The organism is Lysobacterales bacterium, from assembly GCA_014946745.1.
In the GTDB taxonomy this organism is placed as follows: Bacteria; Pseudomonadota; Gammaproteobacteria; order Xanthomonadales; family Xanthomonadaceae; genus Aquimonas.
Map to the genome: position 1 here is coordinate 858,034 of JADCRD010000001.1, position 115,343 is coordinate 973,376.

General features: G+C 69.1%; 80 protein-coding genes (1 of these 80 running past the window's edge). 40 read left to right on the top strand and 40 right to left on the bottom strand.

Annotated features, from left to right (window positions below):
• From H4O13_03605 to H4O13_03620, 4 genes are all read right to left on the bottom strand, one after another.
• A protein-coding gene (locus H4O13_03605) for a hypothetical protein (protein ID MBE5314467.1) crosses the window boundary here: on the bottom strand, positions 1 to 445 show its start. 1,541 nt of this gene lie to the left of the window's left edge; 445 of the gene's 1,986 nt are visible here — the first part of the coding sequence; it begins with the start codon at positions 443 to 445; its stop codon lies beyond the left edge, outside the window.
• Positions 446 to 548: 103 nt separating this feature from the next.
• Positions 549 to 2,180 (bottom strand): FG-GAP repeat protein, encoded by a 1,632-nt coding sequence (locus H4O13_03610; GenBank protein MBE5314468.1) that lies wholly within the window; start codon positions 2,178 to 2,180, stop codon positions 549 to 551.
• A gap of 53 nt (positions 2,181 to 2,233) precedes the next feature.
• Positions 2,234 to 3,241 carry a delta-60 repeat domain-containing protein gene (locus H4O13_03615; protein MBE5314469.1) on the bottom strand — a complete coding sequence of 336 codons (1,008 nt, stop codon included), beginning with the start codon at positions 3,239 to 3,241 and terminating at the stop codon, positions 2,234 to 2,236.
• A gap of 198 nt (positions 3,242 to 3,439) precedes the next feature.
• Complete coding sequence (locus tag H4O13_03620) at positions 3,440 to 6,235, bottom strand: tetratricopeptide repeat protein (GenBank protein MBE5314470.1); 2,796 nt, start codon at positions 6,233 to 6,235, stop codon at positions 3,440 to 3,442.
• 132 nt (positions 6,236 to 6,367) lie between these two features.
• Between H4O13_03620 and H4O13_03625 the strand changes: the two genes are divergently transcribed.
• Together H4O13_03625 and H4O13_03630 are read left to right on the top strand one after the other, a co-directional pair.
• A complete protein-coding gene (locus H4O13_03625; GenBank protein MBE5314471.1) occupies positions 6,368 to 9,244 on the top strand; it encodes a protein kinase in 2,877 nt (958 codons plus the stop codon).
• A 155-nt stretch (positions 9,245 to 9,399) separates the two neighbouring features.
• On the top strand, positions 9,400 to 10,659 hold the full coding sequence (locus tag H4O13_03630; GenBank protein ID MBE5314472.1) for a multidrug effflux MFS transporter: 1,260 nt from the start codon (positions 9,400 to 9,402) through the stop codon (positions 10,657 to 10,659).
• Between the two features lie 18 nt (positions 10,660 to 10,677).
• Here the strand turns inward: H4O13_03630 and H4O13_03635 are convergent, their stop codons facing one another.
• Positions 10,678 to 11,490, bottom strand: coding sequence for a hypothetical protein (locus tag H4O13_03635; GenBank protein MBE5314473.1), 813 nt, complete (start codon positions 11,488 to 11,490; stop codon positions 10,678 to 10,680).
• 236 nt (positions 11,491 to 11,726) lie between these two features.
• On the opposite strand from H4O13_03635, the gene H4O13_03640 reads away from it, so the two are divergent.
• Both H4O13_03640 and H4O13_03645 read left to right on the top strand, forming a co-directional pair.
• Positions 11,727 to 12,707 (top strand): SPFH/Band 7/PHB domain protein, encoded by a 981-nt coding sequence (locus H4O13_03640; protein MBE5314474.1) that lies wholly within the window; start codon positions 11,727 to 11,729, stop codon positions 12,705 to 12,707.
• A gap of 17 nt (positions 12,708 to 12,724) precedes the next feature.
• Positions 12,725 to 13,153, top strand: a complete 429-nt coding sequence (locus H4O13_03645) for an NfeD family protein (GenBank protein ID MBE5314475.1) — start codon at positions 12,725 to 12,727, stop codon at positions 13,151 to 13,153.
• A 230-nt stretch (positions 13,154 to 13,383) separates the two neighbouring features.
• Here H4O13_03645 and H4O13_03650 read toward each other — a convergent pair whose 3' ends face one another.
• Complete coding sequence (locus H4O13_03650) at positions 13,384 to 14,451, bottom strand: energy transducer TonB (protein ID MBE5314476.1); 1,068 nt, start codon at positions 14,449 to 14,451, stop codon at positions 13,384 to 13,386.
• Positions 14,452 to 14,668: 217 nt separating this feature from the next.
• Here H4O13_03650 and H4O13_03655 point away from each other — a divergent pair, with 217 nt between their 5' ends.
• The 3 genes from H4O13_03655 (at position 14,669) to H4O13_03665 (ending at position 19,409) form a co-directional block, all read left to right on the top strand.
• On the top strand, positions 14,669 to 15,394 hold the full coding sequence (locus tag H4O13_03655; protein ID MBE5314477.1) for a murein L,D-transpeptidase catalytic domain family protein: 726 nt from the start codon (positions 14,669 to 14,671) through the stop codon (positions 15,392 to 15,394).
• 170 nt (positions 15,395 to 15,564) lie between these two features.
• The gene (locus tag H4O13_03660) at positions 15,565 to 17,331 is read left to right on the top strand and encodes a L,D-transpeptidase family protein (protein MBE5314478.1); all 1,767 of its coding nucleotides are present in this window, start codon (positions 15,565 to 15,567) and stop codon (positions 17,329 to 17,331) included.
• 86 nt (positions 17,332 to 17,417) lie between these two features.
• Entirely contained in the window at positions 17,418 to 19,409 is a 1,992-nt protein-coding gene (locus H4O13_03665; GenBank protein ID MBE5314479.1) for a VTT domain-containing protein, read from the top strand.
• 62 nt (positions 19,410 to 19,471) lie between these two features.
• On the opposite strand, the gene H4O13_03670 is transcribed toward H4O13_03665, so the two are convergent.
• The 6 genes from H4O13_03670 to H4O13_03695 all read right to left on the bottom strand — a co-directional run bounded on the left by H4O13_03670 (position 19,472) and on the right by H4O13_03695 (position 24,391).
• Positions 19,472 to 19,783, bottom strand: coding sequence for a hypothetical protein (locus H4O13_03670; protein MBE5314480.1), 312 nt, complete (start codon positions 19,781 to 19,783; stop codon positions 19,472 to 19,474).
• Entirely contained in the window at positions 19,780 to 20,046 is a 267-nt protein-coding gene (locus H4O13_03675; protein MBE5314481.1) for a hypothetical protein, read from the bottom strand. The genes H4O13_03670 and H4O13_03675 overlap by 4 nt, the downstream gene beginning before the upstream one ends.
• Positions 20,047 to 20,470: 424 nt before the next feature.
• A complete protein-coding gene (locus H4O13_03680) occupies positions 20,471 to 21,583 on the bottom strand; it encodes a helix-turn-helix domain-containing protein (GenBank protein ID MBE5314482.1) in 1,113 nt (370 codons plus the stop codon).
• Positions 21,555 to 21,980 carry a hypothetical protein gene (locus H4O13_03685; protein ID MBE5314483.1) on the bottom strand — a complete coding sequence of 142 codons (426 nt, stop codon included), beginning with the start codon at positions 21,978 to 21,980 and terminating at the stop codon, positions 21,555 to 21,557. Before H4O13_03685 ends, H4O13_03680 begins: the two co-directional genes overlap by 29 nt.
• Positions 21,981 to 22,269: 289 nt before the next feature.
• Positions 22,270 to 23,001: a YebC/PmpR family DNA-binding transcriptional regulator gene (locus H4O13_03690; protein ID MBE5314484.1), complete on the bottom strand. Its 732-nt coding sequence runs from the start codon at positions 22,999 to 23,001 to the stop codon at positions 22,270 to 22,272.
• Between the two features lie 133 nt (positions 23,002 to 23,134).
• Positions 23,135 to 24,391: a hypothetical protein gene (locus tag H4O13_03695; GenBank protein ID MBE5314485.1), complete on the bottom strand. Its 1,257-nt coding sequence runs from the start codon at positions 24,389 to 24,391 to the stop codon at positions 23,135 to 23,137.
• Positions 24,392 to 24,936: 545 nt separating this feature from the next.
• Here H4O13_03695 and H4O13_03700 point away from each other — a divergent pair.
• Positions 24,937 to 26,499 carry a carboxylesterase/lipase family protein gene (locus H4O13_03700; GenBank protein MBE5314486.1) on the top strand — a complete coding sequence of 521 codons (1,563 nt, stop codon included), beginning with the start codon at positions 24,937 to 24,939 and terminating at the stop codon, positions 26,497 to 26,499.
• Positions 26,500 to 26,571: 72 nt separating this feature from the next.
• Positions 26,572 to 27,141 carry a lipocalin family protein gene (locus tag H4O13_03705; GenBank protein MBE5314487.1) on the top strand — a complete coding sequence of 190 codons (570 nt, stop codon included), beginning with the start codon at positions 26,572 to 26,574 and terminating at the stop codon, positions 27,139 to 27,141.
• A 1-nt stretch (position 27,142) separates the two neighbouring features.
• On the opposite strand, the gene H4O13_03710 is transcribed toward H4O13_03705, so the two are convergent.
• From H4O13_03710 to H4O13_03720, 3 genes are all read right to left on the bottom strand, one after another.
• Positions 27,143 to 28,057 carry a DMT family transporter gene (locus H4O13_03710; GenBank protein ID MBE5314488.1) on the bottom strand — a complete coding sequence of 305 codons (915 nt, stop codon included), beginning with the start codon at positions 28,055 to 28,057 and terminating at the stop codon, positions 27,143 to 27,145.
• Between the two features lie 298 nt (positions 28,058 to 28,355).
• Entirely contained in the window at positions 28,356 to 30,293 is a 1,938-nt protein-coding gene (locus tag H4O13_03715; GenBank protein ID MBE5314489.1) for a hypothetical protein, read from the bottom strand.
• Between the two features lie 68 nt (positions 30,294 to 30,361).
• Positions 30,362 to 30,736, bottom strand: a complete 375-nt coding sequence (locus tag H4O13_03720) for a DUF1622 domain-containing protein (GenBank protein ID MBE5314490.1) — start codon at positions 30,734 to 30,736, stop codon at positions 30,362 to 30,364.
• Positions 30,737 to 30,876: 140 nt separating this feature from the next.
• Here H4O13_03720 and H4O13_03725 point away from each other — a divergent pair, with 140 nt between their 5' ends.
• Positions 30,877 to 31,143 (top strand): DksA/TraR family C4-type zinc finger protein, encoded by a 267-nt coding sequence (locus tag H4O13_03725; protein ID MBE5314491.1) that lies wholly within the window; start codon positions 30,877 to 30,879, stop codon positions 31,141 to 31,143.
• A gap of 7 nt (positions 31,144 to 31,150) precedes the next feature.
• Here the strand turns inward: H4O13_03725 and H4O13_03730 are convergent, their stop codons facing one another.
• The 3 genes from H4O13_03730 to H4O13_03740 form a co-directional block, all read right to left on the bottom strand.
• Positions 31,151 to 32,230 (bottom strand): GGDEF domain-containing protein, encoded by a 1,080-nt coding sequence (locus H4O13_03730; GenBank protein ID MBE5314492.1) that lies wholly within the window; start codon positions 32,228 to 32,230, stop codon positions 31,151 to 31,153.
• Between the two features lie 27 nt (positions 32,231 to 32,257).
• Positions 32,258 to 34,507: a DNA topoisomerase IV subunit A gene (gene parC, locus H4O13_03735; GenBank protein ID MBE5314493.1), complete on the bottom strand. Its 2,250-nt coding sequence runs from the start codon at positions 34,505 to 34,507 to the stop codon at positions 32,258 to 32,260.
• Positions 34,508 to 34,664: 157 nt separating this feature from the next.
• On the bottom strand, positions 34,665 to 36,821 hold the full coding sequence (locus tag H4O13_03740) for a TonB-dependent receptor (GenBank protein ID MBE5314494.1): 2,157 nt from the start codon (positions 36,819 to 36,821) through the stop codon (positions 34,665 to 34,667).
• 291 nt (positions 36,822 to 37,112) lie between these two features.
• Here H4O13_03740 and H4O13_03745 point away from each other — a divergent pair, with 291 nt between their 5' ends.
• The 7 genes from H4O13_03745 (at position 37,113) to H4O13_03775 (ending at position 44,908) form a co-directional block, all read left to right on the top strand.
• Positions 37,113 to 37,676, top strand: coding sequence for a DUF924 family protein (locus H4O13_03745; protein MBE5314495.1), 564 nt, complete (start codon positions 37,113 to 37,115; stop codon positions 37,674 to 37,676).
• Positions 37,677 to 37,873: 197 nt separating this feature from the next.
• The gene (locus H4O13_03750) at positions 37,874 to 38,218 is read left to right on the top strand and encodes a RidA family protein (GenBank protein MBE5314496.1); all 345 of its coding nucleotides are present in this window, start codon (positions 37,874 to 37,876) and stop codon (positions 38,216 to 38,218) included.
• Between the two features lie 295 nt (positions 38,219 to 38,513).
• Positions 38,514 to 39,665, top strand: a complete 1,152-nt coding sequence (locus H4O13_03755; protein MBE5314497.1) for a polyamine ABC transporter substrate-binding protein — start codon at positions 38,514 to 38,516, stop codon at positions 39,663 to 39,665.
• A gap of 80 nt (positions 39,666 to 39,745) precedes the next feature.
• Positions 39,746 to 40,888, top strand: a complete 1,143-nt coding sequence (gene potA / locus H4O13_03760; GenBank protein MBE5314498.1) for a polyamine ABC transporter ATP-binding protein — start codon at positions 39,746 to 39,748, stop codon at positions 40,886 to 40,888.
• 436 nt (positions 40,889 to 41,324) lie between these two features.
• Positions 41,325 to 42,314, top strand: coding sequence for an ABC transporter permease subunit (locus H4O13_03765; GenBank protein MBE5314499.1), 990 nt, complete (start codon positions 41,325 to 41,327; stop codon positions 42,312 to 42,314).
• Between the two features lie 763 nt (positions 42,315 to 43,077).
• On the top strand, positions 43,078 to 43,881 hold the full coding sequence (locus H4O13_03770; GenBank protein MBE5314500.1) for an ABC transporter permease subunit: 804 nt from the start codon (positions 43,078 to 43,080) through the stop codon (positions 43,879 to 43,881).
• Between the two features lie 82 nt (positions 43,882 to 43,963).
• Entirely contained in the window at positions 43,964 to 44,908 is a 945-nt protein-coding gene (locus H4O13_03775; protein MBE5314501.1) for a tetratricopeptide repeat protein, read from the top strand.
• 281 nt (positions 44,909 to 45,189) lie between these two features.
• Here H4O13_03775 and yeiP read toward each other — a convergent pair whose 3' ends face one another.
• On the bottom strand, positions 45,190 to 45,756 hold the full coding sequence (yeiP, locus tag H4O13_03780; protein MBE5314502.1) for an elongation factor P-like protein YeiP: 567 nt from the start codon (positions 45,754 to 45,756) through the stop codon (positions 45,190 to 45,192).
• A gap of 96 nt (positions 45,757 to 45,852) precedes the next feature.
• Entirely contained in the window at positions 45,853 to 46,323 is a 471-nt protein-coding gene (locus H4O13_03785) for a putative toxin-antitoxin system toxin component, PIN family (GenBank protein ID MBE5314503.1), read from the bottom strand.
• A gap of 358 nt (positions 46,324 to 46,681) precedes the next feature.
• Here H4O13_03785 and H4O13_03790 point away from each other — a divergent pair, with 358 nt between their 5' ends.
• Complete coding sequence (locus tag H4O13_03790; GenBank protein ID MBE5314504.1) at positions 46,682 to 49,051, top strand: Ig-like domain-containing protein; 2,370 nt, start codon at positions 46,682 to 46,684, stop codon at positions 49,049 to 49,051.
• A gap of 226 nt (positions 49,052 to 49,277) precedes the next feature.
• Here the strand turns inward: H4O13_03790 and H4O13_03795 are convergent, their stop codons facing one another.
• Entirely contained in the window at positions 49,278 to 50,219 is a 942-nt protein-coding gene (locus H4O13_03795) for a hypothetical protein (GenBank protein ID MBE5314505.1), read from the bottom strand.
• Positions 50,220 to 50,585: 366 nt separating this feature from the next.
• On the opposite strand from H4O13_03795, the gene purT reads away from it, so the two are divergent.
• From purT to H4O13_03815, 4 genes are all read left to right on the top strand, one after another.
• Positions 50,586 to 51,776, top strand: a complete 1,191-nt coding sequence (gene purT / locus H4O13_03800; GenBank protein MBE5314506.1) for a formate-dependent phosphoribosylglycinamide formyltransferase — start codon at positions 50,586 to 50,588, stop codon at positions 51,774 to 51,776.
• Positions 51,777 to 52,282: 506 nt separating this feature from the next.
• On the top strand, positions 52,283 to 53,089 hold the full coding sequence (locus tag H4O13_03805; GenBank protein MBE5314507.1) for a M48 family metallopeptidase: 807 nt from the start codon (positions 52,283 to 52,285) through the stop codon (positions 53,087 to 53,089).
• A gap of 105 nt (positions 53,090 to 53,194) precedes the next feature.
• Positions 53,195 to 54,130 carry an IS481 family transposase gene (locus tag H4O13_03810; GenBank protein ID MBE5314508.1) on the top strand — a complete coding sequence of 312 codons (936 nt, stop codon included), beginning with the start codon at positions 53,195 to 53,197 and terminating at the stop codon, positions 54,128 to 54,130.
• Positions 54,131 to 54,200: 70 nt separating this feature from the next.
• Positions 54,201 to 54,527: a hypothetical protein gene (locus H4O13_03815; GenBank protein MBE5314509.1), complete on the top strand. Its 327-nt coding sequence runs from the start codon at positions 54,201 to 54,203 to the stop codon at positions 54,525 to 54,527.
• Positions 54,528 to 54,724: 197 nt separating this feature from the next.
• Here H4O13_03815 and pdeM read toward each other — a convergent pair whose 3' ends face one another.
• The 4 genes from pdeM to H4O13_03835 all read right to left on the bottom strand — a co-directional run bounded on the left by pdeM (position 54,725) and on the right by H4O13_03835 (position 61,316).
• A complete protein-coding gene (gene pdeM / locus H4O13_03820) occupies positions 54,725 to 55,456 on the bottom strand; it encodes a ligase-associated DNA damage response endonuclease PdeM (protein MBE5314510.1) in 732 nt (243 codons plus the stop codon).
• A complete protein-coding gene (locus H4O13_03825; protein ID MBE5314511.1) occupies positions 55,446 to 58,037 on the bottom strand; it encodes a ligase-associated DNA damage response DEXH box helicase in 2,592 nt (863 codons plus the stop codon). The genes pdeM and H4O13_03825 overlap by 11 nt, the downstream gene beginning before the upstream one ends.
• Positions 58,038 to 58,260: 223 nt before the next feature.
• On the bottom strand, positions 58,261 to 60,123 hold the full coding sequence (locus H4O13_03830) for an ATP-dependent DNA ligase (protein ID MBE5314512.1): 1,863 nt from the start codon (positions 60,121 to 60,123) through the stop codon (positions 58,261 to 58,263).
• Positions 60,123 to 61,316: a ligase-associated DNA damage response exonuclease gene (locus tag H4O13_03835; protein ID MBE5314513.1), complete on the bottom strand. Its 1,194-nt coding sequence runs from the start codon at positions 61,314 to 61,316 to the stop codon at positions 60,123 to 60,125. Before H4O13_03835 ends, H4O13_03830 begins: the two co-directional genes overlap by 1 nt.
• On the opposite strand from H4O13_03835, the gene H4O13_03840 reads away from it, so the two are divergent.
• Positions 61,315 to 63,684 carry a hypothetical protein gene (locus tag H4O13_03840; protein MBE5314514.1) on the top strand — a complete coding sequence of 790 codons (2,370 nt, stop codon included), beginning with the start codon at positions 61,315 to 61,317 and terminating at the stop codon, positions 63,682 to 63,684. The two genes, H4O13_03835 and H4O13_03840, sit on opposite strands and share 2 nt — an antisense overlap.
• On the top strand, positions 63,681 to 64,355 hold the full coding sequence (locus H4O13_03845; protein MBE5314515.1) for a class I SAM-dependent methyltransferase: 675 nt from the start codon (positions 63,681 to 63,683) through the stop codon (positions 64,353 to 64,355). Before H4O13_03840 ends, H4O13_03845 begins: the two co-directional genes overlap by 4 nt.
• 356 nt (positions 64,356 to 64,711) lie before the next feature.
• On the opposite strand, the gene H4O13_03850 is transcribed toward H4O13_03845, so the two are convergent.
• Positions 64,712 to 67,540, bottom strand: coding sequence for a valine--tRNA ligase (locus H4O13_03850; GenBank protein ID MBE5314516.1), 2,829 nt, complete (start codon positions 67,538 to 67,540; stop codon positions 64,712 to 64,714).
• Positions 67,541 to 68,066: 526 nt separating this feature from the next.
• Between H4O13_03850 and H4O13_03855 the strand changes: the two genes are divergently transcribed.
• A complete protein-coding gene (locus tag H4O13_03855) occupies positions 68,067 to 69,878 on the top strand; it encodes a cytochrome C peroxidase (GenBank protein ID MBE5314517.1) in 1,812 nt (603 codons plus the stop codon).
• A gap of 232 nt (positions 69,879 to 70,110) precedes the next feature.
• Here H4O13_03855 and H4O13_03860 read toward each other — a convergent pair whose 3' ends face one another.
• Positions 70,111 to 71,046 carry a hypothetical protein gene (locus H4O13_03860; GenBank protein MBE5314518.1) on the bottom strand — a complete coding sequence of 312 codons (936 nt, stop codon included), beginning with the start codon at positions 71,044 to 71,046 and terminating at the stop codon, positions 70,111 to 70,113.
• A 127-nt stretch (positions 71,047 to 71,173) separates the two neighbouring features.
• On the opposite strand from H4O13_03860, the gene H4O13_03865 reads away from it, so the two are divergent.
• Both H4O13_03865 and H4O13_03870 read left to right on the top strand, forming a co-directional pair.
• Positions 71,174 to 71,857, top strand: a complete 684-nt coding sequence (locus tag H4O13_03865) for a hypothetical protein (GenBank protein ID MBE5314519.1) — start codon at positions 71,174 to 71,176, stop codon at positions 71,855 to 71,857.
• Between the two features lie 312 nt (positions 71,858 to 72,169).
• Entirely contained in the window at positions 72,170 to 73,294 is a 1,125-nt protein-coding gene (locus H4O13_03870; GenBank protein MBE5314520.1) for a hypothetical protein, read from the top strand.
• A 451-nt stretch (positions 73,295 to 73,745) separates the two neighbouring features.
• Here H4O13_03870 and H4O13_03875 read toward each other — a convergent pair whose 3' ends face one another.
• Together H4O13_03875 and H4O13_03880 are read right to left on the bottom strand one after the other, a co-directional pair.
• Complete coding sequence (locus tag H4O13_03875; GenBank protein ID MBE5314521.1) at positions 73,746 to 74,168, bottom strand: DNA polymerase III subunit chi; 423 nt, start codon at positions 74,166 to 74,168, stop codon at positions 73,746 to 73,748.
• Between the two features lie 240 nt (positions 74,169 to 74,408).
• Positions 74,409 to 75,881 (bottom strand): leucyl aminopeptidase, encoded by a 1,473-nt coding sequence (locus H4O13_03880; GenBank protein ID MBE5314522.1) that lies wholly within the window; start codon positions 75,879 to 75,881, stop codon positions 74,409 to 74,411.
• A 251-nt stretch (positions 75,882 to 76,132) separates the two neighbouring features.
• On the opposite strand from H4O13_03880, the gene lptF reads away from it, so the two are divergent.
• Positions 76,133 to 77,233: an LPS export ABC transporter permease LptF gene (gene lptF, locus H4O13_03885; GenBank protein MBE5314523.1), complete on the top strand. Its 1,101-nt coding sequence runs from the start codon at positions 76,133 to 76,135 to the stop codon at positions 77,231 to 77,233.
• Complete coding sequence (gene lptG, locus H4O13_03890) at positions 77,230 to 78,327, top strand: LPS export ABC transporter permease LptG (GenBank protein ID MBE5314524.1); 1,098 nt, start codon at positions 77,230 to 77,232, stop codon at positions 78,325 to 78,327. Before lptF ends, lptG begins: the two co-directional genes overlap by 4 nt.
• A 159-nt stretch (positions 78,328 to 78,486) precedes the next feature.
• Here lptG and H4O13_03895 read toward each other — a convergent pair whose 3' ends face one another.
• Positions 78,487 to 80,220, bottom strand: a complete 1,734-nt coding sequence (locus tag H4O13_03895) for a peptide MFS transporter (protein MBE5314525.1) — start codon at positions 80,218 to 80,220, stop codon at positions 78,487 to 78,489.
• A 29-nt stretch (positions 80,221 to 80,249) separates the two neighbouring features.
• On the opposite strand from H4O13_03895, the gene H4O13_03900 reads away from it, so the two are divergent.
• Entirely contained in the window at positions 80,250 to 82,310 is a 2,061-nt protein-coding gene (locus H4O13_03900; protein MBE5314526.1) for a S9 family peptidase, read from the top strand.
• Between the two features lie 3 nt (positions 82,311 to 82,313).
• Positions 82,314 to 83,069 carry a helix-turn-helix domain-containing protein gene (locus H4O13_03905; protein MBE5314527.1) on the top strand — a complete coding sequence of 252 codons (756 nt, stop codon included), beginning with the start codon at positions 82,314 to 82,316 and terminating at the stop codon, positions 83,067 to 83,069.
• Between the two features lie 216 nt (positions 83,070 to 83,285).
• Here the strand turns inward: H4O13_03905 and H4O13_03910 are convergent, their stop codons facing one another.
• Positions 83,286 to 88,118, bottom strand: coding sequence for an alpha-2-macroglobulin family protein (locus H4O13_03910; protein ID MBE5314528.1), 4,833 nt, complete (start codon positions 88,116 to 88,118; stop codon positions 83,286 to 83,288).
• A gap of 83 nt (positions 88,119 to 88,201) precedes the next feature.
• Here H4O13_03910 and H4O13_03915 point away from each other — a divergent pair, with 83 nt between their 5' ends.
• The 3 genes from H4O13_03915 (at position 88,202) to H4O13_03925 (ending at position 96,571) form a co-directional block, all read left to right on the top strand.
• Positions 88,202 to 89,755: a cryptochrome/photolyase family protein gene (locus H4O13_03915; GenBank protein MBE5314529.1), complete on the top strand. Its 1,554-nt coding sequence runs from the start codon at positions 88,202 to 88,204 to the stop codon at positions 89,753 to 89,755.
• A 110-nt stretch (positions 89,756 to 89,865) separates the two neighbouring features.
• On the top strand, positions 89,866 to 93,189 hold the full coding sequence (locus H4O13_03920) for a diguanylate cyclase (protein ID MBE5314530.1): 3,324 nt from the start codon (positions 89,866 to 89,868) through the stop codon (positions 93,187 to 93,189).
• A 181-nt stretch (positions 93,190 to 93,370) separates the two neighbouring features.
• Positions 93,371 to 96,571 carry a diguanylate cyclase gene (locus H4O13_03925; GenBank protein ID MBE5314531.1) on the top strand — a complete coding sequence of 1,067 codons (3,201 nt, stop codon included), beginning with the start codon at positions 93,371 to 93,373 and terminating at the stop codon, positions 96,569 to 96,571.
• A 31-nt stretch (positions 96,572 to 96,602) separates the two neighbouring features.
• Here H4O13_03925 and H4O13_03930 read toward each other — a convergent pair whose 3' ends face one another.
• Positions 96,603 to 97,565 carry a DMT family transporter gene (locus H4O13_03930; protein ID MBE5314532.1) on the bottom strand — a complete coding sequence of 321 codons (963 nt, stop codon included), beginning with the start codon at positions 97,563 to 97,565 and terminating at the stop codon, positions 96,603 to 96,605.
• A gap of 143 nt (positions 97,566 to 97,708) precedes the next feature.
• On the opposite strand from H4O13_03930, the gene H4O13_03935 reads away from it, so the two are divergent.
• The gene (locus H4O13_03935; GenBank protein MBE5314533.1) at positions 97,709 to 99,121 is read left to right on the top strand and encodes a deoxyribodipyrimidine photo-lyase; all 1,413 of its coding nucleotides are present in this window, start codon (positions 97,709 to 97,711) and stop codon (positions 99,119 to 99,121) included.
• An 81-nt stretch (positions 99,122 to 99,202) separates the two neighbouring features.
• A complete protein-coding gene (locus H4O13_03940) occupies positions 99,203 to 100,663 on the top strand; it encodes a serine/threonine protein kinase (protein MBE5314534.1) in 1,461 nt (486 codons plus the stop codon).
• Between the two features lie 30 nt (positions 100,664 to 100,693).
• On the opposite strand, the gene H4O13_03945 is transcribed toward H4O13_03940, so the two are convergent.
• From H4O13_03945 to H4O13_03975, 7 genes are all read right to left on the bottom strand, one after another.
• Positions 100,694 to 102,157 (bottom strand): DUF1501 domain-containing protein, encoded by a 1,464-nt coding sequence (locus H4O13_03945; protein MBE5314535.1) that lies wholly within the window; start codon positions 102,155 to 102,157, stop codon positions 100,694 to 100,696.
• On the bottom strand, positions 102,154 to 103,869 hold the full coding sequence (locus tag H4O13_03950) for a DUF1800 domain-containing protein (GenBank protein MBE5314536.1): 1,716 nt from the start codon (positions 103,867 to 103,869) through the stop codon (positions 102,154 to 102,156). Before H4O13_03950 ends, H4O13_03945 begins: the two co-directional genes overlap by 4 nt.
• 130 nt (positions 103,870 to 103,999) lie before the next feature.
• Positions 104,000 to 104,974 (bottom strand): peptidylprolyl isomerase, encoded by a 975-nt coding sequence (locus tag H4O13_03955; protein MBE5314537.1) that lies wholly within the window; start codon positions 104,972 to 104,974, stop codon positions 104,000 to 104,002.
• Between the two features lie 117 nt (positions 104,975 to 105,091).
• The gene (nei, locus tag H4O13_03960; protein ID MBE5314538.1) at positions 105,092 to 105,910 is read right to left on the bottom strand and encodes an endonuclease VIII; all 819 of its coding nucleotides are present in this window, start codon (positions 105,908 to 105,910) and stop codon (positions 105,092 to 105,094) included.
• A gap of 111 nt (positions 105,911 to 106,021) precedes the next feature.
• Entirely contained in the window at positions 106,022 to 106,885 is an 864-nt protein-coding gene (gene trxA / locus H4O13_03965) for a thioredoxin (GenBank protein ID MBE5314539.1), read from the bottom strand.
• A gap of 351 nt (positions 106,886 to 107,236) precedes the next feature.
• Positions 107,237 to 107,914 (bottom strand): phasin family protein, encoded by a 678-nt coding sequence (locus tag H4O13_03970; GenBank protein ID MBE5314540.1) that lies wholly within the window; start codon positions 107,912 to 107,914, stop codon positions 107,237 to 107,239.
• Positions 107,915 to 108,007: 93 nt separating this feature from the next.
• Positions 108,008 to 109,264, bottom strand: a complete 1,257-nt coding sequence (locus H4O13_03975) for a patatin-like phospholipase family protein (GenBank protein ID MBE5314541.1) — start codon at positions 109,262 to 109,264, stop codon at positions 108,008 to 108,010.
• A gap of 103 nt (positions 109,265 to 109,367) precedes the next feature.
• Between H4O13_03975 and H4O13_03980 the strand changes: the two genes are divergently transcribed.
• Entirely contained in the window at positions 109,368 to 110,093 is a 726-nt protein-coding gene (locus H4O13_03980; protein MBE5314542.1) for a hypothetical protein, read from the top strand.
• Positions 110,094 to 110,123: 30 nt separating this feature from the next.
• Here H4O13_03980 and H4O13_03985 read toward each other — a convergent pair whose 3' ends face one another.
• Complete coding sequence (locus H4O13_03985) at positions 110,124 to 111,728, bottom strand: alkaline phosphatase D family protein (protein MBE5314543.1); 1,605 nt, start codon at positions 111,726 to 111,728, stop codon at positions 110,124 to 110,126.
• Between the two features lie 136 nt (positions 111,729 to 111,864).
• On the opposite strand from H4O13_03985, the gene H4O13_03990 reads away from it, so the two are divergent.
• From H4O13_03990 to H4O13_04000, 3 genes are all read left to right on the top strand, one after another.
• A complete protein-coding gene (locus tag H4O13_03990; protein MBE5314544.1) occupies positions 111,865 to 113,427 on the top strand; it encodes a wax ester/triacylglycerol synthase family O-acyltransferase in 1,563 nt (520 codons plus the stop codon).
• Between the two features lie 222 nt (positions 113,428 to 113,649).
• Positions 113,650 to 113,859, top strand: coding sequence for a hypothetical protein (locus H4O13_03995; protein ID MBE5314545.1), 210 nt, complete (start codon positions 113,650 to 113,652; stop codon positions 113,857 to 113,859).
• Positions 113,860 to 113,934: 75 nt separating this feature from the next.
• Positions 113,935 to 115,260, top strand: a complete 1,326-nt coding sequence (locus tag H4O13_04000) for an MFS transporter (protein ID MBE5314546.1) — start codon at positions 113,935 to 113,937, stop codon at positions 115,258 to 115,260.
• Positions 115,261 to 115,343: the final 83 nt, after the last annotated feature.

A 115,343-nucleotide genomic window follows, 5' to 3' on the forward strand; every position in this document is an offset into this window, starting at 1 on the left:
CGTTGCCGCTCCAGTGGTAGGTGCCGGTCACCGTGATCGCGCCGGGGCCATTGATCGTGGCCGAGCCGTGGGTGACGTCGCCGACGGTCAGGGTGCCGTCGACGTTGAGGGTGCCGAGGCCGGTGGGCCCGAAGTCAATCGCCGCCACCGTCACGCTCTCGCCGCTCGGAATCGTGACCGTGCTGCCGCTATTGATGCGCGCGGTGTCGGCGGCACCGGGCACGCCGCCTGCGCAGCCGGTCCACGTCGCCGGCACGATCCAACTCCGGGCGCCGCTGACGGCCGTGCAGGTGGCGGCCGATACGTCGTGGCTGGCAAAGGTCAATGCCAGGGCCAGCAGACCAGCGGCGACGTTCATGGCGCGCGCGTTGCCGCGAGGCGTTGGCGTGGCGCGGCCGTGATCGATTGCCCGAAGGCGCCTGTGCAGCGCGGTGCGGGTGTTCATGGTCATGCTCCCTGTCTTTGGTGGGTCTGCAGTTCGCTCCGCGTCGGCGACCAAGGACGCAGGGCGCGAGACTGTCGATGCGGCCGTCGAAAACGATCGCCCTCTACTCGAAGCCGTTGGCGAAGAGGGCGCTGGGCGGCGGCGCTGCGCGGCGGCCGTAGATGACCAGCACGCCGCCGCGCGGCGTGGTGCCGAGGATTTGCTGCGGAATGGCGACGACGAGATCGTCAACGCCGTCGTCGTTGAAGTCGCCAGCGGCGAGGCCGGCGCCGAACTCCTCGTCGACGCCGAGTTCGCCGGGAATGCCGGTGCTGCCCTTGTGCCAGATCTGGCGGCCGGTGAGTTCGATGCCGCTGGCGCTGCCGTACAGCACGACGAGCGCGCCGGAGTTGGACACCCCCGAGGTGTTGACGCCGGGTGCGCCCGCGGCAAGATCATCGAAGCCATCGCCGTTGAAGTCGCCTACGGCCAGCGACTGCGCGAAGCGGTCACTCGCGGCGTTGGGTAGGCCGACGTCGGGGTTGGTCCAATTCGAGCTGATCCCGAATCCGTTGACGCCGTCGGACCTGCCGGCGCGGATGATCAGCGCGCCGCTACGAAGGCTCGCACTACTTTGTTTCTCCGGGATACCGATAACCAGGTCGGAGTCCCCGTCGCCGTCGAAGTCGCCGGCGGCGAGAACACTGCCAAATCGGTCACCCGGATCATCGAGGCCGGGAATGCCCGACGCGCTCTGTTTGAAGTAGACCCGACCGCCGGAGCCCAGCGGTGGCAAGCCCCCGTAGAGCACCTCGACTGCGCCCGACCGATCCGGCGGGTCGTTAGGTACACCGATGGCAACATCCGGAAGACCATCGCCGTCAAAGTTGCCGGCCGCTAGCGCGCCGCCGAATCGCACGGTCGAGGGAAGCGGCAGGATGTACTGCATGCTGGGAAGCACATAGCCAACGCGACGCTCAAGTGGGGCGAAGTTCCTTGCCGCGCGAACTTCGATCACATTGCTATCTACACAGTAAAAGCTGCACGCCAGGTCTACTCCAGGTGCGCCGACGATAAGCTCGCTTGATGTCCCGCTCGCGCTGAAGATGTTGGCGATAGCCAGTGCCTCGCCATAGTTCATCCCTTCGCCAACCAGGGTTCCCCCGCCGAACGCGAAATCTGCCTCAGAAGGGACGTTCAAGGCGCCTTGCCCGGTTGCACCGCCGAGCCGGCCGCGAACCAGCGTGACTGAGCCGGCGCTCGTAACGCCGAGCGGCGGCAACAGCGCCTCATCGAAGCTTTCACCGGGCGTACCAACGGCCAGATCGTCACAGCCATCGTTGGTCAGATCGCCGGCCGCCAGCGCCCAGCCGAAGTAGTCCCCCACTTCGGAGCCGCCCGGCATGTTCGGCGAGCTCTGCGACAGCCCGATGCCGTCGTTCGAGCGCAGGCCTTGCGCGCTGCCGTAGGCGATCACGATCTGGCCCGATTGCACCACGTTGTTGGCGTTGGCGTCGGGCGCGCCGATCGCGAGGTCCTCGATGCCATCGCAGTTGAAATCGCCGACCGCCATCGCCTCGCCGAAGCCGGGAACGGACGGTTCCAGCCGCCCGAGGATCGCGAACGGCAGCCCGTCGGCGGTGTTGCGTAGGAACAGCCGGCTGTCGGTGCTACTCAGCTGCGCCTGCGCGCCGTGCGCGCACAGCACGCCGGCAATCAGAAGGGCCCAGCGGGCACGCGTGGGACTTCGGTTCATGGGGAACTCCTGTGGTCGCTCAGAGCGGACGCGTGCGTGGACATGGGCTTCGATCAGTTCGGGTCGCCGGGCTCGAAGCCGTCGCTGAAGAGCAGCGCGTTGAAGCGCTGGTACTCACGCTGGAAGCGGCCGGTGCCGTAGCTGTGCGGGGTGTCCGCCTGCAGCTGCAGGCGCAGCAGCGGGGCGCCGCCGCTGACCTCGCCCAAGCGGTTGAACTGCCAGCCACCCGCGACGCGACGCAGCGGTGCCGACTCCGGCAGCGGTCGGCCAAAACCGCTGATCGCAATGCGCGGCACGGTGTCGATCTCGGGCGCGGCGCCGCCGCGCAGCCAGCGCAGCGACCCACCGGCCTGCTCCAGTGAATACAGCGCTGCCTGCGGGCTCGACAGCCGCGCAAGGCCCGGGCGCGGCATGCCGCCGACCGTGTCGAAAGTGCCGTACAGCAGCAGCTTGCCGTTGTGCTGTTCGGCGACCGTGTTGACGCTGCCGCCGGTCACGGCCCGCCGGGTCGACTCCAGCTGGCGCGCCTGATCGAGTCGCGCCAGCCGTGCGCGCGGCTGGTTGTCGATGGCGAGAAAGTCGCCGCCGAGGATCAGCTGGCCATCGCTGTGCACGAGCGTGGCGCGCACGCCCGCCTCGGCAGTCGCCAGGCCGGACACGATGCCGCCGTCGGGCGTCATACGGGCCAGTCGCGCCAGCGCGATTCCCGCGATCTGGGTGAAGTCGCCGCCGACGATCACCGCGCCGTCGGGCTCCAGCAGCAACGCGAACACATCGCCGTTCAGGCCGGTCGGCCCGAAGCCAGCGGCCACCTGTCCCGCCGCATCCAGCCGGCACAGGCGCGCGCAGCTGACGCCGTTGACGCGGGTGAACTCGCTGCCAACGATGCCGTGTCCGCTCGGCTGCACAGCCAGCGCGTTGACGGTGTCGTTCAGTTCCGGCGCGTAGCCGTCATTGACGTCGAATGCGTCGGCGGCTCCGGCCCAAGCCAGCAAGAGCGCGACGCCGAGCAGAGCCGGAAGGCGATGCGTGGGGGCAGCGGTCGGACGCGCAGCAGACATCGAGGAACTCCGTGGGCGAGGCCGACGGAGCTATAGCGCTGGAGGCTGCGGAGGATCCCGAAGGAATTCGGAAGGTCTTCGGAAGAGTTGCGAGAAGGCTCGCAAGTGTCTGAAAGAAAGACGCTTGCTGTCCTGTCGCCCGTCGCGCATCGACGGTCGACGAGTTCGAAGGGCCTCGCGTCTTCGGTCCGCGACTGGCTAATGCGCGGGCGTGGCTTCCTGCGCCGCGGGCGACGCAGCGGCCGCCTGCAGCGACTGCTGCAGCTCGACGAACCCGGCCTGGTTCGGGCTGTCGGGCCCGAACGCGGCGTGCATGGGCGGCAGGCACACATCGAGCAGCGCCAGCGCTTCGTCGGCTCGCTGCAGGTTGGCCAGGCTGTCGGCCCAGGCGCAGCGCACCAGGCCCAGGCTCCAGTGATGGGGGGGCATGAGCTTTTCGGCAATGGGCACCATCTCGCGCTGACGACGCTCCGCCTCTGCCCAGCGACCGAGCCTCTGCTCGTAGCGACCCAGATTGTGGGTCTGCAGCACGAACTGCTCGCTCTCGCGACCGTGTGCAGCGATTTTCAGGGCCAGCGCGCGTTCGCCAATCTCGATGGCTTCGTCCAGTCGGCCCGTGTGCTCCAGCAGGTGGGCGAGGTTTCCTGTGGCTTGAGCGACCAGCGGGTGGGCTTCCCCAAGCGTCGCTGTCATGTCGCTCAGGAGGCTTCGCTGCAGGGCTTCGGCTTCGTCCAGACGGCGCAGTTCGCCCAGCAGCTGGGCATAGTCGCTGCGGATGCCGAGGGTGTGAGGATGGGTGCTGCCGAGCTCGCTCGTCGCGATCCGCTGCGCGTACTCGAGTCCGACTGCCGCCTCATCCAGCTTGCCGAGTCGGACTGCAACGCTGGCTGCGGGTCGGGCGTAGATGGCGCTGCGCAGATCGTCGTCGCCGTAGTGCCCGCGCGCGACTTCAGCATTGGCCGAATGCGTTGCGTAGGCTTCCTCCAGCTGGCCGAGGGCGAGCTGGGCGTCGCCGAGGTTGCCTTCGGCGGTGAGTACGCCGGCGTCGAAGGCGCCGCGCTGTTCACGCAGTTTCGGCACGTTTTCCTCGAAGCGCTCCAGCGCGCCGGCCGCATCGCCAGTGCGCAGCTGCAGCAGGCCCAGCGTCAGCTGGTAGGCGAGCAGCGCATCGGATAGGCCCTCTCCGTCCAAACCGCTCGCCGATGCAGCAAGTGCAGCGCCTTCCTGCAGCAGGGTCAGGGCTTCGGCGAACTTGCCTTGCGCTTCCAGCACGGATGCTCGCGAAGTCAGCAGGCGCAGCTTCAGTTCGTCAGCCGAGAGCGGTGCAAGCAGCACTTCCGCTGCATCCAGCTGGGCGTCGGCTGCCTCCATGTCGAACAGTTCGGTGAAGGCGCGCGCCAGCAGCAGCCGCACCGCGGCTTCCGTTTCGGGGCGGTCAGGGAAGCGTCCATCGATCCCGCGCGCGGCGCGGCTCAACACCTCGCGCATGCTCGGATCACCCTCGCCCTGGTCGAGGGGGTTCACCGTTGCCAGCAGATCCTCGACCAGGAACTGGTTGACCGCGCGCGCATGTGCAGCCTCGTTGTCGGCGCGCGCCGCGGCCGCGGCGAGTGCCGTCTGCGACTGCTGCAGGCGAACGTACATGAAGGTACTCACCGCAAGGCCCAGGCCCAGCACGGCGCTCAGCGCCACCAGCCAACGGCGACGGCCGCGCGCACGGGCAAGTCGTGCCGACAGTTCGGACGCCAGCGTCTCGCGGCGCTGCAGGTCGGCCTGCTGTCGACGCCGCTGTTCGAGGCCGCGCAGGCGCTGGGCCAGCGCGGCCGCGCTATCGAGCCTTCGCGAAGGCTCACCGTCGATGCAGTCGGCGATGTCGGTGCGCAGCAGCGGGTCTTCGACTTCGCGCTCCCAGCCCGCCGCCAGCGGCCGCCGCAGGTCGCCGATGACCAGCTGCCAGAGCAGCACGCCGAGCGCGTACACATCGCTGCGCAGGGTCGGCGCATGCCCGGCCAGCAGCTCAGGGGCGAGGTACAGGGGCGTGCCCGAGGTGGAGTCTTGATCGGCGCGGTCGCGGGTGCGGGTGTAGCCGAGACGGGTGATGCCGAGCGCTTCCAGCTGACCGGGATCGAGCAGGCGCGCGCTGCCGAAATCGGTGAGCTGCGCGCGCGGCGCCTCAGGGTCGCCATCCACATGGATCAGCACGTTGCCGGGCTTCAGATCCTTGTGCAGCACGCCGACCGAGTGCGCAGCGGCGAGCGCATCCGCGATCTGTGCGGCCAGCTCCAGCCGCGTCGACAGCGGCAATCGGGCGATGCCGCCGAGGCTGTCGGCGTAGTCGAGCAGGCTGCCCTGCGGCGCGAAGGGCGATTCGATGAAGTAGGGCGCCTCATCGAAATTCCAGTCGAGCACGGGAGCGAGGTCGGGGCGTTCGCCGAGGGCATCCAGGAACAGCCGGAACAGGGTGACCTCGCGCTTGAGCGCGCCGAGACTGCCGCTGTTGCGGGCGAACTTGAAGACGCGGCGCTCGCGGGTCTTGTCTTGCTCGACCAGCCAGACCTCGCCGTGGCCGCCTTCGCCCAGGCGGCGCTGCAGCAGCCAATGACGACGCCCGGCTACGGCCTGGCCGGCTTCGAGCGCCAGGGGGCTGGGCTCGGCGCTGCGCTCCACCGCTTCGGCGCGGACCTCGGCGACCAGGCGATAGCCGTAGCCGTAGGCGGTGCGCACGGTCTGGCCGTCGTCATCGCGCAGCGCCGCGCGCAGCTTGGCGACAGCTTTGCCGAGCACGCCTTCGGTGACTACCCGGCCGGGCCAGACCGCGTCGAGCAGTTCGTCCTTGGTGACGACCTCGCCCGGCCGACGCACCAGCACCCGCAGCACTTCGAGCGCCTTGGGTTCGAGCTGCACCACCTCGCCGCCAACGCGGAGTTCGAGCGCGGACTCGTCGAGTTCGACGTCGCCGAAACGCCAGCGCCAGCCGCGTGCCTGTGCATCCATCGGAGCCGATCCGTTCGCCGCGGGCCGCGGCGGCCTGAGTCTGCCGCATCGAAGGGGCGCCCGCATCCGCGCCGTGGCTTCGTGGAGCGGTCGCTTCGACCGTATGCTGCGCGCGGGCAGCGGAGGCGTGCGATGGCTGGCAGCGTCAACGGAGACGAGGGTTCGAGCGCGGGGCAGGGCTGGCGTCTGGCTGAACTGTTCGACGCGCTGGTGGACCTGCCGGCCGCGGAGCAGCGCGCGCGCTTGGCCGCGCTGCCCGAAGCGCAGCGCGCCGAGCTTGAGCGGCTGTTGGCGCTGGATGCCGGCAGCACGCGTCAGCCCGAGGATCCGCTGGGCCGGGTGGTGGCCGATGTGCTGGAAGTGGCCGCGCAGGAGGTGCGCGAAGGCGCGCGCATCGGGCCCTGGCGCGTGCTGCGCGAGCTGGGGGCGGGCGGCATGGGCACCGTGCTGCTGGCCGAGCGCGCCGACGGCGACTTCGCGCAGAAGGTGGCGATCAAGCTGATCCGCGGCTTTCCGACCGAGGACGAGCGTCGCCGCCTGCGCCACGAGCGGCGCATCCTGGCCCAGCTCGACCATCCCAACATCGCGCGTCTGCTTGATGGCGGCGAGACCGAAGACGGTCAGCCCTACGTGGTGATGGAGTATGTCGACGGTCAGACCCTGCTCGACTGGCTGGCCGAACACCCGCTCGGCCTGCGCCAGCGCCTCGCCCTGTTCGACCGCATCGCTGACGCCGTGCAGCACGCGCACGAGCGTCTGGTAATCCATCGCGACCTGAAGCCGAACAATGTGATGGTGCGCGCCGATGGCGATCCGCGTCTGCTTGATTTCGGCGTCGCCAAGCTGGTGGATGTGAGCCAGGGTGAGGACAGCCGGCAGACCTCGACGCGGGTGTGGACGCCGGGCTACGCCAGCCCCGAGCAGCGCGCAGGCGGACTGATCACCACCGCCACCGACGTCTATGGGCTCAGCATCCTGCTGCGCGAGATGCTGACCGGCGAGCGCCAGCCGGGACAGGCCACGGCGCTGCCGCCGGGCTTCATCGGGCTCAAGCTCGACGCCGAACTCCGCGGCATTCTCGAAGCCGGCAGCGCTGATGATCCTGGGCTGCGCTATCCCACCGTGGAGGCGCTGCGCGCGGACCTGCAGCGCTGGCTGGACGGTCGCACGGTGCGGGTCGCGCCCGACAGCGCCCTGTACCGGCTGCGCAAGTTCGCGCGCCGGCACCGCACCGGTGTGGCGGTGGCGGCCGGGCTGCTGGTCGCGGCTCTCCTGTTTGTGTGGCGGCTGGATGTGGAGCGCGACCGCGCGCTGGCCGCCGAAGCCATCGCCCTGGCCGACCGTGAGCGCGCCGAGAGCGCGGCAGACGATGCGCGGGCGGCGCTCGGATTCCTGTCGCGCACGCTGGTGGCGCTGACGCCCGAGCGCATCCAGAAGCGCGAGATCAGCGTGCGCGAGCTGGCGGATACCGCGCGCAGCGATCTCGAAGGCGTGCTGGCCGATCGCCCGCGCGTGCAGGACGAGTTGCGCCGCGTGCTGGGGCACCTGTACGTGGCGCTGGGCGAGCCGGACATCGCGGTGGCGCTGCTGGCGCGGGGCATTCCCGAGGCCGATCCCGCACATCCGGTGGAGGCTTTGGCCCTGGCCAAGGATCTCGACGCCTGGTCCAGCATGCTCGGTCTGCTGGGTGAGCCTGAGGCAGGGCTGGAAAAGGCCGAGCGCGCCTGGGCGCTGCGCCAGCGCCACGCGCCGAACGACCCCGTGCAGCGACTGCACAGCGCCGACCAGCTGGCCTATGCGCACTACCGACTGGGCGATTTCGAACGCGCTGAAGCGCTGTGGCGCGAGGTGATCGCGGCCTCGGCGTTGCCTGATGCGCCCTTCGATGTGCTGACCAATGCGCACCAGGCCCTCGCCGGCATGTTCAACAACCTGAGCCGCCCGCAGGAGGCGCTGCAGGTGCTCGATGCCGGTGAGGCCCTGATGCAGGGCAGGGTGGCGGCGGATGCGCCCGAGCGCGTGACCTTTCTGCGCGGGCGCCTCGAAGCGCTGGTGCAGCTGGGGCGCGCCGGCGAAGCCGAAGCGCTGGCGCGCAAGGCCATCGACATCCAGTCGCGCACGGTGGGCGAGCGCAACGCGCGGATGGCCTTTCTGCTCAATGCGCTGGGCCTCGCGCTGAACGAGCAGGCGCGCTTTCGCGAGGCGCAGGAGGCCTTCGAGCAGTCACTGGCAGCCAGCGACCCGCTGGCCGCGGTGGAGGGCGAGCGCGCGCCCCTGCTGTTGAATCTCGCCTCGGTGGCGGAGTCGGCCGGCGACTATCCGCGCGCCCTGCAGCTGTTCGATGAGGGCATCACCCTGCTCGAACGCAGCGAGCCCGACATGGACAGCCTGCGCCTGCGTCAGGCCAAACGCTCGCGGGCACGTGCGCTGGGCTTGCTGGGGCGCGCGGATGAGGCGCGCGAGACCTTGCTGTCTTTGGAGCAGCAGGCGCTGGCGCTGGACGGCGAGGACGCCTTCGAGCCGGCCATGCTGGCCTGGCAGCGCGCCGTGCTGGCGCGCCATCGCGGTGAGCCCGAAGCTGGCTTCGAGGCACTGGCCATGGCCGAAGCGCGCATGCGCCCGCTGCTGCCGCCTGAACACGCGATCCATGCCTACATGGCCCGCGTGCGCGGCCATCTGCTGGGCGTGCAGGGTGATCTTGACGGCGCCGCGCGCGCGCTCGATGCGGGCATCGCGCATCTGCAGCGCTCCGGCGGCGTGGCCTTCGACATCGCCAGCCTGCAGGTCGAGCGTGTGCGCGTGCACCAGCTGCGCGGCGAGAATTCCGAGGCGCGCGCGCTGCTGCGTGAGGCGCTGCCGGTGCTGCGGCAGGCCGTGCTGCCGACCGAAGTGACGCGGGCGATGGCCGAGCGTCTGGCGCGCGAGCTGGGCGTGCCGCCCGCGCGGTCCACGCGGGCGGAAGACGCGCCGCGATCAACGAAGTCGAACGCTGCCGCGCGCGCTTCCTGACCCCGGGGCTGCGGCCCTCCTGCTTTGGGAAATCGCGTCTGACGCCGCCGGGCCCTTCCCTGTGGCACTGCCTCCGGCCTCCGCTTTGCGCGCACCCTATCTGCATCGCGTCGTCTCGATGCCGCGCGATCTCCCCCCGCTGAGCGACCACTTCCATGCCCCACACCCGCCCCCAGATTCCGCAGCTGCGCCTCGCCCTGATCCTCGGCGGGCTGGCGATGTTCGGGCCGTTCACCATCGACAGCATCTTTCCGGCCTTCGGGGTGATTCAGCGCGACTTCGCGATTACCGCGGCGGCGATGCAGCAGAGCATCAGCGTCTATCTGTTCGCCTATGCGCTGGCCAGCGTCATCCACGGGCCGCTGTCGGATGCCTATGGCCGCAAGCCGATCCTGCTCGTCGGCATCGCGGTCTTCCTGCTGGCCTCGGTGGGCTGCGCGCTGTCCGATGGGCTCACCGAGCTGCTGGTCTGGCGAGCGCTTCAGGGCGTGAGTTCGGGGGTGGGCATCATCGTCGGCCGCGCCATCGTGCGCGATCTGCGCGAAGGGCCGGATGCGCAGCGCTTGATGAGCCAGATCTCGATGATCTTCACCATCGCCCCGGCCATCGCGCCGATCATCGGCGGCTGGATTCTCGGCTGGTCGAACTGGCAGATGATCTTCTGGTTCCTGGTGGCCTTCGCCGCGCTGCTGCTGCTGGTGACGGCCGTCGCGCTGCCGGAGACGCATCCGACCTCACTGCGCGTGCCCTTCTCGGCCGACAGCCTGTGGAAGACCAGCGTCGCCATGCTGGGCAATCGCACCTTCATGACGCTCAGCGTGATCGGCACGCTCAACTTCGGCGCGCTGTTCATCTACATCGCCTCGGCGCCGGTGTTCGTGATGCAGCATCTCGGAATGAACGAGCAGCAGTTCGGCTGGTTCTTCGCGCCGGCGGTGGGCGGCATGGCCCTCGGCGCCTTCCTCTCCGGGCGCACGGCCGGGCGCATCAGCGCGCGGCGCGCGGCGTCGATCGGCTTCGGTATCTGCCTGTTCGCCACGCTTGCCGGTGTGGCCTACGCCGCGCTGGCGGATACGCCGCGCTTCCCTTGGGCGGTGCTGCCGATCGCGCTCAACTCGGTGGGGGTGGCGCTGGTCTTCCCGATCGTCACCTTGGCCATCCTCGACCTGTATCCGCGTCACCGCGGGGCGGCCTCGTCGATGCAGAGCTTTGTCAGCCTGCTGATCAATGCCGGCGTGGCGGGGCTGATCTCGCCGCTGGTCAGCGGCAGCGTACTCGGCCTAGCCCTGACCGCACTCGCAGGCTGCGTCCTGGCGATCGGATTCTGGGCCTTGTATCTGCGGCAGAGCCGACACGCCCTGCACGCGCCGCAGTCGGGCGAGGCGCCGGGGCTGGAGCCGACGGAGCGGCTGTAGTCGCTTCGGCTCTGGGGCTCAGCGCCCCATCAGCTTCTGAACCATCTGCACCAGCCGATTGCCGGCCATCAGCTCGCGCACGCGGGCTTCGTCCGCAAGGGCCTGCTCGCCGAGGTCCTGTTCGATGCGGCGCTTGGCCTGCTCGCGCTGCACCTTGGCGGCCAGGGTGCGGCGCACGTCCTCGTCGACGCTTTCGCGGCCGAAGCTTGCATCGTCATGCGTCAGGTAGCGGCCCAGGGAGTCGAACAGCTCCGCCGTCAGCTGCGTGTGGCGGAAGCTGCGCACCGTGGTGGCGAAGCCGTAGAAGTTGGTCAGCGAGATGCGGGCCACACCCAGGGCCTGGCCGGCCTCGATGGTGAGCGTCAGCGGGATGCGTCCACGCGCCTGGAAGCGCCCAGCCACGACTTCGCCGTTGGCATTCTTGCGGCTCTCCTGCAGGCCCGACAGGCGGTGCTTGCTGAAGATCTGGCTGACCGCCTGGGTGCGCACCAGGCCTTCCGTCTCCAGCACCGGGCATTCCTCGGACAGCACGGTCGCGAAGCACTCGAACTGGATCTCGACGCTGTCGGTGCCCGGCGTGGCGCGCAGCGTGTAGGGCGGCTCGGCCTGGGCAACCACATCGCCATAGCCGGGCAGGCTGTAGACCACGCGGATGCGCTTCTTGAGCTCGTTCAGGTGGGTGCTGATCTGCTTCAGAAACTCGTAGAGGTTCTGCACCTTGGGGCCGAGACGCTCGGTCCACAGGCCTTCTTTGGGCTCCTCGTGCAACACGGCCTGCTCGCCGGTGCGGCGGCGTTCGGCCTCCTGCTTGAGCTCGTCCAGAATTCCCATGCGTATCCCCGATTGCGGAACAGGGCCCCCAGCGGACCACCGCGGCAGTGTAGCCAATGGCCTCGCGGCGGCGAAGCGCGGGCGGCCTGGGGCGCGCTGATCGTCACGAATCGCGAGGCCCGCCGTCGAGCGGCCCGCGTGCAGCACGCGTCGCGGTACCGCCGGCACTCACGTAGCATCGGGCGCGCTGCGCTTCGCCTTGACCTACCCCCGTTCATCGCCCCCGGGAGGGCCCCATGGAGGATTCAATGAGCATCTTCGTCGTCATCCTGATCGGCTTCGTCGTCATCACCCTGTTCAAGGGCGTGCGTTCGGTGCCGCAGGGTTTCGAGTACACCGTGGAGCGCTTCGGCCGCTACACGCACACGCTGCCGCCGGGCCTGGGCTTCATCATCCCCTGGGTGGATGCAGTCGGTCGCAAGATGAACATGATGGAGCAGGTGCTGGACGTGCCGAGCCAGGATGTCATCACCCGCGACAACGCGGTGGTCAAGGTGGACGGCGTGGTGTTCTACCAGGTGCTGGACGCCGCCAAGGCGGCCTACGAGGTGGCGCAGCTGGAGATCGCCATTCTCAACCTGACCATGACCAATATCCGCACGGTGCTGGGCTCGATGGACTTGGACGAGTCGCTGTCCAAGCGCGATGAGATCAACGCGCGCCTGCTGGCGGTGGTCGACGACGCCACCCATCCTTGGGGCCTCAAGGTCAACCGCATCGAGATCAAGGACATCCAGCCGCCGCGCGACCTGGTCGATTCGATGGCGCGGCAGATGAAGGCCGAGCGCGAGAAGCGCGCCAACATCCTCGATGCCGAAGGCCATCGCGCCGCCGAGATCCTGCGCGCCGAGGGCGAAAAGCAGGCGGCCATCCTTGAAGCCGAAGGGCGTCGCGAGGCCGCCTATCGCGACGCCGAGGCGCGCGAGCGTCTGGCCGAGGCCGAGGCCAAGGCGACCACGATGGTGAGCCAGGCGATCGCCCAGGGCGATGTGCAGGCGGTGAACTACTTCGTCGCCCAGAAGTACGTCGAGGCGATGAAGGAGTTCGCTCGCAGCCCGAACCAGAAGACGCTGCTGCTGCCGATGGAGAGCACCGGCATCCTCGGCGCTCTGGCCGGCATCGCCGAGCTGGCCCAGGCCAATCGCCCCGAGACCGCGCCCAAGGCGCCGACCCCGCCGCCGCGTCCGGCCGGTGCGGCCAACTTCAAGGTGGAGTGATCGGCATGAACAGCTGGATGCAGTCGCCGTGGTTCTGGTGGGGCGTGGCGCTGGCCCTGTTCGCTACCGAAGCCATGCTGCCGGGCACTTTTCTGCTTTGGCTGGGCTTCGCCGCTGTGGCGACCGCCTTGCTGGTGCTCGCACTGCCGATCGATCCGGTGACCCAGTGGTTTCTGTTCGGCGTGCTGGGGCTGGTCTCGGTGGGCATTGGCTGGAAGCTGCGCACGCGCATCAACGCCAAGCCTGAGGATCACCTCACGCTCAATCGCAAAGGCGCGCAGCTCATCGGCCAGGTCTTTCCGCTGGAGTCAGCGATCGTCGACGGCCGCGGCCGCTTGAAGATCGGCGATGCCTTCTGGCGCGCTGAGGGGCCGGATCTGCCGCAGGGCACGCGGGTACGCGTGGTTGCGGTCGACGGCGCAGGACTGCGGGTCGAGTCGGCCTGAGGCCGCGCCGTGGCTTCGGGGCCCTGCGGGCGGCGCTGCGTCGCGCGCGGCAGCGCTGGGATCTCAAGCGTGGCCCGGTGGAACGTCTGATCAACGCCGTCGTGGCGTTGATCAGAACTCGCGAATCCGGCGCGTGCCGGGGCTCGCTTCCGCTGGATCAGGTACTCGCCGACGCCATCCGCGAGCGCGCCCTTGGCGGCGCGCGGACAACGCCCGTGGGTCAGAGCGTCCTAATCGAGCTTGAACACGAAGCTGCGGCTGGCGCGCACGCTTCGGCCGGGGGCTTCGTACTGCCATTCCTCCATGGCCGCCACGGCCGCACGATCGAAGATGCGCGGCGGGTCGCTGCGAATCACCTCGACGTCGCTCACGCTGCCATCGGGATTGATGGTGAAGCCCACTTCGACCGTGCCCTCAAGACGACGTCGCCCCGCGCCGGGCGGGTAGCGGGGCGGCACCTGGCGGACGACCTTGGGCAAGGCCCCGGCGCCTGCTGGCCCCGGCGCTGCCGCGGCTGGCTCGGGCGCGTCCGCCTCGTTTGCCGCCGGCTCTGGAAGGCGGTCTGCCGCGGTGCCCCCCGGACTTTGCGATGTGGCCGGCGCGGACGGAACCGCCGCGTCCGAGGGGCCGGAGCCGTCTTGTGCGGGCGGCGCCTGCCCGGCGCTCGGCGCGGGCGCGGTTGCGGAGTCCGCGGCGGCGGGAGTCGTCGGCGCGGTGGCGCCCGGGCTTGCCGGTGCGGTCGCGGCTTGCGCAGACGCGGGCGGCTCGGCCTCTGCGGATTCGCGAGCAGCCTCATCGGCAGCCGCCTCCGCCAGGCGCTGCAAGGCCCTCTGCAGTCGCGGCAAGGCCGGTGCATTGGCCTCGGCCCGCTCCAGCAGCGCCAGCACGCGCTCGGCTTCGGCCTGATCCCCGGCCGCAATCCGCTGCTCGATGTGCAGCACCGCGTAGGGGACCAGATCACGCAGCGCGTAGGCCAACTGGACATCGTCGGGTTGTTCGACAGTGGCCTGCAGGAACAGCTCGAAGGCGTTGTCGCCGGGCGGGGTGAACAGGCGCTGCGCGCGCAGCGCGGATTCGGCGCGCTGCGCGACGGTCGCCGTGGCCTCTGCTGCCGGCGCGGCCGGGTCAGCTGCCGTAGCCGCCTGCGGCTCGCTGGGGGTTGTCTCCGGCGCGGATTCGCCAGAGCAGGCCGTGAGCAGGCAGAGCAGCGCGGCGCCCAGTGCGCTGCGGCGAATCTGCGGTTCCTTGAAGCCTGCCACGGAGGCCGTGGCCCGGCGGGTTATCTGGAATATGAGCATCGTGAATGTCCCCTGCTGCAACCGACGCGTAACGCCGACCCGGGTGCGCAGAGCCCAAAGAAAACGGGCCCGATCGAAGTCGGCAGCGTTCAGCGGATTCCCCGCGGCGAGCATATTCCAACCGTACGCAATCGCATGTTGCGCTGCCGCAGCCTGCGGTCCGGCTGTGCGGCGCGTCGCGAACAGGCGATCCGCGGGCCGGTTATCCTCGCCCCCGATGCCCGGCCTGCCTAACCCGCCTCGTTCGTTTCGCATTCTGGTCTGGGCGTTCTGCGCAGGCTTGAGCGCCCTCGCGCGCGCGGGCAATCCGTCTGCTGAGCTGCTGGCTCAGGCCCCCGGCCTGAAGCGCGAGGTGCTGGAACTGGCCGTGTCGGCCTTCGAGTGCGCGCGCCGCGCGGGTCAAGCCCCGAGCGCGCGGCGGCTGGCGGTGATCGACTATTCGCTGCCCTCGACGGAGCCGCGCATGTGGGTGTTCGACATGCGGCGACAGCGTCTGCTGTACGCCGAGCACGTGGCGCACGGACAGGGCAGCGGTGAGAACCTGGCCACCGAGTTCTCGAATATCGAGGGCAGCCACCAGACCAGCCTGGGTCTGTTCGTGACCGATCAGACCTACCACGGCGCGAACGGTTACTCGCTGCGAATGGACGGGTTGGACCCCGGCTTCAACGATCGGGCGCGCCAGCGCGCCATCGTCATGCACGGCGCGCCCTACGTCGACCCGGCGTTCGCCCGCGTGCAGGGCCGCCTGGGACGCAGTCAAGGCTGCCCGGCGGTGCGTTCCGGCATCGCCCGGCCGCTGATCGATCAGCTGCGCCATGGCCAGCTGCTGTTCGCCTACTACCCGGACCCGCAGTGGTTGGCCAATGCGCACAGCCTGTCCTGCCTGCGGCTGGCGCGCGCAGGGCGAGCCGGCAAGGTGAAGCCGGCCGGCGGACCTTGAGGGTCTCGAGGCCTGCGCGGCCTCGCGCACGCTGAATCGCGGGCCTGGCTGCCCCTTCTGCGACTGCCTTGGATGCCCTCATGGCCGACGGTTGGACGCGACCGGCGAGCGTTCGTGCGCGCCAGACCTCACAATGCCGGGCCCGTTCTGGCTGGCCCCGCCTGGTTTCGATGACTGCTTCGCTGTGTGTTTCGCGCTCTCGCCGCTGCGGCAGCCTGCTGTTTTGCGGATTGCTCGCCATCGCGCCGCTGGTTAAGGCCGAACCGCCTGCAGCCACGCAGACCCCGCCGCTGCAGGCGCTGCTTGGCGAGCCTGGTCAGGCGCTGCAGGTGCAGGGGCAGCCCCTGCATGCGCCAGATGCGCTACGCAGCTTCTACGCCGCCCGCGGCTACCGGCTGGCCTGGACCGAAGACGCCGGCTGTGGCAGCCACTACGCGGAGCTGCTGCACGCCATCGCAGCCAGCGATGCGCACGGACTTTCGCCGGGCGACTACCACCTGGAGCCCTTGCTGAGCGCACCCGCCTGCACGCTGACCGAGGAGCTGCTGGCCAGCGATGCCTGGCTGAGCCTGGCCTCGCATCTGCGCGGCGGGCGCATCGATCCCCTGCACGTCGAGCCTGACTGGACGGTGCAGCGACCCAGCCTGGACGCGCCGGCCGCGCTTGAGCTCGCGCTGCAGGCGGGACGCGTGGCCGCGGCGCTCGATGCCTTGGCGCCGCAGGATGACTTCTACCGCGCGCTGCGCGCGGCGCTGCTCATCGAGCGCGCCCAGCTCGACGCGCCACGGCCTGCACCTGTGGAGCCTGGCGACAGCCTCAAGCCGGGTGACCGCGGGCCGCGCGTTGCCCAGCTGCGTGCGCTGCTGCGCGCAGAAGGGCATGCCGCAGAGCCACTCGCGGTGCAGCCCGAGGCGATCGCCAGCGGGGCTGTGCCTTCACCGCTCGCCGACGCCGCCGAGCCGCCCCAGGCCTCCAGCGTGATCGCCACCGAGCCGCCCCAGCCCTCCAGCGCGAACCTCGCCGAGGCGCCTGCGGGCGATCCCCTGGAGTTCTTCGATTCCGGCCTCGAAACCGCGCTCAAGGCCTACCAGCAGCGGGTCAATCTGGAGCCCGACGGCGTTGCCGGCCGCATGACCCTGGCCCAGCTCGCGCGCGGGCCGGCCGAACGGATCGATCAGCTGCGCGTGAACCTGGAGCGCTGGCGCTGGTTGCCGGCCGACCTGGGCGCGCGCCATCTGCGCGTCAACATCGCCGACTACCGGCTTGAAGCCTGGAATGCGGGCCGCATCGAGCGCATTCACCGGGTCGTCGTCGGCACCGGCTACCGGCAGACGCCGAGCTTCTCGGCGCGCATGCGCTACGTGGTGCTGAACCCCTGGTGGGAAGTGCCGCGCCGGCTCGCCACGCAGGACAAGCTGCCGCTGTTTCAGCGCGATCCCGAGGCCTTCGCGCGCGGCGGCTACGCTCTGCTCGACCCTCAGGGACAGCCGGTCGATGCGGCCGGCGTCGATTTCAGCCAGCTCTCGCGCAATCGCTTCCCCTACCGCCTTCGTCAGCAGCCGGGGCCGGCCAATGCGCTGGGGCAGGTCAAGCTGATCCTGCCCAACGGTCATGATGTCTACCTGCACGACACGCCCAGCCGCGGCCTGTTTGCGCGGGTGCGGCGCAGCTTCTCCTCCGGCTGCATCCGCGTCGACGATGCCTTGGGCCTGACCGAATGGGTGCTGGCCGGCGTCCGCGGCTTCGATCGCACACGCATCGACGCGGTGGTCGCCAGCGGGCAGGAGACGCGCGTCGATCTCGCCGAACCATTGCCGGTGCATCTGCTTTACCTCACCGCGGTGGGGGATGAGGCGGGCGGACTGCGCCTCATTGATGACCTCTACGGTCGCGACGGGCGCGTGCTCGATGCGCTCAACCGCAGGGCTCCGCTGTGAATCGCGCGGTGGATGGCCAGCGCCGGACGGCCGCGATTGCGCGCGACCTCTGCCTGACTGCCATGCGCGGCGCCTAGAATCGGCCTATGGATTCTCTGCGCTGGAACGAGCTGCTCGACTGGATCGCCGCCCACCCGCTGGCGGCGGGGCTGGTGATTTTCCTGATCGCCTTCTGCGATGCACTGCTGATCATCGGCGTGGTGGTGCCCGCCGCACCGTTGCTGTTCGCGGTCGGCACCCTGGTCGGTCTGGGCCACATCGACGGTGTCTACGCGGTGGCCTGCGCCGCGCTCGGCGCCTTCTGCGGCGACGGCGTCAGCTACGTGGCCGGCCGCCGCTACGGCGATTCGCTGAAGAGCCGCTGGCCCTTCGCCCAGCATCCCGAGTGGCTGGCGCGCGGCGACGCGTCGTTCCGCCGCCACGGCATGAAGAGCCTGGTGATCGGCCGCTTCGTCGGCGCCATCCGGCCCTTCATTCCCGCCATCGCCGGCATGCTCGCGATGCCGGCCCAGCGCTACGTGTTTGCGACGGCGGTGGCAGCCCTGCTGTGGGCCCTGGCTTTCCTGCTGCCGGGCTGGCTGTTCGGCGCTTCGCTGGATCTGGTCGCCGCGGTGGCGGGCCGGCTGGCGATCGTCATCGCCCTGGTGCTGGTGCTGGTGGCCGCCCTGTGGGCCAGCGTGTTCTACCTGTGGCGCTGGCTGGTGCCGCATGCGGAAGGGCTGCTCGCCGGCGCGCTCGACTGGTCGCACCGGCATCCGGTGCTGGGCCGCTACTCCGAGGCCCTGATCGATCCGCGCCGTCGCGAGTCGCCTTCACTGCTGGTGTTCGCGCTGGGACTGGTGGCTGCGGTCTGGGGCTTTTTCCAGCTGCTGTTCTCTGTCGATGGCGGCGACGCGCCTTCGCGGCTGGACACCCACGTCAACCAGCTGATGTTCGGCTTGCGCCATCCCTTGGCCGACCCGCTGATGGGCGGGCTGTCCACCTTGGGCGATCCCCTGCTTCTGATCGCACCGGTGCTGCTGGTGTTCGCCTGGCTGTGGTGGCGACGCCAGCGCGTCGCCGCCTGGCACTGGCTGGTGGCGCCGCTCGCGGCCGCACTGATCAGCCTGCTGCTGGGCTGGCTGATCGAGCTGCCGGCGCCGCCGACCGCGGATGGCGTCAGCGGACATGGCTTTCCCTCCCTGCCGATCACGCTCGCCGTCAGCGTCTATGGCTTCTTCGCGGTGCTGGTCGCGCGCGAGCTGCCGGGGCGCACCCGCGTCTGGCCCTATGTGGTGGCGGCTCTGGTGGTGGGTCTCAGCGGCTTCGCCCACCTTTACCTTGGCACGCACTGGCTGTCGGAAGTGCTGGCGGGGGCCTCGTTGGGTCTGCTCTGGACGACCGCACTGGGCATCGCCTATCGCCGCCGCACGGCGCGCGCGTTCTGGATGAAGCCGGTGGCGGCGCTGTTCTTCGGAGCGGCCCTGCTGTCGGTGCTGCTGCTGGTGGGCGAACGTTCGTCCACCCAGCTCGCGCGTCTTGAGCGTCCAATCGAGCGCGAGGACGTGCTGGCGCAGCGCTGGCTCGACGCCGACCCCGCGCTGCGCCTGCCCGAGCGCCGCAACGAGCTGCGCGATCGCGATGCCTGGCCCCTCAACGTGCAGTACGCCGGCGAGCCTGCGCAGCTGCAGGCGCTGCTCGAGGCACGCGGCTGGCAGCGGATCGAACCCGGCGACTGGCGCGGCCTGCTGCGCATGCTCGACGACAAGGCCGACGCGCGACAGCTGCCGATCATGCCAACCACCCACCTGGGGCGTCCGGAGACGCTGCTGATGGAGAAGCCCGGCGGCGTCGACGGCGATCGCGTGGTGCTGCGGCTGTGGGCCGCCCCCTATCGACTGCTGCCGCCGGGCCAGCCGCTGTGGCTGGGCACCGTGCACACCTTGCGCTACTCGACCCGCGGTGAGGGCTTCGTCCGCTACTGGGCGGCGCAGCCGGAGGTCGATCCTGCGCTGGCCGTATTGCGGGCCGACGCGCAGGCCTGGGCGCTCGATCAAGCCACTGCGCCACGGCTGCGTTTGCGCGCATCCGCCCCCTGAGTCGCGCTGGCCTCGTGGCCGTGGCGAGCTGGGCGGCGCCGCGGCGCCGCCCAGCGGGGCATTCAGCTGGATTCGAAGCCGTCCGCGTAGACGCCGATGTTTTGCCGCAAGACCAGCTGCTGACTGATCTGCGAGCCGCCCTGGCCGTCGGTGACCACCAGCGGTGACAGCCGAACGATCGTCCAGCCGGCCTGCGCAAGCTGCGGCAGCGTGGCGCGGCCGGCGCGTGGACAGTTGAAGGCGGTGTCATTGGTCGGCGGCGTGCTGGCGTTGAAAGCCTGGGCATCGCTGTAGCAGATCTCCGCTGATGCCGGGTGCATCAGGCCCCACAGCGCGAGGGCGCCGGCCCATCGCGCAAGCGCGCCAGGGCTCATGGCTTCTGGATCAGCAGCTGCACGGCCTGGGTGGTGCTCGTGTACATCACCGGTGTCATCTGCACCACGCTCCAGCCCTGCGCTGCCAGCTGCGGCAAGGTCTGCTGACCGAGCGTCGGGCAGCTGAAGACGGTGCTGTTGGTCGGCGGCGACACCGTGCCCGAGGGCACGATTGCGCCGTAGCAGATTTCCGCCTGTCCAGCTTCAGCACTGCTGGTGGCGAGGGCGGCGAGCAGCAGTACAGGGGTGAAGCGCTTGAGCATGATGAATTCCTTTCGAGTGACACACCGACGCGCCGGCCCCTGTTCCGGCACGCGAGGGAAGGTAGGTAGAAGCGGTGCGTCGCGCCGGCGTGAGGCTTGCCCGACGCACCGCCCCGGGATTGTCGCCTATCCCGTGGCCACGCACCGGCCTGCCGACCGCGACTCGTGCGTCCGAACGACGCGGCGCCGCCCAGCCGCACAGCGTTCACAGGCGGCGGCCGCGGCACGCGCTTGGTCGCCGCGCTGGAAGCCTGGGCTGTGGCCGGGCAGCTCGAAGGCGACATGTGCCTTTGCGCGCCGGCGCCTTGATCGCGAGAGGTGAATGCCTCTGCGTACTGCGGCGGAGCGCGAGCGGAATTGGGGGCGGCCGAGCACGTTGAGCCTCGACGTCGCCGATGCGCACCCGCGGGCGGCATCCGGCGTGTCAATGCCGACGCAGTCGATAGCGCTCGCGATAGTCGGACGGTGTCATCGAGGTGGCGCGCTTGAACAGTCGGCGGAAGCTCGAGGTGTCGCGATAGCCGCAGCGCTCTACGATCTCATCCAGGCTGAGCAGAGAGGTTTCGAGCAGGGCCTTGGCGCGCTCGACCCGCAGGCGCTGAAGGTGCGCCAGCGGCGACTCGCCGTAGTGCTGCTGGAAGTGGCGCAGCAGACTGCGCTCGCTGGTGTTGAGTCGCGCCGCGATCTCGGTGACGCCCCATCGGGACTGCACCGCTTCCTGCAGCAGCTTGTCTGTGCGTTCGCCCAGGCTGGAGCGCGGGCGCTCGATCAGGGCCTCGCTGATGTAGGGCGCCTGGCTCTGCCGCTCCGGATCCTGCAGGCGCAGCCGCGCCGTGAGCTGGGCCAGGGCTTCGCCGCCATGTTTCGCCACCAGGCGCAGCAGCAGGTCCGACACGGCGCTGCCGGCGCCCGCGGTGGTCACGCCCGGCGCCTCCACCAGCAGCGCGTCGGCGTCCAGACGCACATCTGGGTAGCGGTGGCGGAAGGCCGCGCCCAGCCACCAGCTGGTCGTCGCTCGCTGACCCTCCAGCACGCCCGCCTCCGCCAGCAAAAAGGTGCCGCAGCAGGCTGAGGCCAAAGGCACCCCGCGCGCATGCAGCCGCCGCAGACAATCGATCTCGGCACTGAGCTCCGCGCGGCGCGAGAACAGTTCACCCGGGCTGCCATGCATCAGGCCGGGCACGAGCAGCAGATCGAGGTCGGCCGCGTCAGCGGCCTCCATCGGCGTCAGCGTCGTGCCGTCGGCGGTTCGCACCGGGTGAGGCTCGGCTGCGCCGACCAGCGTGGCTTCGAAGCGGAGCAGCCCGGGCATCTGCAGCTCGGCAACGCGCTGGGCGATCAGCAGGGTGTCGACCACGCTGCCGTAAGTCGAGAGCATCATGCCGTCGACGGCGAGTACGCCTATTCGCAGACGTCGCTGCGCCTGAGGGCGCTGCAGGGCCGATGGCGCGTCGAGCTGCACCGTGGTGCCCGTGCCGGTGGACGTGCGGCTACGGCCGGAACGCGCCTCAGGGCTGGATGAGGATCGAGCTGGCATGGCTGTCCAGTGCGGCGATAAGGGCGGCCGGGAGCTGCAGCGTGTTCGCCCGGGCAGGCTCACCGCAAGCGGCAATGGCGACTTCGCCGGCGTGGTGATTCGGCAAGGGCGTGACCGAAGGCGCGATCAGCTTGTGGTCGCCGGCCACGTCTCGCGTCAGCAGCCACAAGCCGGGCGGCAGCTCAACGCGCGGTCCGCAGTTCTCGAACGTGAGAAGAGTCACCGCGCCGTCATCATCCAACAGCTGCCAGCGCTGGGTGCGGGTGTGCAAGGTCGCGCCATAGCTGCCGTCGAGGAATACCTCCTCGGCGCTTCGTGGCTTCGCGGCTGCCGCGAACGAGGCGGACAGCCCCAGCGTCGCGGCCAAAGCGAGGAAAGCGGTGAGTGCGGGGTGCATGGCGGGTCTCCTCCGGTCGGGGTGGACACAGCCTGCGCTGGAAGTTGCGGCGGCTACAGTGGCGGATCCGACGCCGAGCGAGCCGAATGCGCCAGCGTTGCGGGCGTCAGCCAGTCGTCTGCGCGCGTGTTTCGTTCGGATCGAGTGACTGAGACTTCGTTTTGCGGCGAACCGCCCGCCCGGCTGGGCAGCCGCCCGCACGCAGGCGCGCGGCGGCACAAATCCGCACCGCCCAAACGGCAAACGCCCCCGGCATGCGGGGGCGTTTCACGTCAGCTCTGCGTGCGGGTCAATCCTCGACCGGCTCCGGCGGCAGGTCGGCGTTGTGGTAGACCTCCTGCACGTCATCGAGGCCTTCCAGACGGTCGAGCATGTCGAGCAGGTCCTCCAGCGCCTCGCCCTCGACCTTCACGCGATTGGCCGGCGCCATCACGATGTCGGCGCTCTCGGGCTTCAGGCCAGCGGCCTCGATGGACTTCTTCACCGCCTCGAAGTCGGTCGGCGCGCAGATCACCGTGCTGCGGCCATCGGCGCTGGCGACGTCCTCGGCGCCGGCCTCCAGCGCCAGCTCCATCAGGCGGTCTTCGGCGGCGCTGTCCGGCGTCGCCAGCACGATCTCGCCGCGGCGGCTGAACTGGAAGGCCACCGAGCCGCTGGTGCCGAGATTGCCGCCGTGCTTTGAGAGTGCGTGGCGCACATCAGCCACGGTGCGCACACTGTTGTCGGTCATGGTGTCGATGATCACGGCGACGCCGCCGGGGCCGTAGCCCTCGTAGCGGATCTCCTCCATGTTGTCGGCGCCGTCAGCACCCGAGCCGCGCTTCACGGCGCGCTCGATGGTGTCCTTGCTCATGTTGGCGGCCAGCGCCTTGTCGATGCCCATGCGCAGGCGCGCATTCGCGGCCGGGTCGGCGCCGCCGCGAGCAGCGATGGTGATTTCGCGGATGAGCTTGGTGAAGACCTTGGCGCGACGCGCGTCTTCCGCGTTCTTGCGGCCTTCGATGCTGGGGCCTCGACCCATGGCGGTTTCCTCGGCGGGGTGATGAAAGCCGGAAAGCTTGCCAGATCAAGGGGCCATGCGCAGCCGGGGCCTGTACGAGCGGGGCATCGGGCGGGCCATCGTGGCCTGCCCGATGCCGAACCGCAGGTCTCGATCAGCGGAAGGCAGCGACCGTGGGGCCGCGGGTCTTCCAGACGCGGGTGTTGTCGTTGCGGGTCGCGGTGCCGATCGGCACGCCGCCCACGGTGAAGCTCGGTGACGAGAAAAAGCCGATGCGGGTGCAGGTCGAGCAGGGGCCGTTGTTCACCGCCATCACCGTGCGACGGTTCTGGCTGGTGATCACAAAGCCATGGCCAAAGGCATAGGGCGTCAGCGTGGGATCGTTGTCGTGGCGGGCGCCGACCACGTGTGCGGCTTCATGCACGAAGGTGAAGTTGCCCGACAGGCAGGAGGGATTCATCACGAAGTAGGCGTTGGCACTGCTGGTGGCGATACCGGCAGCCTGACCGCACAGCCCCGCGCTCACCGGCGCGACATAGGCGACCATGTCTGCGGTGTTGGTGTTGCGCTGGGTGCCGATGGTGTCGTAGAAGCCGTCGGACAGATTGGTCAGTCGGCTCAGCATCGTCGAGTAGCTGGTGCTCTCGGCCTGGGTGAAGTTCTGGATGGCGCCGGCCTGCTGAAGGACGATCTCCGTGCCGGTCGCCGCAAGGGCCCGGTTGGATTCGGCGAAGGCCAGGTCGATCGCCGCCTGCGGGTTGGAGACTGCGGCACGTGCGGCCGGGCCGAAGGCGACCAGCACGCGGATGGTCGAAATCGCCTTGGGCGCCGCCAGCGGCGAACCCGAGCGGAAGTCCACCGGCTGCGACTTCGACACCATTTCCTTGTAGGCCTCTTCGTGCTCATCCGGCGGGAAGGCCTGCTGGTCGACCTCGATCAGCGCATGCGCGCCCTTGTCGACGGGCTGCAGACGATAAAGCGCACCGGCGACGCGGATCGTGCCCCACAGCTCCTCGCCAGAGCGCACCAGGATGGCCTCGTCGAGAAGATGGTCGATAGCCTGGAGCTTCCCATTGCTGGGGCTGGGCTTCTTCATCTCGATGCTGCCGATCCACACTTCGTTGCCGCTTTCCATCTGCTCATACGCGTTCTGCTTGGCTTCGATGGCGATGCCGCCGGGCAGGGTCATGCGCAGCGCGCCCTGGCGTGCGTGCACGGCGCGGGCGTCGGCGGCGACGAGCTCGATGCGAGCGTTGGTCGGGTCGGCTGCGACGCGCTGCAGCAGCGGGCCCGGAGCGGCGAAGGCCTCGCGGTTGGAGATCGTGGAGAACAGGTCCTGCTGAGCCTGCGCCGCCCCCGAAAAGGCGCAGGAAACAGCGAGCAAAGCAACTGCGTAACGATGGAAGTTCATCGCTGTGATTCCTCTTGAGTTAAGTGGTGAATCCCCCGTCGCGCAGCTCCGGAAACCCCCGTCTTCGGAGTTGGCGACCCGCCGAACCTACTGCATTTTTTCGCGCGCAACATCCTGCGGCGCGGCTATCGTGTTCCGATCTGCGAACTGTTCCGTGGCATGGCACAAATTCGGCTCGGGAGTTTGCGCAAATGCATGATCTACATGAATTTCATCTCCGCATGCCTGGATGCGAAGGCCCCTGCGGGCGGTGTGTTACTTGGTATCTTTTCGGGTGTTATGTTGTTTCAAAACGCGCTCTCGGGACGTTTGATTGCGCAGGCTCGTCGCCCTTGCTGCGCTATCGGATGCCCATCCCATGGCGCGATCCGCCATGCGCTGTCCGCGTACGATGGCGGCCCCTCACGCCGATGCTTCCGGTGATCACTGACGCCATGCCCTCCGCTGTCTGGCCCTCACTGTCCGCCGCGTACGCGCTTGCTTGGTCGGCTCGGCCCTCCCTGGCCGAGCTGGCAGGGTGTTTTCCCACAGCCTGCTCTCGCCTGATGCTGGCACTGATCTGCGCGCTGTCGCCGCTGGCGGCGTCCGCTGCCGCGGCGCCGGCCCAGCTTGAGGTGGCCCTCTCGGTGGGGCGACTCACGGGCAGCCACGCGCAAGGCAGCGCCGCCTTCCTCGGCATTCCCTACGGCGAAGACACGCGTCCGCGTCGTTTCGAGCGTGCTCTGCCGAAAGCTCCCTGGGAGGGACGGTTGGAAGCGCGCGCCTTCCGCCCACGCTGCCCTCAGGTCGCGCCGGAGGGCACGGCGATTGACGGTGCCGGCATGAGCGAGGACTGCTTGAGCCTCAACCTCTGGACGCCCAGCCCTGATGCCGGCAAGCGCCCGGTGCTGGTCTACTTCCACGGCGGCGGCTATGCCAATGGCACGGTCAATGAGCGCGTCTACGACGGTGCAATGCTGGCGCGTCGCGGCGATGTGGTGGTGGTGACGGTGAATCACCGTCTGAACGGTTTCGGCTATCTCTACCTCGGCGCGCTCGACGGCGAGCGCTACGCGGACTCGGGCAACGTCGGCCAGTTCGACCTGATCCTCGCCCTGCGCTGGGTGCAGGACCATATCCACGCGTTCGGCGGTGACCCTGCAAACGTCACCGTGTTCGGCCAGTCCGGCGGCGGCGCCAAGATCGCCACCCTGATGGCCATGCCCGAGGCCAAGGGCTTGTTCCATCGCGCCTGGACCATGAGCGGCCAGCAGATCACCGGCCGCGTGCGCGCGAACGCCGAGCAGACCGCGCGGGAGGTCATTGCCCGCATGGACATTCCGTCGCGTGCGCATGCCGAGGCTCAGCTTGATGCGCTGCGCGCGGCCTCGATGGAGGAACTGATGGCCGGCCTGCGCGGCGGCACGTGGACGCCGGTGGTCGACGGCCGCGGCCTGCCGCGCGATCCGTTTGCGCCCGATGCGCCGGCACAATCCGCGGCCATTCCGATGGTGCTCGGCAACACCCATGACGAGACCACCGGCCTGATCGGACGCGCCGACCCGGCCACGTTCGAGCTCGACTGGACGGGCGTGGCGCCAGCGCTGGTCAAGCATGTCAGCACCTTCATCGGCGAACTGGATCCGCACGACATCGTCGAACAGTACCGGCAGTGGTATCCCGACTATTCACCCTCGCAGGTGTTTTTTGCCGCGACTACCGCAGCGCGCTCGTGGAAGGGCATGGTGATCGCCAGCGAGCGCCGCGCCGAACAGGGCGCACCGACCTGGGTCTACCACCTGCACTGGCGTTCGCCGAAGGACGGCGGACGCTATGGCGCACCCCACACCCTCGACATCCCGCTGGTGTTCGGCAATCTCGACGCTGACGATTGGACGCGGGAGGCCCAGCCGTCGGCGCGGCCGGTGTCCGAGGCGATGATGGATGCGCTGATCGCCTTCGCCCGCGGCGGCGACCCCAAGGCCGAAGGGCGCAGCGAGTGGCCGCGCTTCGATCGCGAGCGCCGGGCGACGATGGTCTTCGACGATCACGTCCGCGTGGAGGACGATCCGCGCGGCGCCGAGCGTGCGCTGTTTGCGCCAATTCCCTACCTGCAGCCGGGCACCTGAAGCGCTCACCGTCGACGCAGCCTTGATCCGCAGTTCGCGCGGCCTGCACTGGTCGGGGGGCAGCCTGCGCGAATGAAGACCTTCGTTCGAATCGCTGCACTCGCCGCGCTGGCCCTGTTGATCGTGGCCTGCGCCAGCACTCGCAAGGACGCTCCGATGTCCGGACCTGCACTCGCCAACGTTGATCTGCCGCGCTTCATGGGGCGCTGGTGGGTGATCGCCAACATTCCCTACTTCGCCGAGCGGGGAAAGGTGGCCAGCTCCGACAACTACAGCCTGCGCGAGGATGGCCGCATCGACGTGGTCTACGCCTATCGCAAATCCTTCGAGGACACCGCAGAGCGCACCCTGAACGCTTGGGCACGGCCCTTGCCGAACACCGGCAACGCGCACTGGCGACAGCGCTTCTTCGGCATCCTCTCGGTCGAGCTGCAGGTGCTGGAAATTGATCCGGACTACCGCTGGGCCCTGATCGGCAATCCCAAACGCAGCTTGGCATGGGTGTTTGCGCGCGAGCCGGTCATGGCAGACACAGAGTACGCGCGCATCGTCGAGCGTCTGCGGCGCTTCGGCTACGAGCCTAACGACCTTAAGCGCGTACCGCAGCTTGCGGCGCAGGTCGGCCAGCCTGGCTTCCAGTGAATCAGCGTCGGGCGCGCTGGCTCACCGCCACGCTGCCCAGGATCAGCAAGCCAGCCAACACCATCGGCAAGGTCACGGGTTCATCCAGCAGCCACCAGGCCCAGGCCACAGCGAACAGCGGAATCAGATAGGTGACTGTGGACGTGCGCGCCGGACCGATCCGCTCGACCAGCCGGTAGTAGCCGACCAGCGCGATGCCGGTGCAGAGCACGCCGAGGGCCACAGCAGCGCCCCAGGAGAGCGGGGACGGCGTGGCCTGCGGCCAGTACCATAGCGCGAGCGGCAAAGTCATCAGCGAAGCGCAGAGCAAGGTGGCGCCGGCCAGTGCCGCCGGCGGCAGCCCGCCCAGATGGCGGCGCACCAGGTGCACGCCGAGGCCATAGCAGAAGGCCGCGAACGTGGCGGCCGCGGCGGCCAGCCCCACGCTGGCGCCCGCGCTGCGGCCGCTGGCCAGCACCACCACACCGACAAAGCCGACCGCGAGCGCCGCCGCCCGCGCCGGGCCGATACGCTCGCGGAAGAACAGATGCCCGACCAGGGCGGTGAAGGGCACGGTCATGGCATTGGCGATGGCGCCGATACCGGCCGGCGCCCGCCCCGCAGCCCAGGCGAACAGCACGAAGGGCAGAGCGGTGTTGATCGCGGCGATGCCGGCGATCACGCCCCACAGCTTCAGCGGAAAGCGGCGTCGCGCCAGCCACAGGAAGGGCAGCAGCACCAGCGCCCCGGACAGCAGGCGCACCTCGACCAGCGCGAACGCCCCGAACTCGGGCGCAGCCACGCGCATGAACAGGAAGGAAGCGCCCCAGATGGCGCCTAGAACGCCCAGCTCAAGCGGCGTCAGCCAGCCGGGCTCGGATCGCAGGGCGGGCGCGGAGGGCAGATGATCGGCCTGAAAGGCCCGGCTAGCGGACATGCGCGACACCCTCTGCACGGATGGCAAGAGCGACAGCATGCCTGCTCGCGAGGCCGGCAGCTGGCCGGATCCGGACGGTGAGCGCGAAACGGACTGAGGGCATGAGGACTGCGTCTGTCCCCTGCCACCGCCGCTGAACGCCCATCACGGCAATGAGCCGCGCGAGTTCTGCACTCCAGGGCCAGTCCACCTCTCGTGGATTGGCGTTCCGCGCATGACCACGAACGCCCGGCTACGCAGCCCGCTGCAGCGCCTGGCGCTGTCGCGCGCTACGCGTTCGGCCAAGTGGCGGGCTCGGCTACTGGGGGCTCATGTCCACTCGTCCGGTCTCTTTCAATTCGCCGCGGTAGAAGCGCTGCTCCTTGATCAGTTCGCCGCTCAGCGTGAACAGGCGATCGCCGAAGGCGAAGAAGCGGGCGCTGCCGTACCAGGCGTAACAGTCCAGTTCGCATTCGCTGGTCGTGTGCTGCATGTCGACCCTGGCGGCCAGCTGCAGCATGTCGCCTGCGCGTCGGAAGACCAGAAGGTCTTCCACCAGATCCTCGCGGTAGTACCTCGAGCCCTTGGGAGGATCAGGCGCGAACACCGGCAGCCCGGCCAGCTCGGTGCCGTCGTCGAGCCGAGCGGCATTGAAGCTGTGGCTGCGCGAGGACAGGTCCGCGGCCATGCCGGGCCAGTGCCCCAGCGGGCCCACGGCCGCGTTGTCGCGGCGGACCAGCACGGTGCGCATGTCCTGCGGGTCACCGGCGCGGTAGACCGAGCCCATCAGCAGCACGTGCTCGGCCAGCAGCTCGATACGCTCGACCGGAGCCGGCAGGGGCAGGTGCTGGATCGGGCTGCCCGCCAGCGGCAGGCGGTGCAGTTGGCGGGTGCCGGGCTGGTGTTCACCGTCGTCCCTGTCATCGCCGCCCGCTTCCTCCAGCGCCAGCCAGGCCGCGTCCTGATCGAAGCGCAGTAAGGCGATCTCGCCCTCGATGCTGGCGCGGATCTCGGCCGGGGCGAGGCCCGGCGTGCGCGCGCGGAAGCGGCTGAGGGGGATGTACTGCAGCAGGTTGCGCTGGGCGTTCTCGCTGAGGCGCTCGCTGCCGATCAGATACAGGCCGTCGGCGGTTTCCTTGAAGCCGAAGCGGCCATTGGGCAGGCCGGTGGTGGCGATCACGGTGGGGGCTTCGGCGCGGTTCTGCGGCAGACGCAGCACGCGGCTGGCGTAGTCGCCGGGCTCCGGCCCTGTCCAGCGAGCCAGCCACGGATCGAAGTCGCGGCGGCGCCAGGCCTGCGCCGTCCAGCTGTAGTCGGCGAGGTAGATGCCATCGGTAGCGATGTAGGTGCTGGCGCCGGCATTGGCGACGGCGGCGCTGCGCGTACAGGCCAGACGCTGCTGCAGCAGGCCCTCCAGATCGCAGCGCAGGAAGGCGTAGACCTGGGGCTCCGCCCCGAGACCGTCCAGCACCTGAAGATCGTCCGGGGCGAGCAGATAGACGCGGGTGGCTTCGATCCGCTCGCCGTCGTTGCCGACACGCGCTGCGAACGGCCAGTTGTCCTTGAGCAGGCTGTCGGCAGAGAAGCTCAGCGACAGCACGAGCTCGCCGTCGCGGATGCGCGCGCCGGAGTCGTTGCTCGAGAAGTAGTCGTCCACTTTGAGCTGCCAGCGCCCGCGCGGTTCGAGGCCGCCGCTCGCATCAAGCCTGAAGACGAACAGCTCGGCGGCGTTCGATCCGAAGTTGTAGCCCAGCAGGATCGCGCCACCGCTGAAGGTGAGGATCTCGTCGTAGTACAGATCGTCCCGCGAGTCGTCGGCGACCACTGGATGGCTGTGCAGCAGTTCGAAGCGCTCGCGCCCTGGCGCGCCGGTGTCGATCACGTGCAGCACGCCCTGCCGCAGCACCAGCAGCAGCGGGCCCATCTTCTTGACGATGCCGCCTTCGTCGACGCCCGCTTCCTGGTTGTTGGTGATGAGGTCGGTGTCGACGATACGGCTGCCGGTGACCGTGATCGAATCGAGCGCAGCGCAATCGTCGGCATCGTCGCTCGTGCAGCCTCCACCGAACGCGTACCCGAAGCCACGTCCGTTCGACGCCTTCGATTTGGAATCCCGCCATTGGATGTAGTCCGCTCGGCTAGATTGCAGCGCCAGCTCAAGCCCTTCCTGTGAGGCAGGTCGAACGGTGTGCGAATGCTGGCTGGCGCAGCCGGCAGAGACCACTGCGGCGAGAACCGCGAAAAGGGCGAGCTTCATGGACAGCAAGGCCAGGTAAGGCGCGAACAATCGCGCCGCCGCAGTCTGCTGGAGCCGGCGCCCATCGTTCAATCGGATCGTGTTCCGGACGCGCGCCGCTCCGCCTCTTCCGCCTCTGCCTGCTTCCACGGCAGCCGCCCTTCAGTTTCCAGAGGCAGGGCAAACACCAGAAAGCAGCGGGTCAGCACGATCAGGCCGAGCATCAGCAGGCTGCTCAAGGTGTAGTCGATGGTGACGGCGGCCACCAGGAACTCAAGGTCGAGGATTGGGGCGCGGACGCTGCGGCGGCGGTAGGCGAATTGGGCCGCGTGCGCCTCCACACGGCCCAAGCCGCGCAGCCACTCCACGGTCGAAACCACGAAGCCGGCGAGGGTCACGCCGACGCCGATCAGCTCGACGCCGAGGATCAGGTTGCGAACGCCTTCGACGAAAGCGCTCTGCATCGCTTTCCCGGATCTGCAAGGGCGCGCGCAGTCTCACCGATTGTGCCGCTGCGAGCGGGATGGGACGTGCGTAGGCCCACTTGATCGCCCTGCTCTGTAAGCTTGCACGCCGGCGTGGGGCAAGCGAAAGGAGAAGAGCGATGGCCACCGGTTGGGCCGGCGACGGCGCCGTTCAGGATCAGATCGACGCAACCGTCAAGGACGCGATCAGGCGTGCGCGGGCGCAGCTGCCCACAGGGCCGAGCCTAAGCCACTGCGAGTGCTGTGAGGCGCCGATTCCCGAAGCGCGGCGCAAGGCGCTGACGGGCGTGCGTTTCTGCGTGTCCTGCCAAGAGGCTGAAGATCGCGAAGCGCGCGCCGGCGCGGGCTACAACCGCCGCGGCAGCAAGGACAGTCAGCTACGCTGAAGCGGCGTCAGCCCAGCCGCGTGCGCCGTTCCGCCAGCACTTCCATGCTGCCGGTGTGTGCGGTCGGGTCGAGGTCGATGTCGAAGCAGTCGCGGCCGGCGTGCTTGGCCCGATACAGGGCGGCGTCGGCGCGGGCCAGCCATTCGTTCCAGGTCTCGTCGGCGTGCAGGGCCGCAGCACCGATCGACACGGTGACCGCACCGCCTGGACTGCGCAGCTCGGCGCGCAGGGTGTCCTGCAGTCGTTCGATCACGGTAGGCAGGGCGTTCAGTGGGGTGGACGGCAGCAGCAGCACGAACTCCTCGCCGCCCAGCCGATACAGGCGATCCAACTTGCGCAGGCGGCCGCGGACGATGGCGGCGAACTCCGCCAGCACGCGGTCGCCGGCCTCGTGGCCGTGCTCGTCGTTGATGCGTTTGAAGTGGTCGAGGTCGATCACGGCGAGCACGGTGGGCCGCGCGCGCCGCTCGAACTGGCGGACCGCTTCTTCAAGTTCGGCCTCCATCAGTCTGCGATTGCCCGCTGCCGTCAGCGGATCGTGCGAGGCCAGCGACTCCAGCTGGCGCCGCTGCAGATCGGTGCGATAGGCGAAGATGAAGGCATAGAGGCTGACCAGGCCGGCAGTGACGGCGAACGACACGCGCTCGCTGCTCTCGGGGAAGCCCCCGCCCAGCACCGCGATGGCCAACACCACCAAAACGTTCGCCACCAGCGCAGTGCGCCGATCGACCAGGAAGAAGTTCGCAAGCAGCACGCAGTAGGACCACAGCATGCCGTTGCGTCCCAGCACTTCCGCGGCGAGGAAGACAGCCGAGCAAATGACGCCCACCATGACCAGGGCCGCGCCGCCGGTGCGGCCTGTACGCCAGGCGTAGAGCACCGGCGCGCAGATCGCCAGCACGATCAGGCTGTCCATGACGCCCGCCGTCCATTCGCCGCGAGCGAAGCGATAGAGAGCGAACGGGAAGATGCCCACCACCGCGCAGAGCCCGAACAGGCTCATGATCGCGAAGCGGAAATCGCTGCGTAGGCGGGCCAGCATGTTGACGGCAGTCACGCTCGGGGCGGAGTCGAGAACACCGTGCAAGCGGCGTTCCCGAGTACGCGCCAGCACTTACGCGGGTTCGACCCGATCCACGCGCTGGAAGCCGCGCGGCAGGGGGTTGCCGCGGGTGGCGCGGGCGCCGGCGTAAGCCTGCAGGTCGCGCCAGCTCACCGTCAGCTTGCGCTGGCCGCAGTGCAGCACCAGCTCGCCGCCCTGGCGAACGGTGGTCAAAGCGATCACCCGCTCCTCGCCGGATTTCAGCTTGGCCGGCGGAATCTGCAGGATCTTGTTGCCCTTGCCGCGATCGAGCTCGGGCAGCTCGGCGATCGGGAAGGCCAGCAGCTGTCCTGCTGAGGAGATCGCCACCAGCCAGTCCTGCGCCGGATCGGCGACCGCGACGGGGGTCAGCACTTCGGCACCCTCGTCCAGATTCAGCAGGGCTTTGCCCGCCTTGTTGCGGCCGGTGAAGTTTTCGAAGCGGGTGACAAAGCCGTAGCCGAAGGAGCTGGCGAGCAGGAAGCGCTGCTCGTTCTCGCCGATGGCGGCGGTGACGAAGCCGACGCCGCTGGCCGGGGTGAAGCGGCCGGTCAGCGGTTCGCCGTTGCCGCGTGCGGAGGGCAGGGTGTGCGCGCCTGTCGAGTAGCTGCGGCCGGTCGCATCCAGGAAGGCCGCCTGCTGGGTGCTGCGGCCGCGAACGGCCACCAGCAGGCGATCGCCCTCGCGGTAGGACAGCCCGGCCGGGTCGACTTCATGGCCCTTGGCTGAGCGCACCCAGCCCTTCTCGGAGACCACGATCGTGACCGGCTCGCTGCTGACCAGTTCAGCCTCGGAGATCGCCTGCGCGGCGCCGCGCTCGACCAGCGGCGAGCGGCGGGCGTCGCCGAACTTCTTGGCGTCGGCGACCAGCTCGTCCTTGATCAGCTTCTTCAGCTTGGCCGGCGAAGCGAGGATGCTCTGGATCTTCTCGCGCTCCTTGGCGAGCTCGGACTGCTCGCCGCGGATCTTCATTTCCTCCAGCCGGGCCAGCTGCTTCAGCTTGGTGTCGAGGATGTACTCGGCCTGCACTTCGGTCAGGCCGAAGCGCGCCATCAGCACGGGCTTGGGCTCGTCCTCGCTGCGGATGATGCGGATCACTTCATCGAGGTTGAGGAAGGCGATCAGCAGGCCTTCCAGCAGGTGCAGACGACGCTCGACCTTGTCGAGGCGATGATTCAGGCGGCGCACCACGGTGGTCTGGCGGAAGGCCAGCCAGTCGCGCAGGAAGGCCTTCAGGTTCTTCACCTGCGGCTTGCCATCGAGCCCGATGACGTTGAAGTTGACGCGGTAGCTCTTTTCCAGATCGGTGGTGGCGAACAGATGCCCCATCAGCTGCTCGGCATCGACGCGATTGGAGCGCGGCACCAGCACGATGCGGATCGGGTTCTGGTGGTCGCTCTCGTCGCGGATGTCCTCCAGCCACGGCAGCTTCTTGGCGCGCATCTGCTGGGCGATCTGCTCCATCACCTTGCCGGGGCTGACCTGGTAGGGCAGGGCGGTGATGACGATGTTGTTCTGCTCGCGGGTGTAGGCCGAGCGCGCACGCACGCTGCCGCCGCCGGTCTCGTAGATCTTCTTGAGATCGGCCGCCGGGGTGATGATCTCGGCCGCAGTCGGGTAGTCCGGACCGCGCACGTGCTCGCAGAGGTCGGCGATGGTGGCGTCCGGGTCGTCCAAGAGACGCACGCAGGCGCTGACGACTTCATTCAGGTTGTGTGGCGGGATGTCCGTCGCCATGCCGACCGCAATACCCGTGGTGCCGTTCAGCAGCAGGTGCGGCAGGCGCGCCGGCATCCAGCTGGGCTCTTCCAGGGTGCCGTCGAAGTTCGGCGACCAGTCGACCGTGCCCTGGCCCAGCTCGCCCAGCAGCACTTCGGCGATCGGGGTCAGCTTGGACTCGGTGTAGCGCATCGCTGCGAACGATTTGGGGTCGTCGGTCGAGCCGAAGTTGCCCTGGCCCTCGATCAGCGGGTAGCGGTAGGAGAAGGGCTGGGCCATCAGCACCAGCGCCTCGTAGCAGGCCGAGTCGCCGTGCGGGTGAAACTTGCCGATCACGTCACCGACGGTGCGCGCCGACTTCTTCGGCTTGGCCGCGGCGTTCAGGCCGAGCTCGCTCATGGCGTAGATGATCCGCCGCTGCACCGGCTTCAGGCCGTCGCCGAGGAAGGGCAGGGCGCGGTCCAGCACCACGTACATCGAGTAATCGAGGTAGGCGCGCTCGGCGTACTCGTGCAGGGGGATCTGCTCGAAACCGTGGAAGCTCTGGCGGGTCAGGTCGGACATCGGGTTCGCGTCTTGGGCAGCGTCAGCAGGGCGCGAATGCTAGCAGCTTGGGCTTGCGCCGCCCGCGCGTGGCCGTCGTGCTGGAACCGCGCGCACAAACGACAGCGGCCGCGCCTTGCCGGGCGCGGCCGCTGAGGGTGCACGTTGGTAAGGCCGCTTACCAGGCGTAGCGCGCGCCCACCACCACCTGGCGAGGGTTGCCGAACAGGATGCCGCGGGTGCGGTCGACGATGTACTCCTCGCCGGTCAGGTTCTTGACTGCGAGGAAGCCGCTCCAGCCGTAGATCTCGGGCTCGTAGTTGAGGGTGGCGCTCCACACCGCATAGCTGTCGATCTGGCCGAACTGGCCATCGCCGTTCACGCGCGGGCTGCGGGTGTTGGCGAAGTCGGCCCACTGGCGGCCGACGTGCTGCAGCTCGACGTTGAGGTCCCAGGGGCCGCGGGCGTAGCCGACCCGACCGGTGAAGGTGAACTCGGGGGCGTAGGGCAGGCGATTGCCGGCGACGCTGCCGTTGGCCGCTTGGCCGTTGTCGACGCGAAGCAGCACGCTCGACTGCTCGGCCGTGCCCAGCCAGGTCAGGGCTGCGTTGGCGTAGAACTCGCCGCCGCGGCTCTGCAGGGCCTGGCGGTTCAGGCCGACCGCAAGTTCGAGGCCAGCGTATTCGGTCTCGCCCTGGGCCAGCGGCGTGCTGCCGCCGGCGATCGAACCCACCGCGATCTGGTTGTCGAAATCGCTGTGGAAGGCCGTGGCTTCCAGATCGATCTGGCCCAGGCGGCTGCGCAGGCCGAGTTCGAGATTGGTGCTGCTCTCAGCGTCGACCTCGGTGCTGGTGCCGTTGCCGGCGATCAGGTCCTCCACGCGCGGCGGCGCGAAGCCCTCGTGCGCGGACGCGTACAGGCTTGTGCCGCTGGACAGCTCGTAGTTGAGGCCGAGGCCCCACAGGGTCTCGCGCACGCTGTCTTCACCCAAGGTGCCACCGGGGAGGCGGTTGAGGCGGCTGAAGTCGATGTCTTCGCGGCGCAGGCTGGGGGTCAACTGCAGGGCGCCGAAATCGAAGGTGCTGGTGAGGAAGCCCGACAGCGCCGCGGTGGTGCGGAAGTTGCTCTCCGCCAGCGTGCCGCTGCGTGCGGCGGGCGCAGTGCCATTGATCTGCAGGCGGTCCTGCTCTTCCTCGTGCCAGCGCAGTCCGAACTCGGTGCTGCCGGTGGTGCCGATCAGCGAGCGCGGCAGGCTGAAGCGCGTGTCGAAGCCCCAGGTGTCGTAGCTGCGCACGCGGCCCTGGGCGGAGTTGCAGGCGCGCGGATCGACGCGTTCACCGCGGTAGCGCGCGTCGCGAAAGGCGGTGCCGCACTGGGTGTCCGAAGTGGTGCTGGACTGTCGCCACCAGTCGCGGTCGAAGCTGCTGAAGTAGACCGAGCTGAGCAGCTGGCTGCCCTCGGAGGGCGAGAACGCATGGCTCAGCGACAGCGCGCGGTGCTCGATGTCGAACAGGTCGTCCAGAAAGGGGTAGTACTCGGCGCCGAAACTCGCGTACTCGGCGTCGGTGATGCCGGAATAGCCCACCTGCGACTCCTCGCGCAGGTAGTTGGCACGCACCGTCAGCGCGTGGCTGTCGCCGATTTCGCGGCTGTACTTTGCGAACAGGTCGCTCTGCTCCAGGGCCGTGTTGTCGCGGGCGCCATCGCCCTGCTTGTGGCCGAGATCGAACAGAAAACCCTTGCCGCCGACGCTGGCGTGCGTGGCCGCGTAGCCGCGGGTTCCCGTGGCGATCTGCACGTGGCCGGCCGGGTCCTGCGGCGGATCGGGGGTGATGTAGTTGATGGCGCCCGTAATGGTCTGCGGGCCGAAGCGCAGCAGGCCCGCGCCCTTCAGCACTTCGATGCGGTCATAGCGCTGGATCGGCGCGTGGTAGTAGCTGGCGTTGTCGCCGTAGGGGGCATACATCGCCGGCAGGCCGTCCTCCAGCAGCAGCACCTTGGTCGAGCGCGTCGGGTTGCTGCCGCGGATGCCGATGTTGGGGCGCAGGCCGAAGCCCTCCTCATCGCGCACGGTCACGCCGGGCACTTTGCGCAGAGCCTCGTTGACCGTCAGCGCGCGGCCGGAGACCAGCACGCTCTGGTCAATCACGGTCGAGCTGCCTTCTGCGGGCTCGCCGCTGAGGTTTTTCTCGACGACCTGGATGGTGGCGAGGGTGCGCTTGGCTTCAGTGGCATCCGCGTCGGCACTGGCGTCAGCGCGGCTGGAGCCGCTTGCGCCGGCGAGAATCAGTCCGAGCGCCAGGCTGAGGGGATGGGGGCGGGAAACGGAAAGCATCGGGTATCGACTCGGATCGGGAGAAGTTCGCCCGAAAGTATGAAGATAAACGCGAACGATTTGCAATTGACCTTGCAACTGGGTCGCGGCTTGCGGTGGGTCTGATCCGATCAGAGCTGAAGCGAGCGCGGGGGTCTGAGGACGTTCTCTGTCTCTCCGCGCAGGGCGCTACCGCGGAGCGGCCGATCCTCCACAGGTCGAGGCCCGGGGCAGGACTCGCGCACTGCGTGCTCGACGCCGGCGGCTCGCGCGTCCAAGCTGTCCGGCCCTCAGGCCCGGACATCGAAGCACATGAACAAGCGCAAGGCGCCTGAAGCCGGGCCTACGCCCGCTGCCGTGGTGGGGTTCTGGCGCGAGGCCGGGCCTCAGCGCTGGTTCGCCAAGGACCTCAACTTCGACCGGGCGCTGGGCGCGCGTTTCCACGAAGCGCATCTGCTGGCCGCCGAGCGCCGGCTGGATGCGTGGAATGCCGAGGCCGAGGGCGCGCTGGCCCTGCAGATCCTGCTCGACCAGGTGCCGCGCAACCTCTATCGCGGGACCGCCCACGCCTTCGCCACCGATCCGCTGGCGCTTCACTTCGCCCTCGCTGCGATCGACGCGGGTCTGGACCAGAAGATCGAGGCTAGCTTGCGTCCTTTCTGCTCCATGGCCCTCATGCACGCCGAGCATCTCGCGCTGCAGGAGCGCTGCGTCGCCCTGTTCGAGGCGCTGGGTGGGCCCTCGCTGCCGCACGCGATCGAGCACCGCGACATCATCCGTCGCTTCGGCCGCTTTCCGCATCGCAACCCGCTGTTCGGCCGCGAGACCACGCGCGAGGAGCAGGCGTTTCTGGAGGCCGGTGGCTTCGCGGGCTGAGACGCTTCAGCGCCGATACCGCATGCCAGCGGTTGCGCGAGCGGTTGGCCTGGCGCGAGCTTGGCGCCTGGAGGTCGGTGGAGCACCTGGTGAGCCTGGGCCCACCCTATGTGCGGAGGCATGGCGATTTGGCGCTTGCCCGTCGCGGGCCGCTCTGCAAGCCTGCGGAGCCTTCAGTCCAGCTTCGGGAGTTCACCGTGATCCAGCGCTTCGACACCGGTCCGCGCATGTCCGAAATGACTGTCCACAACGGCGTGGCCTATCTGGCCGGGCAGGTGGCGGAGGACGACAGCCTCGACATCAGCGGCCAGACCCGCGAGGTGCTGGCGCAGATCGACGCTCTTCTCGCGCGTGCGGGCAGCGACAGGTCGAAGCTCCTGCGCGCACAGATCTTCCTGGTCGACCTCGCTGACTTCGCTGCCATGAACGCGGTTTGGGAGCAGTGGGTGGTGCCCGGCCACACGCCGGCCCGGGCCACCGTGCAGGCGGCGCTGGCCAATCCGAAGTGGAAGGTCGAGATCGTCGTCACCGCGGCCGTCTGAGGCCGCGACGGCCCTCAAGCATCGAAACTCGCAAGCTGCGTCGGGTGGGCGCCATGCATAGGGTGGGCCCTGGTTCACCCTGCACCCCACACTCGCCCTGCTCCTGAGCGGTTGCCTCGGCATGCGGCTCTCGCCTTGAACCACGCCGCCCACTGGGTGGGCCCCGGCCCACCTGCGCCAAACGCTTGCCCCGGTCTTCGTGGCCATGAATGCGCCGCTTCCGCGAACGCGTTGACACCCCCGCCATGGCTGCCGAACATGCGGGGCTCCTGTCCCACCCCTGCGGAGATTCCCCATGCGCCTGCCCGTCGGCCTGCTGGCCGCTTCGATCGCGTTCGCCCTCACCGCCTGCGGCGGCGGCCAGCCGTCTTCCGACACCGCAGCAACGCCGGCGGCCACGCCTGTAGCGCCCGCTCCGTCCAAGGTGCTGCACATCTACAACTGGTCGGACTACGTCGCCGAAGACACCATCGCCAAGTTCGAGCAGCGCACCGGCATCAAGGTGGTCTATGACGTCTACAGCGAGAACGAGGTCTTGGAAGCCAAGCTGATGGCCGGCGGCTCCGGCTACGACCTGGTTTTTCCCTCGCTGCGCCCCTTCGCCGAGCGTCACGTCAGCGCCGGGCTGTACCAGCCCATCGACCGCGCGCTGCTGACGAACTACGGCAACCTCGATCCGCAGCTGCTTGCCGGCATGACCGACGCCGACCCCGAGAACAAGCACCTCGTGCCCTACATGTGGGGCACCACGGGGCTCGGCATCAATGTCGCCAAGGTGCGCGAGGCCCTGGGCCCTGACGTGGCGCTGGATTCCTGGAGCCTGCTGTTCGACCCGGCCAACGCCGAGAAGCTGGCCGGCTGCGGCATCAGTGTCCTCGACGACGAGCAGGAGGCCTTTTCGGCCGCGCTCATCTGGAAGGGCCGCGACCCCAACCGCACCGACGGCGACGAGATCGAGACCGTGCAGCAGGTGTTCGCTGGCATCCGCCCGCATATCCGCAGCTTCAATAATTCGCAGTACATCAACGACCTCGCCACCGGCGAAACCTGCATCGCTGTGGGCTACTCGGGCGATGTCGCCCAAGCGGCGGCGCGCGCCGAGGAAGCCGGCACCGGGCTCGAAATCCAGTACGTCATTCCGAAAGAGGGTGCGGTGCGCTGGTTCGACGTCATGGCGATTCCCACCGACGCGCCCCATGTCGACAGCGCCCATGCTTTCATCAACTACGTGCTGGAGCCCGAAGTCATCGCCGGCATCTCCAACTACGTCGCCTACGCCAATCCCAACACGGCCTCCAAGCCCCTGCTGGATGAGGCCGTGCGCAACGACCCGGGCATCTATCCATCGGACGAAGTGATGGCCAAGCTGGTCGATCCGAAGCGCTTGCCGGATGACGCCCAGCAGGCGCGCGTGCGCGCCTGGACGCAGATCAAGTCGGGGCGCTGAGCCCGCGCTTGGCGCTCTGAAGCAGCGGCTCGCCCCTGGCGGCGAGCCGCCTTTCTTTCCTACGAGAGACCGAGCCCGCAATGGCCCAGCCCGGACGCAAGCAGGCCCCGATCGAACCCTGGCAGCAGCCGGATGCGCAGCCGTTCCTGCGCATCGAGGGTGTTACCAAGACCTTCGGCAAGACGTATGCGGTCGACGACGTCAGTCTGAACGTCTATCAGGGCGAGTTCTTCTCGCTGCTCGGCGGCTCGGGCTGCGGCAAGTCGACCCTGCTGCGCATCCTCGCCGGGCTGGAGACCGCCGACCGCGGGCGCATCCTGCTGGGCGATCGCGACATCACCGACCTGCCGCCCTACGAGCGGCCGGTCAACATGATGTTCCAGAGCTATGCGCTGTTCCCGCACATGAGCGTGGAGCAGAACATCGCCTTCGGCCTGCAGCAAGATCGCCTGTCCAAAGGCGAGATCCGCGATCGCGTGGCCAGCATGCTGGAGCTGGTCAAGCTGCAGGATTTCGGGCGCCGCAAGCCGGATCAGCTTTCCGGCGGACAGCGCCAGCGCGTCGCGCTCGCGCGTGCGCTGGCCAAACAGCCGAAGCTGCTCTTGCTCGACGAGCCCTTGGGCGCGCTAGACCGCAAGCTGCGTGAGCATACCCAGTTCGAGCTGGTCGGCATCCAGGAGCGCGTGGGCGTCACCTTCATCACCGTCACCCACGACCAGGAGGAGGCCATGACCATGTCCTCGCGCGTCGCCGTGATGGACGCCGGGCGCATCGTGCAGGTGGCCACGCCCGCCCAGCTCTACGAGTTTCCGGCGAATCGGCTGGTGGCCGAGTTCATTGGCGCGGTGAACATTTTCGAAGGCCGCGTCTCGGCGCAGCGCGATGAGGAACTGGAATTTGCCTGCGAGAAGCTGGGCGGCGAGTTCCTGATGTGGCATTCCGATCCGCTGCCGATAGGCACGCCGGTGGCGGTGGCGGTGCGGCCGGAGAAGATCAGCGTGCACGATGCGCCGCCGTCCGACCGCCGCAACTGGGCGCGCGGGCGGGTGGTGGAGATCGCCTATCTCGGCGACGTATCGATCTACCACGTCGCCACCGAGCACGGCCAGGTCGTGCGCGTGCAGATCACCCACGAGGCCCGCTACGAGCGCCCGCACTACAGCTGGGACGACGAGCTGTATCTGAGCTGGGACCCGGATGATGGCGTGGTGTTGACCAATTGAGCATGAGGACTGCCATGGCGGCTCGTTCGGGTGTCCATCGCGCTGGTTGGCTTGCGCGTGAGGCGAGCGCAAGCCTCATGTCCGGCGAGATTTGGGCGGCTTGGGTGTGGGGCGGTGTGCAGGCCATGGTGGGTCAAGACCCACCCTATGGATGTCTGCGGGTGGGTCAAGACCCACGCCACGGAGGTCTGCGGGTGGGTCAAGACCCACGCCACGGAGGTCTGCGGGTGGGTCAAGACCCACCCTGTGCAGGCTTCGAAGGGGTAGGGCCAGGCGCAGACGGCGCCTCTCTCACTTCTCACTTCTCTGCACTCACTCCCATCGTCCCGCCACTCGTCCCTCGTTCCTCCGCACTCTTTCCTTTCCAAAACCGGAGCGCTGCGAAGGCGCTGTGCCCAAGCCCAGCCGATCCGCGCCTCAGGTCGGAGGGCTCGGCATGAGCAGTGGCGGCGGCTTCAACTGGCTGAGCCTGTGGTACCAGGTCTTTCTCGGCGTCTATCAGCGCATCGGCCTGCTCGGCCGCGAGCTGCGACAGCGGCGCGGGCGGATCTTCGTGGCCGGCGTGCCCATGCTGTGGCTGGGCGTGTTCTTCCTGGTGCCCTTCCTGATCCTCGCCAAGATCAGCCTCACCGACCCGCTGCCGGGGGCGCGACCGCCCTACGGCGATTTGCTGAGCTGGGGTGAGGACTGGCGGCTCCAGCTCACTCTGAATCTCGGCAACTACCTGCAGCTGTTCGAAGACTCGCTGTATCTCGCGGCCTATCTCAATTCGCTGAAGATCGCCGCGATCTCGACCCTGATCGCGCTGGTGGTCGGGTATCCGATGGCCTACGGCATCGCCCGGGCCACGCCGCGCTGGCGCATGGTGCTGCTGATGCTGGTGATCCTGCCGTTCTGGACCAGTTTTCTCATCCGCATCTATGCCTGGATCGGCCTTCTGCGCAACAACGGCCTGATCAACCAGGCCCTGCAGTGGCTGGGCCTGATCGACGAGCCGCTGCGCCTGCTCAACACCGACTTCGCGGTCTACGTCGGGATCGTCTATTCCTATCTGCCCTTCATGGTGCTGCCGCTGGCGGCCAACCTGATGAAGCTCGACCGCCGGCTGCTGGAGGCCGCGTCCGATTTGGGCTGCCGCCCCATGCAGGCGTTCTGGCGCATCACCTTCCCGCTGTCGATGCCGGGCGTGATTGCCGGCTGCCTGCTGGTGTTCATCCCGGCGGTCGGCGAGTTCGTGATTCCTGATCTACTGGGCGGCTCGGACGCGCTGATGATCGGCAAGGTGCTGTGGACCGAGTTCTTCCACAACCGCAATTGGCCGGTGGCCTCGTCGGTGGCCATGGCCATGCTGATGCTGATCGTCATCCCGGTGCTGCTGTTCGAGCACGTGCAGAACCGGCGCGCCGAGAAGGAGGCGAAGGGGTGAGAGCGGGGATTGGGGATTGGGGATTCGGGATTCGCGAAGCCTCGGCTTGCGTCGAGCTCTCGCTTTGCGGCCATAGGGTGGGTCTTGACCCACCGGAGCTCGACGCTTGCCTCGGTGTGGCTGGCCATAGGGTGGGTCTTGACCCACCGGAGCTCGACGCTTGCCTCAGTGCGGCTGGTCATAGGGTGGGTCTTGACCCGCCGGAGCTCGACGCTTGCATCGGTGTGGCTGGTCATAGGGTGGGTCTTGACCCACCGGAGCTCGACGCTTGCCTCAGTGCGGCTGGTCATAGGGTGGGTCTTGACCCACCGGGGCTCGACGCTTGCCTCGGTGTGGCTGGCCATAGGGTGGGTCTTGACCCACCGGAGCTCGACGCTTGCCTCAGTGCGGCTGGTCATAGGGTGGGTCTTGACCCACCGAGGCTCGACGCTTGCGTCTCAGTAGCTCGTTTGCTCGTTTCTGGAGCTCGCGTGGGCCGCGGTTGCCGCGAACGATTGGATACCCGCATCTCGGGGCGGATTGACCGTCACGGTGGGTCAAGACCCACCCTATGCATGAGCGGAGCGTTGTCGACCCTCGGCAATCCCGAATCCCGAATCCCCAATCCCGCCTTGCCGCGTCAGCGGCAGGTGCACCGCCACGGTGGGTCAAGACCCACCCTATGCATGAGCGGAGCGTTGTCGACCTTCGGCAATCCCCAATCCCGAATCCCCAATCCCGTCTTGCCGCCCAAGCGGCAAGACCCGCGCGAAGCGCGCAAGGCATGAACCGCAAACCCTTCCTGCTGTTCACCGCGATGGCCTTCGGCTACGCGTTTCTGTACCTGCCCATCGTTTCGGTGATCGCCTACAGCTTCAACAGCTCGCGGCTGGTGACCGTCTGGGGCGGCTTTTCCACCGAGTGGTACGGCCGCCTGCTGCAGAACGAGCAGATCCTGCAGGCCGCCTGGCGCAGCCTGCTGATCGCCGCCACCGCGGCGACGCTGGCCGTGGTCATCGGGACCTTCGCTGGCACCGCGCTCACGCGGCTGGGGCGCTTTCGCGCGCGACCGCTGCTTTCGATCATGACCTCCGCCCCTCTGGTCATGCCCGAGGTGATGCTGGGGCTTTCGGCCCTGCTGCTGTTCGTGTTCCTCCAGCAGCTCACCGGCTGGCCGGCGCAGCGCGGCTTCACCACCATCGCCATTGCCCACATCACCTTCTGCACGGCCTACGTCACCGTAGTGGTGCAGTCGCGCTTGGCGCAGATGGACGAAAGCCTCGAAGAGGCCGCCATGGATCTCGGTGCGCGGCCGTGGAAGGTGTTCTTCCTGATCACCCTGCCACAGATCTTTCCGGCGCTGATTGCCGGCTGGCTGCTCGCCTTCACCCTGTCAGTGGATGACCTCGTGGTCGCCAGCTTCGTCTCCGGCCCCGGCAGCAGCACCCTGCCGATGGTGGTCTATTCCAAGGTCAAGTTCGGCATCACGCCCGAGATCAATGCACTCGCCACCCTGATCATCCTGTTCGTGACTACTGCGATCGTGATCGCGGGCTGGTTGATGCATCGGGGCGAACGACGGGAGTAAAGTGCTGACTTCAACTCGCCGCACTCACATCAGTCCTCGAACTGGCATTTCCTCTCTTCGTTCTGGTCATTGAGACCCAACCATGTCGAATTCAAACCGAATCTCTTTCGATCGCTTGCACGCCTTGGCTTTGGCGACTTGCTGTGCGCTGGGTCTGAGCGCGTCCTTCTCGCTACAGGCGGCATCCGAGCAGACTCTGCAGAGTTATGCAGAAGCCGTTGATTTCCTTGATCGTTGGCATGGTGACAGGGAGATGCTCGACGCCGCCCATGAACGCCTAACTGAGCTGTTGATTGACGCGCCTGACTTCGCGCCGGCACACGTCGAAATGGCGCGCTGGTACCTGATGAACTCGCAGAACTACCCCGCCGCACTGCGGTCTTTGGAGCGGGCCGAGGCGCTTGATCCGGAGTTCCCAGGCATTTTTGTGCTGAGAGGCTACGTTTTCGAGCGTCAGAATCGCCTCGACGAGGCTTTGCAGCAGCTGGATCGCGCGGAAGCGATCGGAACCGACAACCCTTGGCTGCCGTTGAATCGGGCGGCCGTGCTCGCAAAGCTTGGTCGCGATGCCGAGGCGTTGCCGCTGTACGAGTCGGTGCTCGAAGGCCACTTGGACGACCCGAAAGCCTGGCCCACGGCGAAGGCGCGGGCCATCGAACTTCACGAGCGCGCGGCTAACCTCGACGCAGCCGAGGCCGTGCTCTTGCGTGCCAAAGCGCTAAAGCCTGACGATCTGGGAGAGGCTGCCAGCTATTGGTACTGGTTGAGCGCTCGGAATCGTCTCGACGAGGCCTTGGCCATGGTGCGCGAAGCTAGGAAGCGCTGGAGCGCCCCCGAGCTTGCCCACGACGAGTTCTCCTTGCATCTTGAGATAGCCCGCCAGCTGCTTGCTGTGGACCGCGATGCTTCGCGCGCTGCGTTTCAGGAAGCTTCGCGGATTGGCGCGCAGCTCAACACGATTGATGCTCCGAACTTCGAAGAATGGGCCAGAATGCAGGAGGCTCAGAGCAGAGACCAAGTGCGATAGCGGCGCAGGTACACCGATCCGTCGAGGACGCAGTTTTTGGTCGTGGCTTGTTGGGCCGTCGCGCTTGCGATGACTTTCGCGGGCAAGTCGTCGGTCTCGCGATCAAAGCGAAGCGCCACTACGATGTCGAGTCCTGAATGCATCCTCGGGTTTGGGTTCGGCCGCAAGGCTTGGGCACTAGGAGGAGACGCAGCTGCACGCGAGCGAGTAGCGGCCGAGCTCCGTCGGGCGGGCTCGAGAGCCGAGTCGAGAACGTTCGATGCTCGGCACCCAAGGTTCGGTCAATCCGCCCGCCCAGCGAACTCACCCGTGCTGGTGCTGACCAGGATGCGCTCGCCGTTGGTGATGTACTCCGGCACCTGGATCTCGATGCCGGTCGAGAGCTTGGCCGGCTTGGGGCGCTTGGTGGCGGTGGCGCCCTTCATTTCGGGGGCGGTCTCCACCACCTCCAGCACCACGCTCGGCGGCAGCTGCAGGGCCACGGGCTGGTCGTCGATGACCGCGACGTAGCAGTTCTCCAGGCCGTCGGTGATGTAGCCCGCGGCCTCGCCGACGACGTCGGCGTCGAGCTGGTAGCTGGTGTAGTCCTCGCTGTCGAGGAAGACGAAGGCCTCGCCGTCCTTGTACGAGAAGGTGGCCTGGCGACGCACGAGGTCCAGCTCCTTCAGGTCGTCGTCGGCGCGCAGGCTGAGGTCGTACTTGGCGCCGCCGGGAATGCTGTACAGGGTGAAGCGGAAGGTGACGTTGCCGCCGCGGGCGGTGGGGGCGCTGCGCTCGATGTCGCGCACCTGGTAGACCGTGCCGTTGTGTTCTACGACGTTGCCCTTCTTGACTTCATTGGCCTTCATGACGCGCGTTCCGAGAGGTGAGAGGGCGCGCATTCTCGCCGATTGCGGCCCAGTGCCCAAGCCGAGCGCCGCCGCCGTGGTGCCGCGGCTGGCGAATCAGGCGTCTGCAGCCGCGGGACAGGCAGTCGCGTCCAATGCGAAGGCTTCCGGCGTCTGCACGCCGAACAGCCCGTGCCTGCGAAGCCGGCGATCCAGCTCCAGCAGCGCCTGATCGCGGCTCAGCAGCTGCTGCGCACCGCCGCGCAGCGCCAGCTGCAGAAACTTCTGGTCATCCGGATCGCGGCAGCGCGGCAGCGGAGGCATGGGCGCACTCGGCGCCGGCTGCCAGCGGCAGAGCGCCCGCTGTCGCAGGCACAGCTGATCCCGTTGCGTAGCGTCGAGCTGAAGCGTCGGATAGGTGAGCACGCGCGCCCATTCGGCGTGACAGTCGGCGTCGATCAGCAGCTCTACGCGGGCCTCCGCAATGGCGGCGCCAAGCGCGCTGCAGCGCGGGTCGGCGAAGACCAGCAGGTCCAGCCAGACGTTGGTGTCGAGCACGAGGCGAGGGGGCGGGGCAGGGGTGGGCATGGGGCGGCAGTCTGGCATTGCTCGCAGTCCGTGCGGCGCTGCCGCGGCATCGCGGAGCCCTGAGGCTGCCGCTCGCGGGCGTGCGCACGGCGCCGTGCTGCGCTGCAAATTGACACCGGTGGCATGCTGGTCGAGCCTGCCGGTGCAGCAGGCGGAGAGCCGACTGCTGAGGCGGCATGGGGGTTGGGGAAGAGAGAAATCAATCGTTTGGGCTCGTCTGGGCCGGGCGGCCCGCGGGCGCTGCCTGGCGCACTGGGCGGAGCGACGCGCTGATCTCTTGCTGACACCGGTGGCGCGCCGAAGGCACCCAACCCACAGGAGGCGAGTCGCTATGGCAAGGCAGTTCTGTTCGCGGTGGATGCGCTTGATCGCTGCGGGGGCGCTGGGGCTGGGCGCGGTCACGGCCCAGGCGCAGCAGACACTGCCCTTCGCCGAAGACTTCGACAGCGCGACTACAGCGACCTTCCGCACGGCCGCCTACCGCGCTTTGCCCGGGGCGCCAAGCACGCCCATGTACCACGCCCTGGGCGGCGCCAGCGCCATCCAGATCGTCGACGGCGCGCTCAGCTTCGTCGGTGCGCGCTTCACCATCGGCAACACCCAGCCGACGGTGGTCAGCACCACGACCACCTCGCCGCCGGGCATCTTCAATCTGTCGCAGACCTACACCGTGTCGTTCTGCGTGCTGCAGGCCTCGGGCGTTGGCAATCTGCAGCTGTACGTCGACAACAACACCACGGGTGCCGCCAATTCGCCCTTCGGCCAGGCTTCGCGCCTGCTCAACCTGCCGGCCTCGGGCATCGCCGCGCGCAGCGTGGTTTCGGTGACCTCCAGCGTCGGCACCCCCACGTCCTTCCTCTACCTGCGCACCGAGAGCGGCGCGACGGTCAGCCTCGACAACTTCCGCGTCGATGCCGGCAGCACCGCGACCGCCACCTGTCCGGCGCCCGGTCAGGCGTCGGTCGCGCTGGATCCGCCGGCGCTGAGCTGGACCGCGCAGGCCGGCTCGCCCGCCTACGTGGTCAACGTCACCGCGTTGAACGCCAGCGGCGGCGCCGACACCTTCGGTGTGGTCTCCAGCGCGCCCGCGGTGGTCAGCGTGGGCGTGAGCGGCAGCCAGGTGAGCCTGTCGCCGCTCAGTGCGGGCACCGCCAGCATCACCTTCAGCAGCGGCTCCGATCCCAGCGTGACTCGCGTGCTGCAGGCGACCGTGCTGGCGGAATCGACCACGGTCTACAACCTGACCGGCGTGGTTCAGCCGGCGGCGCTGAGCGCCGGGGTACACGTCGACACGCGGCTGCGTCTGCAGTTCGACAGCGCGCCCGCGCTCGGCAGCGGCGGCAGCATCCGCATCCACCGCTGGAGCGATGACGCGCTGGTCGATACCTTGCCGCTCAGCGGCGATGTCGATGCGCTCGGCTTTCCGGGGCAGGACCGCGTGCGCGTGGTCAACCGCAGCGCGCTGCGGGTGGACGGCAGCCGCGTCACCCTGTTCCCCCACAGTCACGCGCTGGCGCCGAACACCGAGTACTACGTGGTCGTCGACAACGGCGTGTTCAAGGGCACCAGCTTGAACGGCACGGCCTTCGACGGCATCGGCCGCTCCGCGGGCTGGCGCTTCACCACCGGCGCGCTGCCGGCTGCTGCCGCGGTGCTGCGCGTTGACGATGACGGCCCGGCCGACTTCCGCACCGTGCAGCGCGCCATCGACCATGCGTCGGCGAGTTTTCCGGGCGCAGAGCCGGTGCGTATCGAGATCGCCGAGGGTGACTACGAAGAGCTGCTCTACCTGCGCGGCAAGTCCAACCTGAGCCTGCGCGGTGACAGCCGCGACGGCGTGCGCATCCACTACCGCAACTCGGAGGCGCGCAACCCGGGCTCCGGCACCAGCCGTCCTCCCGGCGCGGGACCGGCCAACGGCGGGCGCGCGGTGTGGCTGATCGAGAACGCCGACGGGCTGCGCATCGAACAGCTCAGCCTGCGCAACACCACCCTGCGCTCGGCCGCACCGAGCCAGGCCGAAACCCTGTACTTCAACAGCAGCGATGGCAGCCATCGACTGGTGGCCGAGCGGGCAGCGTTCTACAGCGAGCAGGACACCCTGCAGCTGAAGGGCTACGCCTGGTTCTACCGCTGTCTGGTCGAGGGCAACGTCGACTTCATCTGGGGTGGCAACAAGGTCAGCCTGTTCGAGGAGTCCGAGATCCGCAGCGTGGGTGACACCACCAATGCCAGCAACGGCGGCTATGTGCTGCAGGCGCGCACGGTCGAGGCCAGCGACAAGGGCTTCGTGTTCCTGAACAGCGTGCTGACGCGCGGCCCCGGCCCCGGCCCGCAGGCCTCCGTGCCCCCAGATGGCGCCAGCTATCTCGCGCGCAGCGGCGGCAGCCCGAGCTATTTCGACAACGTGGTGTTCGTGAACAACCGGATGGGGCCGCACATCGCCAGCATCGGCTGGGCGGGCGCGGGCATCAACGGCCAGCCCTCGCCCAACCCCGCGGTGCCAACGGCCACCAGCGGCTGGCGCGAGTTCGGCAGCGCCACGCTGGCGGGCGCGCCGATCGATCTCTCGCTGCGGCAGACGGGCTTCCCATTGAGCGCCCAGGAAGTCGCCGCCGAGTTTGCGACGCGCGCGCTGGTGTTCCGGGCCTATGCCGGCGGGCAGGGCTGGAACCCCGAGCCCAGCTTCGGCGATGCCCTGTTCGCGAACGGCTTCGAGGCACCGTAGCCGGCGCACCCGCCGCAGTTCGCCCTTGAGGCAAGGCTGAAGCGTTCAGCCTTGCCGCGCCATGGCGGGCGCGCTCGCGGATCACGCACGTCAGCGCTTGATCCGGCGGAAGCGAGTCCGCACCCGCGCCGGACACGCGGCTACGTATCGCATCCACGATGGGCTTGATCCGTGTTGCCTCAAGTCAACACGGATCACGTCCAGGATCGACCGGATCCGGTGTGTCCTACTCCGCCGGGCCGTGGGTCGGAATCGCGAGCAGGGGCGCCGGCGGGCGCTCGCTGGTGATCCAAAGGCTGCGCCCGTCAGCTGCGAAGGCGATTGCCTCCGCCTGCGCCAGCCAGCCGAAGGCGATCGGCAGCGGCGCACGCGCCACGGCCGAGCCCCAGCCCTCGTTCGCACTGCGCGTGTAGAGATAGGCGCGCCGATAGTTGAGTACCGCCAGTCGCAGCCCGTCTGTGGAAAGGTCCGCGCCTGTGATCTGCGCGCGATAGCGGCCAAAGCGCGGGTTGCCGCTCAGCTCCAGCGCGCTGGGCGGCTCGATGCCGCTGAGCGTGCCGATGCGTTGCGCCGTCTGCAGGGCAGTGTTCGGGCCCAGCGGCAGCACGAACAGTTCGGGCGGCGTGCGCTTCTTCGAGATCAGCAGCACTTCGCGCGCCTGCGCATCCACCGCCACCGCCTCCACATCGCGCGGGCCGTCGGGCCAGCGCAGCCGCTGCACCCAGGCGGGCTTCAGCTGTGCGTCGACGACGCGCTCGGGTTCGGCAATCACCACCAGTTCGACGTCGCCGCGCAGGCCGCCGTTGTCGCCGGTGTCGGCGATCAGCAGGTAGGCCGTCCCGTCCAGCTCGAAGGCCGCCATGTCCTCGAAGTCGCGGCCCGCCACGCCTTCGATCTGCAGCGTCGCGCGATGGCGGCCGCGCGTGTCGATCGCATGCACCTGCGCAGCGTAGCCGCTGTCGTTGTGAACCCACAGCACCTCGGCATGGCGGCGCGAGGCGGCGATGCCGCTGATCTCGCCCAGGCGTGCGTCCCGCACCAGCCCCGCAATGCGGGGCGTGTCCTGGGCCTGCGCTGCAATGCCTGCCGGCGTGTCGAGCGCCTTCGACAGGCAGGGGCAGAGCGCCGCCACGGCCAGCATCAGCGCGCGCGGCCCGTGCCGACGCACGGCCGCTCGCCGTGCCTGCGGCAGAGGCAGAGGCCGAGACTGCGGCAGAGGCAGCGGCAGAGAGTCTGAGAGCGACTCAGCCCCGCGTCGCAGTTCAGGTGTTCTCGGAGAAACCCTCGCTCGTGCCCGCACGCTCTTTGTAGGAGCCTGCTTGCAGGCGACCGCAGCCTGCGCCCGGCATCCCGCCTGCGGGTCGCGAGCAGGCTCGTTCCCGCACACAGCAGGCCTTGGCAGAGCAACGACGGCATGTGCCCCGGCGAGGCGTCTGCTTCTTGAGAGAGGACCGTCCGTAGTCATGGCGCGAAAGTGTGCCAGAGGGTCGGCGGCTACACTGTGCGCCGCCCTCACTTTGATCGGAGTCGCCCCATGCCCGCTGCCATTCGCCTTGGTACCCCCCTGTCGCCCGGCGCCAACCGCGTGCTGCTGCTGGGCTCGGGAGAACTGGGTAAGGAGGTCGTCATCGAGCTGCAGCGGCTCGGCGTGGAAGTGATCGCCGCCGACCGCTACGCCGACGCCCCGGCCATGCAGGTGGCGCATCGCAGCCACGTGCTCGACATGCTCGATCCGCTCGCGCTGCGCGCCCTGATCGCGAAGGAGCAGCCGCATCTGGTGGTGCCCGAAATCGAGGCGATCCACACCCAGACCCTCGTCGAACTGGAAGCCGAAGGCCTGCGGGTGATCCCCACCGCGCGCGCCGCACGCTTGACCATGGACCGCGAAGGCATCCGTCGCCTCGCCGCGGAAGAGCTCGGCCTGCCGACCTCGCCGTATCGCTTCGTCGATAGCGAGGCCGAGTTCCGCGAGGCCGTCGCCGCGATCGGTCTACCCTGCGTGGTCAAGCCGCTGATGTCGTCCTCGGGCAAGGGCCAGAGCACCCTGCGCAACGCGTCTGACCTCGGCCCCGCCTGGGCCTATGCGCAGGAAGGTGGCCGCGCCGGCGCGGGCCGCTGCATCGTCGAAGGTTTCATCGACTTCGAGTACGAGATCACCCTGCTGACCGTCCGCCATCGCGATGGCACGAGCTTCTGCGCGCCGATCGGTCATCTGCAGATCGACGGCGACTACCGCGAGAGCTGGCAGCCGCAGCCGATGTCCGCGGTCGCACTGGCACGCTCTGAGGACATCGCACGCGCGATCACCGATGCGCTCGGCGGCTGGGGTCTGTTCGGCGTTGAACTGTTCGTGCGCGGCGATCAAGTGTGGTTCTCGGAGGTCTCACCGCGCCCGCACGACACCGGCCTTGTCACACTCATCTCGCAGGAGCAGAGCGAGTTCGCCCTGCACGCGCGCGCCATCCTTGGCTTGCCCATCCCTTGCATCGATGCACTCGGCCCTTCGGCCTCGGTCGCCCTGCTGGCCGAAGGCTACGGCGTGCCCGAGTTCAGCGGCCTCGAAGATGCACTCGCGCAGCCGCAGACCGGCCTGCGCCTGTTCGGCAAACCGCGCGTGGCGGGCAAGCGCCGAGTGGCCGTCGCGCTGGCGCGGGGTAGCGATGTCGAAACCGCCCGCGCGCGGGCCCGAGAAGTGGCTGGGGCGCTGACGGTTCGCCTCGTCTAGCGTCGGGCGCGGTCGTGCGGGAGCGGTGCGCCCCGGCCCGCCACGCCCCAAAAACCAGCGCGCTTGACAACCACGCCCATAGGCTGGGTCTCGACCCACCGCCCCTCTGGCACAAGATTCGCCCACCCCGCCACGCCCCGAAACCCAGCGCGCTCGGCAAGCACGCCCATAGGGTGGGTCTCGACCCACCGCCCCTCAGGCACAAGATTCGCCCGGCCCGCCACGCGCCCAAACCCCAACGCGCTCGGCAAGCGCGCCCATAGGGTGGGTCTCGACCCACCGCCCCTCAGGCACACCATGCGCCGCGGCCCGCAACACCCCCAAGCCCCGCGCTTGGCACGCTTTTCCATAGGGTGGGTCTCGACCCACCGCCCCTCAGGCACACGACGCGCCGCGGCCCGCAACGCCCCCAAGCCGCGCGCGCTTGGAGCATCCTCACAAAGCCGCTACAGTTCCGCGCTGTCCGCTTCCCCTTACGTCCCCGCGGCCACTTCCGGAGTCTTGCCATGTCCCTGCGCGCCCTTGCCGCCGCCGCGCTGTGCCTGCTGCTCAGCGCCTGCGCCACCACGCCCGATGGCCGCAGCCAGGTGATGATGGTGTCCAATGCCCAGGTCAACCAGATGGGCATCACCGCCTTCGAGCAGATGAAGGCCAAGGACAAGACCAGCACTGTGCCCGCACGTAGCGCCTACGCGCAGTGCATCGTCGACGCCCTGGTGCGCGAACTGCCGCCCGAGTGGCAGCGCCTCGACTGGGAAGCGCAAGCCTTCGCCATCGCCGAGCCGAACGCCTTCGCCCTGCCGGGCGGCAAGGTGGGCGTCAACACCGGCCTGCTGCGCATCGCCGATACCCCGGACAAGCTGGCCGCCGTGCTCGGCCACGAAATTGCCCACGTGGTCTACCGCCATGCCGGCGAGCGCATCAGCCAGCAGCAGCTCGCGCAGACGGGGCTGGCCCTCGCCGGCGCCTACGCCGGCCGCAGCGCCTCACCCGAGCAGGTCAACCTGATGGTGGCCGCACTCGGCGCCGGCGCCCAGGTGGGCGTGCTGCTGCCGTTCTCGCGCAAGCACGAAACCGAAGCCGACGTGTACGGCCAGCGTCTGATGGCCCAAGCCGGCTTCGACCCGCAGGCCGCGGTCGAACTCTGGCAAGCCATGCAGAGCGCCACCGGCAGCGAAGGCCGGCCACCGCGGTTTCTGTCGACGCACCCGGATCCAGAAGGCCGGATCCGGGCCTTGAGCGATTTCGCCCCCGGTTTACGTGATGTGTACGAGCAGGCGCGGCGGGCGGAGCGTCGCCCAGCCTGCGACTAAGTGTAGGGTCCCGGACGAATACATCCTGCATCGTCGGTCAGCACTGCTGATCGGCCGCGAGGTTCTGGTTGGCCTTCTGTCCGACCTCTCCACGCCGAGCATTGCATTAACATCCGCCTGCACAAGAACGCCCGAACAACGCCTGCGATCCGCCGCGAGATCCAGGCGGCGACGGGCAGCGACTACGAGCTGGCAGAGCGCTTTGGCGTCACCCGACAGACCATTCGCAAGTGGCGCAAGCGGACCACACAGGACGACTTCAGCCACACCGCTCACCGGCTTCAGACCACGTTGAACGCCGGGCAAGAGGAACTCGTGGTGGAGTTGCGCAAGACGCTCCGGCTGTCGCTGGATGACCTGCTTTCGGTGGTGCGTGAGTTCGTCCACGCGAGCATGAGCCGCTCCGCACTGGATCGCCTGCTGCGTCGTCGCGGCGTGTCGCGCCTGCCGCTGGAAGAGGCGCCTGCGCGCCCCACGAAGGCCTTCAAGGCCTACGAGCCGGGCTACCTGCACATCGACGTCAAGTACCTGCCGCAGATGCCTGACGAGACGCAGCGCCGCTACCTGTTCGTTGCCATCGATCGCGCGACCCGCTGGGTCTACACCGAGATCCGCGCGAACAAGACGGCGGCTTCAGCGCGGCGCTTCTTGAAGGCACTGCATGCACGTTGTCCGCTCAAGATTCGCTGTGTTCTGACGGACAACGGAAAGGAGTTCACGGACCGCCTGTTCGGGGTTAGCAAGCGTGCAGAGAGCGGCACCCATGAGTTCGACGTCTTCTGCACGGCACTTGGCATCGAGCATCGCCTGACGCGCCCGAAGAGCCCCCAGACGAACGGAATGGTCGAGCGCTTCAACGGCCGGATCTCGCATGTGCTCAACACCAACCGCTTCGAGTCAGGCGAGGGCTTGGAGCAGACCCTCGGCCGCTACGTCTGGCTCTACAACCACCACTTGCCGCAGAAGGCGCTGAACCACGAGACTCCGATTCAGGCGCTGAAGCGCTGGCAATCCACCCCCCCCTCCGGAACTCTTCGCTAGGCAGGTGTGTGATCGTCCGGGACCTGGCAGCTATCCGGCAGTGATGGGGCAGGCTGAGCCTCTGCCTGGCTTGGCTGCCGATCGCACCCTGTCGCTGTTCGGCAGCGAGCGGGCTTCGGCCCGTTCGGCTTTCGCGCGCTTCGTCGCGGAGGGCGTCGGCCAAGCCTTCGAGCCTGAAGTGCAAGCGCAGAGCTTTCTGGGCGACGAGAATTTCGTCGCGAAGGTGGCGAACGAAGTCGAGCCTGTCTCCCCCGAAGTCCCCCGCCGCCAGCGCCTCGCGCCTTGGTTGCGCCAGATGGAAGCGGAAGCCGAGAACCGCAACGCCGCCATCCGCCGCGCCTACGCTACCGGTGCGTATACATTGCCTTGGGCGAGATCGGTGCACACTTCGGCCTGACGCGACGATCAGTCGGATCGCGCGGGAGCGGCAGGGGGATGATGTGGCAGAACACCCTGACCCAGGCTTTGCTTTGGGTTGCTCAAGACCCACCCAAGTCAGTAGTCGCAAGCGTCGGGGCGGTGGTGGGTCAGGCCCGCCGTGCGTGGGCGTCGCAAGCGTCAGGGCTTTGGTGGGCCAGGGCCCACCCGGTGGCGCTACCTCATGATTCGGCGCGGCGGGTTCAGCGGCAGCAGGGATCCGCCTGCGCACAGCCACAGCCGATCGCCGGGTGTTGGCTGCAGCGCGAAGCCGCCGGTGAAGGCGCTGAAGGCGGGCAGCATCAGGCGCTGATCGCGCAGCCAGAATGCAGGCAGGCGGGGCGGCAGGCCGGGCTGGCGCAGGCGCAGCACGGGATGCAGGTGTCCGCACAGCACCAGCGAAGGCGCTGTTGAGCTGGGTTCTGCAAGGTTGCCTTCGGGGGAATCATGGTGCAGGCGCAGCGGTCCGCACGCGGTGCCTTCCGGCAGCAGCTCCACGCCCTCGAAATCGCCCGCACCGCGCAGCGCACGATCGTGGTTGCCGAGCACGGCCGCGAAGCGCTGGCCAGTATGGCGATCGAGGAAGTCGCGCCACTGCTGGCGCCAGTGCGCGTCCTCGGGCAAGGGGCCGTGGATCAGATCGCCCAGCACGATGACGTGCGCGGGTTGGTGATGTTCGATCAGCGCGGACAGCCGCTCGAGATCCTGGGCGGTGCCGCCGGCGGGCAGGGCGATGCCGGCGCGGCGGAAGGCATCGCCCTTGCCGAGATGCAGGTCGGCGAGCAGCAGGGTGCTGAGTGCGGGTACGTACACCGCGCGCTCGGGCAGCAGTTCAAGCCGTAGGCCGCCCAGCGCCAGCCCAGCGGATCGGCCTTCCGTCGCGCCGCTTTCTGTTCCTTCAGGGCGCATGGGTGCCGCCGTCCTCGGAGAGATCCACCGCGCACGCCTCGGCCGCCGTCCGTTGGGGGCGCGTGGTGCTGGGTCCGCGCGCAGGCCGGTTGGCGCGCGCTTCGAGCGCATCCGCCGCGCGCTCGATGCGGGTGCGCCAGTCCTCGCTGCTGAGCGCGCCCTTCTGTGTCTCGGCCCACAGCGGAAACGACAGCGGCGTCAGCGTGTCGGGGCGGCACAGCTGCAGGCGCTCACCGGCGATGCGTTCGAGCAGGGCGCCGAGCTGGGGCAGGGCGAGTTCGCCGTCCAGCACTTCGCGCTCGGCGAGCCTGAGCAGCAGATGCCCGGGATCGAACTGGCGCAGCACCTCGTAGATCAGGCTGCTGGAGGCCTGCAGCTGGCGCATCGAGCGCGCGGCGCGGCCGGGCTGGTTGGGCGGCAGCAGGCCGGCGATGCGGGCGATGTCGCGGAACTGACGCTTGGCCAGCTCTGCAAGATTGAGCGAGGCGCGCACATCGCGTTCGAGCTGCTCTGGCGACAACAGGCTGCGCAGCAGCGCCTCCTCGATATCGGCGCGCGGGGCGATGCCCAGCAGCAGGCCGTAGTCGTTGGCGGCGAAGCGCACGCTGGCGGCGCGCTGCTGCGCATAGCGCGCGGCCAGCAGCGCGGCCAGGCCTTCGTGCACCAGCCGCCCGGCGAACGGGTACAGGGCCAGCAGCAGGCCGCCGCGCTCGGGGATCACTTCGACCAGCAGCGCATCGCGCTTCGGCAGGGCCGACAGCCGCGACTGCAGGGCCAGCATCGGCCGCGCGGCCTGCATCTCCGCACTCGCGTGCGCCCCATCGGCCAGCAGCGCGCGGACCTCGGCGCCGAGCAGGGTCGACAGCGGCATGCGCCCGCCCATCCAGCGCGGCACGCTGCCGCGCGCGCCGCTGGCCGCGCCCACGTAGGCGGTCATGTCCTTGAGCCGCACCAGCTCCAGCAGCTTGCCGGCGAACAGGAAGACCTCGCCGGGGTTCAAGCGGCCGATGAAGCTCTCCTCGACCGCGCCGAGATCGCCGCCGCTGAGGTACTTCACCCGCAGCGCGCCGTCGCTGGTGATGGTGCCGATGGACAGCCGATGGCGCAGGGTCTGCCGCGGCTCGCGCAGCACGCGCCGATCGTCCTCGTCGCGTTCGACGCGGCGGAACTCGGGGTACTGCTGCAGTGCGCTGCCGCCGCGCTCGATGAAGTCGAGCACGGCCTCGAAGTCGCTGCGTTCGAGGCCGGCGAAGGCTGCGGTCGAACGCACTTCATCGAACGCAGACTCGGGCGCGAAGCCGCCGCCCGCGGCCAGGGTGACGAGATGCTGGGCCAGCACGTCGAGGCAGTGCTTCAGCGGCCGCCGTGCTTCGAGTTCGCCGCGCTCAAGCGCGCGGCGCGCGGCGGCGAACTCGACCAGCTCCAGGCCGTGCGTGGGCACGCAGAGCAGGCGCGACTGCAGGCCCGGCGCGTGGCCGGCGCGGCCTGCACGCTGCAGCAGGCGGGCGAGGCCCTTGGGGCTGCCGACCTGGATCACCTGATCGACCGCAGGAAAATCCACACCGAGGTCCAGACTTGAGGTCGCGACCACGCAGCGCAGGCGCTGCGCGCGCAAGCCCTCCTCGACCTGTTCGCGAATTGAAAGGTCGAGCGAGCCGTGGTGAAGCGCGAGCGTGGCCTCGTCTTCGAGCCACACCGCAGACAGCGCGCGGTGCCACAGCTCAGCCTGGGCGCGGGTGTTGGTGAACACCAGGCTGGAGCGTGCGGCGAAGATCCGCGGCAGCACTTGATCGAGCTGGGACAGGCCCAGATGGCCGGCGAAGGGAAAGCGTCGACCCTCGCGCGGCAGCACGGTGTCGATCTGTGGAGGCGGCTGATTCAGCGCCTGCGCCGAGACCTGGAGCAGCCGCGCGTTGGGCGACTGCGGGCACAGCGTGCGCAGGGCTTCGTCGGCATTGCCGAGGGTGGCCGACAGGCCCCAGCGGCGCAGCGTCGGATTCAGCGCCTGCAGGCGCGCGAGGCAAAGCTCCAGCAGCACGCCGCGCTTGCTGCCCAAGAGCTCGTGCCATTCGTCGACGACGACGGCGGACAGACCTGCAAGCACGTCGGCGGTGTCGGCGTAGCTCAGCAGCAGGGCCAGGCTTTCTGGCGTGGTGATCAGCACATCGCAGTCGCCGCGGCGCGCGCGGGCGCGCGCGCCGCTGCCGGAGTCGCCGGTGCGCAGCTCGATGCGCAGGTCGAGGCCAGCGCCTTTCGATGCATGGCCGAGCGCTTCGCGCGTATCGGCGGCCAGCGCCCGCAGCGGGGTGATCCACAGCCAGCGCAGACGTGGCTTGGGCAGGGGATTGCGCAGCGCTTCGATCAGCGCGCCGCCGAACACGGCCAGCGTCTTGCCGCTGCCGGTGGGGGCCAGCAGCAGGCCGGAGTCGCCCGCCTGCCAGGCGCGCCAGAGTTCGCGCTGGAACCCTTGCACCTGCCAGCCGCGCTGTTCGAAGAAGGCTTCGAGGCGCGCTTCCGCGGCGTGCGAGGGGAGCGCGTCGGGCGCGCTGTGCCGCGTGGATTTGAGCTTTGCGCGCGACATCAACGCAGCCCGCATAGGGTGGGTCTTGACCCACCGTTGCTTCGATCCTTCCGTCTGCTGCACAGGCATCGGCCGAGCGATCGCGCACCGAGCATGCGGGCGCTTGTTTGGACCGTGGCGAGGGTGGAGCTCCGGTGGGTCAAGACCCACCCTATGCGATGGCGGGAGACCGGGGCGGGCGTGCTGCTGCGGTGGGTCAAGACCCACCCTATGCGCGCTGGCGTCATGGAACGACCTCGCCCGATACCCGCGCCAATCGTTCGGCCAGACGACGAAGTTCGCCGAGCTGGTCGGCCTCATGCGCAAGCTTGTCCTCGCGCCAGCGCAGGATGCGCGGAAAGCGCAGGGCCACGCCGGACTTGTGGCGGCTGGACAGGTTCACGCCCTCGAAGCCCAGCTCGAACACCAGCTCCGCCTTGACCGAACGCACCGGCCCGAAGCGCTCCAGCGTATGCGCGCGGATCCAGCGGTCGAGCCGCTGGATCTCGGCGTCGTCGAGGCCGGAGTAGGCCTTGGCGACGGGCAGAAGCTGGTCGCCGTCCCACAGGGCGAAGGTGTAGTCGGTGTAGAGGGTGGCGCGGCGGCCGTGGCCGGCCTGGGCGTAGATCAGCACGGCGTCGATGCTCAGCGGATCGAGCTTCCATTTCCACCACGCGCCGCGCTTGCGGCCGGGCTGCCAGGGGCTGTCGGCGCGCTTGAGCATCAGGCCCTCCACGCCGCGCTCGCGGGCGCTGGCGCGCAGGGCTTCGGCGGCATTCCAGTCCTGCACATCGACCCGCGGTGAAATACCAAGCGTCGGCAAGGTGTCCCCGAAGGCTCTGGCTGAGGACGCGGGTGCTGGCGGGATGCGTGCGCCGTCAACCAAGGCTGCGCTGACGTCGCTCACGTCCAGAGCGCTTGCGTGTGCGGAAACGCCCTGCGTCTGCCGCTCGGCTGAGCTCTCGACCTTTGCTCGCACCTGCGCTGTCGCACGGGCACTACGCCGTTCGCCGAGGCTCAGGTCGGCGGCGTGCGTCTGTGCATCCGCACCGGGGCCCTGTCCAGTCGTGCTCTCGATCAGCAGACTTTCAAGCGCGGCTCGCCGCTGCGACAGCGGCGAGCCGCGCAGGTCTTCCCCGCGCACGAACAGCGCGTCATAGGCCAGAAAGCGCAGCGGGCATTCGGCCAGCAGTTTGGGCCCGGGCTTGAGCCGGTTGATGCGCTTCTGCAGCTGCACGAAGGGCAGGGGGGCATCGTCTTTCCAGGCGAGGATCTCGCCATCGAGCAGGCAGCCCTCGGGCAGACGCAGGGCGGCGGCTTCGAGCTCGGGGAAGCGGCCGTCGAGGCGCTCTTCGCCGCGCGACCAGAACACCACGCCGTCTGCGGTTCGCAGCAGCTGGGCGCGGATGCCGTCCCATTTCCATTCGAGCTGCCAGTGCTCGATCGGGCCCAGCGCCTCGGGCGGGTCTTCCAGCGGGGAGGCCAGCTGGAAGGGCTGGATGGCGACGGCACTCGCGCTGGTATCGGTGGGCGCGAGCATGTGCGCCATGAAGTCCGTCGACGGCGTCCACTCGCCGAGCAGACGCTGGGCGATGAGCGCGGCATCGACGCCGGCGATCTGCGCCAGCGCCTGCTGCACCAGGCCAGCCGAAACGCCGATGCGCAGCGCTCCGGTCAGCAGCTTGTTGAAGACCAGACGTTCGAGTTCGGGCAGCTCTGCCCAGGCCGCGCGAAGGGCGCGCTGCCGCGTCTCGACCGGCGCGCCGCGCAGGGGCAGCAGCACGTCCTCGACCCAGCTCGACAGCGCACGTTCGGGCGGCGGCGCTGCAGGCTCGGGCAGCAGCAGGCTCAGCGTTTCGGCGAGATCGCCGACGTGGGCGTAGCTGTCTTCGACCAGCCAGGCCGCGAGCCCGCTCGCGTCGCACACCCACGCCCTCAGCTCGCCGCTCGTGGCGATGCGCGCGAGTTTGCGGCCGAGCAGAAAGTGCAGGGCCCAGGCGGCATCGGCCTGCGGAGCGCGCTCGAAGTAGGCCACCAGGGCCTCGCGCTTGCGCTTCAGCGAGGTGCTGCTCTCGATTTCGCGATAGAGCTCGGCGAAGGCGCGCATCAGTTCTCGCCGCCCAGCTCGGTGGCCAGCGCAGCGGCTTCGACGCCGCGTTCGTTCAAGTAGCGCACGAACACGTCGGTGCTGCCGTGGGTGGCCAGCACGCGGCGGGCGCCGGTGGCGAGCACCGTGTCGATCAGGCCCGGCCAGTCGGCGTGGTCGCTTAGCACGAAGCCGCGATCGAAGCCGCGCCGGCGGCGGTTGCCGCGCAGGCGCATCCAGCCGGATGCAAAGCCCGTCGAGACCTGGCGGAAGCGGCGCATCCACGGCGTGCCGAGTGCGGACGGCGGCGCCAGCACCAGCTCGCCGGCGAGGTCCTTTCCTTTCGCCTGTTCGCTGACGGTTTCGGTGGGCGGCAGGGCGATTCCGGCTTCGCGGTAGATCTCCACCGCCGGCGCCATCGCGCCGTGCAGCAGGATGCGTCGCCCGCGCGCGCCGTCCAGCGCGCCGATCTCGGCCAGCAGGCGCTGCGCCTTGCCCAGCGCGTAGCAGCCCAGCACGGCGGTCTCGCCGCGCTGCGCGCAGTCGCCCCACCAGGCCAGCACGTCCGCGGCCACTTCGCTGGCCGGCCGCCAGCGATAGACGGGAAGGGCGAAGGTGGCCTCGGTGATGAAGGTGTCGCAGGGCACCACCTCGAAGCCGGTGCAGGTCGGGTCGGGGTCGCGCTTGTAGTCGCCGGAGATCACCCAGACCTCGCCGCCCTGCTCGATGCGCACCTGCGCTGAGCCCAGCACGTGGCCGGCCGGATGCAGGCTGACCGTCGCATCGCCCAGGCGGAAGCGTTCCCCGTAGGCCACCGGCTGCAGGTTGGCGTCTTCGCCCAGGCGCCAGCGCAGCAGGGGCAGGCTGTCGGTGTGGGCGAAGTAGAGCGCGCTGCCGGCGCGGGCGTGGTCGCTGTGCGCGTGCGTGATCACCGCCCGCGGCACCGGGCGCCAGGGGTCGATGTGGAAATCGCCGGCTGCGCAGTACAGGCCGGAAGGACTGAGCTGGATCAGGGGAGGTCTGCTGGCGGTTGCAAGGCCGCCAAGAGTCTCCTGCACGGCGTGTAGCAAAGGACAAGCGAGTGTCCGGCGCGGTCCGGAGTTCGACGGGCTGGGTGCGAGCGTGAACACGCTTCGGATGCGCTTGACATCACACTTCTTTGGGGCTGGCGGGTAGAATCGCGACCTCGCATCTCCACTGTCTGTCACCTGCATGCCCGCACTGCTGGAAACGCTCTTGGCCGTGCTGTTGTGTCTGGGCGTGGCGTTTCTTCCGCCGTGGCTGGTGGTGCTGATCTGGCTGGGCGCGCTGGGGGCCTTCGCGCTCAGCTTCGCGATCGAGCGTCGCGGCCACGGTCGCGCACCGCATTTCCCGCGCGCGCTGTCGGGCCTGATGCCGCTGTCGCTGGCGATCAGCCTGGCGATCTGGGCCTGGCCCATCGTCGGGCCCTGGCTGGCCCTGCCCTTGGCGCTGGCCGCGCTCATGCTCGGCGTGCTGCTGCACGGTCGGGTGTTCCGCCGCATGCTGCGGCCGCGGGCGGAGCTTGCCGCGCGCTATCCCTTTACCAGCGAGCACGCCCTGAATGGCCCGGGCGGCCACGTGTGGTCGCGCCTGCCGGGCAGCGGGCTGCGTTTCCGAATGGTGCCGGGTGCCAAGCCCAGATCCTCGCAGCCGCAGGGCTGCACCTGGGTGTTCGAGGACGGCCATGTGCTGGAGGGTCGCGACCGCAGCCTGCATGTCTCTCGCGATGGCCGCTGGCTGGTGGTGCGCAGCCTGCGCAATGGCGGCGTGCTCGCGCTGGATCGGCAGGCGGCGCGTCGTCTGTACTGGACGGATGGGGCGGCCCTGTGGGAGCAGATCGAGGCCTCCGAGCGCTGGCCGAAATCGATCGAGCAGTGGCGCCCGCTCGCCACTCAGGACGAACCGCTGCAGCTGCGCTTCGGCCTGTGGCTGAGCGAGGCCGAGGTTCAGCGCGCTGCGCCCGAGCGCATCGAAATTCCAGATCCGCAGGGTCGACCGCGGCTCGCTTTTGTCGCCCAGCGCGAACCCTCGCGCGTGGCCGAGGCTCTGCAGCCCATGGCCTACGCGCTGCAGCCGCGCTACGAGGCGCAGCTCGATCGCGCAGTGCTGCCCTTCACGGTATCGGGCCCCGACTGTGCGGTCTGGCGGGCGGATGGCGAGGCCCTGCTGCTGGTGCCGGACGATGGCGCAGGCGCGTGGCTGTACGAGGACGGTCAATCGCCGCGTCGCCTCGCCCTGCGCTGGGACGTCAAGCATGGGCACCCCGCGCTCAGCCTGGGCCGCGTGCGCGCGTTGGACGCGCGCCGCGTCGGCATCGAGCTGAAGCAGGCGCTGCCGGCGTCGAGCTACCCGCAGCCCTGGGACGCGAGCAGTATCGAGGCCGGTCAGCGGGTGGGCGGCAGCCTGGCCTGGATCTCACCGCTGCCGGACGGCGCGTCGAGCGTGCGCGAAGTCGAGCCACCCGGCGAGTGCATGCTGTGGCTTCCGCTCGATGACCTGGCCGACAGCGGGGGCCGCGCGGAAGTTGAAAGCCTCGGGCCGGGCGGGCACGTCGCGCTGTTCCAACGCCAGGCCGAGGGTTGCTGGCGCTGTCGTCTGGACGGCGAAACGCTGTCCTTCAGCCCGCTCTCGCTGCTGCATATCTGGAGCGACGACGGCCGTCATCTGGTGCTGCAGCCGGCGGTGCCTGAGGGCGCAGTGGCCGAAAGCTGCGTGGTGGTCGATTGCACGAATCGCGCCCTGCTGGCGGGGCGGGTGCAGGGCTTCGAGCTGCGCCCGGTCGCCATGGTCGGCGGCGTGCTGCAGGTGCGGCAGGTGCTGGGACGTGCGCACGTGCCCGGCGGCGCCTTGAGCGGTGGGCCGCCTGAAGCGACAGGCGCAGCCGCGTTCCTGCAGCCGCGCCGCAATCAGTGGCTGCGCCTCAGCTGCGAGCGCTATGCGGTGGCGGCCAGCGGCGACGCCATGCACGGCCCGCTGCCGCGTTCGGTGCAGGCTCGCGTTTCGCCCTCGCCTTTGGCTGCCTTCGATCTCGTCTATCCCGGCCCGATGGGGCAGTGGGCCTACATCGAGGGCGCGCGCGGCCGCTACGACGATGCCGGGCCGCGCCCGCAGGACGCGCGCTTCGGGGCGCTGGCCTGCACGCGCGGCGGGCTGGCCTGTGCGGGCCTGAGCCCGGCCATGGTGTGGTCGGCCGATGGTCGCTGGCTGGTGCTGGTGCATGCGCCAGACGCCCAGCTGCCGACCTGGACCCCCTGGCTGCTCGACACCGAGAACGAGGTGCTGCATCGCCCGCGCGCCGACGACGCCGGCCACGCCGCGCTGCCGGGCCTGCCCTTCTTTCTCGGCTTTCACAGCGGCAGCGCACGCTTCGAGTGGTGCGAGCACCCGTGGTGGACGCCGGGTACGCCGCGGCGCAGCGGCGTGCTGGTGCTGGAGTCCCTGCTGGCGCGCTATGCGCGCGTGGCCCTGGTCGAGGCCGGGGGCCTGCGCGTGCCGCCGGAGCAGGCCGAGGCCTGTGACTGGCGCGGGCTGGCGCGGCGCGCGGCGCGCGCTTCGGCGTGATCGTCGTGCACGGCTCGCGCGCGTGGCCCGGGGCACGCTGTCCGCTGTGTGGTGACGCCACGCCTCTCGCTTTGCCCGAGGTGCGCGGCCGCGCCTACGCCGAGTGCGGCCTCTGCGGCCTGTCCTTCATGCGCCCCAGCGATTGGCCCAGCGCCGAGCGCGCGCGCGCCGAGTACGGGCTGCACCACAACGCGATCGACGATGCCGGCTACCGGCGCTTTCTGGATCGACTCGCCGCACCGCTGTGCGCGCGCATCGCGCCGGCGGCGCGTGGCCTCGACTACGGCTGCGGGCCGGGCCCGGCGCTGGTGGCGATGCTGCGCGAGCGCGGTTTCGACTGTCTGGGCTACGACCCCCTCTTCGCCGCGCATCCCGAGCGCCTGCAGGCGCGCTACGACTTCGTCTGCTGCACCGAGGTGGCAGAGCACTTCACCGATCCGAGCGCCGAGTTCGCGCGCCTGCGGGGGCTGCTGGCGCCCGGCGGCTGGCTGGCGCTGATGACGCAGTGGCGTCGCGACGATCACGCCTTCGACCAGTGGCGCTACGTGCACGATCCGACCCACGTGGCCTTCTATCGCGAGCGCAGCCTGCGCTGGATTGCCGATCGGCTGGGCCTGGCCTTCGAGAGCCCGGCGCCCAACGTGTGCCTGATGCGCGCGCCCGCGGTTTGAGCGGGCGGACACCGCAGAAGAGCCGAGTCGGCACGCAAGCTGCTGCGCTGGGCGGACGTCGCGGCCGCCGGCACGTCTCTGGGTTTGCCGCGGACGCGCACTGCCCCGTCAACGTGTTGATTGGCGCAGTCACCTCGCTGGCCGGCGAGGGCACGCCGGAGCTGCTGATGGAGGCCGCCGATCGCCATCTGTACGCGGCCAAGGCGCAGGGCTGCAATCGGGTGGTCGATACGCCGGGCGGCAGCGCCGATGCTGTGGCCCTGCCTGCCTGCCTGCCGGCGACGACGCCGCGACGGGCTGAACGCAGGTGCATCGCTGGCGCGGCAGGCGGCCAGCGATGCCCGCGCAGCGAAGGACTACAGCCGCGCGCGCTGGGCGGCGAGGCCTTTCAACTGGGCGCTGAAATCGGCGATGCGCTGGCGCTCCTGCGCGACGACTTCCGGCGGCGCATTGGCGACGAAGTTGGCGTTGCCGAGCTTGCCCTCGCACTTGGCGATCTCGCCCTGCAGGCGCTTGATCTCCTTGTCGAGACGCGCGCGCTCGGCGTCGAGATCGACCAGGCCTTCGAGCGGGATCAGCAGGGTCAGCTCGCCGAGCACGGCGGGTGCGGCGGCGGGTGCGTCCGCTTCGCTCGCCAGCCAGGTCTGCGATTCAAGCTTGCAGAGGAAGGCGATCTGCCGGCCGAAGCGTTCAAAGCGCGAACGGTCCGCGGCATCGCCACCGGCCAGCAGCAGGGGCACGGGCTTGCCGGGCGAGAGCTGCAGCTCGCTGCGGATCTGGCGCAGCGCGCTGACGACCTTTTTCAGCCACTCGATGTCGGCCTCGGACTGCGCGTAGTCGCTGCCGGCGCCGGCCTCGGGATAGCGGACGCGGCTGATGCTGTCGGCGCCGCGGCCCAGCTTGGGCGCCACGTGCTGCCAGATCTCCTCCGTCACGAACGGGATCAGCGGGTGCAGGGCGCGCAGCAGGGTTTCCAGCACGTGCAGCAGGGTGTGGCGGGTGCTGCGGGCGGCGTCAGCGTCATCGCCATTGAGCGCCGGCTTGGCCAGCTCGACGAACCAGTCGCAGAACTCGTTCCAGGCGAACTCGTATATGGCCTGCGAGGCCAGATCAAAACGATAGCCCGCGAACTGCGCGTGCACCTCGGCGACCATGCGATCGAGCCGCGCCAGGATCCAGCGCTCAGCGTCGGTGCGCGGATTGGGCTGGCCTTCGAAGCTGGCCTCGCCGACATTCATCAGCACGAAGCGCGCGGCGTTCCACAGCTTGTTGCAGAAGTTCTTGTAGCCCTCGCAGCGGTTCAGATCGAACTTGATGTCGCGACCGTGGGTGGCGAGGCTGGCGAAGGTGAAGCGCAGCGCGTCGGCGCCGAAGGCGGGGATGCCCTCCGGGAACTCCTTGCGCGTGGCCTTCTCGATCTTCGGCGCGTCCTGCGGCTTCATGAGCCCGCTGGTGCGCTTGGCGACAAGATCATCGGCGCTGATGCCGTCGATCAGGTCGATCGGGTCGAGCACATTGCCCTTCGACTTCGACATCTTCTGGCCCTGCGCATCGCGCACCAGGCCGGTGATGTAGACGTGCTTGAACGGGATCTGGCCGGTGAAGTGGTCGGTCATCATCACCATCCGGGCGACCCAGAAGAAGATGATGTCGAAGCCCGTCACCAGCACCGAGGACGGCAGATAGCGATCGAAACCGCGCTCGGCCATCGCTGACGCATCCGGCCAGCCTTGGGTCGAGAACGGCCACAGCGCCGAGCTGAACCAGGTTTCCAGCACATCCTTGTCCCGGCATAGGGTGGGTCTTGACCCACCGTTCTCGGCCGCGACCTTGGTGTACGCCTCTTCCTCCGACCGCGCCACAACGATGTTGCCCGCCTCGTCGTACCAGGCCGGAATGCGGTGACCCCACCAGAGCTGACGGCTGATGCACCAGTCCTGGATGTTTTCCATCCAGTGGCGATAGGTGTTGATCCAGTTCGGCGGCACAAACTCGATGCTGCCGTTCTCGACCAGCTCCAAGCCGCGCTTGCCCAGTGTGTCCATGCGCACGAACCACTGGTCGGTGAGGTAAGGCTCGATCACCTGACCGGTGCGGTCGCCACGCGGCACCATCAACTTGTGCTTCTTCTCCTCCAGCAGCCAGCCCTCGGCTTCGAGGTCGGCGAGCACGATCTTGCGCGCGGCGAAGCGGTCGAGGCCGCGGTACTTCTCCGGAGCGACGTCGTTCACCGCCGCGTCGTCGGTGAAGATATTGATCATCGGCAGGCCATGCCGCTGGCCCACCGCATAGTCATTGAAGTCATGCGCCGGCGTGACCTTGACGCAGCCGGTGCCAAACGCCTTGTCGACATAGGCATCCGCGATGATCGGGATCTCGCGGTTCGACAGCGGCAGGCGCACGGTCTTGCCGATCAGGCTCACGTAGCGCGCGTCTTCCGGATGCACCATCACCGCGGTGTCGCCGAGCATGGTCTCGGGGCGGGTGGTGGCGACGACCAGGTAGTCGCGGGTCTCACGCAGGGTTTCGACGCCCTCGGCGTCGACCTCGACGTGCTCGTAGCGGACGCCGTCCGCCAGCGGGTAGCGGATCGACCACAGCCGGCCTTCCTCTTCCTCGCTGACCACTTCGAGGTCGGAGATCGCGGTCTTCAGCACCGGGTCCCAGTTGACCAGCTTCTTGCCGCGGTAGATCAGGCCCTGCTCGTAGAGCTTGACGAAGCACTCGATCACCGCCGCCGACGGCATATCGTCCATCGTGAACACGCTGCGCGACCAGTCGCCGGAAGTGCCCATGCGGCGCATCTGCCGCTCGATGGTGTCGCCCGACTCTTGCTTCCAGGCCCACACGCGCTCGATGAAGCCGTCGCGGCCCAGGCTGTCGCGCGTTTCGCCCTTACCTTCAAGCGCGAGATTGCGGCTGACCACCATCTCGGTGGCGATGCCGGCGTGGTCGGTGCCCATCTGCCACAGGGTGTCGAAGCCGCGCATGCGGTGGTAGCGCACCAGCGTGTCCATCAGGGTGTGCTGGAACGCATGGCCCATGTGCAGGGTGCCGGTGACGTTCGGCGGCGGCAGCAGGATGCTGTAGGCCGGGCCGGTGCCGCTCGGCATGAAGCAGCCGCTGGCCTCCCAGCGTGCGTACCAGCTCGATTCGAAGTCCTGCGGGTTGAAGCTCTTGTCCATGCGCGCGTTCGATGGGGCCGACTGCGCAAACCTGCGCGCGGCGCCCGCTCCGGGGTCGAAAGGGGGTGGCAATTGTAGGCGACCGGGCTGGGCCAGCGGCACGGTCGACAGCGGACGCCTCAATCCGCCCCACCCGCAGGCCGAACGCAGCGAGGCGCCGGCCTGCCATCCAAACTTCAAGCGTCTGCCATGCCGATGACACGGCGCTTGCGCAATCGGCCGCGAGCATGGCGGGTGAAGTCGAACGGCGCCGCGCCTTCGGCTTCGCCTCATTTCTTGCCGGAGCGCACCCATGCACTTTCTCCAGCGCCGCCCTGCGCGGCTGTCTGCTCTTGTCTCAAGTCTGTGTCTGAGCCTCGCTGCAGCGCTGGCCGCACCCCTCGTCCCGGTCGAGTCAGCGCAGGCGGCGCGCGAGGGCGAGTGCGACATCAACCCCTTCCCCGACAACAACCCGGGCCCCGGCAGCCTGCGCCGGCTGCGCCCGATCGAGCCGCCCGATCTCTCGACCTATGTGGTCAACCGCTCGATGGCGATCGCCTTGGGCAAGGCCCTGTTCTGGGACATGCAGGTCGGCAGTGACGGTGTGCAGGCCTGCGCCAGCTGTCACTTCCGCGCGGGTGCGGATCCGCGCTCGGTCAACCAGATCGCCACCGGTGGCCTCGACACCGCGCAGACCAGCTTCGAGTTGGCCGGCCCCAACCACGCCCTGCGGCCTGCCGATTTTCCGCTGCATGCGCTGGCTGATCCGAACAACCGGTTCTCCCCGCTGCTGCGTTCGGTGGATGACGTGGTGTCCTCGCAGGGCATGGAGCTGAACCGCTTCGAAGGCGCCGACCGCGGCGCCAGCGCCGATCGCGGCAGCCCGCTGGCGGACCCGGTCTACCAGGTGCACGGCGCCAACGTGCGGCGGGTGGAGCCGCGCAACACGCCGACGGTCATCAATGCGGCCTTTGCCCGCCGCTCGTTCTGGGACGGTCGCGCCGACCCCGTGTTCAACGGCGTCAACGAGCACGGGGTTCGCGATCCCGCGGCGCGAGTGGTGCGCGCGGATCAGCCGCAGGCCCCGCAGTTCGTGCAGGTGCGCATCGAGCCCGGGGCGATGGCCTCGCAGGCGGTGGCGCCCTTGGGCAGCGATTTCGAGATGTCGTTCCGCGGCCGTCGATTCCTGGACGCCGGTCGCCGCCTCGCCAGCGCGGTGCCGCTGGCGCGGCAGAACGTGGCCTGGGATGACAGCGCGCTGCGTGGCCTCACCCACAGCACTCCGGCGCAGCAGCGTCCCGGTTTGACCCTGCGCTACGAAGCCCTGATCAAGGCCGCCTTTCATCCGCGCTGGTGGAACTCGACCCGCATCGTGCAGGTGGCCAGCGACGGCAGCCGCAGCCTGCGCGCGCACCCGGGTCGGCCGCTGCGCGACAACGAGTACAGCGTCCTCGAGTACAACTTCTCGCTGTTCTTCGGGCTGGCGATCCAGCTGTACGAGAACACGCTGATCTCCGACGACGCGCCCATCGATCGCTACTTCGAGGGTCAGCAGGGCGCGCTCACCGCCGCCCAGCTGCGCGGCATGGCGCTGTTCACCAGCGAGACTGCGCCCACCGCCTGTGCGGCCTGCCATGCCGGCGCCGAATTCACCAACGCCTCGCTGCGCATCCTGCAGGGCGCCGAAGGCGAGCCCGGCGAGATCATCGAGCGCATGTTGAACGGTGAGTGCGAGACGGTGCTGTACGACCAGAGCTTCTACAACATCGGCGTGCGCCCGACGTGGGAAGACATCGGCCTCGGCGCGCGCGACCCCTTCGGAAACCCGCTGGCGGTGTCCGAGCTGTTGACCATGGACCCGGCCCAGGTGGCCAGCCCGGAGCTGCTGGCGCAGGCCTATCCGAACATCGCCAACCCGCCGATCGCGCGCGGTGAGCGCACGTCCACCATGGGCGCCTTCAAGGTGCCGAGCCTGCGCAACGTCGAGCTGACTGCCCCTTACTTCCACAACGGCGGCGAGCTGAGCCTGCGCGACGCGGTGCGCTTCTACAACCGCGGCGGCAACTTCCGCGAGGCCAACGTGCAGTTCATCGATTTCGAAATCGGCGCGCTGGGGCTCAGCGAGGCGCAGATCGACGACATCGTGGCCTTCTTGAAGGCGCTCACCGACGAGCGCGTGCGTCGACGCAGCGCGCCCTTTGATCATCCGCAGCTGTTCGTGCCGGATGGCGCGCAGCGCAGCGCGGAGGGCAGCGTGGTCCGTGACGCCGACGGCAGCGCCCGCGATCGCATGCGCGAGATCCCGGCCGTGGGACGCCAGGGCGGGGCGCCGCTGCCCGGGTTCCTCGAAGGCCTCTAGCCGCTCTATTCGAACGACTCCCTTCCCGGGAGTCGTTCGAGTCGGCGTTCCGGGGGCCGTGCGGCCTCTCGGCGAAGCCATCGCCCATGCGCTTGCTGTGTCGGCGCAGCCCTCCTTCGCCGGGCTAGCCTGGCGAAGGCTTGGACTCGTCGGCGTTGTCGCGCGCCAAGGCAGGCGCGCTCGCTGATCGAGCGCGTCCGCGTCGCTGAGTGCAGAGCACCCGGATCTGCGCTCAGTCAGCGCTGCGGTAGCGCAGCTGCAGACGCAGGCTCCAATAGGGGTCGTTCTCGCCTGCGCGATCGCGGCGCTCGACCTGCAGGGGCACGTAGAGGGCCTCCAGCGCCGCCTCCCAGCGGCCTGAGAGCGGCCTCGACAGGCCGAGCGCGACGTAGGGCGCCTCGCCGCTGCTGCTGAGTCGGGGGCGACTGATGAGATTGGCCGAGCGCGCCTGCACCTGCACGACCGGCTCGAACCGCGCCAAGCCCAGGCTGGCATGTCCACGCAGACCGCCGGCGGGGCCCCAGGCGAGGTTCGATTCGAGGGCGTAGTAGCGCATGGCGATGCGGTCGGTCGAGGCTTCGACGCAGCCGTAGCGGTTGACGTTGCGGTCGGGGTTGCCGGCGAGCGCACGCGGGCAGGTGATGTCACCTTCCACCTGGCCGTGCTGGCCGTGCAGGCGCAGATTCCACTGCCAGCGCTCGCGCTCGATGAGTGAGCGCCCCACGGCCAGTGCAAACAGATCGCGCGCGCGCGCGCCGTCGATGCGCAGCGGCGGCGTCCAGCCCAGTTCGGCATGCCAGCGCGCGGGCAGGGTGAGGCCGAAGCGCAGGCGCCCGAACACCGGTGATTTGTTCAGATCCTCATCCTTCAGCCCGCCGAAGCCCACCCGCTGCTGCGCCTTGCTCAGATGCGGGATGCTGCCGAGTTCGACGCTCATGTACGTGCGGCCCGGGCCCCCCGCCGGCGGGCCGCCGAAACCGGTCATCAGGGAGCTCGATGTCACCCAGGCCATGGCCCAGCCCTCGGGCGAATCGAAGGCCACCTGCTCGCGGCTGTCGTTGATCAACTGCGCCGATGCAGCGGGGGCCATCGCAAGCCCCAGCGCGAGGCTCGCGGCGCGCGCCAGCGCCTGCACGGGCGCGCGAACAGCAAACGGACAGCTCGGCATGTTCGGCTCCACGACAAAGATGCGCTAGAGTCTAACCAAGACCTGTTGCAGGCGAACGGCAGCACTGCCACGTGCCTGCAACCTGGCTTGCGCAGACTTCGCCGCTGGGGTTCAACGAGGTGTCGCCATGGCTGTTCGGATCGCGCGTATCGGGCTGTCGCTGGCCCTGCTGATGGGGCTGAGCGTTGAGGCGATGGCGCAGAACAGTGCGCCCGATCCGCAGCGCGGGCAGCAGCGCTATCGCGAGGTCTGCGGCCAGTGCCACGACCTCGACCCGCGCCTTGATCGCCCCCGCCAGGCCATCGGCGTGCCGAACGGCGTGCGCACCGCGCTGGAGACGATCTCGCCGATGCGCTTCCTGCAGGGCCAGCTGACCGCGGTCGATGTGGCCGACATCCAGTCCTGGCTGGACAGCCTCGCGCCCGGCGTCATCCGCGATATCCGCGCGCTCAGCGGCAACTGGTACGAGCCCGCAAGTTCGGGTCAGGGCTTCACCCTGTCGGTGTTGCAGGGCGATGTCATCGTGGTGACCTTCTACGGCCACCGCAACGACGGCAGCAACCTGTTCCTGGTCGGCAACACCGTCAAGCGGCCGCGCTATGGCGAGGTCTTCAGCATTCCCCTGCTGGCCGTGGAGGGTGGCCGCTTCGGGGGCTTCAACCCGGCGGACATCCGCCGTCCGCCCTGGGGGCGACTGGATCTGCGCTTCATCGACTGTCGCCGCGCCGAAGCGGTGCTCGACGGTCGCGACGGCCGCCAACAGCTGCAGCTCATCCAGCTGACCCCGCTGCCCGGTCTGAGCTGCGACTGAGGCGTGGTCGAAGCGCTCGCGCGCTTCGGCTCAGGCGCAGAACGGTCTGCATTCGCGTCGCGCTGGCGTGCATTGCCCGCCAGGTGTGCCGCCTGAAGCGCGCGGACGCGTGCTGGCGTGAGCCCGCGCAAGCGCACCGTGGCGATGGCGCGTTCTCTCGCGTCTGCGTGATCGCATCTGCGGCTTGCGCCGCGGCCTCGCTGACGCTGTACGCGTCAACCGGACGCGGCCTGAGGTTGACGGATTGGCGGGTTGTTGCGCGCGGCGTGCGCATCCACAGTGCGCGCCCCAACGCACCTCGCCGGAGCCCCGATGTCCCAGGACAGTCACCGCCTGCATCTGCAGTTCACCAGCGCTGCGCCGCAGCGCCTGTTCGAGCGTTGGCTCGCCGCTTACGTCGAGGGCGATGGCGAGGCGCAGCAGCGCTGGGGCCGCATGCTGGGTCTGCCCAGCGATGCGCTCACCGCGGACGCGTGGTTCAACGTCGAGAGCGCCCTTGATGGCATGTGCTGCGTGGTGAACTACGACACCCGAACGTCGGAAGACCCGCCGCTGCGCCTGCTGCAGGGCCTGTACGCGCGCGGCCTGCTGGGCGGCGTCGTGCTCAGCACCTTCCATAGTCAGGTGGGCGAGCGCAGTGCGCTGCTGTTCGATGCGGGCCTGCAGGTGGGCTCGGAGAAGCTGCGCGCGCGGCGTCCTGAGCTCGCGCATCTCATCGATGCGCTGGCGCAGAACCTGGACGAGGGCGAAGACGGGTCTTTGGCGCGCGGACCCGATACGCCGCGGCCGATCGCTGCGCTGATCGCGGAGCAGGACAAACAGCGCCGCGAGGCGGAAGCCGCCGTCGATGCCGTGCGCGATTTCGTCAAGGCGGCACGCGCGAGCGGCAGCTCTCCGCTGGAGCTGCTGCAGGCCGTGAGCCTCGTGCGTCGACTGCTGCGCATGGCCGCCTGGGGCCTGGGCTCGCTGGTGGTGGGCGGTCTGCTCTTGGCCTACACGCCGCTGCGCTGGTGGGCGCTGCCGCTGCTGCTGTGGGCCCTGCTCAGCTACCGGTTTCACTGGCGCGAGCTGGGCAAAGAGCGCTGGTCGCGAACGAACTGGAGCTACCACCTGTTTGTCTGGCTGACTCCGGTGGTGCTGGTCGGCGGGTTCTTTGCGCTTGAACCCGCCGACCTGCAGTGGGCGTATGTCAGCGCATCCGGCCTGCTCGCAGCGCTGATGCTGTGGACCTTGGGCGATGCGCTGTTCGGTGCGTCCGATTCCGATGCGCTGAGCACGCCCGCCAGCCTCGACGCCGTCGCAGCCGAGGAAGCTCCGCCAGCGCGCTGGATGGAAGTGCTGGGCACCGTCGTGCTGTCGCTGCCGTCCTTCATCGCCGCACTGCTGGGCGTGCTGTGGAGCCTGCGGCTGCCCGTGGTGCAGGGCTGGCTGGGCTGAGAGCATGTGAAAAACCACCCGCCTACTGCGGCCGCCTCTGGACGTCCGCGGCGGCAGCGCGCTCCGCGAATTCCGCGGTCACTGGCTCGCCAAACTCCCTTGAATTCACGTCGCGCGCTTTGCCACGAACGCCCAGAGACGCCCTCGCTACAGCGTCTGGGCTTTTTTCACACGCTCTGAGCGCAGGTGAGAATCCCAGGGCAACACGGATCAAGTCCCTCCTGGCCTTGATCCGTGGTCGCGGGTCCGGCACCTGTCCGGACTCGTTCGGCCGCTATGCGGCGACGCCTTCGCTTCGCTCGGTCACGCTGGATCAAGCATCGCGTGCTCGATCCGCGGGCGCGCCCTCGATGGCGCGCGGCAACGCTGAATTCTTCAGCGTTGCCGCAGGCCTGCGGCGCGCGCCGCCGTACGAGGGCCTCGCGATGAGCACGCCGGCTGGAGAGCTCGACTACATGTCGTGCTTGTTGAGCGCGTAGCCCAGCGCCTTGTACTGGCTCCAGCGCGCGCGCAGCGGCTCGCGTGCCGCCGGATCAGCAGGCACCACTTCCAGCACCCGTTCGAAGGGTGGCGGGGCAACTTCATCGCGCAGGTTCAGCACCAGCGGACGCGAGGGCGTGTCGACTCCGGGCGGCACGATCAGCACCGGGGTGATGTCGTCGTCCTCGTCCATGCCCGCGACCTGGTGCGGGATGTAGGCGTCCTCGTCGAACTCCCACAGCAGCTGGTCGATCTCCTCGGCCTGCTCTTCGCTGCGCGCGAGGATCAGCATCGGCTGCCCCGCGCCATAGCCGCGCTTGGTCAGCTCGCAGACGAGCTTCAGCGGCTCCTCAAGGAAGCGCGGTTTGGCGATCAGGTAGAAGTCGGCGCGCATTTGGGAGCGGGGATTGGGGAGTAGGGATTGGGGATTGGTCGAGAAGCCGGGATTCGGGATTGGGGATTCGGGATTCGTAGAGCGGTCGTGTCGCCGGGATGCGCGCCTGGGGTCGAGCGGAGTGCGTAGCTGGAAGCTCTCGAAGCGGGAAACTCTGCGGGCTGCTGATAGCAAGCGCCGGGCGCTCGGCGCCCGGCACGAAAAAACCAATCCCTAATCCCTAATCCCCAATCCCGGCTCTCAAGCCTTGGAGCTCAGCCACTCCACCAGCAGCGGCACCGGTCGTCCGGTGGCGAGGCCCTTGCGGCCTTCGTCCCAGGCGGTGCCGGCGATGTCGAGGTGGGCCCAGCGCTGGCCGTCGGTGAAGCGGGCGAGGAAGCAGCCGGCGGTGATGGCGCCGGCCCACTTGCCGCCGATGTTGGCCATGTCGGCGAAGCCGGAGTCGAGCAGGGGCTGGTAGTCGTCCCACAGCGGCAGGCGCCAGGCGCGGTCGTGGACCTGCTCGCCGGCGGCCAGCAGCTCGTTCGCCAGATCGTCGTGCTTGCTCATCAGGCCGTGCGGGAACTTGCCGAGCGCGATCACGCAGGCGCCGGTCAGGGTGGCGACGTCGATCAGCGCCTGCGGCTCGTACTTCTGCGCGTAGGTCAGCGCATCACACAGGATCAGTCGGCCTTCGGCATCGGTGTTCAGCACTTCGATGGTCTTGCCCGACATCGAGGTCAGCACATCGGAGGGGCGGTAGGCATTGGCGTCCGGCATGTTTTCGACCGCCGGCACCACCACCACGAGGTTGATCGGCAGGCCGAGCTTGACCACTGACAGGAAGGTGCCGATGACGGACGCGCCGCCGCACATGTCGAACTTCATCTCCTCCATGCCGGGGCCGGGCTTCAGGCTGATGCCGCCGGTGTCGAAGGTGATGGCCTTGCCCACCAGCGCGTAGGGGCGCTGGTCATTGGCGCCGCCGGCGTACTTCAGCACGATCAGGCGCGGCAAATTGCCGGAGCCGGCGGCGACGCCGAGCAGGCTGCCCATGCCCAGCGCCTGCATCTGCTCGCGCTCCAGCACTTCGACGCTGACCTTATCGTGGCTGGCGGCAATGCCGCGGGCGGCTTCGGCCAGATAGGCGGGGGTGCAGATGTTGGGCGGCAGGTTGCCCAGCTCGCGACACAGGCGCACGCCTTCGGCGATGGCCTGGGCGCGCTGGAGTTGCGCGGCGTGGGCGGGCTCGCCCAGCAGGTTGAGGCTTTCAACGCCGCCTTCGCTGTTCGACTTTTTGGTCGCGGTGTAGCGATAGCTGGCGTGGTCGGCAGCGACGGCCGCCTGTCGCACCGCCCAGCCGCCGTCGCGGCCGGCGATCTCAAGCGCGCTCAGGGTCAGCAGCACCTGGCGCGCCGGGCTGCCGGCCAGCGCCTTGATCGCATCGCCGACGGCCTTCTGGTAGCGGCCGGCGTCAAACTTGGCCGCATCCCCCAAGCCCACACACAGCACCCGGCTGGCGCGGCTGCCGGCCACTCCGCGCAGCAGCACGCTGCGGCCCGGCTTGCCACTGATGTCGCCGGCCGACAGCCAGGCGGAGAGCTGGCCGCCACTGCGCTCGTCCACGGCCTTGGCCGGGGCGCTCAGGCCGGCATCCTCGAAAACACCGAGGATGAGCGTGTCGACATCCGCCTCGGCGGGGTGGGTCTGGACGAGGTTCAGCTTGAGTGCCATGGCTTTCCTGTAGATCGCGATCGGTGGATACTGCCGCGCCCCGTGCCGCGTCCCGCCTGCTCGGCAGCGGCGGCGGGTCAGCGGGGAGCGGAAAGCCCGCGATTCTACCAGCCCGCCCCGAGCCCACCGTTGCCCCGCCTTCACGAACCGACGTCGTCGCGCCCGCGCTGCGACCTTCGAATGACGCCCTTGGAATCCAAGCACGCTCCCACCGCCGGCTGCGCCGTGCTTCGCTTTGGCGAGGGCGCGTGATCCGTCGCATTGACCGCTATGTCTGGCGCGAGCTGGCCGGGGCCTTCCTTGCCGCCACGCTGGTGCTGCTGATGGTGAGCTTCAGTGGCCTGTTCGCCGACCTGCTGAGCAAGATCGCGCGCGGCAAGGTGCCGGCCGCCCTGCTGATGTCGCAGGTCGGCCTGCGCTCGGTCGACATCCTGCCCCTGCTGCTGCCGCTGTCGCTGTTCCTGGGCGTGATGCTGGGCCTGGGCCGGCTGTACCGCGACAGCGAGATGTCGGTACTGGCCGCGGTGGGCCTTGGCATCGGCGATCTCAAGCGCTCCATCCTCGCTCTTGCCCTGCCGGTCGCGCTCATCGTCGGCCTGGCCTCGCTGTGGCTGTCGCCGATGGCGCAGCGGGCGGCCACGCGGATGATCGAAGAGGCCAACAAGAGCCTGCTGGTGATCGGTCTTGAGCCCGGTCGCTTCGTCGAGCTGCCCGGGCGCAGCGCGGTGATCTACCTCTCGGACATGAGCGAGGACGGCAGCGAGTTCCGCGGCCTGTTCGTGGCCAGCGAGCGCGACGGTCGCCTCGACGTGGTCACCGCGCGCTCGGGTGAACTGTTCCTTGAAGCCCAGGGCGATGAGCGCTACCTCTCGCTCACCGATGGCTTCCGCGTCGAGGGCGATCCCAAGGCGCTCGACTTCCGCATGATGCGCTTCGCCCGCAACGACATCCGCGTGCCCGACAGCGAGCGCGCCGAGATGGGGCGACCCGAGTCGCAGCGCACGCTGCCAGTGCTGCTGGCGGCCGACGACCCGGCCAGCAAGGCCGAGCTGCACTGGCGCCTGGCTGCGCCAATTGCCGCCCTGCTGTTGGTGCTGCTGGCCTTGCCGTTGGCGCGGACACCGCCGCGGGCGGCGCGCTACGGTGGCCTCCTCATCGCCCTGCTGGGCTATGTGGTGTATCTCAATGCGCTCGGCATCGGTCGCGCCCTGATCGCCGATGGCACCGTGCCGGGCTGGCTCGGGTTGTGGTGGGTGCACGCTGCCGTGGCCGGCGTCGCGATCTGGCTGCTGCGCCGGCAGTCGCGGGCGAATCGTCCCCGCCTTCGCCTGCGCGCCGCGGGTGCGGCATGAGAGGCTGGATCAACCGCGCCGACTGGCTGGTGATGAGCCAGGTGCTGGGCGCCCTGCTGCTGACCTGGGGCGTGCTGCTGGGCTTCGACGCCGTGGCGGCCCTGGTCGGCGAGCTCGATGAGATCGGCGAGGGCGACTACGCGCTCGATACCGCCTTTCTCTATGTCGCCTTCACTCTGCCGCGCCGCGCCTACGAGCTGTTTCCTACCGCGGCCCTGATCGGCAGCGTGCTCGGCCTGGGCAGCCTGGCGGCCACCTCTGAATTGACCGCGCTGCGCGCCGCCGGGCTGCCGCGCTGGCGCATCTCCGCCGCCGCCGGTGCCCTGGTGCTGATGCTGACCGGGCTGATGGTGATCTCGGGCGAAACCTTGGGCCCCTGGGGCGATCGCGCCGCCCAGGCTTTGGCCGTGCAGGCCAAGTCCAAGGATGTCTCGCTGGCCAGCGGCTCTGGCCTGTGGGCGCGCGAGGGCGATCTGTTCTTGAACGCGCGGCGCGGCTCCGTGCAGGGCGAGGGCAGCCTGTCCAAGGTGGTGCTGGAAGATGTCCGCCTGTTCGAGTTCGACGCCGAGGGTCGGCTGATCGCCATCGCGCTGGCCGCGCGCGCTGAGCACCTCGGCAACAGCTGGGATCTGATCGAGGTGCGCCGCACGCGCTTCTTCGAGCGCCACGCCGAGCTCGAGGAGAAAGCCCGCGAGCGCTGGGACTCGGCGCTCAGCCCGGAGATCCTCGACTTCAGCATCACCCGGCCGCGCTATCTGGCGCTCAGCGACCTCGGCCACAGCATCGACTACCTGACCCGCAACGAGCTGGACGCCGGCCCCTTCATCACCGCCTGGTGGGCGCGGGTGTTCTATCCGCTGAACGCCCTGGTGCTCTGCCTCGCGGTCATGCCCTTCGCCTTCGGCAGCCTGCGCTCGGGCGGTTTCGGCAAGCGCCTGTTCCTCGGCATCGCCTTCGGCCTCGGCTATTTCCTGCTGCAGCGGCTCAGCGTCAATCTCGCCGAGGTCTACCACCAGCCGATCTGGCTGGCCAACCTCGTGCCGCCCGTGGTCTTGGGCGGGTTCTCGTGGTGGCGGTTCCGGCGGAGGTTCTGAGCGCCTAGCCCCTGCGCCGCGGTGCCCGGAGAGGGCTCCCGCGGCTGGCAGGCCGCGGGAGCATCACGGTTTCGCGCGTGCATCCGCGCCCCGGTGCGGCTCGCGGGCTTCAAGCCGCACAGGGGCCTTGCAGCAGGGAGGGCCTGCGCGCCGCCGGGTTCAGCGCGGACGGGTCAGGCGGTTCAGCAGTGGCGACAGCAGCAGCATGAACACGCCGGCGGCGATGCCGATCCACATCATCTGGCCGAAGAACTCGCCGTAGGTCGTGAGCGCCTTCGGCCCATCGAAGCTGCCGTCGGCCTCCGGCGCGATCGAGGCCCAGGTGCCGAAGCGGCCGGCGATCATTTCGCCGAAGGCCGATGCAAGGAACCACGCACCCATCATCATGCCCACCACGCGCGGAACCGATAGCGTTGTGACGGCTGAGAGGCCAATAGGCGATAGCAGCATCTCGCCGAGCACCATGACCGCATAGGCGCCGATGATCCACCACAAGCTCACGAGTTGCCCACGGTCGCCACTCTCTGCGCCGATCTGAAGCAGCCCCATGGCGAGGCCGACCAGGATGAGTGCCAGGCCGAACTTGACCGCGAGGCCGGGATTCAAGTTGCGCTTGTCAAGCCGTGGCCAAAGCCACGCAAAGATCGGGCTGAAGAGAATCACGAATGCCGCACCAAAGTTGGTGGTCTGGCTGGCTTGCCACTCAAAGCCCAGTGCCCGCAGATCACTTGTGCGTTCGGCAAAAGCGATCCAGGGGCCGTAGCTCAGTTCGTAGAGTCCCCAGAACAGGGCGCTAATCGCGATCAGCACCATGAGGGTGATCATCCGGCCGCGTTCCAGAGGCGTGACACCAGAAAACAGAAACCGGCAGAACCAGACGAGAAGCCCCGTCGCCAGCACCACTGCAACAACCTCAGTGAGCGTGACCACGTGACCTTCGAAGACGGCGCCGAGCCAGCTGAAGTCGAGGCGTGTCTGCAGCACTTGCCAGACCGCTACGGTGCCGACAAGGCTCGCGAGATAGATCAACCATTCGCGCGACAGCCCGGCGAATGCTGGAGCAGCAAGGTGCTCCGGATTCGAGGGCTCTGCCAGCCCGCGTAGATGCTTCTGACCCAGCATGAACTGCACAAGGCCGAGCGCCATCATCACCCCGGCGAGGGCGAAACCATAGCCCCAGCCGATGACTTCACCCACCCATGCGACTACGAGCGACGAGATCCACGCGCCCACATTGATGCCCATGTAGAAGATGGTGAAGCCGGACTCGCGGCGCGGGTCGGCTTCGGCATACAGGCGGCCGACGATGGTTGAGATGTTCGGCTTGAGGAAGCCCACGCCGACCGCGATCAGAGCCAGCGAGCCGTACATCACCTGGAGCGCCAGCAGGTCCTGCTGGGCGGCGCCGACGCTGCCGCTGGCCTGGCTGCCCGTAAAGGCCATGCCGAGTTGGCCCAGCACCAGCAGCACGCCGCCGAACACCACCGCCTTGCGCATGCCGAGGTAGCGGTCGGCCAGGATGCCGCCGAGCAGGGGCAGGGCGTAGGCCAGGCCCGCATAGGTGCCGAGCAGCAGGTAACCGTTGCTGTCGGTGAACAGGTGATGCTTGGTGAGGTACAGAAAGAGCAGGGCCTTCATGCCGTAGAAGGCGAAGCGCTCCCACATCTCGGTGAGGAAGCAGACGTACAGGCCTTTGGGATGGCCGAACAACTCCCCGCTGCTCGCGGGATGGATGGCTTGGGACACGCGTTGGGACTCCCGCGGTAGGAATGGCCCGCGCGCGAGGTCGCCCGCTGAGGGCGGGGCGCAGGGCGGCGCGAGTATAGCGACAGCCTGAATCTGCCCTTCCAGACGAAGCTTCGGGTTGGCAGCCCCAAGGGCGAGGCCTAACATGCCTGCGAACCTATGGAGCCACTCCGATGATGAAGTCGTTCTCGCGTCTCGTCTGCCTGCTTGTCGCTGCGCTGCCTTGGTCTGTTCCGATGTCCGCCCATGCCGCCGAGCGCGGTCTGGACGCCCGCGACCTGAACTCGCTGGATCGCGTCGGCGCGCCGACCCTGTCTCCGGACGGGCGCCTGCTCGCCTACACCTTGCGCGAGGCGGATGTGGAGGCCAACCGCGCGGTGAGCGGCCTGTTTTTGCGTGGCCTCGAAGACGGCGCCCAAGCCCGCCGCGTCAACGCCGAAGGCAAGAGCGCCAACAGCCCGAGCTTCTCGCCCGACGGCCGCAGCCTCTACTTCCTGAGCGCGGAGAGCGGCTCGATGCAGCTGTGGTCGGCGCCGGTGCGCGGAGGGCGCGCGCGTCAGGTCAGCGACTATCCGCTGGATGTCGGCACCTACCGCGTCTCGCCCGATGGCAAGCGCGTGGCGCTCAGCTTCCGCGTGCATCCCGACTGCGCCGATCTCGCCTGCAGCAAGCAGCGCAATGAGGCCGCTGCCAGCAGCAAGGCCACCGGCCAGAGCTACGATCAACTCTTCGTGCGGCACTGGGACAGCTGGAACGACGGCCAGCGCAACCAGCTGTTCGTCGCCGAACTGAAGGACGGCATCGCCCGCGGCGAGCCGGTGCGGATCAGCCGCGGCATCGACGGCGATGTGCCCTCGATGCCGTTCGGCGGTGTCGATGACTACGCCTGGGCGCCGGACTCGCAGAGCCTCGTCTTCAGCGCGCGCATCGCCGGACGTATCGAGCCCGTCTCGACCAACTTCGATCTGTTCCATGCCGAGGTCGAAGGCCAGGCCACGCCGCGCAACCTGACCCCGGACAACCCCGCCTGGGATGCCAACCCGCTGTTCGCGGACGACGGCAGGACGCTCTACTACACCGCGATGAAGCGCCCCGGCTTCGAGGCCGACCGCATGGCCATCATGGCGCTGGACATCGAAAGCGGCGCGCGTCGCGAAGTCGCGCCCGACTGGGACTTCTCGGCCGGCGCGCTGAGTCTGCATCAGGGCGAGCTGTACACCGCGACCAATCGCCTTGGCGACCATCCGCTGTTCGCGGTCAAGCCCGACAGCGGCGAGGCGCGCATCGTGGTCGGCGGCGGCAACGTCAGCGCATTCGCCCTGCGCGGCGACACGCTTGTGTTCCAGCGCGACAGCCTGACCCAGCCGGCCCAGCTCTACCTGACGACGCCGAAGGGCGGCGCCGAGCGCGCGCTCACCGACTTCAATCGCGAACGCTTGGCTGGCATCGGCATGGGTGCGTACGAGCAGTTCAGCTTCGAGGGCCACGGTGGCGCCACGGTCTACGGGTTCGTGGTCAAGCCGGTGGGCTTCGAGGCGGGCCAGAAGTACCCGGTCGCGTTCATCATCCACGGCGGCCCGCAGAGCTCGATGGGCAATAGCTTCCACTACCGCTGGAACCCGCAGACCTATGCCGCGCGCGGCTACGGCGTGGTGTTCATCGACTTCCACGGCTCCACCGGCTACGGCCAGGCCTTCACCGATTCGATCTCGCAGGACTGGGGCGGCAAGCCGCTCGAAGATCTGCAGAAGGGCTGGGCGGCGGCGCTGGCCCGCTACGACTTTCTCGACGGCGAGCGCGCCTGCGCGCTGGGCGCGAGTTACGGCGGCTACATGGTCAACTGGATTGCCGGCCAGTGGGGCGAGGCCTGGGACTGCCTGGTCAGCCACGCCGGTGTGTTCGACACGCGCATGATGGGCTACAGCACCGAAGAGCTGTGGTTCACCGAGTGGGAGAACGGCGGCACCGTCTACGAGAACCCGCAGGCCTATGAGCGGCACAACCCGGTGCTGCACGTCGACCAGTGGAACACCCCGATGCTGGTCATCCACGGCCAGCTCGATTACCGCATTCCGGTGGAGCAGGGCATCGCTGCGTTTACCGCCCTGCAGCGCCGCAACGTGCCCAGCCAGTTCCTGTACTTCCCCGATGAGAACCACTGGATCCTGAAGCCTGCCAACAGCGTGCAGTGGCACGAGGCCGTGCTCGATTGGCTGGACCGCTGGACCAAGGAGTAAACCGTGACTGCCGAAACCACCGTGCTGGATATTGCGCGCCTGCGAAAGAGCTGCGGCCAGTGCTCGCTTCAGCAGCTCTGCTTGCCGGCCGGCATCAGCGGCGAGGAGCTGGAGCGCCTCGACGAGCTGGTCAAGAAGCGTCGGCCTCTGGAGCGCGGCGACCGCCTGTTCCGCTCGGGCAGCGCGCTGTCCGCCCTGTTCGTCGCCCGCACCGGCAGTTTCAAGACCGTCGCCATGAACGAGGACGGTGACGAGCAGATTATCGGCTTCCACCTGCCGGGTGAATTGATCGGCCTGGATGCGCTGGGCAGCGGCAGCCATCGCTGCGAAGCTGAGGCGCTGGAAGGCGCCGAGGTCTGCGAGATCCCGATGAACGAGCTGGAGCGCGTGGCCCAGCAGGTGCCGGGCCTGCAGCACCAGCTGCTGCGCATCATCGGCAAGAGCATGGAGCTCGATCAGGACCACCTGGGCATGCTCGGCCGCCGCCACGCCGCCGAGCGCGTGCTGCTGTTCATCCACGGGCTCAGCGAGCGGCTGCGCTCGCTGGGGCGGCCGCATGACCAGTTCAGCCTGCCGATGAGCCGCGAGGAGATCGCCAGCTACCTGGGCCTGGTCATCGAAACGGTCAGCCGCAGCTTCACCAAGCTGCAGGAGGACGGGATCATCAGCATCCGCGGCCGCCAGCTGAAGATCCTCGACAGCAAGCGCCTGTCCGATGCCGCGCACGCGCCGGAGCAGATGCGGGCGGCGGGGCGCTGAGGCGCGGTGTCGATTGCAGCCTCAGCATCAAGCGAGCGGCACGGTGCCGCTTCACGGCGTTTGTAGGAGCGAGCTTGCTCGCGACACGGGCCTCGATCAGCGAAGAGGGCTGGGGTCGCCTGCAAGCAGGCTCCTACAAAGAGCGAGCACGCAACGACCTGCCGGCGTCGACACGCTCTGCGTTGCTCGCATCCTGAGTCCCGAATCCCGCCCAGCTCACTCCACCCCACCCACCCTCACCCTCGCCGGCTTGGCCTCACCGATGGCGCGGCGGTCCGGGCGATACATGTCTTCGGCGAAGGGCGGCGGCAGCACGTAGTCGCCGGGGCTGACCGCGCGCACCAGGTAGAACAGGCGCGCCTGCTGGCCCGGCCACAGGTTGACGGCGGCGACAAAGCGGTCGTCGCGGTATTCCTGATGCTTGATGTCGGCCTGCCACTGCCGCTCGCTCATCGCCAGTCCGTCGATGACCATGCTGCCGATCTGGTTGGGGTCGCTCAAGCCGAGGTTCTCCGCTTCCAGCCCGCCCGGCAGCAGGTCGACCACCAGGCCTTCGCGCAGCGCGGTTTCCGAGTTCAAGGTCAGCCGCACGACCAAGGTGTCGCCTTCCTTCAGCGCGCTGCCGTCCCACTCGCGGCCGTCGGTGTGGAAATAGTGGCGCTGCACGCCCAGGCCTTCGCTGACCGGTGCCGGCGCCTGCCGGCGGAAGCCGACCACCTCTTCCACCACATGGATCGGTGCGGCGCCCTCGGGCTCGATGCGCACGCCGCGGCGCAGCGCGTCGGCATCGAGCTGCAGGCTGTGCAGCAGAGCCGGCGCGCGCGGTTCTTCCCCGGACACACGCAGGCCGAGGCGCTCGTCGCCGTCCTTCAGCAGCAGGCTGCCGAGGCGGAACAGGGCGGCCTGCTCCTGGGTGCTGAACCAGCGCTGCGGACCGCGTGCGTCGATCGCGCGGACCAGGGCGATCAGCGCTTCATCGCTGCTGGCGTCGTTGAGGCCATGGCTGCGCAGCAGCACCTGGATCAGCGCAGCGTCGCGCACCTCCGAGCCGTAGTCGCCGAGATACTCCGGCCGCGCATCGGTCTTGTCCTCGGCGGCCGCGAGCGCCTTGCGCGCGCGCTCGGGATCGCCCTGCAGTTGCAGGGCCACCGCCAGATGCACCAGTGGCAGAGCGCTGAGCGACTGGCCCTGCTCGTTGTCGAACAGGGTGCGCAGGGTGCCGAGCGGCGCGCGGTTGACGCGGGCGAGCACATAGCCCGCGTAGGCGCGCGCAGCGAAGCGCAGATGCGCGGGGTTTTCGTAGTTCCAATAGCCGTCGCCGCCGCTGAGCAGGTCTTCGGACAGACGCTTCAATGCCGCTTCGAGCACCGCTTCTGGGATGGCTTCGCCCTGTTCGCGCGCGCTCAGCAGCAGGTCGGCGACATACGGCGTCAGCATCGGCTGCTCCCAGCTGTCGCCGGGCCAGAAGCTGAAGTGGCCGCTGGCCTGCTGCATCGCCGACAGCCGTGCGAAACCGGCAGCGATGGCGTCGCGGCGCATGGGTTCGCTCATCGGTGTGACCGGCAGGCGCTGGCCGCCCTCGCTGCCGAGCCAGATCAGCGGCCACAGCCGGCTGCTGGTCTGCTCGAGACAGCCGTAGGGGTAGTCGATCAGCCCTTTGAGCGCATCGGTGAAGGGGATCGGCGGGCGTCGGCTCAGGCTGACCTGCAGCAGGGCGCTGTCGACCTCGAGCGGGGCGAGGTCGCCGGTGTCGTAGCTCAGCGTCTCGCCGTCGTTGAGCACGCGCACGCGGCTCAAGCGTTCGGCCGGCCAGGCCGGACGCACCACCAGCTCGAATTCGCGCGTGAGCTCGCGGCTGCCGTCGCTGGCGCTGACGCTGAACTTGGCCGCGGTGTTGCCGGCGCCGGCCTCAAGATCGAACACCAGGGTGCGACGCGCGCCGTCGCGCAGTTCGATCGGCTGGCTGCCGCCGGCGATGCGCAGCGGCGCGTCGGCCTTCGCGCTGACCGTGTAGCGCGCATCGGCGCCGCTCAGGTTCTGCAGGTCGACGCTGAGCTGGGCGCGGTCGCCCGGGGCCATCACCCGCGGCGTGCTGACTTCCATCACCAGCGGCGCGCGCACGATGACCTCGTCCTCGGCCTGGCCGTAGCGCTCGGCGCTGAAGGCCAGCGCGGCCACGCGCAGGGCGCCGTTGAAGTCGGGGGCCTCGAAGCGCACGGTCGCGCGGCCCTCGGCATCGAAGACGACCGGGCCGGCGTGCAGGGCGATGGTCTTGACCTTGGCGGTGGGACGACGCGCCTGCGGCAGGTTGGGCAGGGCGGCATCGCCGCCAAAGCGCAGGCGCGCGCGCTGGCCCTCGAAACGTTCGATCACCCGGCTGTAGAGGTCCCAGGCCTCGATCGACAGCCCGCGCCGCGCCAGGAAGTGCGCGATCGGATCGGGCAGCGGAAAGCGGGTGAGGCTCAGGATGCCTTGGTCGACGGCATCGATCGTCACCCGCGCCGTCTCGCCGGCCAGGTCACTGGCCTGCACGGTGATCTCCAGCGGCGCGCCCGGACGCACCGGCGCGTCCGGCGCATCGACGGTGAGCGCGATGCGGCGCTCCTCTCGGGCCATTGGCAGATGGACCACGCCCAGCGCGCGATTGGGCCCCGGCTGGCGGGCGTTCTGGCCGGGACGCAGCAGGATCAGGCTGGCGTAGACGTCATGGCGGTTCATCGCCTCGCTGATCGGCACGCGCAGCACCGTGCCGGGGCCGACCTCGATCGATTCGCTGTGCAGCAGCTGCTCGCTTTCGACCAGCAGCACGCCCGGCCCTTCGTAGGGCGCGGTGACGGTGATCTCGGCGATATCACCGACGCGATAGGCCGGCTTGTCCAGCGCCAGCTTGACTTTGTCGGGGCGGGCATCCAGACCACGGTTCTCGTCGTTCCAGCCCCAGCCGGCGGTAAACGGCAGGCGGGTGGTGAGGCCCGTCGTCGGGTCGGTGACTTCGAGGCGGTACTCGCCCCACTGCACCGGCAGGCCGATCCGCGTTGGCTGAGTGCCATCAACGTCGACCGTGCGCGACTCGACGGTCACAAAACGTTCGGTGTAGTCGGTCTTCCAGCCGCTGCCGTCGACCCAGCTCCAGTGCAGGTCGCGCAGCGCCTGCACCAGCTTGACCTCCAGGCCCTGGCCGGCCTGCAGCTGGCCCAGCGCGTCGCTGCGCACGATCTCGAACTGGGCCTCGGTGTCGATGCCGGGGCCATCGGCCAATTCGAACAGCGGGCGCACGCCGACCAGCTGCGGCGCCGGCCACAGGCTGCGCACCAGGCTGCGGCGGATCGCGCGGCCGCCGCTCTCGAACAGGCTGCCGTTGACGATCACCTGCAGCGGGCTGGCGCCCGCGGCGCCGTCCTTCAGCAGCTCGACGGTCTGCGCGCTGCGGCCGTCCTCGCCCAGTTCGACATCCAGCACCTGCTGCGGCGCCGGCAGCTGCAGGGTGGCGTCGCCGAAGCGGTAGCCGCGCAACGCGGGCACGGCCTCGCTGTCGACGCGATAGGCCAGCTCGGCGCTGAAGCGGTTGCCGCCCGCGGGCGCGCCGTACAGATAGGCGCCTTCGATGTCGAGCGCCAGGTCGGCACCCAGCGTCAGCGGGCCGGCCTCGGCGTCCAGGTTCAGCTTCATGCGCTCGGGCAGGAACTCCTCGACGCGGAAGCTGAAGCTGCCGACTGGAGTCTTGTCGTCCGGCGCGGTGCGCAGCTCCAGGCGCCAGCGGCCGGTGGGGGCGTCTTCCGCGACCCTCTGCTCGAAGCTGTAGTAGCCCAGCTCGGCGGCGGCAAGTTCGCGCTCGACCACGGCGCGGCCGTCGGGCTGCAGCAGGCGCGCGAACAGCGGCTGGGCGGCGGTGAGCGAGCGGCCGTCGAAATCGCGCAGGAGCGCCGAGGCCTGCACCGTTTCGCCCGGGCGGAACAGGTCACGGCCCGACCACACGTAGGCATCGAGCGCGGTGTGGCGGCGGCCGGCGACCTCGAAGTCGGCCAGGTCAAGCGCCGGCTGACGGAAGGGGATCAAGGCCAGCTCGGCGTCGCGGCGCGCGACCAGCACGTCCTCGGGCTTGGGCGCATGCGTCAGCGTGGCCTGGCCGTCGCCGTCGGTGGCGGCTTCAGCGACCACGCGGCCGCTGTCGTCGATCACTTCCACCCGCACCCCGCTGCGCGGTTCGCCGCTGTCCAAGGAGGCCGCGCGCACCCACAGCTGGCCGCCGTGCAGGCGCGCATGCAGGCCGATGTCAGTGACGCTGAAGAAGGTCGTCTGGTACTGGCCGCTGAAGTCGCCGACCTGACGCAGCACCGCGAAGTAAAGGCCGGGCTCGCGCAGTTCAGGCACGGTCTGCACCGGCAGGAAGCTCACCGTCCGCTCGTTGGGCCGCTGGTTCAGCACGAAGCGGTTGGCATAGACCGAATCGGCCAGCCCGGACAGGTTGCCCAGGTCCCACCACTGGCGCTGGCCGGAGCGCTGGAAATTGGCGAAGAAATTCGAGTACTCGCTGGGCCGCACGCGCAGGAATTCGACGTCGACCTCGGCCACGTTGACCGACACCACCGGCAGGCCGTCGGTGTTGCGCGCCGGCAGCACGCTGCCCTGGCTGGCGAAGCCGACCTGCGGCGCCAGCGCGCCCGAATGGATGTCCTTGACCACCTCGCTGCCGAGGCTGGCGCCTTCGGCCGCGGTGAGGCGCGCGTCGATGCGCACGCTGTAGCTCTTGTCGGCCTCGATGTAGGGATAGCGCAGGCGCGTGCGGTCGGGGTCGAGCGTCCAGCCGCTCTGGCCCTCGGCGCCGTCGGGGCCGGTGACCTTGAGCAGCTCGTCGAAGGGCTGTGTCACCGCCAGCGGCTGCGAGAACTCCAGCACCAGAGCGGGGCGGCCGTTGTAGCGTTCGGCGCCCCAGCGGGCGAGGCCAAAGCCCTGAACCTGTGCGGTTTCGAGCGCGGGGGCTTCGATCGGCGCGGGCGGCGGCGCCTCGCTGGAGCATCCCGCTGCCAGCAGGGCCAGGGCCGCTGCCAAGGCACATGCCATCCACGTCCCGCTGCGCACACTGCCCATGGTTCGCTCCCAGCCCCGAATGGGGCCGCCAGTATAGGTCAGCCATGCAACAGCGCCCCGCCCACCTTCGCCGCCTGCACCTTGTGCTGGGCGACCAGCTCGACCGCGACAGCGCGGTGTTCGACGACTTCGATCCGGCCTGCGATGCCGTGTGGATGGCCGAGGTCGCCGAAGAGAGCACCCACGTCTGGTCGCACAAGGCGCGCATCGCCGTGTTTCTCGCCGGCATGCGCCACTTCGCCGAAGACCAGCGCGCGCAGGGCAGGGCGTTGGTCTATCACCGGCTCGGCGAGCACGCGCATGCCGATCTCGCTTGCACTCTGGCTGCGGACATCGCCCGCCTCAAGCCCGCCGAGCTCTGCTGGGTGCGGCCAGGCGACTGGCGGGTCTGGCAGCGCCTGCTGGCGGTGGCGGCCGATGCAGGCTTGAGCGTCATCGAGCGCGAAGACCGCCACTTTCTGTGCAGCATCGACGACTACGCCGGCTGGGCGCGCGGCAAGAAGGAGCTGCGGCTGGAGTTCTTCTACCGCTGGTTGCGTCAGCGCCACGACGTGCTCATGAACGGCCGTGAGCCGGCCGGCGGGCAGTGGAACTTCGACGCCGACAACCGCGAGAGCTTCGATGCGCGCGGGCCGGGTCTGCTGCCGGCGCCCGTCGCGTTCGCGCCCGATACGATCACGGCCGAGGTGCTGAGGCTCGTCGCAGAGCGCTTCGCCGATCACCCCGGCGAGCTCGCGCACTTCGATTGGCCGCTGACGCCCGCGCAGGCGGAGGACGCTTTGGAGGACTTCATCCGCCAGCGCCTGCCGCTGTTCGGCCGCTACCAGGACGCGATGTGGACCGACGAGCCTTGGCTCTACCACTCGCGCCTGTCGGTGGCGCTGAATCTGAAGCTCATCGCCCCGCGCCGCGTCATCGATGCGGCGGTGCAGGCCTGGCGCGACGGCCACGCACCGCTGGCCGCGGTCGAAGGCTTCGTCCGCCAGATCCTCGGCTGGCGCGAATACGTGCGCGGCCTGTACTGGCTGCGCATGCCGGGTTACCTCGACGACAACGCGCTCGGCGCGGAGGCCCCGCTGCCGGCCTTCTACTGGACCGGCGACACCGACATGCAGTGCCTGAAGCAGGCGATCGGGCAGACCCTGCGCTACGGTTACGCGCACCACATCCAGCGCCTGATGGTGACCGGGCTGTTCGCCCTGCTGCTGGGCGTGCGCCCGCGCGAGGTGCACGCCTGGTATCTCGCGGTCTACGTCGATGCAGTCGAGTGGGTCGAGCTGCCGAACGTGCTGGGCATGAGCCAGTTCGCCGATGGCGGGGTGATGGCCAGCAAGCCCTACTGCGCCTCGGGCAAGTACATCCAGCGCATGGGCAACTACTGCAGCGGCTGCCGCTTCAAGCCCGATGAAGCGGTCGGCCCGAAGGCGTGTCCGTTCACCACGCTGTACTGGGATTTCCTTGAGCGCCACCAGGCGCGCTTCGCCAAGCATCCGCGCGCCGCCCTGCAGTGGCGCAGCCTGGAGCGCCTGCCCGAGGCCAAGCGGGCGGCGATCCGCGCCCGGGCGGAGGCCCTTCGCCAGGGCTTGGCGATTCCGTAGGCGGATCAAGCGGGCCCGGCGATTCACCGGGTCGGGAACCTGCCTCTGTGAGGAAGGCCGTGCGCCCCGTATAGTCCGCCGACCCTCGATTGCAAGCGCCCGGAGAGGCCGTGATCGTCAACACATCCCGCGGGCCAATCGGCTCCCCGGGCGACCTGCGGCGTCGGCTCACGACCGCGCTGCGTTCGCTCGCGTGGACGCGTGGCCTCGCGTGGATGCTGGCCCTGCTCACCGTCGGCAGCGGGCCGGCTGCTCTCGCCGCCGATGGCGTCGAGGCGCCCGGCGAGACGGCACCTCGCCTTCTGTTCCAGCGCGTCGGCGACGACCAGCAGCTGCGCGATGGGGTAATCACCGGCCTTGCGCAGGACGGCGACGGCTTCCTCTGGATCGGCACCACAGAGGGCCTGGTGCGCTACGACGGCTACCGGTTCAAGCCGTATCGGCACGTCCACGATGCGCCCGACAGTCTTCCCGGCAACCGCATCGAGCGCCTGTTCACCGACCGCGACGGTCGCCTCTGGGTCGGCACGTACGCGCAGGGCGTTGCCCGCTACGACGCGGATCGCGACGCGTTCATCCAGCTGACGCCACCGCGTGATCCCGCCAGCCTGCCGCGCGTTCCCGGGCCCGCGCCTGCACGCGCATTCGCGCAGACGCCGGACGGTACGGTCTGGGTCGGCACCTCAGGTTTGGGGCTGTGGCGGATCGCAGCCGACGACCGGATCACCGTGTACGAAAGCGCCGACACCTGGGTCGGGCTGCCCGACGATCGCATCAGCGCGCTCGCGGTGGATGCGCAGGGCAATCTCTGGGTGGGCAGCTGGGCCGGCCTCGCCCTGCTGCGTGCCGGCAGCGAGCGTTTCGAGCGCGCGCTTTCCGAGCCGGAGGCGAACGACAGCCTGCACAACGTGCAGATCCGCGGCCTGCTTTCGGCGGCCGATGGAGCACTGTGGGTGGGCACCCAGGAGGGCCGGCTGCTGCGGCTGCCGCCGGGGTTCGCCGCGGGCACGATCACCCATCTGCCTGCGCAGACCTTGAGCTTCCCGCACGCCGGCTTGAACGGTGCGGTGCAGACGCACGACGGTCGGGTCTGGATCGGCCACAGCCGAGGGATCGAGCTGTTCACGCCGGAGGGGCGTCATCTGGCGACCTACCGCAACCGCCGCGACGAGCCGTACAGCATGACCGAGTTGGGCGTGCGCGACATGCTGCTCGACCGCAGCGGTTGGCTGTGGGTCGGCAGCTTTGGCGGCGGCTTGCTGAGGAGTTTTCCTGGCGATGCGCCGATACTGTCGCGGCGCCTCGATACGGATCACGATGCGCCGCTGCAGCGCCTCAGCGTATCGAGCCTCGTGGCCACGGCTGACGGCGGCTTCTGGGGCGCGGTCGATGGCTTCGGCCTGGTGCGGATGGACGCCGGGCTGAGCATCCGCGAAACCCTGCCGCTGGTCGATGCGCCTGAGCAAGGCCTGGCCGGTCTGTTCCTGCATGGGCTGGCCAGCGACGCCGAGGGCGCGCTGTGGGTGGGCACCGAACTCGGCTTGTACCGGCGAGCGCCGGGCGCATCCCTGCCGCAGAAAATGACCTCGCCGGACTTCATCGAGGGCAAGGTCATCCGCAGGATCTGGCCGGGGGGCGACGGCCGAGTCTGGATCGGCACCGGCGACGGGCTGTTCCTGCGCTATGCCGACGGCCGCATCGCCCGTCTCGCCACCCGTGAGGGTGCGCGCGTGGGCGGCGCGGTCAACGCGCTGCATTTCGACGACAGCGGCGCCTGGATGGGCGGCGCCTCCGGCCTGTTCAGAGTGGATACCGAGGGGGTGCACCTCGAGCCTGTGGGCACCGAAGTGGATGGCAGGCTGCGGGTGCTGGATGTGCTGGGATTGCTGGTCGACGCGCGCGGACAGCTGTGGCTGGATGCCGGTGGCCTGATGCAGCTCGAGAACTTCGACGGCAGCTTCGCGCGGCTGCAGTCGATCAGCGCGCGCCACGGGCAGGACGGCGTGGCCTTCGGCGCGAATCTGCTGGATGACGCGCGTGGTCGCATCTGGTCGCAGCGTTTCATGTACGACCCCGGCGCGGACCGCCTGTATCCGTTGGGGCTGCGCGAAGGGGCGCTGGCCGGCTCCGGCTGGTTCCGGTCGTATGCGCGTCTCGCCGACGGGCGCTTTGCCTTTGGCATGAACCAGGGCGTGCTGATCGTCGACAGCGCGCGCTTTGATGCCGCGGCCGGCGAAGTGCCGCTGGTGTTCACCGGCTTGCGCGTGGATGGCGTGGAGCGGCCGTTCTCTCCGCGCGGCGGTGAACTGATGCTGGCTCCGGGCGATCGCGCCTTCTCGCTGGAGTTCGCAGCCCTGGACTACAGCGCGTCCGAGCTGTTGCGCTACCGCTATCGGTTGCAGGGCAGCGACGAGGATTGGATCGAGGTCGCCGCCGAGACCCGCGTCGCGGCGTTCGGCGGCCTGCTGCCGGGCAGCTATCGGCTGCAGGTGCAGGCCAGCAATCGCGCGGGGCAGTACGAGGAGGCGCCGATCGAACTGTCGGTGCAGGTACAGCCGACGTGGTGGCAGCGTCCGCTGGTTCTGGCGGCGCTGGCGGTGCTGGCGGTCTTTCTGATCGAAGGCATGGTGCGGCTGCGGCGTCGACGTCTGGACCGGCTGCGGCAGGCGCTGCAGGCGGAGGTCGATGCACACACCTCCGAGCTGGAGCGCTTGAGCGTCGAGCTTGAGAAGCGCTCGCGCGCCGCTGAAGAGGCCAGCCTGACCGACGCGCTGACCGGCTTGCGCAATCGCCGCTTCGCCGAGCAGGAGCTGCCGAAAGAGGCTGCGCTGTATCAACGCCGGCCGCTGTCAGGCGCGATCGCGCAGCCGAGCGCGCTGGTGTTCTTCCTGATCGATCTCGATCACTTCAAGCGGGTCAACGACGACTTCGGCCACGCCGCTGGCGACAGCGTGCTGCGCGAGGTCGCAGCGCGCATGCGCGAGGTCTGTCGAAGCTCGGACCACCTCATCCGCTGGGGCGGCGAAGAGTTCCTGATCGTCGCCCGCGAGGCCGATCGCGCTGCGGCGGTCGGCCTGGCCGAGCGACTGCGGCAGCGCATCGCCGGAAAGCCCTTCGCGCTGGAGGATGGGCGCAGCCTGTCGCTGACCGTGAGCGTGGGCTTCGTGCCGTTCCCGATCATGCCCCGCGCGCCCTTTTCGGCGCGCTGGGACGAGGCGGTCAGCCTCGCCGACAGGCTGCTGCTGGCCGGCAAACGCGCCGGGCGTGATGCCTGGGTCGGCCTGTTCGTCGAGCGTGAATCGGGCGCGCCGGCGCGCTCCCTGGACTGGGCGGACCCGGCGCGCGTGGAAGCCGGCGACGTGCGCATCGAAAGCAACCTGCCGATGGACCGGGTGACCGACGCCCTGGCGGCAAACGCGGGCGCGACTGCATGAACGCGGCCTCCTACGCCCGTCGGCCCGCGGACGCTGGGCTTGGCATGCGCTTCGCTTGTAGAGTTGCCGAGCCCCAGCGCGTCTGAATGTCTTCGTGATTCCAACCCGTTCCTTCAGCCCGAATGCAAACGCGCCCCGAAACGGGCAGAGGTGGCGCCCAGCATCAGGCTGGCTGCGTGGCTTGAGCGCGCTGCTGCTCTGTCTGCTGTCGGTCGTGGCGGTCGCCGCGCCGCGTGCCTTCGAGGCGGTCGGCAACATCGAGCAGATCCCGGATGGGGTGATCACCTCGCTGGCCCAGGACGGCGAGGGTTTGCTGTGGATCGGCACCACCGACGGCCTGGTGCGCTACGACGGCTACCGCTTCCGTCTGTATCGCAACGCGCCCGAGGACCCCGGCAGCCTGCCGGGCAATCGCATCCAGCAGCTGCTGACCGGCGCCGACGGCCGCCTGTGGCTTGCCACGTACAGCGATGGCGTGGCCGTGTACGACCCGGTCGCCGATCGGTTCCGACGCTTCCAGTCTGAGCCCGGACGCGAGGACGGTCTGCCCGCCGGCGCGATACGTGCGCTGGCGCAGACACCGGATGGCGTGATCTGGGTCGGCACCACCGGCAACGGGCTGGGCCGCATCGAGCCTGAAGGTCGCGTCAGCCGCTTCATCGCAGCGGATGCCGGCGGCCTGCAAATGGACGCGCGCATCTCAGCGCTGGCCGTGGATCGCGCCGGCACGCTCTGGATCGGCAGCTGGCAGGGCCTGGGGCGCCTGCGTCCGGGCAGCGACACGGTCGAGCGCGTGCTGTCCGCACCGGACGACGCCGAAGGCTTCGCCAACACCACCATTCGCGGCATCCATGTCGCGCGCAGCGGTGACGTCTGGGTTGGCGCCCAGCAGGGCCAGATGGCACGCATTCCCGCCGAAGTGGCGGAGCGAGCCGAGCCGCCCCGGGCGGATCAGGTGCAGCGCTGGCGTGGCACCGGCATGAACGCCGCCGTCGAGCCCGGCGACGGCAGCCTGTGGCTGGCCCACGCCCGCGGCATCGATGTGTTCGACAGCGTCAGCGGGGAACTGCGCGAGCGCATCCGCCCGCGCGCCGTCGACAGCCTGTCGCTGGCCAATGCCGAGATCCGCGATCTGCTGCTCGATCGATCCGGGTGGATCTGGAGCGGCAGCTTCGGCGGCGGGATGCAGCGCATCGATCCGCGCTCGGGCGCCCTGCAGTCGCGGCGCTTCGACCCGCTGTCGGATGCGCCGCTCACCCAGTTCAGCGCGCTGACGCTGGCGCCCGATCGCGAGGGCGGCCTGTGGGTGGGCGTCGCCCAGAACGGCCTGGTACGGCTCGACGCTGACCTCGCGATCCATGAATTCCTGCGCGAGGGCGACCCCAGCCTCGGCGCCTTTGCCGGCCAGCAGCCCTCCGCGCTGGTCGAGGCCGAGGACGGCCGGCTGTGGGTCGCCACCGAGCGCGGCCTGTTTGTGCGCGAGCCCGGCAAGCGGGCCTTCGCCCTGGCCAGCGGCCCGGAGTTCCTGGAGCGTGCGGCCATTCGCCGGCTGTGGGCGCGGCCCGATGGACGTTTGTGGATCGCGACCGGGGACGGGCTGTTCCGGCGCGATCCGGACGGACAGCTGCTGCGGCTCGCGGGCGCCGACGGTGGCCGCGTGGGCGGTTCGATCAATGCGCTGGTGTTCGACGCCGAGGGCGGCTGGGTGGCCGGAAGCAGCGGGCTGTTCCGGCTTGATGCCGCCGGCGAGAGCCTGCAGCGGCGGCCGATGACCGTCGACGGCGTCGAGCTGAGCGCCGATGTGCTCGGCCTGCTGCTGGACGCCCAGGGCCGGCTGTGGATCGACGCGTCCGGACTGCATCGAATGCTCGGCCCTGAGGCCGATGGCGAGCGCGTCGCGCTGGAGCCGATCAGCGTGCGCCACGGCTTTGCAGGGGTCGCCTTCGGCGCCAACCTGCTGGACGACGCCGAGGGGCGGATCTGGTCGCATCGCTTCATGTACGACCCGGCCAGCGGCGAGTTCCACCGGCTGGGGCGCGCCGATGGTGCGCATGTCGGTACCGGCTGGTTCCGCTCGTATGCGCGATTGTCGGGCGGGCGCTTTGTCTTCGGCGCCACCGAGGGCCTGCTGGTGGTGCGGCCTGAGCGGTTCAGGGCCTGGGATTTCGTGCCCCCGCTGGTGCCCACCGAGCTGCGCATCGATGGCGAGCCGCGAGCCCTGGGGCCTTTGGCCGAACGGATCACGCTGCAGCCGGGTGAGCGTGGCTTCAGCCTGGAGTTCGCGGCGCTCGACTTCAGCGCGCCGGAACTCCTCGGCTACCGGTACCGACTGCTGGATGCCGCCCCCGACTGGGTGAACCTCAGCGCGGGCGCACGGCAGGCCAGCTTTGGTGGCCTCTGGCCGGGTCACTATCGGCTCGAACTGCAGGGCAGCACGCGCGACGGCCGTTTCGCTGCGCCACCACGCGTGATCGAAGTGCAGGTGCTGCCGAACTGGTGGCAGACCGTACCGGCCGCGCTGGCGGGCATCCTGCTGCTGGCGCTGTCGGTGGTGGCGGTCGTGCGCTGGCGCGAGCGGCGCCTGCTGCGCGCGCGCGACCGTCTGGAGGCCGAAGTGCAGGCGCGCACCGCCGACCTACAGACCCTTTCGGCCGAACTGCAGCTGCGCAATCAGGAGTACGAGCGGGCCAGCCTGACCGATGCGCTCACCGGCCTCAGCAATCGCCGCTTTGCCATGCAGGAGTTGCCGAAGGAAGTCGCGCTGTGCCTGCGGCGCCTCGAAGCCGCGGCGCTGGAGTCTGAGCCCGCGGGCTCGGGCATGGTGCTGTTCTTGATCGACATCGACCACTTCAAGTCGATCAACGATCAGTACGGTCACGCCGGCGGCGACGCTGTGCTGGTGCAGTTCGCTCAGCGCCTGCGCGAGGTGTTCCGGGTCTCCGATCACCTGGTGCGCTGGGGCGGCGAGGAGTTTCTGGTGGTCGCACGCGAAGCCGGGCGCGCGCATGCGGCCGAGCTTGCCGAGCGCGTGCGCCGTCTGGTCGCTGACCGCGCCTTCGTGCTGGAGGGCAGCGTCGCGGTGCGCTGTACCGCCAGCATCGGCTTCGCCCCCTTCCCGCTGGTGCCGGAGTTGCCCACCGTGGCCGACTGGGAGGAAGTCGTCGATCTGGCGGACCGTCTGCTCTATGCAGCCAAGCGCGCCGGCCGCAACGCCTGGCTGGGTGTGTTTCCGACGAATGCCGACGCTGTCCCGGGTCGGGCCCAGCACTGGGCGGATCCGCAGCGCTTGCGTGCAGCGGACGCCGTGCTGGTCAGCAGCTTGCCGATGGAAGACGCACTCGCCGCCCTGATCGAAGACGCCGAGCAGCTTGAGCGGGTCTAGCGTCTCTGCCGGCAGCGGAGGCGGCAGTCGTTCAGTCGGCCGCAGTCGCGGCGGGCTTGGCCCGGGTCAGCAGGTAGACCGCACCCAGCACGATCGCTGTGCCGAGGATCTGCAGCGCAGTCACCGGCTCATCGAGCAGCCATGCGCCGAGGAACACCAGTGAGACCGGGCCGATCACCGACAGCTGGGCCGCGGTGCCAGGACCGATGCGGCGCACCGCCGCCATGGTGAAGGTGACCGGCAGGAAGGTGCAGAAGAACGCATTGGCCAGCGCCCACGCGTAAGCCGCCGGCGCGAAGCCGAGCAGCTCGCTCGGCGAACGCAGCAGCAGGTAGTGCACCAGCACGGCGGCGGTCGACACCGTCATCGCGGCGACTACGAGGCGCGCTGTGCCCAGGGTCTTGACCAGCTCGCCCGAGACCGCGAGGTAAAGCGCGTACGAGATCGCCGCACCCAGCACCAGCAGGGCGCCGAACAGCACGTGGCTGCCTTCGACGCGCAGGTTCTCGATCAGCACCAGCACGATGCCGGCATAGCTCACGGCCATCGCCAGCCACTGCCGGCCGCTCACGCGCTGGCCGAGGAAGAGCAGCCCGATCAGCAGCACGAAGGTGGGATTCAGGAACAGGATCAGCCGCTCCAGCGAGACCGGCACGTACTGAAGGCCCCAGAAGTCCAGCAGCGAAGACAGGTAGTAGCCGAGCAGGCCGAGGACCAGCAGGGCCCAGCGCTGACGCGATGTCAGCGTCGGCCCCGGCCCGCGCAGGCGCTCTCGCAGGCCCAGCAGAGCGAACAGCGGCAGCGCGAACAGCATGCGCAGGGCGAGCACGTCGAGTGCGTCGAGCCCGTAGCGGTACTGGAACTTGGCAAGGATGGCCTTGGCCGAGAACAGAACGGCGCCGGCTGCGGCGAGCAGCAGGCCGCTGCGGTGGTTCAGCGCGGCGGAGGAGGGCGTGTTCAAGACGATCCGGGCCGGAGACAGGGCGCGCAGCATAGCGAGTACGCGGCCGGATCGAACCGGCGCAGGCGCGCGACAGCCGCAGGTTTCATGTCGGCCCGGCCACATCCGCGGCCCCTTGCTGCCCCGCTCACGCTGCCTGCACGACACTCCGCGCCCCCGACCCAGCGAGTGCCCCCATGCCCCGCGCCCTGATCTGGCTGCGCCGCGATCTGCGCCTGTCCGACCATCTGCCGCTGGCCGCTGCCTTGGAGCGCGGCGAGGCGCCGGTCTTCGTCTACGTGCATGCGCCCGAAGAAGAAGGCGAGTGGGCGCCGGGCGCGGCCTCGCTGGCCTGGCTGCAGCGCTCGCTGCAGGCGCTGGATGCCGAGCTGCGCGCGCGCGGCGCGCGCTTGGTCGTGCGCCGCGGCGGCAGTCTCGACAGCCTGCTGCAGCTGGCCCGCGACTGCGGTGCCGAGTCGGTATACTGGCAGCGGCGCTACGAGCCTGCGGTGATCGCACGCGACACCGCGCTCAAGGCGGGCTTGAAGGCCGCCGGCCTGCGCGCCGAGAGCTTCCGCGGCGCCACCCTGTTCGAGCGCGACGAGGTCACGACCGGCAGCGGCGGACCCTACCGCGTGTTCACCCCGTTCTGGCGCAACGCGCGGCCGCGCGTCGAGGTCGGCGCGGCGGTTCAGGCGTCAGCGCGCCTGCCCGAGCCGCCCGCCGTTGAATCGCTGCCGATCGAGGCGCTGAAGCTCGCCCCGAAACTCGGTTGGGACGCGGGCTTCTGGGAACGCTTCGCGCCCGGCGAGGCCGGCGCCCACGAAGCGCTGGAGGCCTTCATCGAAGGCGCGGCCGCGAGCTATGTCAGCCAGCGCGATCTGCCGGACCGCGCCGGCACCTCGCGGCTGTCGCCGCATCTGCACTTCGGCGAGATCACCCCGGCGCAGGTCATTCGCCGCCTGCAGCGCGAGGCCTGGCCAGCCGCCGCCGGCGAGCAGGTCGAGGGCTATATCCGCGAGCTTGGCTGGCGCGAGTTCAACGCGCATCTGCTGTTCCACTTTCCGCAAACCGCCAACGAAAACCTGAGCCCGCAGTTCGAGCATTTCGCTTGGAATGCGGCGGACGAAAAGCTGCTGGCCTGGCAGCGCGGCCGCACCGGCATTCCGATCGTCGATGCCGGCATGCGCGAGCTTTGGCACACCGGCTGGATGCACAACCGCGTGCGCATGATTGTCGCCAGCTTCCTCACCAAGAACCTGCGCCTGCACTGGCTGCACGGCGCGCGCTGGTTCTGGGACACCCTGGTGGATGCGGATCTGGCCAACAACACCGGGGGCTGGCAGTGGAGCGCCGGCACCGGCGCCGACGCTGCGCCCTATTTCCGCATCTTCAATCCGATGAGTCAGGCTGAGAAGTTCGACGCCCGCGGCAGCTACATCCGCCAGTGGGTGCCTGAGCTGGCCCGCCTGCCGGACAAGGCCCTGTACGCGCCCTTCGAGCACGCCGACCTGCAGCGTCGGCTGGCGCCTGACTATCCGCGCCCGGTGGTCGACATGAAGGCCTCCCGCGAGGCCGCGCTGGCCGCCTACAAGGCGATGCGCGCCTGATGCCCGGTTTCTGTGTGCGGCGTGACAGCGGAAGCGCGCCGTGCCCACAATCCCTGCATCGAGTCGATCGCGGAGCGCGGCGTGCAGGAAACCCTCATCCACAAGCCCGGCAGCGGCGGCGGTCTGCGGGTGCCGGGCTACCGCATTCTGCGACCGCTCGGTGCGGGCGGCATGGCCTCGGTCTATCTGGCCGTGCAGGAATCGCTGGAGCGTGAGGTGGCGCTCAAGGTGATGTCGCCGCAGCTGGCGGCCGATCGCGAGTTCACTGAGCGCTTCCTGAAGGAAGGGCGGATCACCGCCAAGCTTTCGCACCGCAACCTTGTCACCGTGTTCGACATCGGCTCGCACGAGGGCGTGTACTACCTCGCCGCCGAGTACATCGACGGCGGCACCCTGCGCGATCTGATGAATCGCGGCCTGACCGTGCCGCAGATCCTCGATGTGGTGGCGGATGTCGCGCGCGCTCTGCACTACGCGCACGACAAGGGCGTGGTGCATCGCGACGTCAAGCCCAGCAACATCCTCTACAAGGCCGACGGCACCGTGGTGCTGGCCGACTTCGGCATCGCCAAGGCGATGGACACCACGTCCACGGCCACCATGGCCGGCGCCTCGATCGGCACGCCCGACTACATGAGCCCCGAGCAGGCGCGCGGCGAGCCGGTCGATGGTCGCTCGGATCTTTACGCGCTCGGCGTGATGTTCTACGAGCTGCTGATCGGCCGACCGCCCTTCGACGGCAGCGATCCGTTCGCGGTGGCGCTTGCCCACATCACCCAGCCGGTGCCGATCCTGCCCAGCGAGTTCGCCTGGCTGCAGCCGGCGATCGACAGCCTCATGGCCAAACAGCCGCAGGATCGCTACGCCAGCGGTGAGGTCTTCATCCAGGCGCTCGAACGGCTGCGCGCGCGCATGCCCAAGGGGCAGGCCACCCAGCTGCTGCGCCACGACACCGCGCGCCGGATCGCGGTCGAGAGCGCGGCTACGGTGCCGATGTCCTCCAGCACCCGGCGAACGCCGACACCCTCGCGACGGCGCGTGCCGCTGGCGCTCGCTGCAGGTCTCGTCGGCGCGGTGGTGGTCGGCCTACTGCTGTGGGGCGCGGGCCGCGAGTCGACTGCGCCGATGACACCTGCCGAAACGCCGGCGACCGTCGGATCGAGTGCCGCTTCGAGCGTCGCGCCTGCGATTGCCCTGCCGGCCGATCTCAGCGAAGTGGAGTCTCTGCTGACCCAGGCCGATGCCTACCTCGACTACGGCACCCAGCCTGGCAATCTCGGGCGCCGACTCGACTACCCGGACGACGATTCGGCGCTGGGCCTGTACCGCCAGGTGCTGGCCTTGGAGCCCGGCAACGCCCGCGCCGAGGCCGGCATCGCCCGCATCGCGGGCTTCTATCGGGAGAACGCGGGAAAGCTGTGCGATCGCAGCCTGTGGGAAGCCTGTGCCACCAACGCGCGGAAGGGTTTGACCGCAGCGCCCGCAAGCGCCGATCTGCAGGCGCTGCTGGCACGCGCCGAGCGCGGGCAGGCGGGCGGCTGAGGGCCTCGCAGAGCGGTCGTGCGGCCGCGATCAGCCCGGCAGCATGAAGCCCAGATCGCGATACGTAGCGACGTAGCCGCCGGTGGCCGGACCGAAGCGCGGCACCGCGCCGCCCAGCGCCGGGAAGATCTCGTTGATCTGCGACTCGCTGACGCCGAACCAGCGCGCCAGCGTCGCCGCGTACTGGTCCACCGCCAGCTTGGGAATGATCTGGCCCCAGCCCGCATCGTCGGGGCCATTGCGCACCAGGCCCGGCATCTCGCCGTAGATGTCGCGGCCGCGCACGGCGCCGCCGATGACGAAATGCTCGCCGCCCCAGCCGTGGTCGCTGCCGTCGCCGTTGGCCGAGGAGGTGCGGCCGAAGTCGGAGGCGGTAAAGGTGGTGACCTGGTTCTGCACGCCCAGCTCGACGGTGATGTCGTGGAACATGCGGATGGCATGCGAGAGCGCCGCGATCTGGTCGCGGTGGTCGTCGAGCAGGCGGTCGTGGAAGTCGTAGCTGCCGACGCCGACAAAGAACACCTGCCGACGGTGGCCGAGCTGCGCGCGGGCCTGGATCATCCGCCCGACCATGCGCAGCTGGCCGACCAGCCGCTGGTAGGCCGTGGGCGCGACCAGACCGAGCCCCGTGGGCAGGGTCGGCGTCGGCGTGGCCAGCGGCGGATTCGCCGCCAGCGCCGAAGTCACCAGCGCGTAGTTGTCGAGGCTGCGGCGCTGGATCTGGGCGGCGGCGCGCTCCATGGGGTGATTCAAGGGGCCGTTCAGCAGCGCATCGATCGCCGCGCGCCTTGGGGCGTTGAACTCCTGCAGGTAGCCGCTGCGCGCCTCCGCGCCCTGCGTGCCCATGGCATAGGGCTGCACGCTCGTGCCGGTCTGCAGGAAGTTGTGGCCGCGCAGCGAGATGCTCATCGACAGCTGCGGGTTGGGGTTCTGCGCCTGCAGCAGATCAGCGATGCGTCCGGCCCAGCCGATCTTGTCGGGAATGTCCGGCCGTGAGGTCTGCCAGAACACCTGCTGGTCCGAGTGTGAGAACAGCTGCGGCGGCACCCGCGCGCTGCCGTTCTGGAATGTGGCGCGCGTCACCGGCTCGATCAGCGGGCCGACGTTGGCGACGATCGCGCAGCGCCCGGCCTCGAACAGATCGCGCAGAGGGGCGGCGGCGGGATGCAGGGCGTACTGGCGGCCGTTCGACTGCGCGGTCTGCGGGTTCAGGTGGGTGCCGGCACCGAGCGCTGTCAGCGGCAGGGCGAGGCCCGGGCGCGCGTTGACGTACGTCGCATGCGACGCGTTGTCGCGCGGGATCACCGTGTTGACGTTGTCGTTGCCGCCGTCGAGAAAGATGCAGACCAGCGCCTTGTAGTCGCTGCCCTTGGCGATGGCGGAGTTGTCCAGCGCAGCCGCCTGCAGCACGCGCAGGTTGCCGAACTGCGAGTACAGGCTGGCGCCGCCCAGCGTGGCCAGCAGGCTGCGGCGGATCAGGTCGCGACGGTTCATTTCTGCACCTGGTATTCGGGCGAGGTGATGATCAGATGCACGGCTTCCCAAGCGCGCTGTCGTCCGCCGCTGTCGCCGAAGCCGATGTAGGGAATGCTCTCGATGTAGGCCAGCACAACGCCGCGCATGTGCGCCGACATCTGCCCGCTCATCAGCAGCACATTCAGATGATCGATCAGCTGCGCGGGCGAGGTCGCCAGCGACCACAGATTGCTGAAGTCCATCATCACCGTGCGCGCGTCGGGATTCGGATTGAAGTTGTTGCCGGCGTAGTGGCGTTCGGTTTGGCCATACAGCCAGTTGGCGGTGCGGGTGACGAAGACCTCGTTGACGATCTGCAGCTCCGGTGAATACATCCCGAGCTGGGTCAGCTCGCCCGGCCGGCGGTAGTCGGGCTGGTAGAAGTTGAACACCGAGGGGCTGCGGTTGGGCGCCTGGTTGAAGTGCGACTCGGGGTTCCAGTCCGCGTAGCGGCCGTTGGCCGCGGCGGCACCGAAAGCGCGCCACAGATGGGTCTGTCGCAGCAGCGGCTCGCGCACCTTGCCGAAGCGCTGCGGCATCGTCAGGTGTCCGCTGCGCGCTTCCGGATCCATCAGGATCGCCCGCACCAGGGCGCGCAGGTCGCCGCGTACGCCCTGGCCGTTGTTGTTGAACACCGCGGTCATGCGCGCGATGTAGGCCGGCGAAGGGTTGCTGGTGACGAGGTTCTGGATCAGCCGCCGCGACAGGAAGGGGCCGACGTTCGGGTGGTTGAAGATGTTGTCCAGCGCGAAGTCGAGATTGCTGTTCGCTGTGCCGCCGGCGGGACGCGTCACGCCCAGCAGCAGCTGCTGGTTGTCGGGGTCGGCGTCCGGTTCGGCGTGGTGGAAGCTGGCGAACGGCTGCATCGGCATCGTCCAGCCGACCGCCTCGGGCCAGCCGGGTCCGCAGAACTCGAAGTCCGAGCAGTTGCCGAAGTTCCAGCCCGTGAAGACATGGGCGAAAGTCTTGACGTTGAACTGGTTGTAGCTCGGCACCGGCTGCCCGCCCTGCAGCACGGGCGTGCCGTCGGGGTTCAACATCACCAGGCCGATCGAGAACAGCTGCAGGATCTCGCGCGCGTAGTTCTCGTCCGGGCGGATGTTGAGCACCGTATCGGGTCGGCGATTGCCGCGCATGCTCAGATAGCTTCCCATGGACGGGCTGCGGGTGATGTGGCCGAGCAGGGCACGGTAGTTGCTGAAGGCGCCGTCAATCAGCAGGTCGTAGTAGACCGACACCGCGCGCGGCTCGATTTCGAGCGGGCCGTTGGCGTCCGACACCACCAGGATCTGGCTGAGCGCATAGGCGACGCGCTGGCGCAGCTGGTCCGGACCGGTGATGGCGTTGCGGAACCAGGCCTCCATGCGCGCGTTCTGGTACAGCGGCTCGCCGAGGCCCACCACGTAGTCGAGATAGGGCACCTGGCGCGAGGCCGGTGCGGCGAATTGCTCGTCCAGCCAGGCCTCGTAGCCGATCTGGCGCAGGCGCTGGATGTCGGTGAGCCGCGTGCCAAACGTGGACTGGGTCAGGAAGCGCGCGGCTTCGGCGTCTGACTCCGGCGCGAAAGGCTCGAAGCCGCTGGCGAAGATGCGCTGGGCGAAGGCGGGTGCGGTCGCCGCCATCGCAAGCATCACCAGAGCGGTGAGCAGACAGCGCAGAACGCGACGGGAATGCGGGACGCACGCGGCCATGGCTGGCTCGACTGTGAATAAACGTGAAGCCCAACCCTAGCGCTGCGACCGGCCCGCACAAGCGCAAAACGACGAACGGGGTCGTCCGCTGGATTGGCGGACGACCCCGTCTTTGTCACGCATGCTGCTGTCAGTTGGCGTTGCAGCGGCCCGTGGTGGGCACCGTGATGCGGGTCAAGCTGTACTCGCCGTTGCCATAGCTGGACTCGAAGCGGAACTGACCGCGGTCGCACGCCGTGAAGCGCACCGTCAGGCGACCCCAGTCGCGGTTCGTCTGCACCTGGGGCGGGGCGAACGCAGCGCCGAACTGGCCGCCGTTGGTGATCTGCAGCGGCACGGTCACTTCACTGGCGCCCCAGCTGAATGGCACCGCGCCATTCATCCACACCTGACGACCCTCGAAATAGTCGTACCAGTACACGACCATCAGCGGCTGGTCGCCATTGGCGGTGCCCGGCGCGGACTGCGCGATTTCCAGCACGATGCCGCGGCCCGATTTCTCCGGGTCGTACCACGAACCTGAATGCAGGGGCAGGATCGGAAAGCCGCTGGTGCGCACGGCGCGCTTGATCAGCGGGTAGCGCACAGGCGAGTCGGTGCTGTTGGGGAAGATCGGCTCGGCATTGAGCTGGTCCACCAGGGCCATGCCGTGGATGACGCGGCCGAACACCGTGAAGTCGGGATCCAGCTGGGCGTTGTCCCGGGTGTTGATGAAGAAGCTCGAAGTCGCCGAGTCGCGCTGCACCGCACCGGTGAACTGGTTCGAGGCCAGCGCCATTGCCAGCGTGCCGCGCAGGTTGCTGGGCGCGGGGCGCCGTTCCGACACGATGGAAGGCTTGGCGCGGATGGCCTGGAAGCGCGCATCGGCAGCGCCGGCCTGCACCACGAAATTCGGCACGATGCGATGGACCAGCGTGTTGTTGTAGCTGCCGTCATCGACATAGGACAGGAAGTTGGCCGTCGTCCTCGGCGTGTTCACGGCGTCGAGTTCGAGCAGGATCGGCCCGCGGTCGGTATCCAGCAGCACGCGCGGATTGGTCGTGCTCTGGGCGAATGCGGCGATGGGCAGCAGGCAGAGCAGGGCGAAGCAGAAGCGATTCAGCATGGCTCGGGTCATCCTCGATCAGCGTACTCGGCGGGGGCGCAAGCATAGCCCCTCCGCTTGAGCCCGGTGGGGCCCGAGCGTGATCCGGGGCGCGCGCTGCGTGCGTGCCGCGAACCCTCAGGTTTGGCAGCGACTGCACCAGTACAGGCGCCGACCCCCCAATTCCTCGCGCTGCACGGTGCCGCCGCAGGCTTCGCAGGCTTCGCCGGCGCGGTCGAACACGCGGAAGCGGAAGGCATCGCCATGATCGACCTGCAGATCCGCACGCAGGCGGCTGCTTCCGCGTCGCGACACACCGCGCGTCGCGTAGCTGCGCCGCGGAACCGCCAGCAGCGCTTTCGCCAATGCCCGCAGCTCGGGGGGCGCGAGATCCCGCGGTCGACGCTGCGGTGCAATCGCCGCTTCGAACAGCACCTCGGAGCGCAGGTAGTTGCCCATGCCGGCCAGGAAGCCTTGGTCCAAGAGCAGCGCGGTCAGGCTGCGGCCGCGGAAGCGCGGCAGCTCAAGCCGCGCGGCAACGGTTTCTGCGTCCAGCCGGGGATCAAGCACATCGGGGCCGAGCTTGGCGAGAAAGGGATGCTCGGGCAGGCGCTGCGTTGGCCAAAGCTCGATGTCCGAAGCCGAGTAGAGCAGGATCGACTTCTTCGCGGTCGAAAGCGCGACCCGCAGGCTGCGTGAGGTTTCGGGCCAGCGTCCCGGTGAAGCGACTTTCCACACGCCATACAGCTGGTTATGGGTGTAGAGGCTCAGCCCGTTCTCGAAGTGGGTGAGCAGCGCTTTGCCATGCGGCTCGATGGCCAGCACGCGCCTGCCGACCAGGGCATCGGCCTGGGCGGCAAGTGCGGGGAACGCGAACCACACATCGCTCAGCACCTGCCCGGCGACAGCATGAGCGAGCTGATCGGCGGCGCGGCGGATCTCGGGACCTTCAGGCATGCCGCGCAGTCTGCCGATGCGGGGTTGCCGAGGGCGTGAAGCGCAGGCCCGCCCGGCGCTTGCGCGACTCTTGCCAAACGCGATGCGCAGCCCCGAATCCCGAATCCCGGCTCAGAACAGCAGCGAGGCCATGCGGCGCCGTGAGCGACCGACCAGATCCTCGTCCTCGACCAGGCTGAAGGCCTCGATCAGGCTCTTGCGTGGCTGGCCCTCGCGCCAGCTGCGATCGCGTTTCAGCAGCTCCAGCAGGGCGTCGAAACCCGCAGCGCTGTCGCCGGCGACGATGTGATGCACGCCGAGCAAGTGCAGGGCTTCGAGATCGTCAGGGTTGGCGGCGAGTCTCGCCTGCAGAGCGATCGGCGCGGGTGCGCCGCTCAGCAGGCGGGCGAAACCCAGACGGGCGCGTCCGCGCTTGGCGCGCTCGTCGGTGGCGAGGTTGGCGGGCAGGGCATCCAGCAGGGCTTCGGCCTCTGCGCTGTCGCCAGTGGTGAGCAGGGCCAAGGCGAGGTCGAGCTTCAGCTCGGCACGCTCGGGCTCGGCCTCGATCTGCGCGCGCAGCTGATCGACGCGCTCCTGCGGCAGCAGCTCTTCGGCTTCAGCGACAACGGCCTCTTCGTCCGCTGCTTCGCGGGGCTGCACGCCGTGCTGGGCGAGGAAGGCGCGCAGCTGCGCCTCGGGCAGGGCGCCGGGGAAGCCGTCGACGATCTGGCCGTCCTTGAGCAGCAGGATCGTTGGCACCGAACGGATGCCGACCATCGCCGCGAGCTGCTGCTCCTTGTCGACATCGACCTTGGCCAGCAGGAAGCCGCCGTTGTACTCGGCCGCGAGCTTCTCAAGGATCGGCTTGACCTGTTTGCAGGGGCCGCACCAGGTCGCCCAGAAATCGACCAGCACCGGCACCTCCTTCGAACGCAGGATGACGTCCTGCTCGAAAGCAGCGGTGGTGGCATCGAAACTGAAGACGCTGTCGCTCATGGTGGACTCCGCTCTCGGCTGGAAGGGCGCGGCATCGTAACCGCAGCCTGCCTGTGTGCGGTCTACTCGCGCGCTTTGCAAGAGGGCGCGCAGAGGCATCGTCGATGCGCACATGAGAGTCGCCCGGATGACGCCAAGCGGAACAGCGTCGCCCGCATCAAGCTTTCGAATCCCGAATCCCGAATCCCGAATCCCGAATCCCGAATCCCGAATCCCGAGCCAAAAAAAACCCGCCGGCCCGGTGGCTGCAGGGGAGGGATCTGCGGCAACACCTGTTGGGGCGGCGGGTTCTACCAATCGCCCGCCGGTGTTCCGGCGGGCGCGCGTCCTGTTGGACGCAAGCGGAAGCGGTTACTCGCTGGCGGCGGGCGCCTCGGCGGATTCAGTCTTGGCGGCGGCCTTCACCTTGGGCGCCTTGACGGCCTTCTTGGCGGCGGGCTTGGCGACCGGCGCAGCGGCAGACTTCGCGGCCGGCTTCGCGACCTTCGCGGCGGGCTTGGCAGCTTTGGCCGCAGGCTTGCGGGCCGCCGCCTTGGGCTCGCCGCCCAGCTTCTTCAGTTCGGCGGTGAGCGCGTCGACGCGCTTGGCCAGGTGTCCCAGGTCCTCGTGGCCCGGCACGCCCAGGCGGTTCAGAGCGCGCTGCACGCGCTCCTCGAAGATCTTCTCCAGCTTGTCCCAGGTGTCGGTGGCGCGATCGCGCACCTGCTCGACCCGGTTCTCGACGGCATCACGCACGGCGTCGACGCGACCCGTGGCGAGCTTGCGGGTCTTCTGTTCGATGCTCGAACCTTCCTTGACGAGGTTCTCGAACAGGCGCGAGCCCTCTTCCTGCGCGCGGTTGAAGGCGCCCATGCCAGCGAGCCAGATGCCCTGCGCGGATTCCATGATCGAGCGCGACAGCGTTTCAGCCTTGCCGCCGAGCGCGGCGACCGGCGACTTCGGAGCGGCCTTCCTGGCGGCGGATTTGGCGGCCTTGGCGGCGGGCTTCGCGGCAGGCTTGGCAGCCGCGGCTTTCTTGAACTTGGCCATGTCAGATCTCTCGCAGTGAAGGGGGCGAACACGTCGCATCGTGCCGACGCCACCTAGAATAATCACACTATGCGATCACCACGCTGTGCGCGTTCAGCGTCGGCGGCGCCTCGAAGGGCTGTCCACCCGGTTCTCGATCAGCTCCTCGACTTCATCCAGCGCGCGCGACAGTCGCGCCGTAGTCGCGGTATGCGGCCGATAGGCCTGCCGAATGCCCTGCATCAGCGAGGGCGACTTCGCATCCAGCAGATCCTCGCGCAGGCGCAGCCCCAAACGCGCAAGCATCGGCCGCAGCGCCTCGCGGTGTCGGCCCAAGTCGCGCAGCGTGACGCGGTAGGCGTGCTCACAGACGCGCTGGCGCGAGGCGTAGCTGAAGGCGTTGGTGAAGAACACCTCGGCGTCGTCGTGGTTCGGCTCAAAAATCAGCTGATCGCTGTGGCTGTACTGCTGTGCGTACTTCGCGAGGCCCACCTGCATGCGCGACTGCAGCAGCGTGCGGAAGGTTTGCGAGAGCACCATCGGCAGTCCGCCCTCGGTCACCGAGGACCGTCGCTCGCCGCCAGCGCCCTGAGCAGCGTTGCCGTCGTAGGGCACCAGCGGGTTCAGACCGATCAGCAGGTCGATGTCCTCGTCGAGCGCGACCGAGCCGTGCATGGTGCGGCGCAGGGCGCCGTCGACCAGGTGCCGTCCGTGCAGCTGCACCGGCGGGTAGAGGCCGGGCAGGGCAGCGCTGGCTTGCACGGCGACCGAGATCGGCACGTCGTCCCAACCGGCGCTGCCGAAGCGCACGGTCTCGCCGCTGTCGAGGTCGACCGCGATCACCCTCAGCTTGCGCTTGAGCTCGCGGAAGTCGTTGCTGCGGCCGCGACGGGTGAAAGCGTCGCGCAGGAAGTGCTCGATGCCGCTGTTGTCGAACAGGCCGTTGGGGATCAATCCTCCGAACCGACCCAGCAGATCGCCAATCCCCAATTCGCCAGGATGCAGCAAGGCATTGCGCCAGAAGTCGAGCAGCAGCCGCGGCAGCCCCACCACGCGGCGGGCGTACTCGAACACGGCGGGGCGCAGAAAGGTCTCGGGCCGGAAGCGCACGTCACCGCTTTCGCCGGTCAGGAAGATCCGGCACATGGTGGCGGTGTCCATGCGGTTGGCCAGCGAGGCGGCGAGAAAGGCGCCTGAGCTGACGCCGACGTAGATCTCCAGCCGGGTCAGGTCGAGGCCTTCGATGGCCTCGTCGAGGGCGCGCAGAGCGCCGAGCTCGTACATGCCGCCAATCGGGCCGCCGCCGGCGACGGCGAGACCGATGCGAGGCTTGCGGCGGAGTGGGGCGCTGGCGGTCTGGATCGAGAGCATGCGCTAGGGTATGCAGGAGTCAAGCCAGCGAGTGTAGACGCTGATATCGGTTTCCGCCCCTGCAGCCCAGCAGACGCAGGGCGATTTATGCGACCAAAGTCGAATGCACGCCCACCATCCCACCGCCCGCCGTCTGGCCCGGCTGATTGCCGCCAATCAGCGTCTGCGCAGTTTCGATACCGAGCCACGCAACCGCTCGCCCTGGCTGCCGGCCCTGCAGCGCTGGCAGGCGCAGCGGCTGAAGGCCAGTTTCGCGGCCTTCCTGAAGCGCCCGGATAGGCGCGCTGCGGCCGAGTTCTTTCTCAGCGATCTCTACGGCGACCAGGATGTCAGCGGTCGCGACTCGGCGGTGGCGCGCATCGTCCCGCGCCTGATCCGCCTGTTGCCGGACGACTTCCTGCGCACCGCGGCCGATGCCATCGAGCTGGGCGCGCTCAGCCACGCCTTTGATCTCCGTATGGTCGACTGCCTCGTCCGTGGCTACGGTGAGCGCCCGCGAGTCTTCGATGAAGCCCTCTATGCGCAGGTCTATCGCGACTGCGGCCTTCCCCGCCTGCGCGCGCGTCAGATCGACTTGATCGTCGAGGTCGGGCAATCGCTGGACGAGGCCGTGCGCCATCCGATGCTGGGTCGGGTGCTGAAGCTCTCGCGGCTGCCGGCGCGTGCTGCCGGCCTGTGGGAGCTGCAGCAGTTTCTGGAGCGCGGCTTCGCCGCTTTTGCCAAGCTGGGCGGCGCCGACGAGTTCCTCGCCACGATCGAGCGGCAGGAGCGCGAGGCGAGCCGGCGCCTCTTCGCCGGACATCCGCAGCCGTTCGCGCCGCCGTCGTGACCTCGATGCCCGGCCACGCAGGCCCCGCGATCAGGCCCGCTGGATGCCCCGCACGCCGTCCTCCACCCGGTAGCGCCCGACGGTGCGCACCGTGCTGTGGCGCTGCTTGACCGTCTCCGGCGCACGCAGCTGCACGTCGGCATCGCGGCCGATCTCGATCAGCACGTAGCCGCGCTCCTCACTGTTCAGGCGCAGCAGCTGCGGGTTGTCAGCGCGCAGGGCGTCGTACTCGGACTGCGGCCAGCCCTGCGAGGCCATCGATGTGCCACAGACCTCCGCCGCGACGGTGCGTGCCTTGCCCGAGGGATCGGCCTGGACGTTGGCGATGATGTTGGCGTGCATGTCGCCGCCGATCACCAGTGGATTCGACAGGCCGGGCCGCGCCAGCGCTTCAATCAGAGCGCGCTGGCTGTGCGGATAGCCATCCCAGCCGTCGGTCCAGATGGTGCGACCGGGCCCCGCCTGATTGTCCATGGGCGCGAGCAGTGTTTGCTGGGCGACCACGTTCCAGCGCGCCTCCGAGGACTCGAGCTCGCGGTACAGCCAAGCCTCCTGTTCGCGGCCCAGCAGGCTCCGCTGCGGATCCTCGATCGCCGCGCAGGTGGCGGCATCAAGGATCGTCGAGCCACCGCGCTTCGAGGGATCCGGGCAGGCCATGGCGCTGCGGTACTGGCGGTCGTCGAGCACGAAGAAGCGCGCGAGCTGGCCGTAGTCAACGCGGGTGTGGATGGGCATCGAGCCGTCCACGCGCGGCCGCATCCGGCGCGGCAGCGGCATGTGCTCGTAGTAGGCCTGGTAGGCCGCGGCGCGGCGCACCAGGAAGCGCGGGTCGGCGTGCTCGCTCTCATCCGCGGCGGGGTCATTGTCGACCTCGTGATCGTCCCAGGTCACCAGCCAGGGCAGGCCGGCGTGGGCATCCTGCAGATCGGGGTCGGTCTTGTACTGGGCGTGGCGCACGCGGTACTCGTCGAGCGTGTAGGGCTCGCTTCCCATGTGCCGCCGCACCAGATCATCGCCCCAGCTGTTCTCGTAGATGTAGTCGCCCAGAAACAGCATCAGGTCCGGCGCATCGCGCAGCAGCTGGGCGTAGCCGTTGAAGTAGCCCTGCTCGTAGTGCTGGCAGGACGAGAACGCGAACTTCAGCGCGCGCGGCAGCGCATCCACCGCCGGCGCCGTGCGCGTGCGGCCGATGCGGCTCACGGCATGGCCGGCGATGAAGCGGTAGAAGTACACGCGATCCGGGCGCAGGCCGACGACGTCAACGTGCACGCTGTAGGCGAGTTCGTGCACCGCGCGAACGCCGCCTTCGGCCACCACCTTGGCAAAGCGCTCGTCCTCGGCGACCTGCCACTGCACCGCGATCAGCGCGTCGCGTTCGATGCCGCCATCGGGCTGCAGCGGCGCGGGCGCCAGCCGCGTCCACAGGCTGAAGCCATCGGCCGTGGGATAGCCTGAGGCGACGCCGAGCTGGAAAGGATCGGCCACAAACCGCGGCGCCTGTTGGGCGCGGGTTTCGCCGGCCCCGAGCAGACCGACCAGGCCCAGGCCCGCCGCGGCGGCAAGCAGGTCGCGACGGCTGAGGCGGCCGGAGCGCAGCAGGGCATCGAGTCGGGCGGAGCGGTTCGAGTGGGTCATGGCTGTCGATCGGGATTGGGACAGGGCCGTCTAGCCTGCCAAAGCCCGATGACAGGCGATACCGTCCTGCCGTGCCGCTTGCATTGACGCTTCCGCGGGCGATCTGCACCATCGGCCGACGGGAAGGGAGACGCTCATGCCAAACACAGCTGCGAAGACAGCGCGCGGCGCGCCCAAGCGCGAGGCCATGTCGAAGGTCGACACCGCCTGGCTGCGCATGGAGCGGCCGACGAATCTGATGATGATCACCGGTGTGCTGATGTTCGCCGAGCGGCTTGAACTCGCCGCGCTGAAGACGCTGATCCGCGAGCGCTTTCTTGCCTTCCCGCGCTTCCGTCAGAAGGCCGTGGACGCCGCCACCGGCGCGCACTGGGAGGACGATGAGGACTTCGATCTCGACTGGCATGTGCGGCTGACCGCGCTGCCGGGACAGGCCGACCAAGCCGCGCTGGAGAACCTCGTCAGCCTGCTCGCTTCGACTGCGCTTGATCACTCCAAACCGCTTTGGCAGTTCCACCTGGTCGAGACCTACGGCGGCGGCAGCGCGCTGATCGCCCGCGTCCACCACTGCTACGCCGACGGCATCGCACTGGTGCAGGTGCTGCTTTCGCTCACCGACGTCAGTCGCGAGCCCAAGCCCGGCGCCGACCTGCCGCGCGCCTGGCTGAAGGACGACGGCGAGAAGGTCACCAAGCGCTTCTTCGATCCCGCTTTCCAGCAGTTTGACCGCGCCATGAAGATGGGCGGCAAGATGATGGAGAAGAGCCTTGAGATGTATCGCGACCCTGGCCTCGCCGCAGTGCTTGCGAAGGAAGGCGGCGAGATCGCCCGCGAGCTCGGCCACGTGCTGCTGCTGCCGGATGATCCCGACACCCCGCTCAAGGCGGGGCTGGGGGTGAGCAAGCGCTGCGCCTGGGCCGAGCCGCTGCCGCTGCAGGAGGTCAAGACAATCGCCCGCGCGCTGGGCTGTACGGTCAACGATGTACTGCTGGCTGCGGTCGCCGGCGCCCTGCGCGCCTATCTTCTGGAGAGCGGCTTCGATCCGAATGGCTGCGGTATCCGCGCCACCGTGCCGGTGAACCTGCGGCCGCTGGAACACGCCAAGAAGCTCGGCAACCATTTCGGCCTGGTCTTCCTCGACCTGCCGATCCACGAGTCGAACCCGCTGCGCCGGCTGCAGCATGTCGCCGACAACATGCGTGAGATCAAGTCCTCGCGGCAGGCGATCATGACCTTCGGCGTGCTGGCCGCGCTCGGCATGGCGCCGCCGGCGGTGCAGAAGCTGGCGCTTGAGCTCTTCAGCAAGAAGGGCACGGCGGTGGCGACCAATGTGCCGGGGCCGCAGATGCCGCTGTACATGGCGGGCTCGGAAGTCGGCGACATGATGTTCTGGGTGCCGCAGACGGGCAGTATCGGTGTCGGCATCAGCATCCTCAGCTACAACGACCGCGTGCACTTCGGCCTGATCAGCGACGCCAAGTGCATCGCCCGACCGCAGGAGGTCATCGACCGCTTTGCGCCGGAGTTCGAGAAGATGCTGCTGGCGACTCTGCTGGAAGACTGGACCGCCCCCATCCGCCCCGAAGACGCCGAAGACACCCTGCGCCGCTGCCTGCAGTCGCCCGAGAGCTTCACCCGCGCGACGCCCTCCAAGACCCGCAAGGCGCCGCGCAGCAGCAAGAAGCTCGCGGGCGCCTGAGCCTGCCCGAGCTACCGCGCATAACGTGTTCCTGCGCGAGGGCGGCTTCGCTCTGTTCCTCATCCGCGAGGTCCAGGCTGTGTGGATGGGCGGCGTCTCGCGCATCCGCAGCAGCCGCAACAGGTTCGATGCCGGCACCACCTTCGTGCCGACGGGTTGGGTCGACAGCCTCAGCGGCTCGGAGCCGGCTTGCTCAACGCGGCCAGCAAGGACTTGCGCCCAGTGCCCGGTTCGCTGCCGCTTTACGCCGCGGGCGCTGCGGCTACCGCCAGCGGCTTCGAGATCAGCGCGCTGCTGTTTCCGCCGAGCTTCCATCCGGCGGCTGCGGTGCAGTCGACGGGGCTTGCTCGGCCGGTTGCTGGCGCGCTGGACATCGGCGCCTTCGAGCGGCCGGTCGATAGCTTGCTGTTCACCCACGGCTTCGCGGGCTGAGCGCGCAACGGCGCACTGCAGACGCGGGCGCGGGCTTCAGGCATAAAGCGCTCTGAACCCATGTCCGGACAGACTATGCACGCCACAGCCCCCGAGCGCCTGCGCATCCGTCGTCCGCATACGCCGCCCACGCCGGCGGTGCGGCGACGCGAGCTGTGGGCCTGGATGATGTTCGACTTCGCCAACTCCGGGTACACCACGGTGGTCATCACCGCGGTGTTCAGCGCCTACTTCGTCGCCACGGTGGCCGGTGACGCGGAATGGGCGACCTTCGCGTGGACGGCGGCGCTGTCGCTGTCCTACGCGCTGATCCTGATCAGCGCGCCGGTGCTGGGCGCCTGGGCCGATCTGCGCGCCGGCAAGCGCTCGCTGCTGTGGTGGACGACGGGGCTCTGCGTGCTGGGCACAGCCGCCCTGGCCTGGACCGGGCCCGGCAGCGTGGTGCTGGCGCTGGTGCTGATCGTGCTCACAAACACCGTCTATGGCACCGGCGAGAACGTGATCGCCGCCTTCCTGCCCGAGCTGGCGCGCGAGGAGGCGATGGGCCGACTTTCGGGCTACGGCTGGGCGGTGGGCTATCTCGGCGGGCTGGCGATCCTCGCGGTCTGCCTGTGGTGGATCACTTCCGCGGACGCGCGCGGCTCGGACACCGTCGCGGCCGTGCAGCAGTCGATGCTGTTCACCGCCTTGGCGTTTGCCTTGGCTGCATTGCCGACTCTGCTGCTGCTGCGCGAGCGCGCGCGGCCGCAGCCCTTGCCGCCCGGCGGCGCGCTGCTGGCGACTGCGTTCTCACGCGTGCGCGAATCGCTGCTTGGCAGCGCCGGGCTGACCGATCTGCGTCGGCTGCTGGCCTGCATCGTGTTCTACCAGGCCGGCGTGGCGACGGTGATCGCGATCGCCGCGATCTTCACCACCCAGGCCCTGGGCTTCACCACCGCGGAGAGCATCCAGCTGATCCTGGTGGTCAACGTCACCGCGGCGGCCGGCGCCTTTCTGTTCGGCTGGCTGCAGGATCGTGTCGGCCACAAGCCGCTGCTGGCGCTGTCGCTGCTGGGCTGGCTGCTGGCGATCGGCCTGTTCTGGTTTTCGGAGTCGCGCAGCGTGGTCTGGGCCGCCGCGAACGTCGCCGGGCTGTGCATGGGCGCGTCGCAGAGCGTGGGCCGCGCGCTGGTCGGCGTGCTGTGTCCGCCCGCGCGCGAAGCCGAGATCTTCGGCCTCTGGGGGCTGGCGGTGAAGCTCGCCAGCATTCTCGGCCCTCTGTCCTACGGCGCCGTCAGCTGGATCAGCGGCGGCGACCACCGCACCGCCATGCTGTGCACCGCGCTGTTCTTCATCGCGGGCCTTGCGATCCTCCTCGGCATCGACATCGAGCGCGGCCGCGCCGCGCGCGACCTCGCATAGGGTGGGTCTCGACCCACCACAGCCTCGAATCCAGCGCACGCACTCTGGTGCCCGACGACCAAACATCGCGGTCCATAGGGTGG

Coding starts and splice junctions, on each gene's coding strand:
- H4O13_03710 (MBE5314488.1), bottom strand. CDS start 28,057: ATGTCCGCTAGCCGGGCCTTTCAGGCCGATCATCTGCCCTCCGCGCCC.
- H4O13_03700 (MBE5314486.1), top strand. CDS start 24,937: ATGCTGGCACTGATCTGCGCGCTGTCGCCGCTGGCGGCGTCCGCTGCC.
- H4O13_03970 (MBE5314540.1), bottom strand. CDS start 107,914: ATGGCCAAGTTCAAGAAAGCCGCGGCTGCCAAGCCTGCCGCGAAGCCC.
- purT (MBE5314506.1), top strand. CDS start 50,586: ATGCCCGCTGCCATTCGCCTTGGTACCCCCCTGTCGCCCGGCGCCAAC.
- H4O13_03725 (MBE5314491.1), top strand. CDS start 30,877: ATGGCCACCGGTTGGGCCGGCGACGGCGCCGTTCAGGATCAGATCGAC.
- H4O13_03975 (MBE5314541.1), bottom strand. CDS start 109,264: ATGCTCTCGATCCAGACCGCCAGCGCCCCACTCCGCCGCAAGCCTCGC.
- H4O13_03785 (MBE5314503.1), bottom strand. CDS start 46,323: ATGCCCACCCCTGCCCCGCCCCCTCGCCTCGTGCTCGACACCAACGTC.
- H4O13_03770 (MBE5314500.1), top strand. CDS start 43,078: ATGAACCGCAAACCCTTCCTGCTGTTCACCGCGATGGCCTTCGGCTAC.
- H4O13_03895 (MBE5314525.1), bottom strand. CDS start 80,220: ATGTTAGGCCTCGCCCTTGGGGCTGCCAACCCGAAGCTTCGTCTGGAA.
- H4O13_03615 (MBE5314469.1), bottom strand. CDS start 3,241: ATGTCTGCTGCGCGTCCGACCGCTGCCCCCACGCATCGCCTTCCGGCT.
- H4O13_03740 (MBE5314494.1), bottom strand. CDS start 36,821: ATGCTTTCCGTTTCCCGCCCCCATCCCCTCAGCCTGGCGCTCGGACTG.
- H4O13_03635 (MBE5314473.1), bottom strand. CDS start 11,490: ATGGGAATTCTGGACGAGCTCAAGCAGGAGGCCGAACGCCGCCGCACC.
- H4O13_03915 (MBE5314529.1), top strand. CDS start 88,202: ATGCAACAGCGCCCCGCCCACCTTCGCCGCCTGCACCTTGTGCTGGGC.
- H4O13_03695 (MBE5314485.1), bottom strand. CDS start 24,391: ATGAACTTCCATCGTTACGCAGTTGCTTTGCTCGCTGTTTCCTGCGCC.
- H4O13_03950 (MBE5314536.1), bottom strand. CDS start 103,869: ATGGCCGCGTGCGTCCCGCATTCCCGTCGCGTTCTGCGCTGTCTGCTC.
- H4O13_03685 (MBE5314483.1), bottom strand. CDS start 21,980: ATGCACCCCGCACTCACCGCTTTCCTCGCTTTGGCCGCGACGCTGGGG.
- yeiP (MBE5314502.1), bottom strand. CDS start 45,756: ATGAAGGCCAATGAAGTCAAGAAGGGCAACGTCGTAGAACACAACGGC.
- H4O13_03670 (MBE5314480.1), bottom strand. CDS start 19,783: ATGAGCCCTGGCGCGCTTGCGCGATGGGCCGGCGCCCTCGCGCTGTGG.
- H4O13_03835 (MBE5314513.1), bottom strand. CDS start 61,316: ATGCAGGTGACAGACAGTGGAGATGCGAGGTCGCGATTCTACCCGCCA.
- H4O13_03660 (MBE5314478.1), top strand. CDS start 15,565: ATGACTGCTTCGCTGTGTGTTTCGCGCTCTCGCCGCTGCGGCAGCCTG.
- H4O13_03745 (MBE5314495.1), top strand. CDS start 37,113: ATGAACAAGCGCAAGGCGCCTGAAGCCGGGCCTACGCCCGCTGCCGTG.
- pdeM (MBE5314510.1), bottom strand. CDS start 55,456: ATGCGCCCTGAAGGAACAGAAAGCGGCGCGACGGAAGGCCGATCCGCT.
- H4O13_03955 (MBE5314537.1), bottom strand. CDS start 104,974: ATGCTGAATCGCTTCTGCTTCGCCCTGCTCTGCCTGCTGCCCATCGCC.
- H4O13_03805 (MBE5314507.1), top strand. CDS start 52,283: ATGTCCCTGCGCGCCCTTGCCGCCGCCGCGCTGTGCCTGCTGCTCAGC.
- H4O13_03880 (MBE5314522.1), bottom strand. CDS start 75,881: ATGGCACTCAAGCTGAACCTCGTCCAGACCCACCCCGCCGAGGCGGAT.
- potA (MBE5314498.1), top strand. CDS start 39,746: ATGGCCCAGCCCGGACGCAAGCAGGCCCCGATCGAACCCTGGCAGCAG.
- H4O13_03870 (MBE5314520.1), top strand. CDS start 72,170: ATGTCCCAGGACAGTCACCGCCTGCATCTGCAGTTCACCAGCGCTGCG.
- H4O13_03790 (MBE5314504.1), top strand. CDS start 46,682: ATGCGCTTGATCGCTGCGGGGGCGCTGGGGCTGGGCGCGGTCACGGCC.
- H4O13_03860 (MBE5314518.1), bottom strand. CDS start 71,046: ATGCCGAGCTGTCCGTTTGCTGTTCGCGCGCCCGTGCAGGCGCTGGCG.
- H4O13_03945 (MBE5314535.1), bottom strand. CDS start 102,157: ATGAACCGTCGCGACCTGATCCGCCGCAGCCTGCTGGCCACGCTGGGC.
- H4O13_03620 (MBE5314470.1), bottom strand. CDS start 6,235: ATGGATGCACAGGCACGCGGCTGGCGCTGGCGTTTCGGCGACGTCGAA.
- H4O13_03665 (MBE5314479.1), top strand. CDS start 17,418: ATGGATTCTCTGCGCTGGAACGAGCTGCTCGACTGGATCGCCGCCCAC.
- H4O13_03850 (MBE5314516.1), bottom strand. CDS start 67,540: ATGGACAAGAGCTTCAACCCGCAGGACTTCGAATCGAGCTGGTACGCA.
- parC (MBE5314493.1), bottom strand. CDS start 34,507: ATGTCCGACCTGACCCGCCAGAGCTTCCACGGTTTCGAGCAGATCCCC.
- H4O13_03625 (MBE5314471.1), top strand. CDS start 6,368: ATGGCTGGCAGCGTCAACGGAGACGAGGGTTCGAGCGCGGGGCAGGGC.
- H4O13_03900 (MBE5314526.1), top strand. CDS start 80,250: ATGAAGTCGTTCTCGCGTCTCGTCTGCCTGCTTGTCGCTGCGCTGCCT.
- trxA (MBE5314539.1), bottom strand. CDS start 106,885: ATGAGCGACAGCGTCTTCAGTTTCGATGCCACCACCGCTGCTTTCGAG.
- H4O13_03675 (MBE5314481.1), bottom strand. CDS start 20,046: ATGCTCAAGCGCTTCACCCCTGTACTGCTGCTCGCCGCCCTCGCCACC.
- H4O13_03865 (MBE5314519.1), top strand. CDS start 71,174: ATGGCTGTTCGGATCGCGCGTATCGGGCTGTCGCTGGCCCTGCTGATG.
- H4O13_03705 (MBE5314487.1), top strand. CDS start 26,572: ATGAAGACCTTCGTTCGAATCGCTGCACTCGCCGCGCTGGCCCTGTTG.
- lptG (MBE5314524.1), top strand. CDS start 77,230: ATGAGAGGCTGGATCAACCGCGCCGACTGGCTGGTGATGAGCCAGGTG.
- H4O13_03680 (MBE5314482.1), bottom strand. CDS start 21,583: ATGCCAGCTCGATCCTCATCCAGCCCTGAGGCGCGTTCCGGCCGTAGC.
- H4O13_03690 (MBE5314484.1), bottom strand. CDS start 23,001: ATGGGTCGAGGCCCCAGCATCGAAGGCCGCAAGAACGCGGAAGACGCG.
- H4O13_03715 (MBE5314489.1), bottom strand. CDS start 30,293: ATGAAGCTCGCCCTTTTCGCGGTTCTCGCCGCAGTGGTCTCTGCCGGC.
- H4O13_03755 (MBE5314497.1), top strand. CDS start 38,514: ATGCGCCTGCCCGTCGGCCTGCTGGCCGCTTCGATCGCGTTCGCCCTC.
- H4O13_03930 (MBE5314532.1), bottom strand. CDS start 97,565: ATGCTGCGCGCCCTGTCTCCGGCCCGGATCGTCTTGAACACGCCCTCC.
- H4O13_03650 (MBE5314476.1), bottom strand. CDS start 14,451: ATGCTCATATTCCAGATAACCCGCCGGGCCACGGCCTCCGTGGCAGGC.
- H4O13_03765 (MBE5314499.1), top strand. CDS start 41,325: ATGAGCAGTGGCGGCGGCTTCAACTGGCTGAGCCTGTGGTACCAGGTC.
- H4O13_03775 (MBE5314501.1), top strand. CDS start 43,964: ATGTCGAATTCAAACCGAATCTCTTTCGATCGCTTGCACGCCTTGGCT.
- H4O13_03830 (MBE5314512.1), bottom strand. CDS start 60,123: ATGCGCGCCTTCGCCGAGCTCTATCGCGAAATCGAGAGCAGCACCTCG.
- nei (MBE5314538.1), bottom strand. CDS start 105,910: ATGCCTGAAGGTCCCGAGATCCGCCGCGCCGCCGATCAGCTCGCTCAT.
- H4O13_03645 (MBE5314475.1), top strand. CDS start 12,725: ATGCAGTCGCCGTGGTTCTGGTGGGGCGTGGCGCTGGCCCTGTTCGCT.
- H4O13_03840 (MBE5314514.1), top strand. CDS start 61,315: ATGCCCGCACTGCTGGAAACGCTCTTGGCCGTGCTGTTGTGTCTGGGC.
- H4O13_03980 (MBE5314542.1), top strand. CDS start 109,368: ATGCACGCCCACCATCCCACCGCCCGCCGTCTGGCCCGGCTGATTGCC.
- H4O13_03720 (MBE5314490.1), bottom strand. CDS start 30,736: ATGCAGAGCGCTTTCGTCGAAGGCGTTCGCAACCTGATCCTCGGCGTC.
- H4O13_03855 (MBE5314517.1), top strand. CDS start 68,067: ATGGCGATCGCCTTGGGCAAGGCCCTGTTCTGGGACATGCAGGTCGGC.
- H4O13_03875 (MBE5314521.1), bottom strand. CDS start 74,168: ATGCGCGCCGACTTCTACCTGATCGCCAAACCGCGCTTCCTTGAGGAG.
- H4O13_03985 (MBE5314543.1), bottom strand. CDS start 111,728: ATGACCCACTCGAACCGCTCCGCCCGACTCGATGCCCTGCTGCGCTCC.
- H4O13_03630 (MBE5314472.1), top strand. CDS start 9,400: ATGCCCCACACCCGCCCCCAGATTCCGCAGCTGCGCCTCGCCCTGATC.
- H4O13_03935 (MBE5314533.1), top strand. CDS start 97,709: ATGCCCCGCGCCCTGATCTGGCTGCGCCGCGATCTGCGCCTGTCCGAC.
- H4O13_03610 (MBE5314468.1), bottom strand. CDS start 2,180: ATGAACCGAAGTCCCACGCGTGCCCGCTGGGCCCTTCTGATTGCCGGC.
- H4O13_04000 (MBE5314546.1), top strand. CDS start 113,935: ATGCACGCCACAGCCCCCGAGCGCCTGCGCATCCGTCGTCCGCATACG.
- H4O13_03825 (MBE5314511.1), bottom strand. CDS start 58,037: ATGTCGCGCGCAAAGCTCAAATCCACGCGGCACAGCGCGCCCGACGCG.
- H4O13_03640 (MBE5314474.1), top strand. CDS start 11,727: ATGGAGGATTCAATGAGCATCTTCGTCGTCATCCTGATCGGCTTCGTC.
- H4O13_03990 (MBE5314544.1), top strand. CDS start 111,865: ATGCCAAACACAGCTGCGAAGACAGCGCGCGGCGCGCCCAAGCGCGAG.
- H4O13_03655 (MBE5314477.1), top strand. CDS start 14,669: ATGCCCGGCCTGCCTAACCCGCCTCGTTCGTTTCGCATTCTGGTCTGG.